The sequence below is a fragment of the Roseburia sp. 1XD42-69 genome (genome assembly GCF_003612565.1).
Lineage (GTDB): Bacteria > Bacillota > Clostridia > Lachnospirales > Lachnospiraceae > Roseburia_B.
Genome location: NZ_RAZG01000016.1, coordinates 1 through 85,475 on the forward strand (window position 1 = coordinate 1; position 85,475 = coordinate 85,475).

84 protein-coding genes, 4 pseudogenes and 1 riboswitch are annotated in these 85,475 nt (G+C 44.2%); of the genes and pseudogenes, 29 read left to right on the plus strand and 59 right to left on the minus strand.

The window, feature by feature from the left end; translation table 11 throughout:
- Positions 1–126: 126 nt before the first annotated feature.
- The gene (locus tag D7Y06_RS09885; protein WP_147415623.1) at positions 127–462 is read left to right on the plus strand and encodes a hypothetical protein; all 336 of its coding nucleotides are present in this window, start codon (positions 127–129) and stop codon (positions 460–462) included.
- Between the two features lie 370 nt (positions 463–832).
- Here the strand turns inward: D7Y06_RS09885 and D7Y06_RS09890 are convergent, their stop codons facing one another.
- Positions 833–2,128 carry a tyrosine-type recombinase/integrase gene (locus D7Y06_RS09890; RefSeq protein ID WP_008400148.1) on the minus strand — a complete coding sequence of 432 codons (1,296 nt, stop codon included), beginning with the start codon at positions 2,126–2,128 and terminating at the stop codon, positions 833–835.
- An 86-nt stretch (positions 2,129–2,214) separates the two neighbouring features.
- Complete coding sequence (locus D7Y06_RS09895) at positions 2,215–2,844, minus strand: helix-turn-helix domain-containing protein (RefSeq protein WP_120407647.1); 630 nt, start codon at positions 2,842–2,844, stop codon at positions 2,215–2,217.
- A gap of 171 nt (positions 2,845–3,015) precedes the next feature.
- On the opposite strand from D7Y06_RS09895, the gene D7Y06_RS09900 reads away from it, so the two are divergent.
- The 8 genes from D7Y06_RS09900 (at position 3,016) to D7Y06_RS09940 (ending at position 11,588) form a co-directional block, all read left to right on the plus strand.
- The gene (locus tag D7Y06_RS09900) at positions 3,016–3,246 is read left to right on the plus strand and encodes a helix-turn-helix domain-containing protein (protein WP_004843519.1); all 231 of its coding nucleotides are present in this window, start codon (positions 3,016–3,018) and stop codon (positions 3,244–3,246) included.
- A gap of 140 nt (positions 3,247–3,386) precedes the next feature.
- Positions 3,387–3,701: a hypothetical protein gene (locus tag D7Y06_RS09905; protein WP_006859028.1), complete on the plus strand. Its 315-nt coding sequence runs from the start codon at positions 3,387–3,389 to the stop codon at positions 3,699–3,701.
- 327 nt (positions 3,702–4,028) lie between these two features.
- Positions 4,029–5,750: a MobA/MobL family protein gene (locus tag D7Y06_RS09915; protein WP_120407649.1), complete on the plus strand. Its 1,722-nt coding sequence runs from the start codon at positions 4,029–4,031 to the stop codon at positions 5,748–5,750.
- A complete protein-coding gene (locus D7Y06_RS09920; RefSeq protein WP_120407650.1) occupies positions 5,728–6,432 on the plus strand; it encodes a DUF6040 family protein in 705 nt (234 codons plus the stop codon). The genes D7Y06_RS09915 and D7Y06_RS09920 overlap by 23 nt, the downstream gene beginning before the upstream one ends.
- Positions 6,433–6,606: 174 nt before the next feature.
- On the plus strand, positions 6,607–7,278 hold the full coding sequence (locus D7Y06_RS09925) for a response regulator transcription factor (protein ID WP_120407651.1): 672 nt from the start codon (positions 6,607–6,609) through the stop codon (positions 7,276–7,278).
- 5 nt (positions 7,279–7,283) lie between these two features.
- Positions 7,284–8,375 carry a HAMP domain-containing sensor histidine kinase gene (locus tag D7Y06_RS09930; RefSeq protein ID WP_120407709.1) on the plus strand — a complete coding sequence of 364 codons (1,092 nt, stop codon included), beginning with the start codon at positions 7,284–7,286 and terminating at the stop codon, positions 8,373–8,375.
- A gap of 61 nt (positions 8,376–8,436) precedes the next feature.
- Entirely contained in the window at positions 8,437–9,111 is a 675-nt protein-coding gene (locus tag D7Y06_RS09935; RefSeq protein WP_120407652.1) for an ABC transporter ATP-binding protein, read from the plus strand.
- Entirely contained in the window at positions 9,108–11,588 is a 2,481-nt protein-coding gene (locus D7Y06_RS09940; protein WP_120407653.1) for an ABC transporter permease, read from the plus strand. Before D7Y06_RS09935 ends, D7Y06_RS09940 begins: the two co-directional genes overlap by 4 nt.
- Before the next feature lie 175 nt (positions 11,589–11,763).
- On the opposite strand, the gene D7Y06_RS09945 is transcribed toward D7Y06_RS09940, so the two are convergent.
- The 17 genes and pseudogenes from D7Y06_RS09945 to rho form a co-directional block, all read right to left on the minus strand.
- Entirely contained in the window at positions 11,764–12,003 is a 240-nt protein-coding gene (locus D7Y06_RS09945; protein ID WP_006858432.1) for a DUF6061 family protein, read from the minus strand.
- 301 nt (positions 12,004–12,304) lie between these two features.
- The gene (locus D7Y06_RS09950) at positions 12,305–12,583 is read right to left on the minus strand and encodes a hypothetical protein (RefSeq protein WP_120407654.1); all 279 of its coding nucleotides are present in this window, start codon (positions 12,581–12,583) and stop codon (positions 12,305–12,307) included.
- A gap of 73 nt (positions 12,584–12,656) precedes the next feature.
- The gene (locus D7Y06_RS09955) at positions 12,657–12,869 is read right to left on the minus strand and encodes a helix-turn-helix domain-containing protein (RefSeq protein ID WP_120407655.1); all 213 of its coding nucleotides are present in this window, start codon (positions 12,867–12,869) and stop codon (positions 12,657–12,659) included.
- A complete protein-coding gene (locus tag D7Y06_RS09960) occupies positions 12,841–13,299 on the minus strand; it encodes an RNA polymerase sigma factor (RefSeq protein ID WP_120407656.1) in 459 nt (152 codons plus the stop codon). Before D7Y06_RS09960 ends, D7Y06_RS09955 begins: the two co-directional genes overlap by 29 nt.
- 104 nt (positions 13,300–13,403) lie before the next feature.
- Positions 13,404–13,859, minus strand: a complete 456-nt coding sequence (locus tag D7Y06_RS09965; RefSeq protein WP_016300354.1) for a MarR family winged helix-turn-helix transcriptional regulator — start codon at positions 13,857–13,859, stop codon at positions 13,404–13,406.
- Positions 13,856–14,254: a hypothetical protein gene (locus tag D7Y06_RS09970; protein WP_120407657.1), complete on the minus strand. Its 399-nt coding sequence runs from the start codon at positions 14,252–14,254 to the stop codon at positions 13,856–13,858. Before D7Y06_RS09970 ends, D7Y06_RS09965 begins: the two co-directional genes overlap by 4 nt.
- Before the next feature lie 301 nt (positions 14,255–14,555).
- The gene (locus tag D7Y06_RS26980; protein ID WP_243119215.1) at positions 14,556–14,807 is read right to left on the minus strand and encodes a helix-turn-helix domain-containing protein; all 252 of its coding nucleotides are present in this window, start codon (positions 14,805–14,807) and stop codon (positions 14,556–14,558) included.
- Positions 14,794–15,235: pseudogene (locus D7Y06_RS09980) on the minus strand (RNA polymerase sigma factor). The gene D7Y06_RS26980 and the pseudogene D7Y06_RS09980 overlap by 14 nt, the downstream one beginning before the upstream one ends.
- Before the next feature lie 145 nt (positions 15,236–15,380).
- Positions 15,381–15,573, minus strand: a pseudogene (locus D7Y06_RS09985) (cysteine-rich KTR domain-containing protein).
- Positions 15,563–16,339, minus strand: a complete 777-nt coding sequence (locus tag D7Y06_RS09990; protein WP_120407658.1) for an EFR1 family ferrodoxin — start codon at positions 16,337–16,339, stop codon at positions 15,563–15,565. Before D7Y06_RS09990 ends, D7Y06_RS09985 begins: the two are co-directional and overlap by 11 nt.
- A gap of 349 nt (positions 16,340–16,688) precedes the next feature.
- Complete coding sequence (locus D7Y06_RS10000) at positions 16,689–16,979, minus strand: hypothetical protein (RefSeq protein ID WP_147415625.1); 291 nt, start codon at positions 16,977–16,979, stop codon at positions 16,689–16,691.
- The gene (locus D7Y06_RS10005) at positions 16,943–17,341 is read right to left on the minus strand and encodes a hypothetical protein (protein WP_120407660.1); all 399 of its coding nucleotides are present in this window, start codon (positions 17,339–17,341) and stop codon (positions 16,943–16,945) included. The genes D7Y06_RS10000 and D7Y06_RS10005 overlap by 37 nt, the downstream gene beginning before the upstream one ends.
- Positions 17,342–17,403: 62 nt before the next feature.
- Positions 17,404–18,477, minus strand: coding sequence for a peptide chain release factor 1 (gene prfA / locus D7Y06_RS10010; RefSeq protein ID WP_120407661.1), 1,074 nt, complete (start codon positions 18,475–18,477; stop codon positions 17,404–17,406).
- Positions 18,470–19,309, minus strand: coding sequence for a peptide chain release factor N(5)-glutamine methyltransferase (gene prmC, locus D7Y06_RS10015; RefSeq protein WP_120407662.1), 840 nt, complete (start codon positions 19,307–19,309; stop codon positions 18,470–18,472). The genes prfA and prmC overlap by 8 nt, the downstream gene beginning before the upstream one ends.
- A gap of 41 nt (positions 19,310–19,350) precedes the next feature.
- Complete coding sequence (locus D7Y06_RS10020) at positions 19,351–20,265, minus strand: DUF1385 domain-containing protein (protein WP_120407663.1); 915 nt, start codon at positions 20,263–20,265, stop codon at positions 19,351–19,353.
- A gap of 84 nt (positions 20,266–20,349) precedes the next feature.
- A complete protein-coding gene (gene rpmE / locus D7Y06_RS10025) occupies positions 20,350–20,553 on the minus strand; it encodes a 50S ribosomal protein L31 (RefSeq protein WP_120407664.1) in 204 nt (67 codons plus the stop codon).
- Between the two features lie 152 nt (positions 20,554–20,705).
- The gene (rho, locus tag D7Y06_RS10030; RefSeq protein ID WP_120407665.1) at positions 20,706–22,121 is read right to left on the minus strand and encodes a transcription termination factor Rho; all 1,416 of its coding nucleotides are present in this window, start codon (positions 22,119–22,121) and stop codon (positions 20,706–20,708) included.
- 213 nt (positions 22,122–22,334) lie between these two features.
- Between rho and D7Y06_RS10035 the strand changes: the two genes are divergently transcribed.
- Genes D7Y06_RS10035 through D7Y06_RS10045 form a run of 3 tightly spaced genes read left to right on the plus strand, consistent with a single transcriptional unit; the run spans position 22,335 to position 24,932 of the window.
- Positions 22,335–23,489, plus strand: a complete 1,155-nt coding sequence (locus tag D7Y06_RS10035; RefSeq protein WP_120407666.1) for an NAD(P)-dependent malic enzyme — start codon at positions 22,335–22,337, stop codon at positions 23,487–23,489.
- Positions 23,482–24,456, plus strand: coding sequence for a TIGR01212 family radical SAM protein (locus D7Y06_RS10040; RefSeq protein WP_120407667.1), 975 nt, complete (start codon positions 23,482–23,484; stop codon positions 24,454–24,456). The genes D7Y06_RS10035 and D7Y06_RS10040 overlap by 8 nt, the downstream gene beginning before the upstream one ends.
- Positions 24,417–24,932: a DUF4364 family protein gene (locus tag D7Y06_RS10045; RefSeq protein ID WP_120407668.1), complete on the plus strand. Its 516-nt coding sequence runs from the start codon at positions 24,417–24,419 to the stop codon at positions 24,930–24,932. The genes D7Y06_RS10040 and D7Y06_RS10045 overlap by 40 nt, the downstream gene beginning before the upstream one ends.
- A 284-nt stretch (positions 24,933–25,216) precedes the next feature.
- On the opposite strand, the gene D7Y06_RS10050 is transcribed toward D7Y06_RS10045, so the two are convergent.
- The 17 genes from D7Y06_RS10050 to D7Y06_RS26985 form a co-directional block, all read right to left on the minus strand.
- The gene (locus tag D7Y06_RS10050; protein WP_120407669.1) at positions 25,217–26,914 is read right to left on the minus strand and encodes an AAA family ATPase; all 1,698 of its coding nucleotides are present in this window, start codon (positions 26,912–26,914) and stop codon (positions 25,217–25,219) included.
- A 108-nt stretch (positions 26,915–27,022) separates the two neighbouring features.
- Positions 27,023–27,295: a PTS sugar transporter subunit IIA gene (locus D7Y06_RS25935; RefSeq protein WP_158591341.1), complete on the minus strand. Its 273-nt coding sequence runs from the start codon at positions 27,293–27,295 to the stop codon at positions 27,023–27,025.
- 18 nt (positions 27,296–27,313) lie between these two features.
- Positions 27,314–27,583 (minus strand): hypothetical protein, encoded by a 270-nt coding sequence (locus D7Y06_RS25940; RefSeq protein ID WP_199714688.1) that lies wholly within the window; start codon positions 27,581–27,583, stop codon positions 27,314–27,316.
- A gap of 191 nt (positions 27,584–27,774) precedes the next feature.
- On the minus strand, positions 27,775–29,403 hold the full coding sequence (gene ptsP / locus D7Y06_RS10060) for a phosphoenolpyruvate--protein phosphotransferase (RefSeq protein WP_120407670.1): 1,629 nt from the start codon (positions 29,401–29,403) through the stop codon (positions 27,775–27,777).
- 68 nt (positions 29,404–29,471) lie between these two features.
- A complete protein-coding gene (locus tag D7Y06_RS10065; RefSeq protein WP_120407671.1) occupies positions 29,472–29,729 on the minus strand; it encodes an HPr family phosphocarrier protein in 258 nt (85 codons plus the stop codon).
- 22 nt (positions 29,730–29,751) lie between these two features.
- Complete coding sequence (locus D7Y06_RS10070; RefSeq protein ID WP_120407672.1) at positions 29,752–31,734, minus strand: PTS fructose transporter subunit IIABC; 1,983 nt, start codon at positions 31,732–31,734, stop codon at positions 29,752–29,754.
- Between the two features lie 29 nt (positions 31,735–31,763).
- Positions 31,764–32,678 (minus strand): 1-phosphofructokinase, encoded by a 915-nt coding sequence (pfkB, locus tag D7Y06_RS10075; RefSeq protein WP_120407673.1) that lies wholly within the window; start codon positions 32,676–32,678, stop codon positions 31,764–31,766.
- A complete protein-coding gene (locus tag D7Y06_RS10080; protein WP_120407674.1) occupies positions 32,656–33,441 on the minus strand; it encodes a DeoR/GlpR family DNA-binding transcription regulator in 786 nt (261 codons plus the stop codon). Before D7Y06_RS10080 ends, pfkB begins: the two co-directional genes overlap by 23 nt.
- A 133-nt stretch (positions 33,442–33,574) precedes the next feature.
- Positions 33,575–34,174 (minus strand): flavin reductase family protein, encoded by a 600-nt coding sequence (locus tag D7Y06_RS10085; RefSeq protein ID WP_120407675.1) that lies wholly within the window; start codon positions 34,172–34,174, stop codon positions 33,575–33,577.
- Positions 34,175–34,186: 12 nt separating this feature from the next.
- The gene (locus D7Y06_RS10090) at positions 34,187–34,873 is read right to left on the minus strand and encodes an adaptor protein MecA (protein WP_120407676.1); all 687 of its coding nucleotides are present in this window, start codon (positions 34,871–34,873) and stop codon (positions 34,187–34,189) included.
- Between the two features lie 17 nt (positions 34,874–34,890).
- Complete coding sequence (locus tag D7Y06_RS10095; protein ID WP_120407677.1) at positions 34,891–36,540, minus strand: putative manganese-dependent inorganic diphosphatase; 1,650 nt, start codon at positions 36,538–36,540, stop codon at positions 34,891–34,893.
- 133 nt (positions 36,541–36,673) lie between these two features.
- Positions 36,674–37,354: a hypothetical protein gene (locus D7Y06_RS10100; protein WP_120407678.1), complete on the minus strand. Its 681-nt coding sequence runs from the start codon at positions 37,352–37,354 to the stop codon at positions 36,674–36,676.
- 287 nt (positions 37,355–37,641) lie between these two features.
- A complete protein-coding gene (gene nifJ, locus D7Y06_RS10105; RefSeq protein WP_120407679.1) occupies positions 37,642–41,181 on the minus strand; it encodes a pyruvate:ferredoxin (flavodoxin) oxidoreductase in 3,540 nt (1,179 codons plus the stop codon).
- Positions 41,182–41,274: 93 nt separating this feature from the next.
- A complete protein-coding gene (locus D7Y06_RS10110; RefSeq protein ID WP_158591343.1) occupies positions 41,275–42,513 on the minus strand; it encodes a DUF4179 domain-containing protein in 1,239 nt (412 codons plus the stop codon).
- A 49-nt stretch (positions 42,514–42,562) separates the two neighbouring features.
- A complete protein-coding gene (locus tag D7Y06_RS10115; protein WP_243119217.1) occupies positions 42,563–43,063 on the minus strand; it encodes an RNA polymerase sigma factor in 501 nt (166 codons plus the stop codon).
- A 374-nt stretch (positions 43,064–43,437) separates the two neighbouring features.
- Positions 43,438–46,983 (minus strand): pyruvate:ferredoxin (flavodoxin) oxidoreductase, encoded by a 3,546-nt coding sequence (nifJ, locus tag D7Y06_RS10120; protein WP_120407681.1) that lies wholly within the window; start codon positions 46,981–46,983, stop codon positions 43,438–43,440.
- 211 nt (positions 46,984–47,194) lie between these two features.
- Complete coding sequence (locus D7Y06_RS26985; protein ID WP_243119219.1) at positions 47,195–47,554, minus strand: hypothetical protein; 360 nt, start codon at positions 47,552–47,554, stop codon at positions 47,195–47,197.
- Positions 47,555–47,575: 21 nt separating this feature from the next.
- Between D7Y06_RS26985 and D7Y06_RS28550 the strand changes: the two genes are divergently transcribed.
- Entirely contained in the window at positions 47,576–47,767 is a 192-nt protein-coding gene (locus tag D7Y06_RS28550; RefSeq protein ID WP_442970411.1) for a GHKL domain-containing protein, read from the plus strand.
- Here the strand turns inward: D7Y06_RS28550 and D7Y06_RS10130 are convergent.
- Positions 47,696–48,922, minus strand: coding sequence for a [Fe-Fe] hydrogenase large subunit C-terminal domain-containing protein (locus D7Y06_RS10130; protein ID WP_120407683.1), 1,227 nt, complete (start codon positions 48,920–48,922; stop codon positions 47,696–47,698). The genes D7Y06_RS28550 and D7Y06_RS10130 overlap by 72 nt on opposite strands.
- 255 nt (positions 48,923–49,177) lie before the next feature.
- Here D7Y06_RS10130 and D7Y06_RS10135 point away from each other — a divergent pair, with 255 nt between their 5' ends.
- Complete coding sequence (locus tag D7Y06_RS10135) at positions 49,178–50,641, plus strand: methyl-accepting chemotaxis protein (protein WP_243119233.1); 1,464 nt, start codon at positions 49,178–49,180, stop codon at positions 50,639–50,641.
- Between the two features lie 161 nt (positions 50,642–50,802).
- A complete protein-coding gene (locus D7Y06_RS10140) occupies positions 50,803–52,443 on the plus strand; it encodes an ABC-F family ATP-binding cassette domain-containing protein (RefSeq protein WP_120407685.1) in 1,641 nt (546 codons plus the stop codon).
- A 305-nt stretch (positions 52,444–52,748) separates the two neighbouring features.
- On the opposite strand, the gene D7Y06_RS10145 is transcribed toward D7Y06_RS10140, so the two are convergent.
- The 3 genes from D7Y06_RS10145 to thiC all read right to left on the minus strand — a co-directional run bounded on the left by D7Y06_RS10145 (position 52,749) and on the right by thiC (position 56,406).
- Positions 52,749–53,678, minus strand: coding sequence for a calcium/sodium antiporter (locus D7Y06_RS10145; RefSeq protein WP_120407686.1), 930 nt, complete (start codon positions 53,676–53,678; stop codon positions 52,749–52,751).
- A gap of 248 nt (positions 53,679–53,926) precedes the next feature.
- Positions 53,927–55,102 carry a CgeB family protein gene (locus D7Y06_RS10150; protein WP_243119221.1) on the minus strand — a complete coding sequence of 392 codons (1,176 nt, stop codon included), beginning with the start codon at positions 55,100–55,102 and terminating at the stop codon, positions 53,927–53,929.
- A complete protein-coding gene (gene thiC, locus D7Y06_RS10155; RefSeq protein WP_120407688.1) occupies positions 55,099–56,406 on the minus strand; it encodes a phosphomethylpyrimidine synthase ThiC in 1,308 nt (435 codons plus the stop codon). Before thiC ends, D7Y06_RS10150 begins: the two co-directional genes overlap by 4 nt.
- Before the next feature lie 120 nt (positions 56,407–56,526).
- Positions 56,527–56,635, minus strand: a riboswitch (TPP riboswitch).
- A gap of 168 nt (positions 56,636–56,803) precedes the next feature.
- On the opposite strand from thiC, the gene D7Y06_RS25945 reads away from it, so the two are divergent.
- The 4 genes and pseudogenes from D7Y06_RS25945 to D7Y06_RS26515 all read left to right on the plus strand — a co-directional run bounded on the left by D7Y06_RS25945 (position 56,804) and on the right by D7Y06_RS26515 (position 58,150).
- Positions 56,804–56,971 (plus strand): hypothetical protein, encoded by a 168-nt coding sequence (locus D7Y06_RS25945; RefSeq protein WP_158591344.1) that lies wholly within the window; start codon positions 56,804–56,806, stop codon positions 56,969–56,971.
- 230 nt (positions 56,972–57,201) lie between these two features.
- Positions 57,202–57,312: pseudogene (locus D7Y06_RS28555) on the plus strand (ATP-binding cassette domain-containing protein); the annotation flags it as partial.
- 237 nt (positions 57,313–57,549) lie between these two features.
- Positions 57,550–57,738: an ATP-binding protein gene (locus D7Y06_RS28560; protein ID WP_120407689.1), complete on the plus strand. Its 189-nt coding sequence runs from the start codon at positions 57,550–57,552 to the stop codon at positions 57,736–57,738.
- Between the two features lie 73 nt (positions 57,739–57,811).
- Entirely contained in the window at positions 57,812–58,150 is a 339-nt protein-coding gene (locus tag D7Y06_RS26515; RefSeq protein WP_199714686.1) for a hypothetical protein, read from the plus strand.
- Positions 58,151–58,190: 40 nt separating this feature from the next.
- On the opposite strand, the gene D7Y06_RS10175 is transcribed toward D7Y06_RS26515, so the two are convergent.
- The 8 genes from D7Y06_RS10175 to D7Y06_RS10205 form a co-directional block, all read right to left on the minus strand.
- A complete protein-coding gene (locus tag D7Y06_RS10175) occupies positions 58,191–59,609 on the minus strand; it encodes a glutamate synthase-related protein (RefSeq protein WP_120407690.1) in 1,419 nt (472 codons plus the stop codon).
- A 52-nt stretch (positions 59,610–59,661) separates the two neighbouring features.
- Complete coding sequence (locus D7Y06_RS10180) at positions 59,662–60,864, minus strand: hypothetical protein (RefSeq protein ID WP_120407691.1); 1,203 nt, start codon at positions 60,862–60,864, stop codon at positions 59,662–59,664.
- Positions 60,848–61,555 carry an ATP-binding cassette domain-containing protein gene (locus D7Y06_RS10185; protein WP_120407692.1) on the minus strand — a complete coding sequence of 236 codons (708 nt, stop codon included), beginning with the start codon at positions 61,553–61,555 and terminating at the stop codon, positions 60,848–60,850. The genes D7Y06_RS10180 and D7Y06_RS10185 overlap by 17 nt, the downstream gene beginning before the upstream one ends.
- 1 nt (position 61,556) lies before the next feature.
- Entirely contained in the window at positions 61,557–61,730 is a 174-nt protein-coding gene (locus D7Y06_RS26520) for a hypothetical protein (protein ID WP_199714687.1), read from the minus strand.
- Positions 61,731–61,875: 145 nt separating this feature from the next.
- Entirely contained in the window at positions 61,876–63,174 is a 1,299-nt protein-coding gene (locus tag D7Y06_RS10190) for a sensor histidine kinase (protein ID WP_120407693.1), read from the minus strand.
- Positions 63,171–63,890 (minus strand): LytR/AlgR family response regulator transcription factor, encoded by a 720-nt coding sequence (locus D7Y06_RS10195; RefSeq protein ID WP_120407694.1) that lies wholly within the window; start codon positions 63,888–63,890, stop codon positions 63,171–63,173. The genes D7Y06_RS10190 and D7Y06_RS10195 overlap by 4 nt, the downstream gene beginning before the upstream one ends.
- An 18-nt stretch (positions 63,891–63,908) precedes the next feature.
- A complete protein-coding gene (locus D7Y06_RS10200) occupies positions 63,909–65,882 on the minus strand; it encodes a methyl-accepting chemotaxis protein (protein WP_120407695.1) in 1,974 nt (657 codons plus the stop codon).
- A 647-nt stretch (positions 65,883–66,529) separates the two neighbouring features.
- Positions 66,530–66,874 carry a helix-turn-helix domain-containing protein gene (locus D7Y06_RS10205; protein ID WP_120407696.1) on the minus strand — a complete coding sequence of 115 codons (345 nt, stop codon included), beginning with the start codon at positions 66,872–66,874 and terminating at the stop codon, positions 66,530–66,532.
- Between the two features lie 156 nt (positions 66,875–67,030).
- Here D7Y06_RS10205 and D7Y06_RS27010 point away from each other — a divergent pair, with 156 nt between their 5' ends.
- Genes D7Y06_RS27010 through D7Y06_RS10225 form a run of 5 tightly spaced genes read left to right on the plus strand, consistent with a single transcriptional unit; the run spans position 67,031 to position 70,398 of the window.
- Positions 67,031–68,221, plus strand: coding sequence for a recombinase family protein (locus D7Y06_RS27010; protein WP_243119224.1), 1,191 nt, complete (start codon positions 67,031–67,033; stop codon positions 68,219–68,221).
- Positions 68,222–68,249: 28 nt separating this feature from the next.
- On the plus strand, positions 68,250–68,879 hold the full coding sequence (locus D7Y06_RS27015) for a hypothetical protein (protein WP_243119226.1): 630 nt from the start codon (positions 68,250–68,252) through the stop codon (positions 68,877–68,879).
- Positions 68,872–69,348: a hypothetical protein gene (locus D7Y06_RS10215; RefSeq protein ID WP_120407697.1), complete on the plus strand. Its 477-nt coding sequence runs from the start codon at positions 68,872–68,874 to the stop codon at positions 69,346–69,348. The genes D7Y06_RS27015 and D7Y06_RS10215 overlap by 8 nt, the downstream gene beginning before the upstream one ends.
- Positions 69,345–69,608, plus strand: coding sequence for a hypothetical protein (locus D7Y06_RS10220; protein ID WP_120407698.1), 264 nt, complete (start codon positions 69,345–69,347; stop codon positions 69,606–69,608). Before D7Y06_RS10215 ends, D7Y06_RS10220 begins: the two co-directional genes overlap by 4 nt.
- The gene (locus D7Y06_RS10225; RefSeq protein ID WP_120407699.1) at positions 69,598–70,398 is read left to right on the plus strand and encodes a DUF6551 family protein; all 801 of its coding nucleotides are present in this window, start codon (positions 69,598–69,600) and stop codon (positions 70,396–70,398) included. The genes D7Y06_RS10220 and D7Y06_RS10225 overlap by 11 nt, the downstream gene beginning before the upstream one ends.
- Positions 70,399–70,427: 29 nt before the next feature.
- Here D7Y06_RS10225 and gatB read toward each other — a convergent pair whose 3' ends face one another.
- From gatB to D7Y06_RS10280, 11 genes are all read right to left on the minus strand, one after another.
- Positions 70,428–71,867 carry an Asp-tRNA(Asn)/Glu-tRNA(Gln) amidotransferase subunit GatB gene (gatB, locus tag D7Y06_RS10230; RefSeq protein WP_120407700.1) on the minus strand — a complete coding sequence of 480 codons (1,440 nt, stop codon included), beginning with the start codon at positions 71,865–71,867 and terminating at the stop codon, positions 70,428–70,430.
- Positions 71,864–73,351, minus strand: a complete 1,488-nt coding sequence (gene gatA, locus D7Y06_RS10235; protein WP_120407701.1) for an Asp-tRNA(Asn)/Glu-tRNA(Gln) amidotransferase subunit GatA — start codon at positions 73,349–73,351, stop codon at positions 71,864–71,866. Before gatA ends, gatB begins: the two co-directional genes overlap by 4 nt.
- Before the next feature lie 42 nt (positions 73,352–73,393).
- Positions 73,394–73,687 (minus strand): Asp-tRNA(Asn)/Glu-tRNA(Gln) amidotransferase subunit GatC, encoded by a 294-nt coding sequence (gatC, locus tag D7Y06_RS10240; protein WP_120407702.1) that lies wholly within the window; start codon positions 73,685–73,687, stop codon positions 73,394–73,396.
- A gap of 25 nt (positions 73,688–73,712) precedes the next feature.
- Positions 73,713–75,458 (minus strand): aspartate--tRNA ligase, encoded by a 1,746-nt coding sequence (gene aspS, locus D7Y06_RS10245; protein ID WP_120407712.1) that lies wholly within the window; start codon positions 75,456–75,458, stop codon positions 73,713–73,715.
- A 474-nt stretch (positions 75,459–75,932) separates the two neighbouring features.
- The gene (locus tag D7Y06_RS10250; protein ID WP_120407703.1) at positions 75,933–76,913 is read right to left on the minus strand and encodes a carbohydrate kinase family protein; all 981 of its coding nucleotides are present in this window, start codon (positions 76,911–76,913) and stop codon (positions 75,933–75,935) included.
- Positions 76,897–78,261, minus strand: a complete 1,365-nt coding sequence (locus D7Y06_RS10255) for an MFS transporter (protein ID WP_120407713.1) — start codon at positions 78,259–78,261, stop codon at positions 76,897–76,899. The genes D7Y06_RS10250 and D7Y06_RS10255 overlap by 17 nt, the downstream gene beginning before the upstream one ends.
- A gap of 19 nt (positions 78,262–78,280) precedes the next feature.
- Entirely contained in the window at positions 78,281–79,306 is a 1,026-nt protein-coding gene (locus D7Y06_RS10260) for a zinc-dependent alcohol dehydrogenase (RefSeq protein WP_120407704.1), read from the minus strand.
- Between the two features lie 229 nt (positions 79,307–79,535).
- The gene (locus tag D7Y06_RS10265) at positions 79,536–80,624 is read right to left on the minus strand and encodes an ROK family transcriptional regulator (protein ID WP_243119228.1); all 1,089 of its coding nucleotides are present in this window, start codon (positions 80,622–80,624) and stop codon (positions 79,536–79,538) included.
- 78 nt (positions 80,625–80,702) lie between these two features.
- Positions 80,703–81,056, minus strand: a complete 354-nt coding sequence (locus D7Y06_RS10270) for an ArsR/SmtB family transcription factor (protein WP_120407715.1) — start codon at positions 81,054–81,056, stop codon at positions 80,703–80,705.
- A 38-nt stretch (positions 81,057–81,094) separates the two neighbouring features.
- Complete coding sequence (locus D7Y06_RS10275) at positions 81,095–82,972, minus strand: heavy metal translocating P-type ATPase (protein ID WP_120407705.1); 1,878 nt, start codon at positions 82,970–82,972, stop codon at positions 81,095–81,097.
- Positions 82,973–83,059: 87 nt separating this feature from the next.
- Positions 83,060–83,278, minus strand: a complete 219-nt coding sequence (locus D7Y06_RS10280; RefSeq protein ID WP_120407706.1) for a cation transporter — start codon at positions 83,276–83,278, stop codon at positions 83,060–83,062.
- Positions 83,279–83,455: 177 nt separating this feature from the next.
- Between D7Y06_RS10280 and D7Y06_RS27020 the strand changes: the two are divergent.
- The 5 genes and pseudogenes from D7Y06_RS27020 to D7Y06_RS10305 form a co-directional block, all read left to right on the plus strand.
- Positions 83,456–83,548, plus strand: a pseudogene (locus D7Y06_RS27020) (helix-turn-helix transcriptional regulator); the annotation flags it as partial.
- Positions 83,545–83,748 carry a hypothetical protein gene (locus D7Y06_RS10290; protein ID WP_243119229.1) on the plus strand — a complete coding sequence of 68 codons (204 nt, stop codon included), beginning with the start codon at positions 83,545–83,547 and terminating at the stop codon, positions 83,746–83,748. The pseudogene D7Y06_RS27020 and the gene D7Y06_RS10290, both read left to right, overlap by 4 nt.
- A gap of 470 nt (positions 83,749–84,218) precedes the next feature.
- Entirely contained in the window at positions 84,219–84,392 is a 174-nt protein-coding gene (locus D7Y06_RS27025; RefSeq protein ID WP_243119231.1) for a hypothetical protein, read from the plus strand.
- On the plus strand, positions 84,389–84,958 hold the full coding sequence (locus tag D7Y06_RS10300) for a flavodoxin family protein (RefSeq protein WP_120407707.1): 570 nt from the start codon (positions 84,389–84,391) through the stop codon (positions 84,956–84,958). The genes D7Y06_RS27025 and D7Y06_RS10300 overlap by 4 nt, the downstream gene beginning before the upstream one ends.
- Positions 84,955–85,359, plus strand: coding sequence for an FMN-binding protein (locus tag D7Y06_RS10305; protein ID WP_120407708.1), 405 nt, complete (start codon positions 84,955–84,957; stop codon positions 85,357–85,359). Before D7Y06_RS10300 ends, D7Y06_RS10305 begins: the two co-directional genes overlap by 4 nt.
- Positions 85,360–85,475: the final 116 nt, after the last annotated feature.

Sequence of the window (85,475 nt, forward strand, 5' to 3'; positions counted from 1 at the left end):
AGGTCTATTAAGGTTACCCTTTTCCATGAAAATCTTTTTCATTTTCCTCTTGACATATTACCAAATTGCTTTCTTTTTATGGTTTGCCCTCTCACCAATAGGAGAAAAACAGGGGGCAAAGCGGAAGTGTTTTTTGAAAAATCCGAAAATATTTTTTCGGGGATTTTTCAAGCGGCGCAAGCCGCAAAAAGGCGGGCTTGGGGTGGCAACCCCAACAAGATTCCCATAGGACAAAATGAGCGATTAGCGAAATTTGGTACTGTGGTAGAATCTTGCTCTAAGAAAGTGGCGGCTTTCCCTGTGTGGGCTTCCCTCAATACCTTTAGTGCCGCAAGCGGGGATTTTGCCAAAGTAGCGGCGATATTTCTCTCGCTAATACCTACAAACCAGCAAAAAGGAAAATGGACATTGATTTACAGAAATTCCCCCTCATTCCTTACAACACCACGCAAGCTCGAATAGGCGGGGATTTGTGAAAATTTCTTCTTGCCCGCCCTCCACGGACAGCCTGCGGATTTGCCAAACGGGAGAGGAAATTTCTTTCAATTTCCCCTTTGCACGGCATAATACTGGCGATTTTTGAAAATGCCAAAAATAGGCGCAAAAAAACAGGAAACCTTTTTTTGATTTCCTGTCTTGGTGTGCCGTTTCTATGTAGCGGCGGTTATTCAGTTTTTAACTGGCTGCAATTCTACAAACTGGAATTTATATAATTATCTCTCTAACTTTCCCCATTTTACAGGCTTTCCCGCCCATCTATTAGTGAAATGATATGTAGTTTCCCTTATTTTTGCCCTTATGAGATAATCACAAGGGAAATAAGGGAAATTTTTTAGTCATTGCCCACCACTTTATCAAGAAGCCGAACCGATTTTCGTTTCGCATCTCTTGTGGAGTGAGCATAGACGTTCATTGTGGTACTGACATCTGAGTGTCCCAACAATTCCTGCACATCTTTTGGGGCAGCTCCATTTGCTAAAAGGTTGCTTGTATAGGTGTGACGTAACTGGTGGAAATGAAAGCCTTCAAATCCCTCTAATGTTTTTGCTACCTTTCTGCATACCGTTCCCAAAGTAGTCGGAAGTTCCAGACAGCCATCAGGTCTTAAGCAGACGAAAGAAATTTCTTTATAATCTGCCGGGACTTCCTCTGTTCTGTCTAAGCAATAATACTCGTAGTACACTCTGTTTTTCTCTTTGACCTCTTTGTAGTAGTTCGTGTGATAAAGTTCTCCATACTGCATTCGATTTTTTAACTGCTCTTTCCGGGCATTACGGAAAATCTCTACCAGCGTATCTCCAAAATCAACAATCCTCACTTTTTTCCGCTTGGTTGGTCCGATGATATATTTGCGCTTTGAGCCATCATATCGGATGCTACGTCTTATGGTAAGGCATTGTTCTTCCAGATTTACGTCCTGCCATGCCAAACCACAGGCTTCTCCAATACGAAGCCCGGCATAATAGGCTATCTGGATTGGAAGTATTGCGGCTGGGTTCTTTTTTTGAAGATACGCAAGCAGTCTTTCATAATCTTCTCGTGAAATTGGTTGGATATTTCCGTCCATGTCCTCATCCGAAAACAAATCAACTTCGTCCGTCTGATACCGCAGTTTAATATACTGCATGGGATTGAACGTAATATACTGTTTTGGAAATACTGCAAAGCGGAAGGACTGCTGCATGACTGCGGAAAAAGAATGGATGTAATCTTTGCTGTAACCCTTTCTCTCTTTTCCATCGGGATGAACTCCCCCAAAGGAAAGCAAATCAAAGAAGGATTGCAAATGCTCAGAGGTTACATTTTTTAATTTCCGTTCTGCCAATGGGTGTTTCTTAATATTTCGGATTGTTCCGAGGTAATTCTCCACAGTACCATTGCTGAGCGTACCTGTTTTTAATTCCTCCTCTGCCCACACATCCAGAAGTTGTCCGACTGTGAGATTTTCCGCTTTGGCAACAAATTTCTTTTTCTCATAATCATCCATTGCCTGACGGAGCAGTTTTTCAGTTTCACTTTTGCTTTCTGTTCCAACGCATTCTTTCTGAACAAGATTGCCGCTTGCGTCCTCTACATAGAAGCGGTAGTACCATTTCTTTCCTTTTTTTCTTACAGATCCTTTTGCCATAATCGTATATCTCCTTTCGATATTAGACAATCGGAACTGATGAAATGCTTCGTGCGTGTAAGTATATCATAACTCCGGTTGTCTTACTATACCGATTCGGAATCTTCGTATAAGACTTCTGATAAAAGATTTGCAAGCCTTTGTTCTGCTGTTTTTGGTTTCTTGGAATAGAGCCTTACAACGTCTGCCATCTCATTAAGAGCATTGATGGTAGGAGTGATTTCCCTTAAGAACATAATCTCATTATATTCCTCATTCGATTCAAACCCTATTGTTTTGGCAATATCCGTCTGACCAGCATTTCCCTTGAAGTTTTTGCAGGCGAACTGGAAGGAATCCAAAAACAGACCATATTGTTTTAACATCAGCAGTAATAAATCTTTTGAAAAAGCATCTTCTTCTTTGGTAAGGGCAAGCGGTAACTGTTCCAGAATATCTCCCATCGCATCACGAATCTGTAACTCTCTCTTATCCGTAATGTCGGTTTCATATTCATCTGTTTCCCCTTTGAGCCATTCCACAGATACATGGAGTGCTTCCGAAAGACCTTCCAGCACCATTTTTTTCGTATTGTCAATCGAACCATTCTCATAACGCAGGACTGTAGAAGCGGTAACACCCATCTTTTCTGCGACATAAGGCTGTGTCAGATTCAATTCCAGACGGCGCTGTTTTATTCTGCTGCCTATCAGCTTACGTAATTCTTTATCTTTCATGCTGACTGCCTCCTTTTTCGGTATGTATGAATTATAGCATTGTTTTTCTGAAATTGCAATATGCAATATAAAGTTTGTTTTTAATATTTCGTAACGCTTGACAAAAAGATATGAAAAGGATATACTTACATCACAAGAATTGCATAATGCAATTTATAAGGAGGTGATTATATGACGCAAAGAAAAATTGCATTATCCATCGAAGAAGCTGCTGACTATACGGGAATCGGCAGAAATACCTTAAGACAGCTTGTAGAATGGAAGAAACTTCCAGTATTAAAGGTTGGTCGCAAAGTCCTGATTAAAACCGATATTCTGGAAATGTTTATGGAAGCGAATGAAGGTCGTGATTTGAGGGATAGAGGAAATGTAAAAGCCGTAACAAGAACTGCGGCAAATTAAAAAGGCGGCTTCCGAAGAAACCGCCAAAGGTTCTATCAGACCGAAGCCATGATATACCTACACGCAAGAAGATTATACCATGTGCTTCTTCTGATACGCAACCGAGAACTTATGTTTGCAAAAGAAAGGGGAATGTAATAATGGCAAAATCAACAAAAAGTTATGAAGAACGAATGCTTGAAATGGAAAAGAAGGAACAGGAAAGCCTTGAAAAAGCAAAACGATATGCAGCACAGAAGAAAGAACTTCTAAAACGAAAGAAAGCCGAAGAAAGTAAAAAACGAACCCATAGGCTCTGTCAGGTTGGCGGTGCGGTGGAATCCGTTCTTGGTGCGCCTATTGAGGAGGAAGATATCCCAAAGCTGATTGGTTTTCTGAAAAAGCAGGAAGCCAATGGGAAATTTTTCTCAAAGGCAATGCAGAAAGAAACAAATACCGATATGGAGGAAGTGTAATGGCGGAGGGGATGAGTTTTTCATTCCCTTCATTGTTTTTTCATGAAGGGCGCACTTATGGACAACCAGAGGTCGTCCCAATAAGTTTGCCACAAGTGGCAACCGGTCTGCGCTCACGCTTGCCGGGCTCGTTCCGTCGGCGGGGCTTTCAGCCAGACCTGCTCATGCCGCAGGAGGCACTCTTCGCCAGAGGGGCGCATTCCATGCAGGCTGCTATGCGCAGGGCACCCTTACGCAGAGGGCGTTCCGGTAATACTGCTTTTTCTAAAACTGAAAGCAATGTTGCCGGAAATCTATGCCGGATGTGCAGAAAGGAGGAATCCAGACATGGCGATTTTTCATTACACAGTCAAAATAGTCGGACGAAGTAAAGGGAAATCTGTTATCTCCGCTTCCGCATATCTCAATGGGGATGTGATGAAAAACGAGGAAACCGGGAGAATCAGTTATTACACTTCTAAAAAAGAAGTGGTCTACACTCGGCTGATGATGTGTGAAAACGCACCTCCTGAATGGCAGATAGTACCAGAAGAAAATATAAAGCGCTTTCAAAAATCTGTCCGATACAAAAGATCAGAAGATAAAGAAGCTGCTTTAGAAAAATTTAAAATCACATTTCAGAAACAAAGGTTATGGAATGAGGTATTGAAGATTGAAAAAAATGCAGATGCCCAACTTGGCAGGTCATTTGAATTTGCCCTTCCCAAAGAATGGAACAGACAGGAACAAATTCAATATACAACTGACTATATTCAAAAAACTTTTGTAGATAGAGGAATGTGTGCTGATTGGAGTATCCACGATAAAGGGGATGGCAACCCCCATGTCCATCTGCTTCTGACTATGCGTCCTTTTAACCCGGATCATTCTTGGGGAAAGAAAGAAGTCAAGGATTGGGATTTTGTCAAAGATAAAAACGGAAATATCGTGATTGATGAATCCCATCCGAACTGGTGGCAGGATAAGAAAAACCCTGACCGTCATGGAATCCGTATCCCTGTATTAGACGAAAACGGAATTCAGAAGATTGGTGCAAGAAACCGCCTGCAATGGAAACGGGTGCTGACCGATGCTACCGGATGGAACAATCCAAAAAATTGTGAACTGTGGCGGAGTGAGTGGGCAAAGGTGTGTAATGAACATCTTCCTTTGCATAATCAGGTCGATCACCGTTCTTATGAAAAACAGGGAAAACTCCAGATTCCTACCATCCATGAAGGCGCTGACGCAAGAAAGATTGAACAAAAGTTTCTTGCCGGGCAGGAAATAAAAGGTTCGTGGAAAGTAGCGGAAAATCAAATCATAAAACAACAAAACACGTTATTGCAAAAGATACTGGACACCTTTGGAAAAGTATCGAGTGCATTATCATTATGGAAGGAGCGATTAAATGACATTAGAAGAAAGCCGGGAAATTATACCCTTAATGGAATCCATGATTGGTCAAATCGAAGAACAGCAGACCTTAATAGCAGAAATGATTCTGGAAATGCAGAACCGGGACACCCAACTCTCTCTTATGCAGGAACAGAATCAGAAATTGCAAAAATTAAACAGCGAGTTATCCGAGCTGCTCAACATTTTGCCAAATACCGAAGAACTGCTTTCCAAGATGGAAGAACAGAAAACGAAAATAGAACTTTTGGAAAACGAAAATCAGCAATGGCAGAAATTGGCACAGAAGCTGAACAGCGAAAACAGTTTATTGCTGAAACAGAACACCGAATTGCTGAACTGGAACAGCAAATAAGGAAAGGACGTGATATAGATGAACGAATCCAGAGAATCAAAGAACGCAGAACAGTTGGAAGAACTTCTGCTCTTGACCGAGGAGATACAAGAAGAACTGGAACAGAAAGACCAGCTTATCGTGGAACTGAAGACGCAGCTCAGCGAATCTCTGACCTTGAACGAGAAATTAAACAAAGAGAACAGAGCCGGGAATATTCAAGCATTAAAGAACGACTTGAAGCTGGCAGACAGAGCATTGCGGATCGAGAAAGAGAAGCTGCGAAGCGCAAACGTCATGATAGAGGAATGTCAAGATAAAATATGCTATTTAACACAGGAACGGGATTATGCCCGGACACATCAGAAAATCGTAGAAATACCGGTAGAAAAGCAGGTACTCTATGAAAAATGTGAAGCCTGTGACCGGACAGCCTATCAGAATGCAAAAGCAAAATACGAAACACAAAAAGAGCGACTTGCAGGACAATATAAAGCAAAAACGGTAATGTTCCAAACAACCTTGTTCCTTCTTGCATGGTATTCGTTGACAACCACTCTTTTTCAGGCAGTACAGTCAGATGTGTTCCTTTCCGATTGTAAATCATTCTTCCATGATGCAACGTCATTCATACAAACTTTTATCGGATGGACGATTGCTGCCGGGCAATCTGTGGCACAGATCAGCACAAAAATTCCAAATGAGATTATAGCCGGAATGGTATATTGGATATTGCTAATATTAATTGTAGGAATATGTGTAGCAGGAACAGGGATACTGGCGATACTGATAGAAATAAAGGTTATAGCATTATATAGGGAAAAGTGTTGGGATGTCATTACTCTACTGATGATACTGACAAGTACTGCTGTCATCATTTATTTTGGAGAATCCATCAAAAAAATAATGTCAATAAATCTTCTATTGCTTTTTGTACTTTTGCAGGGAGTATATGTTGGACTTAGGTGTTATCTTAAAGTCTGGTTGAAAAAAAGACTGTAACAATAGGAACAGCCAGCCCGGAAAGAATTTACGGACTGGCTGTATCAGCAGAGTGATGTTATAATAAATTTATCAGTCTATTGATTTTATACTTTCCTGACGGCAAAAGTTTGAGTGTTTTTTGAGATTTGGCTGTTACGATAAATATTATGAATTGCAAATGGAGATGGTAGCATGAAACAAAGGCTTCTTATTGTTGATGATGAACCGGGAATTGTAGATATGATGACGAGTTATTTTTCTTCTCAATATGAGGTGTTGACCGCTTATTGCGGAAATGAAGCACTTCAAAAATTAGCAAGACAGCCCGATTTAATCCTGCTCGACATCAATATGCCGGACATAGACGGATTGACCCTTTGTCAGAAAATTCGGGAGCTTATTACTTGCCCCATTCTTTTTTTGACGGCAAGGGTCGAATCTGCCGATAAAATCATCGGCTTTCAGGCAGGTGCCGACGATTATATCATTAAGCCTTTTGATTTGGACGAATTAGGGGCGAGAGTTGCCGCACATCTGAGGAGGGAGCAGCGACACAGGAATAAAGCGACAATTCGCTTCTTTGGTGAACTGACGATTGATTATTCAGCCCGAACCGTCACAGTGGCGGGTGAACCTGTTGCTTTATCAAAAAGGGAATTTGATATTGTGGAGCTGCTTTCGCTGAATGCCGGACAGGTATTTGACCGGGAGCGTATTTATGAAACAGTGTGGGGACTTGACGGCGAGGGTAACAGTGATACTGTCATGGAACATATCAGGAAAATCCGGGCGAAGCTGGCTGCTTGTACGCTTCACAGTTATATTGATACAGTTTGGGGGTGTGGTTATCGGTGGAACGTCTGAAAAATATGGAATTAAAGAAAACTTTTCTCGTCCTATCTGCTTCCTGTGTTTTGGTGGCTCTCCTGATGTTAGGCTTAGTCTTTATGATATGCAATTCAATCAGCAGCACCTTTCCCTCCGGTGGAATAGAAATTTTAGCAGACGGTTCAATCGTTAAAATGGAAACCCCCACAGAGACCCAGCAAAATATATTGTCCATGCTTGGTATCATTCAAATTGTGTCCTGCATTGTTCTCCCTATGGGCGGGCTGGCTCTATCCGGCATATTATATTATCATATCAAATTGAAACAGCCAATCTCCACGCTACGGAATGGGATTTCACGGATTCGGAACCATGACCTTGACTTTTCTATGCCTGTCCATTCTGATGATGAATTGGGGCAGCTCTGCACCGCCTTTGATACTATGCGTGAAGAACTTCTGAAATCAAATCAGGAACTGTGGCGGCAGGCAGAAGAACGGAAAAGGCTAAATGCCGCCTTTTCCCATGACTTGCGCAATCCGATCACGGTCTTAAAGGGAACTATAAAATTACTGCGGCAGGGAACAGCAGATGAACAAGCCATTGACAGATTGGAAAGCTATACATTACGGATTGAACGGTATGTAGAAGCTATGAGTAGCATCCAACGATTAGAACAAATGCCGGTGCGGATAAACGAGTATTCCTATTCACTGCTACATTCTGAATTAGAGGAAACAGCAAAAATTCTTGCAGGAGCATTAGAACCGTCTGTTTCCGCACCTGATAAGGGGACAATACAATTAGATCATGGATTGGTTTTAACCGTTGCTGAAAATCTAATTGGAAATGCAGCTCGGTTTGCAAAGAGTAAAATTGAAATTCATTTGGAACGGAAAGGAAACTTCTTGCATCTATCAGTTACAGACGATGGGCCAGGCTATCCTGTGGAGTTAATACAAAGCGGCCCGAAACCGTTTGGAAAAATGAAAGAAGACTCCGCACACTTTGGTATGGGGCTATACAGCAGCCAGATACTATGTCTGAAGCATGGAGGAACACTTACACTGGAAAACAGAAAAAGTTATGGTGCAACGGCTACTGCTTCTTTCCAAATAAATCAGAAACCTTGAGCGTTTTTTGAGATTTCTGTTTTACACTCTCCTTATATTATAAACAAGGAGAGTGTTTTTTATGAACATTGAAGCAAAGGAACTATCGAAAATCTACGGCAGCGGCGAGAGCCGTGTCGTTGCGTTGGATAAAGTCAACCTTGAAATTGCATCCAGCGATTTTATTTCTATTATGGGGCCATCTGGCAGCGGCAAAAGTACCTTGCTCCACCTGCTGTCTGGACTGGACAAGCCGACTTCCGGCAGTCTGACATACGATGGAAAAGACATTTATCGTTTTAATGACAAAGAACTGTCCTCATTTCGCCGTCGGCGCATCGGATTTATCTTTCAGCAATTCAATCTTCTCCCTGTGCTGACCGCAAAAGAAAACATCATCATGCCCCTGCTTCTGGACAAAAAGCAGCCGGACGAAGTATATCTAAATCAGCTTACGGAGTTGTTAGGTATTCGTGAACGGCTGACCCATTTGCCCCATGAACTTTCCGGCGGTCAGCAACAGCGTGTAGCGATTGCCCGTGCTCTTATTGCAAAGCCGGATATTATTTTTGCTGACGAACCGACTGGAAATCTGGACAGCAAGAGCGGCGGTGAGGTTATGGAAATGCTGCAAAGCATATGGAAAAAGATGGGAAAAACGCTTGTTATCATCACTCACGACAGCCGCATTGCAAGAATGGCAGACCGGCAATTTGTAATTGTGGACGGTGTTCTTTCGGAGGTGACAGAAAGATGAAATCTTATTTAGCTCTTGCATGGAAAGAACTGAAAGCACAGAAAATCACGGCAATCCTGATCTTGGTTGCCGTTATCATGTCCACGATTATGACGACAGTGATCGGTCAGTCTATTGGTATATTGCAATCCATGCGTATTCAGCAGGCGGCGGGTCTGAACGGAAACCGTTATGCAACCTTTCATCAGCTTGGCAAGGAACAGGCGCAAAAGCTGCATGAAGATGATCGCATATATGATGTAGGCGATACGATCTTTATCGGCAGCACACCATTAGGCAACAGTAGTTTATCTTTATATCTTCGGGAATATCACGATAACGCATTATCTATGTACCCGGCAATCGGAAACGTAAAAGAGGGACGATTACCAGAGGAAGCGATTGAGATTGCCCTGTCGGAGGATGCGCTTCAATATCTTGGATTGGACGCTGTAATTGGCGATACCGTTTCTCTGGATTTGAGTGTTTCCGTTATGGATGGATCGCTGTCAGAGTTAGAATATTCTGCTGATTTTGTATTGACGGGCATTCTGGAAAGCAGCTATATCGGCTACGCATCTGGTACGGTTGAGGGGATTGTCGGTGAGGGAACCGCAGAAGAACTGTTGCCAGAAGAGTATCTGCTTTATTCCACAGATTTTAAGACTTATGACAAGCAGAATTTTCAAAGCATCATTTATGCTCTCGCAGAAGATTTGAACGTGGATGAACGGTATATCCAATATAACTGGGTTTTGCTTGACGCTATTGGTATTTCCTATGATGAAGCGGCAGACAGCGATACCGGTACGGGATTTTCATTTATGACTGCGGCGTGTATTTTGGTGGGTGTGCTGGTCTTGCTGGCGGCTGGGCTGGTAATCTACAACATTCTGAAAATCTCTATCACAAAACGCATCAAAGAATACGGAACACTTCGTGCGATTGGTGGAGAACGAGGGCAAATTTATCGTTTGGTTTCTTTGCAGCTTTTGATTCTCTGTGGAGCCGGTATTCCTATCGGATTGCTGCTCGGTATATTGTCGGCAAAAGGTGTATTGATTGCGGCTACGGGACTTCTCAATCCCGATCTGTTCATGGCAAACAGCACTTCCGAATTGAACTCTGCAATCAACACCGCCAGTACGGTAAAACTACCAATGCTCTTTGCCAGTATCGCAGTCATACTTCTGTTTGCTCTGCTGGCTGCCTTTCCTGCTGCCCGGTACGCATCCCATGTATCTCCTACTGTTGCTATGTCTGGGCAGACTGTGAAAATCAAACGCAGGATAAAAAGGAACCGCAACATCCGTAATTTCGAAGCTTATTATGCAAGGCTCAACCTAAAACGAGGGCGTGGAAGAACAGCAGTTACCATTCTGTCTTTGGTTATGAGTATTACCGTATTTGTTGCCTTGCAGAGCTTTACAGGGCTGCTTGATGCCAGCAGTTCCGTTCAGGACATGTATTTCAGCGACTATGCAGTTACAAATGAAACCGTTGGCATCCCATCAGAAGCCGTAAATACATTAGCGGAAAATGACGCAGTAGAAAGTATTTCCACTACACGGCTTTCTGTATTTATGCCAGGTGCCGGTGATATACTGCCCTTTGAAACTGATCTTTCCGTACAAAGCCATGAAACCTTGCAGCTTGTAAATGTGGATGAAGCACAATTACAAATCTATGCTCCTAACTTGTCTGCTCAGGATAAACAGGCTTTGAAAGATGGAACAGGCTGCCTTGTAAAAAATCCCATTGCCTTTTCTTATGGAGATACAACTGTTCAGCAGACTGATCTTACCGTAGGTGATACCATTCAACTGGGAGACAGAACACTTCCTGTATTAAGATTGATCGATACAGCAATCACAATCAATAATGATGGCTTTACGAATGGTGTTCAACTCATCGTGAATGACGAAATATACTGTTCACTGCTCGGAAACGACAGTTATTCAGAAGTCTATCCTACATTACAGGATAACGCCGATACAGATACCTTTGAAAGCTGGTTGGATAGCTGGTGCAGCAATTATCCAGGAACACATTGGCTTTCCTATCTCCAAAGCAGCAATGAGATGATAGAAAGCTTTGAACAGATCAAAATGCTGTGCTGGGTGCTTATCATCTTTATCGGTATCATTGGCATCCTGAACATCATCAATACCGTTTACAGCAATATTCATACTCGTGTCGGTGAAATCGGGATGCAGCGGGCTATTGGAATGAGTGCCGCAAGCCTTTATAAAACATTTCTGTGGGAGGGCGCTTATTACGGTATCATTGCGTCAGTGATTGGAGCAGTGCTTGGCTATGTCTGCTGTATCTTTGTCGGAGCAGCACAGACCGTTGCTTTACAGCTTGTCGCTGTTCCGGTTATGGCGATTGTGGAAGCTGCGATTATTTCTATTGTGGCCTGCCTGCTTGCAACGGCAATTCCTCTGCGTTCTATTGCAAGAATGAGCATTGTGGATTCTATTGAGACTGTTGAATAATATCAAAAACGACAATTAAAACAAGAAATCCCCCATAAGCAAACCTTGTTGCTTATGGGGGATTTCTGTATGTTCTTTTGGGGTGTGCTAAGTCCCGTATAAGCGTGGTGTTATTATGTTTGGTGTGGTATCTTTAACTACAGGAAACTTCCTACAATACTATCTCACTTCTTTCCTAATAAAGTTCTAATGAATCTTCTGCATCCACCCACATCTGTAAATTGCCCTCAAGATATAATCTTGCATATTCCAAAGGTTCATCCACAGCCAATGAAGTAAGTGCACATTCTGATCCATATGTGGTTTTTAAATCTTTTTCAGCTTCCCAGCAATCAATGCGAAGCATATATCCGGCACTTGTATAAACATCAATACTATCGTGGTTTATGTTGTATTCTGCATAAATTGTTCTCATCGTATCTTATCTCCATTTTCTTTTGATAATCAGTTATAGAGTTAAATATCGAAAACATTTCAATCAGTTCACCATGTCGTCATTGTTATATGTTATGATGCGTTAAAAATATTCTTTCCCTTAAATTTTCCCATATTAAGGTTCATGAAAACCAATGGGAGAATGTAACACAAGGGAAAGAGTAAGGGAAAGCTCACTTGCTACAAACTTAGTATTTTCAAGGGTTTGCGAAGAATTTGATAATCAAATATAACAGTTATTAAATTTCCTAAAATAAGTGCAATATCAACTGGAATTGCTTTTATTGTAAATCATCTTTAGAAATTGCTATTGAAGGATAATGAGAAAGTTCCGTCAAATCAACATTTAGAGGCACACTATAAACCATGTAATAATTATTAGGTTTGACGGCAATCAATTCATTCATTTTTTGTTCTGCTAAGTCTTTATCATTTGTAGCATACACAACTGATACAACACCTACTTTATCATTTTCCGTCTCCTGTATATTTCCGCATAATATTAATTTTAATGGGGCGTTCCCATTCAAGCCTTGCTTAATATAGTCCTTATATTCCATAGTTGCCCTCCATCAATCCCGATTTGTCGTTGCTTTATTATATACCCGTTTTCCCAAAAATGAAAGCGATTTTTTATGCTTCATGTTCATCAAAACGGAACTTGAACAGGGCAGCGACAAGCCGGGATTTTATGCTGTCCTCGGTATCCCTGTCGATATGCCCGTTTTCAATGGCGGCGATTCGGATTCGCTTGCTGTAATGCCGTAAAACCTCGTCTACGGCTTCCGGCTCGCCGCTGGTCGCCCGGACAATCGTTTCATAGGGCAAAAGATTCGGATTCCCCATGCGAAAGCACCTCCATTTTCTTTTGCAGGAGCCGTAAAGTCCTGCGGATTTGATACCCGGTCGTACTCCGGCAACGTCCGTACATTTCCCCGATTTCCTGCTGTGTATAATCCCCAAAAAAGTAAAGGAATATGATTTCCCGGTTTCTCTCCGGCAGGGATAACAGGGCAGCGGCAAGCTCCCCATTGGTAAGGATAACTGTCTGACCGCATATCGTTATAGGGTGTTCTTCATAGGGTGCTTCAAAATATTCGTCTGTTGTGCCTAAAGGGTAAAACTTTTCTTCTGTGAGGTATTCAAGGGATATTTCTTTTTGCCGCCGTCTGCTCCTGTCACGCCATGCGTTGATAGCCGCAAAGCGTATGACGGTCTTGCAATAGCCGTTGAACGTATACATGATGTGTTCTCTGTATGCTTCTATGCAAGGCATAAATGATTCCCCCTTTCCCCCACATGGGGTGGTGCATGATTGACAGTTAAATTACTATAATTCAGATGAGAGACAGATAACGACAGGGCAGAGGAACGTCCGTTTTACAAATTTTTATTGTTTTTATTTTTCAGTTGGAACAATAATTTTTGAAATACTTCTGTATCATTTTCTGTCTCAAAGAAAAAACTAATGTCAACACTTTCTACTGCTTTAATCGCTTCTTTTAATACAGATAATCCATTATCTGTATTACAGATTGTATTCGCACGACTGTCAACTTTACTTTGGATTCTTTGCGTTAATCCTTTCTTTTCCAGCAAACGTAATGTTGACGATACTGTCATAGGGTCAATCATCGAGAAATCGGATATTTTCTTTTGCGTAATTTCAATATCACTTTCACTTAATTCAACAATAACAGCAAGTATGACATATTGAGTATGTGTCAAATCAAACTGACGTAAAACTGATTTAACCGCCCTTTGCCAAAGAGTAGATACTTGCCAAAATAACAAACCAATGCTTTCATCGCGCGAATTATATCGTGACTCCTTCATTGTGATACCATAGACAACAATTTATCCATTGCGTTAGGCAAGTTGGCTGTTATTCCTCTGCCCATACCTTCCATTTGCTCGTCTGCCCCTCCACTAATGATAACCGTATGTGTTATAGTGCTTTCTGTTATAACATGACCAAACGATATGGTAATCTTGCCTAAATGAGAACTTGTAGTAAATTCCCTTTCAGTATCAATGCTGTCAATCACAAACGGGAGTGATTGCCCATTTTTCATTGACATAATTCCATTACTACCAGTCGCAAAGTTACCATGCAACACTACATTTTCCACATCATTATCCCACTCTTTCCAACGGGAAACATTACTATAAAGTTCCCATAATTTTTTGATGTCAATATTTCCAGACACCATGTTTTCGTACTTGAACATTCTTGATACCTCCAATAATAAGTTTGCTTATTATAAGCACACTTATTATAATGGACATGATTAAAAAAGTCAAGATAAAGCAAGATAATATTTCTTGACTTTTATGATAGTGTTCAAATTTTTATTTGTTTGTCTGTCATATATGGAAATGTCCCAAAAGATGTATGAATGAGAGGGATTCCGTAGTAGTCGGCATTGTGCTGTAATGTGTATAACTGGCTGTCTTATGGAATTGTGGGTAACTCTGTTTGCAGGACGTGGGAAAGCTGCTCTTCAGCTTTTCCATGTGCTGTGAATAGAGTTATCCATGATTCCATAGCCTGTTATGCACATTTCCACAATGCTTGTCTTTTGCTCTTTGGTTTCTTTGGTTCGGAATAGTGCGGTGCTGGCGGTCTATCTCTTGTTTTCGGTTGCTTGCTTCTTTACCGTACATGAGCATTCGCACCCGGATTCTCTTGCTGTAATGCCGCAAAACTTCCTCCACGGCTTCCGGCTCTCCGCTGGTCGCCCGGACAATGGTTTCATACGGTATGAGTTTAGGATTCCCCACGCAAAAGCACCTCCATTTCCTCCTGCAACATCTGCAAGGCACTGTGTATGTAATGCCATGCCGTACTTTTACAATGCCCGTATAAATCCCCGATTTCCTGCTGTGTGTAATTCCCGAAAAAGTAAAGGTAAATGATTTCCCTCTTTTTCTCCGGCAAAGATAACAGGGCTGCAGCAAGCTCGCCATTGGTGAGTATGATTGTCTGACCGCAAATTGTAACGGGGTATTGTTCGTAAGGTGATGTGAAGTATTCATCTGATGTGCTTAGGATAGAACTTTTCTTCTGTGAGGTATTCAAAGGATATTTCTCTTTGCCGCCGCCTGTTCCTATTGCGCCATGCGTTGACAGCGGCATAGCGTATAACGACTTTGCAAAAGCCATTGAAAGAATACATGATGTGTTCCCTGTATGCTTCTGTGCAATCCATAGAAATTTCCCCCTTTCTCCCCACATGGGGCGGTGTTTGGTTAACAGTTGCTTTTATATCAGAGGGGCAACAACATTGAGGCTGTCGCCCCTTTGATTATTGATTACAAAAAAGAACCGATAACCGCATTTTTTACTCTTGCGTGTTATCGGCTCTGTGTCTGTGCGTCCGGCTCTTTGATAACCGAAATATTAAATTGTGTTACATCAATTAGAGTTTCTTGTTTACATTTAGGACAGACAGTACAAGGGAAATCTTTTTAATTCGGTATCTTCTCGAAGTTTTAATCTTGTCTTTCCTCCACATATAGGACATAAAATCCAATGTTCATTTTGCATTAAAATCCTCCCAATTACTAATTGACCATTGGGAAATTACGTGCTTTCCTAAAATAGTAATAGCCTTTCTTTTACATTGATTAGCGCAGCGATAGCATAGAGTACATTTTTTTCCTGCAACCGCTTTTTCTTGTATTAAAGAAAGATTTTGCATAGGACAAGTGGAAACACAAGTACCACAACCAATGCAAGCAGTTTTATCTATATGTACGTTTTCATAATAATGAAGTGTTTTGCTAATAAACCAAAAACGCTGCCCTAAGAATCCGGCTATATGATAAAAGAACCCTAAACCGTCTTTTATCGGAACACCTTGTTTCAGCTTGTTTACAGCTAATTGAATATCTTTGCCTGCATTAAAAACGATTTGTTGGTTTTGAGATGGTGAGTGTTTAAGAGCCTTAACATCGCATATACAGTCCGGCATTTTCAAATGAAGCCCTCCCCAAATATGCGCTTTATATTTTTTGAATAGTCGTGCCGATAGTCCAGCACCGTCCCCACTAAAAAGCCCCATAGTAGAAATTATAAAGATATTTTTCTTTTCCCAAATAGTTTGATTATCATTTATAAAATCTCGTACTATCTTAGGAAGGTTGCTGTAATATATCGGATAGGCAAAAATAATGTCCTTATGCAGCATGATTTTCCCTATTACAGCACTTTCTTCCAAAGAAACCGTTTCAGCCGTAGCATCGTATAAGGCTACAAATTTTTCTAAACAGTATTTTGTGTTACCTGTTCCACTAAAATAAATCCCAATCATACTTTTTCTCCTGAGTTATCCAAAAAGGAAAGTTCAAAAATTTTCATAAAATCAATCACTTTTAGTTTCCAGTTGTTATTGTAATAAACATTATTCATAGTTGCTAATGAAGTAATCCCATGTATAAATGTCCATATTGTTATGATAATATCATTCCGCTGTTCTAATGGATAATGTACTTGTTCCAATAATTTATTTACTACATCTTTGCAAATGATATAGGGCTTATAATTTTCTTTGTCTGATATTGATAAGGATAAATCAATTTAAATATTGGATTGAGAATACAAAAACTGAAAATAGGCTGGATTTTCTACAAAAAAAGATACATAAGTTATCCCCATAACTTTCAATAAGTCTTTAACTCCTCCAGGGCACGGCTCGCATCTTCCACGGAAATCTTTTCACTGTCCCTGCGCTCCGCTCTCTTTGCCGATGCATTGATTACATGAAACAAATCCCTGAGAGAGCCTCCCGTGTACTGAATCAGTGTCTTCAAAACATCTTCGTCAAATAAAGCTAAATCTGCACGTTTGCTAACAATTTTCCCTATAATATCAATCCCTTCCTGGAAAGGCTTATTTTCTATCGTTGCAATTTTAATCATGGGAAGTGTTTTTGTGATAAAATAACTTTCCATGCATCCTCGGGATTTAATTTATCCAAATCTTCAAAAATAATAATGAGGCGTTTTCCCTCTTTTTTCTTTGAGATTTCTTCCGCCACACATCCCAATATACCGATCCATTCACTAGAACGTACACTGATTCTTTTCCTATATTCTTTTCTTGTTTCTTCATTGTATTTCAAATCTGTTTTTATTTTTGCAAATATATTTAGAATACCTGCAAAAATATCTTTTATCGGGGAGTCATACTTATCACTTGTGCGGTATTCCATGGTATCTTCACAATAAAATTCCTTCATCTGCTCTCTTTGTAACGGTGCCGGTGAAAAAGCATTTATCATTTCAGAAATATGATTTGCATATTTCATTTCCATTGATTCCACTTAAAATCCCACAAGCCGTATCCCATCTGTGCAGCAAGCAGCCGCTTTCACGCTTACCCTTCATTCATATTCGCCAGCTTTGCTGCCTGATCCGCCGCAATGCAGGCGTCAATAATCTCCTGGATATCCCCGTTCATTATTTTGTCCAGTTTGTAAAGGGTAAGGTTAATTCTGTGGTCTGTCACCCGCCCCTGGGGGAAATTGTAGGTGCGGATTTTCTCGGAGCGGTCTCCTGTCCCAATCTGGCTTCTCCTCTCTGCGGATTCCGCATCCTGGCGCTTCTGCAGCTCCATGTCGTAGAGCTTTGCCCGAAGCAGGGCAAATGCCTTCTCTTTATTTTGAAGCTGGGACTTTTCTGTCTGGCTGTAAATCACTATTCCTGTGGGATAATGGGTTAAGCGCACAGCGGAGTCCGTGGTATTGACACACTGCCCGCCGTTTCCGGAAGCCCGCATCACATCGATGCGGATATCTTTTTCATCGATTTCCACATCCACATCCTCCGCTTCCGGCATTACTGCCACGGTGATGGTGGAGGTGTGGATACGTCCCCCGGACTCAGTTTCCGGCACTCTCTGTACCCGGTGTACCCCGGATTCATACTTTAACACGGAGTACGCCCCCTGGCCCGTCACCATAAAAGTCACGTTTTTCATGCCGCCGATGCCGATTTCCTCACATTCCGCCATCTCCACTTTCCAGCGCTGGCTCTCCGCATAGTGCACATACATGCGGTAGATTTCCGCAGCAAACAATGCCGCCTCATCCCCCCCGGCCCCTGCACGGATTTCCACAATCACGTTTTTATCATCATTGGGGTCTTTGGGAAGGAGTAAAATCTTTAATTTATTTTCCAGCTCTTCCACTTTCTGTTTTGACTCGTTTAACTCCTCTTTTGCCAGGGCCTTAAGTTCCTCGTCACTCTCCTCCTCTAACATGGCAAGGGAGTCTTCGATATTCTGCTTATTCTGCTTATACTCCTTGTAAGCCTCCACAATGGGGGTAAGTTCGCTCTGCTCTTTCATAAGCTTCCGAAAACGGGCGGTATCCCCTGCCACATCCGGCTCGCTTAACTGATTTAACACTTCCTCCAAGCGGATAACTAAATCTTCTAATTTATCAAACATGTCTCTCGTCCTTTCCTGTTACCACCCGGTCTAAACCTGCCAGGTCTTTTATCACTTTTATATCACAATAGCCATTATTTTTAAAAATCCTGCTTACGTCTTTTCCCTGGTCACATCCAATCTCAACCATAAGCGTTCCCTTGGGCTTTAAATACTTTTTTCCCTCACCTGCCAGTATCCAGTAAAACCAAAGGCCGTCCTCTTTTCCGTCCAATGCCAGATGAGGTTCAAAGTCCTTAACCTCCGGCATAAGCCCCTGGATTTCCCCTGTGGGAATGTAGGGGGGATTGGACACAATCACATCAAATTTCCCTTCCACCTGCCCAAACATATCACTGAGGAAAAAATGGACGTTCACTCCGTTTCTCCTGGCATTTTCCTCTGAAACCTTTAAAGCTTCTGGTGAGATATCAACTCCCTGTACTTTTGCTCCAGGAACAAATTTTGCAAGGCTTACGGCAATACACCCGGAGCCTGTGCAAAGGTCCAAAACCTCCATGCCGGGAGTGACTGCTTTTAAGACTTCCTCCACCAGAGTTTCCGTATCCTGCCTGGGAATCAGCACGCCGGGATTTACCTTAAAGTTAAGCCCCATAAAATCCTGCTCCCCGGTAATGTATTGCAGGGGGATGCGCTCTGCCCGCTTTTCAAGGAGAGCCATATATTCCTTTTCCTGCTCTTTAATCATTTCCTCATTTCCGTAAACATAATAAAAATTCCTGTCAATGCGACAGACAGCGGACATAAGCAGCCACGCATCACTTTCCACTTCCAAAACTCCCGCCGCTATCAGGCGTATCTGCCCATACCGCAGCGCTTCCTGGTATGTCATACCTTATCCCCCATAAAAAACCTGTAAAAACGATACTTTTATCAAAAATTTTCTTTTAAAAAGTTTCTCCAGTCAAAAACCGCCTCTACAGAGGCAATCCCCACCTCAATCATGGAATCCTCCGGCTCCCTGGTAGTAATCTTCTGAAGCATAAGCCCCGGTTTGCTCAACAGATTCACAAACCCGTTATCCTTTCTTCCCGCCAGACGGATAAATTCATAGGAGATTCCCGCAATCACAGGGATTAACGCCAGGCGCAAAAAAAGCCTCAGCCACCTGGATTTTACATAGATAAACATAAACAGCAAAATGCTGATAAGCATTACCAGCAAGAGAAAACTGGTGCCGCAGCGCTTGTGCTGTTTGGAACTTTTCCTCACATTTTCCAGGGTAAGCTCCATGCCATGTTCCACACAGTTGATGCACTTGTGTTCTGCGCCATGGTACATATAGACCCTTTTAATATCCGGCATCAGGGAGATTCCCGCCACATAGCCCACAAAAATCAAAAGCCGCAGAATTCCTTCCAAAAGGGAAATTATCATATGGGAAGAAATATATTTTTGGAAAACCAGGGAAATGCCGTAGGGAAGGAGAATAAAAATCCCCACCGCCAGAAGAACGGAAAAGGCTACGGTAAGGGTCATGGCAAAATCTTCCTTCTTTTTTTCCTTCTCCCCATCTTTTTCTTTTCCCTTATCCTGCTCTTCCTCCTCAAAAAAGGAGGCGGAAAATGTAAGGGCTCCCATACCAATCACCAGTGATTCAATAAAGCTGAACACTCCCCGCAAAAGAGGAAGGTTCCTGATTTTTTCATTTTTCACAATACCTTCATACTGAAAAATTTCCACCTCAATGTCGCTGTCCGGCTTCCGCACCGCCACGGCATACTGATTCCCGTTTTTCATCATAATGCCTTCCATCACCGCCTGGCCGCCGATTTTTGAATATTTCATTCCACGCCTCACTTTTCCAATATCTGTATGGCAAAAAAGGTTGAGATTACATTAACCTCAACCTTGTCATGCACTGTTGTATATTTACTTATTCATGCCATATTTCCTGTTGAACTTATCAATACGTCCCCGGGCCTGAGCAGCTTTCTGCTGTCCTGTATAGAACGGATGGCATTTGGAACAGATTTCAACGTGGATATCCTTTTTTGTTGAACCTGTAACAAAAGTATTGCCGCAGTTACATGTAACAGTTGCCTGATGGTAATCTGGATGGATTCCTTCTCTCATATGTTTTTCACCTCACATATTTATAATCTTTCTGCTTTCCGCCTGCAAAGCAGACAGACACGATTTCATTACTTGCCTATTTACATCCCGATAAACAGCTTTTTTAGTATAGCACAGCCAATGAAAGAATGCAAGTTTTTTCTAAAATTTGCCTACAGCCTGGTTTTTTTCACCATTTGGATATACTCACGGTTGCTCTTTGTCCTTGCAAACATATTTAAAACCGTCTCCACCGCATCATCGGATTTGGAACCGTTAAAGGCTTTGCGCATAATATCCACAGCCTCCTGCTCCTCCCGCTCCAACAGCAGATCTTCCCGCCTTGTGCCGGATTTTACAATGTCAATGGCAGGGAACACACGCTTTTCCGACAGTTTTCTGTCTAAGACAAGCTCCATATTACCGGTTCCCTTAAATTCCTCGTATACCACATCATCCATCTTACTTCCCGTGTCCACCAGCGCCGATGCCAATATGGTAAGGCTGCCCCCCTCCCGCATATTCCGGGCCGCCCCGAAGAAACGCTTTGGCATATGAAGGGCTGCAGGGTCAAGTCCCCCGGACAAAGTTCTTCCGCTGGGGGGAACGGTTAGGTTGTACGCCCGTGCCAGCCTGGTAATGCTGTCCAAAAGTATCATAACCTCCTTGTGATGTTCCACCAGGCGCTTTGCCCGCTCAATCACCATCTCCGACACACGTTTGTGGTGTTCCGGAAGCTCGTCAAAGGTAGAATAGATAACCTCCACATTTTTTCCTTCAATAGCCTCCTTAATGTCCGTAACCTCCTCCGGGCGCTCGTCAATGAGAAGGATAATCAGGTGCATATTGGGATTCTGGGTGGAGACAGATTTTGCAATCTGCTTTAACAGGGTTGTCTTTCCCGCTTTGGGCTGGGAGACAATCATGCCCCTCTGCCCCTTTCCAATGGGGGATACCAAATCCACAATGCGCATAGCCACAGAAGATTTCCCCGGCTGCTCTAAGCGGATTCTCTCATTTGGGAAAATCGGGGTCATGTCCTCAAAATTCTGTCTCTGCTGTGCCACGATTGGGGGAAAACCGTTTATGGTGGACACATACAAAAGTGCGCTGAACTTTTCCTGCTGGGTTTTGATTCTGGTATTGCCGCAGACGATATCCCCGGTTTTTAAATTAAACCTGCGGATCTGGGAGGGGGACACATACACATCCTTATCCCCCGGCAGGTAATTTTCGCTTCGGATAAACCCGTACCCGTCCGGCATCACTTCCAAAATTCCGTTTGCTGTAATCCCGCTGTCCAATTCTTCCTTATCCTGCTGGGAACCTCTGTCCTCCCTGCCCTTATCAGGCTCTCTCTCCGGCCTTTCTTCCCCTCTTTGCTCCGGCTTTTCCTGGGACTTTTCCGGCTTCTCCTGGGCATCTTCCCCTCCTTTGGCCTCCGGGTTTTCTTTTGCCTCTCTCTCGTCTTCTTTCACCATCCGCTCCACCAGCTCGCTTTTTTTCAGGCCGGATAAATTCTTAAGGCCCCTGGCCTTGGCCAGCTCACGCAGAACCGTTACGGATAAACTTTCATACTTTTCTCTCATACTTACTCTCCTACTAAGGAACTGTCCCTATTATTTTGAAGTTCAGGTTCCTGAATGCTACCATGGGATATCTGTCTGAAATGACAACGACCACTACTTCCAATGATTTTTCCATTATACAATATCTTTCCCAAAATTGAAAGTCCTTTTTCTTGAATTATGTTTTTCATAATGCTATGATGGTAACAGTATGATGAAAAGGAGCTTTTTACTATGGATTACGGAGAAAGAGCGTTAATCGCCCATAAAGAATGGAATGGAAAATTAGAGACAGTTTCAAAATCACCGGTGAAGGACAGGGATGCCCTCTCCATCGCCTACACCCCAGGAGTGGCGGAGCCCTGCAAAGTCATTGCAATAGACAAGGAGCAGGCATACGCCTACACCATGAAAGCCAACACGGTTGCTGTAGTATCCGACGGAAGCGCAGTACTTGGCCTTGGAAATATCGGCCCCTATGCCGCTATGCCGGTTATGGAGGGAAAGTGTGTGCTGTTTAAGGAATTCGGCAATGTAAACGCTGTCCCCATCTGCCTTGACACCCAGGATACGGAAGAGATTATAAAATCCGTGAAAAATATTGCCCCGGCCTTTGGAGGCATCAACTTAGAAGATATCTCCGCCCCCAGGTGTTTTGAAATTGAGGAGCGTTTAAAAGAGATGCTTAACATCCCTGTATTCCACGACGACCAGCACGGCACCGCCATTGTGGTGCTTGCGGGAATCATCAACGCCTTAAAAGTCACAGGAAAGAAAAAAGAGGACTGCAGGGTGGTTGTAAACGGGGCCGGCTCTGCGGGGGTGGCCATAACAAAACTGCTTTTATCCTACGGTTTTCCTAACGTGACCATGTGCGACAAGGAGGGCATTATCGGCAAAGATTACCCCAACTTAAACTGGATGCAGCAGAAAATGACAGAAGTGACCAACCTTTCCGGGGCAAAAGGCACACTAGGAGATGCATTAAAAGGCGCAGACATTTTTGTGGGCGTCTCCGCTCCCGGCATCGTCACCCCGGAAATGGTATCTTCCATGAATAAAGATGCTATCCTCTTTGCCATGGCAAACCCTGTGCCGGAAATCATGCCGGATATGGCAAAAGCTGCCGGGGCAAAAGTTGTGGGAACGGGGCGCAGCGATTTTCCAAACCAGGTAAATAATGTGGTGGCTTTCCCGGGCATCTTTAAAGGGGCTTTGGAGGGCCGGGCCGGACAAATTACAGAGGCCATGAAATTGGCTGCCGCAAAAGCCATTGCGGGACTGGTAAGGGATGAAGAATTAAATGAAGATTTTATTATGCCTGAGGCCTTTGACCCAAGAGTTGCCCAGGTGGTAAGCGAAGCTGTGAAAGCCCACATCCATGACTGACACAAGGAAACTCTGGGGAGATAAACCTTACTATTCCCTGGACTATTACTTAAAACAGACCTATGGGGAAAAAGTCTACCGCCTGTCCTTAAACGGCGGCATGACCTGCCCCAACCGGGACGGCACCCTGGGAAACAGGGGGTGTATTTTCTGCAGCCAGGGGGGCTCCGGGGATTTTGCCCCCTCCCCCGCCAAATCCATTACGGAACAGATTGAAGATGCAAAAGAAAGAATTGCCAATAAGACTTCCGCAAGGAAGTTTATCGCATATTTTCAGGCATACACCAACACTTACGCCCCGGTTCCCTATCTGGAAAAAATTTTTATGGAAGCCGCCGCTCACCCGGATATCCTGATTCTATCCATTGCCACCAGGCCGGACTGCCTGGGTGAGGAGGTTTTGGAACTTTTATCCAGGATAAGCCGCATAAAACCCGTATGGATTGAGCTTGGCTTACAGACCATCCACCCTTCCACCGCAAGCTGGATTCGCAGGGGATTTTCCCTGAAAGATTTCCACCCCTCGGTGATAAATCTAAAAAAGCGGAAAATTCCGGTGGTTGCCCATGTTATCTTGGGTTTTCCCGGTGAAACCAGAGACATGATGCTTGACACTGTGGACTACGTGGGACACCTGCCCGTATTTGGGATAAAACTCCATCTCCTCCACATTTTAAAGCATACGGATTTGGCAGCACAATACAAAGCCCGCCCTTTCGCCCTCCCCGGGCTTTCGGAGTATGCCGGGCTTTTAACAGAGTGCATCCGGATTCTCCCGGAAAACATCACCATCCACAGGCTTACCGGGGACGGGCCGAAAAATCTTTTACTTGCACCTCTTTGGAGTGCTGATAAAAAACGTGTCTTAAACACCATTCACAAGACGCTTAAGGAAACAGACAGTTATCAGGGAAAAGGAGGAATCATATGGCAGAGCCAAATACAATCTACAGAATTACCATATTAGCCATGCTGGATAAAGTGGATTTTCCCCTTTCCAGCACACAAATCTCCAATTTTTTTCTGGAGAAAGACTACACGGACTATTTTACCGTACAGCAGATTTTAAGCGGGCTTTTGGAATCTGAGCTGATTCGGAAAGAAAACACCCACAACAGCACCCGCTACTCCATCACCGGAGCTGGGAGAGAGACTTTAAAAATCCTCTCCGACAAGTTAAACAAAGATATTTTAGAAGACCTTAAAAACTTCTTTCAGGAAAATAAAATAAAGTATAAAAATGAAAATTCCGTTTTTTCCAATTACTATAAAGCTACACCCAACGGTTTTGGTGTGCGCTGCCAGCTAAAGGAAAATGACATCTCCGTCCTGGATATCACTATCCACGTAACCGATGTGACCCAGGCACAAGCCATCTGCAGAAACTGGCAGAAAAACTATATGGATGTGTACGCTTACCTGGCGGACACTTTAATCTGTTAAAATGCAGCTGATTGACTTCAGTACATGGCATAAGTATAATATAAATAAAATATTGCTCCCGGGAATAAAGACGAATTGTTCTCCCCCATTTCAATTACGTCATAGGGGTTTCATACCATAGGGTGTAGACTGCCGTATCGTATAAGTACACAATACCGTTGCTATCCCCCGGGAGTCTGTACACTTTCACGTCATTTATTTTATGCTGATGCACTTAGTACAGAATACATTCCAAAAAAAATAACCGCTTACAACATTTTTTATATGTTATAAGCGGCTGCATCCTAACCAATCAACACTTTTTTGCCCTCAAAGGCAAATCCGTATTTTCTTATCCTATCCGGCTCTATTCCCTCTGCTATAAGGGAGGCTGCATAGCATTTCTCTTCTATCTGCAGAAGCGCTGCCTGAACCGTCTCCCCCAGGGTTTTCTCCTCTTCTGCATCATGGACTTTAAATTCTATGATGATAGCATCATCCATATCCTTTTTCGGTTTCAGCATCACATCATACCGACCGAACCCGCTTTCCCTGTTTGATGTAATTGCATATCTATTTGTCAGATCCACCATAAGCCCAAGGACAAACCCATGATAAAAACGCTCCGGCTCTGTTGTCTCCGACGGCTTGTTCCCGGCATCAAAACTGCTGAAGGTGGCAAGGGTAACTTTATTCATGTAATGGTTCATGGCCTTAATATCATCTACTAAAAGCGCTTTGATAAAATCATTATAAGAGGGGGTATAATTTCTAAACCAGCCTGCTATCATCCCCCGGAACATACGCAACGTCTCATAATTTGTTATGGCAAGCTCATAGGTTTCCTCCCATTCCCCATATGCATCTTCCCCTGTTTTTAAGCTCTGTACTTTTAAGTATCCGCTGGCAAGGAGCAGACTAAAGATGGCAGACTCATCCATATCCAGCTGATTATATACAATCTGCTCATCTATCTGGGTTTTAAAGGTCCCCCCGGCCATAATGTTTTCAAAAACCCTCTTTACCTCCGGGCTCCCCTCACGGATTAATTTCCCCGCAAGGCTGTTAGAGCTGGTGTTGGCCCAGTAGGTATCAAACTCCCCTGTATCCAATAAATTTATAATCGACCAGGGATTATAGATGTCTCTCCGTTTCCCAAATGTAAAACCATCATACCAAAACTTTACTCTTTCCTTTTCCTCTGACATGCCGTATTCATCCAGTCTTTCAAAAACTTCCTCCTCCGTAAAGCCAAAGGCATCGGTATATTTATTTGTAGTTGTAGTAACGACTTTCAGGTTATTTAAGTCAGAAAACATGGATTCCCGGCTCACCCTGGTGATCCCCGTCATAAGCCCCCTTTCCATGTAAGGGTTTGTTTTAAATGTGGAATTAAACAGGCTTCTGGTGAAAGAGACCAGTTCCTCCCAGTAACCATACACATAGGCTTCCTGCATTGGGGTATCGTATTCGTCTAATAGGATAATCACTTTTTTCCCGTAATAGCGGGATAGATAATCTGACAGATTGTGCAGTGCCACAGCCGCCTCTGTTTCCCGGATACTTCCCGATTCTATCTGTTCAAAAAATCCCCGCTCTCCCTCTGTCAGCTTTTTACTTATCTTTATATAATCAAATCGATTAAAAAGTTTAGATAATACCTGGCAGATATGTTCATAGGTTTTGGAGTACATATTCTCTTTTATCCCGGCAAAAGAGAGGCTGATAACCGGGTACGTCCCCTGAAGTTTCCGGTATTCCTCCTTTTCCCAAATGGAAAGCCCCTCAAACAAATCCGAACGCCCTTTATACTCCAATGAAAAAAACTGTTCCGTCATACTCATATTTAAAGTTTTTCCAAAGCGTCTGGGACGGGTGATCAACGTCACATCATCATTGCTCTCCCACCATTCCCGGATAAAATCTGTTTTATCCACATAAAAAATATTTCTCATCCTTATTTTTTCAAAATCCTGGATTCCGATTCCGATTGTCTGTCTCATCCCGTTCCTCCTGTTTTATTCTCATAAATTAACTGCCAATATATGCAAAACCTGTCTTTTATTACATGAGCGGTAAACATAGAAATAATGCAGACAGCCGTCTCATAATCAACTATCTGCATTATAGCATTTCTTTACATATATGTAAACCAGGTGTTCATCTCCGATTCCTGCAATTCCGAAAATCAACTGGGCCATCTCCCCTCCGAAATCAATTCCCTGGGGATACTGTACCAGAACAATTCCTGTCTTTTTCACGCAGCCCTTAGCCTCTGAAGTTCCGTGGGGGATTGCAATCCCCATGCTCATATAAGTGGTCACCAGCTTCTCCCGCTCCACCATGGCATCCGCATAGGCATCTTTTACACATCCCTGTTTCACCAGCAAAGCCCCTGCTGCCTATATTGCGTCTTCTTTGGAAACAGATGTCTGGTTTAACCCAACTCCCTTTTCATCTATCACCCTGTTTTCCAAAGTTTCTTCCGTTTCTTTTATTTCTTCTTTTGCCTCCTGTTTCTCTGCCTCCGCATTTTCCGGCTCTGAGGTTTTGCACAATTCCTCATACAGTGCATCTAGGGAAGGGTCAGCCAGAAAATTTCTTTTACTTCGCCTTTTGACTCCGCTTTCATCCTCCTTGATTTCCGGCAATTCATACTCATCCACCCTCAAATCATTTGCTCCGTGAAGTCTCACTGCTTTTGTTTTGTTTAGTTGTTGTTTCAACAATTTTATCGAGTAGGGAAGATTTATCTTTCCCTACCCGCCGTGCGGGGCGCACGCTCCGTAAGCAGCAAATTCATCTATGCGCCCCTGCACATAAAAAAGACTGCAGCTCTTCGCCGCAGCCTTTTCATAAAAATCTATTTACTTAAATCCAGACTTCTGATTTTATTCCGCAAAGGAAGCACATAGGAGGGAGAGACAGAGAGCTCATCCACCCCCATCTTAAGAAAACGCTCTGTAAGTTTAAGATCCGCCCCCAGTTCCCCGCAGATGCCCACCCAGATATTTTCCTTATGGGCATTTTGGCACACCAGGTCAATCATCCGCAGCACCGCCTCGTGGTGGGGGTTAAAAAAGGAATCAAGTTTGGGATTCTGCCGGTCTATGGCCATGGTATACTGGGAGAGGTCATTTGTCCCGATGCTGAAAAAGTCAACTTCTTTTGCCAGCAAATCGCTTATCATCACAGCGGCAGGGGTTTCTATCATAATCCCCTCTTCTATGTCATTATAGTTTATATTTTCTTTTTTCAGCTCCGCCCTCACTTCCGCTGATATTTCTTTTATCCTTTTTACCTCCTCAAGAGAAGTTATCATGGGGTACATAATGGCAAGCTTTCCAAACTCCGAGGCCCGGTATATGGCCCTTAGCTGGGTCTTAAAGATATCCGGCCTTTGCAGGCAGATTCTGATTGCCCGAAGCCCCATAGCGGGATTTTCCTCTTTGTCCAGGTCAAAATAATCCGCCTGCTTATCCGCTCCGATATCTAAAGTCCTTATAATCACACGTTTTCCCGCCATGGTTTCCGCAGCTTTTTTATAAATCATAAACTGCTCTTCCTCTGTGGGATATGTACTGCTCTCCAAGTAAACAAACTCACTTCGGAAAAGCCCGATGCCCCCGGCATCATTGGCAAGGACATAGGCCAAATCCTTTACGTTGCCGATATTTGCATACACAAGAACGGTTTTCCCGTCTTTTGTAATATTTTCCTGTCCCTTAAGTTCCAAGAGAAGTCTCTGTTTTTCCAGTTCCTCATCCTTGGCTTTCTTTAAATCCGCCAGGGTCTTTTCATCCGGCTCCACATAGATAACCCCGGCAAAGCCGTCCACAACAGCCATTTTCCCCTCCAATTCCGGAGAAAGTTCAATATTTACCCCAATAAGGGCCGGGATGTTCATGGTGCGGGCAAGGATTGCCGTGTGGGAATTGGTGGAACCGTGGACTGTGACAAAGGAAAGCACCATGTTTTTGTCAAGCTGTACCGTTTCGCTGGGGGCCAAGTCATCTGCAAGGATAATGGAAGGCTCCTGGGAAACATCTTTTGTCCCTTCCGCATCGGAAAGGATTCTTACCACCCGCTCGGAAATATCCTTAACGTCAGCCGCCCGCTCTTTCATATAGGCGTCATCCATAGAGGAAAACATTTCCGCAAAATTGTCTGCGGTGATGCCTACGGCGTATTCCGCATTGACGCTTTGTTTTGTGATAATATTTTCAATGGAATCCACATAATCCCCGTCATCAAGCATCATCTGATGGATTTCAAATATGGCGGCGTTTGCCTCCCCCACTTCCACTTTTGCTTTCTCATATAACTGGGCAAGCTGGTTTTTAGCCGTCTCTTTGGCCTCCTCAAAACGCTTGATTTCCTTATCCGTATCTTCAATTTTTCGTCTGACAATGCTCTGTTCCCTTTTTGTCATAAGGTGTATTTTCCCAATTGCAATTCCGCCATAGACACTTTTGCCGCTATACTTCTCCATTCTAAACCCTCCTTATTTTTGCCCGCCCGGTTCTTACCAGGCGGGCCTACAAACGGACTTTTGCAGTTTTACAGATTTGCCTTTAAAAATTCCTCCAGTTTTGCTGCAGCAGCCTCCTCATCTTCCCCTTCCACCGTAACGGTGATTTCCTGTCCTTTTTTTACCGCAAGGCCCATGACACCAAAAATTTTCTTTGCGCTTACCGTTTTTCCGTCTTTCGTAATTTTCACATCAGATGCAAAAGACGCTGCCGCCTTTACAAACTCTCCTGCCGGTCTTGCATGGATTCCTTCTGGGTCTGTGATGACATACTTGAATTCTTTCATTTTCATATCCTCCTAAGATTTTTTATTTTGTAATTGGTTTCTTTAATACTGCCAGTAAAAACATGGTGACAACAGAGCCTGCTGCCAGAGCTAAAAGGTACATGGGCCAGTTCCCCACCACCGCAAATACGAAGATTCCGCCATGGGGCGCCATAAGGGTACATCCAAATAACATGGACAGTGCGCCGGATATGGCTGCCCCCGCTGCCGTCGCCGGAATTACATGAGCCGGGTCTGCCGCCGCAAAGGGGATTGCCCCTTCCGTGATAAAGCATAAGCCCATCACGTAGTTGGTAAGTCCTGAATTTTTCTCCGCCTCGTTAAAGCGATTTTTAAAAAATGTAGTGGCAAGGGCGATTCCGATAGGGGGAACCATTCCTCCAATCATAACTGCCGCCATAATATCGTAATTGCCGTTTGCAATCGCCATGGTTCCGAAAACATAAGCAGCTTTATTGATAGGGCCTCCCATATCGATAGCCATCATTGCCCCAAGGACAATGCCAAGCACCACTTTGGAACTGCTGCCCATGGCATTTAACAAATCCGCCAGGGAAGAATTTACAATCCCGATTAAGGGGTTAAATACCAGAAGCATCAATGTCCCCATTAGAAACACCCCAAGTACCGGGTACAAAAGCGTAGGTTTGATTCCGTCTAAACTCTGGGGAAGCTTATCAAAGGCTTTTCTTAAAAATACCATGATGTATCCCGCTGCAAAGCCTGCCACCAAAGCCCCTAAAAATCCGGAAACCGTATTTCCCTGGGAACCGAACACCGTATTTTGAATAAATCCGTTCAGCCCAGTGTAGGTTAAAGACTGGCCGCCTTCATCCACCCAGCTTAAAAGGGCATTTCCGTTTGCCGCTAAAATTCCTCCCACAAAACCAGCCGCAAGTCCCGGACGGTCTGCAATGCTGTAGGCGATATATCCTGCCAGCACCGGAAGCATCAAGCCAAATGCCGCCTCACCGATGGTTTTAAAAAATGCGGCAATGGGAAGATTTTTTCCAAAATTCCCGGGGTTAATGCTGAAATCATCCAGCAAAAATGCAAGAGCGATAAGGATTCCTCCTCCGATGACAAAGGGCAGCATGTGGGAGACACCGTTCATCAAATGCTTGTAGAGGGAATGGCCCAGCCCTTCGCTTCCTGCCGGCGCATCCTCTTCACTTCCTGCCCCGTCAGCAGAGAAAATGGGGGCATCTCCCGCCATGGCCCGCTTCACCAGGGCATCCGCCTTGCTAATTCCGTCTGACACCTGGACTTTTATCAGTTTTTTCCCCGCAAAGCGCTCCAGGGGAACATTCACATCACAGGCGATAATCACACAGTCCGCTTCTTTGATTTCCTCCGGGGTAATCACGTTTTTTGCCCCGCCGGAGCCCCTTGTCTCCACCTTTATGGAGCAGTTATTGGCAACTGCCGCCTTCTCCAATGCCTCCGCAGCCATATAGGTGTGGGCGATTCCCGTGGGACATGCAGTGACCGCAAGAATACTGCACTTAGCGTCTGACACCACTGCGCCGTAGGAATCGATTCCTTTACTCTCCTCGTCGGCGTCGTCGATAATTTTCAGAAACTCGTCCACGGAGCCTGCATTTTTCAGGCTGTCAGAAAACTCCTCATCCATCATCATTACGGAAAGCTTTCCCAAAACATCCAGATGTACGTTATCCTCTGTATTTGGGGCTGCGATAAGGAAAATCAGATGGGCGGGCTCCCCGTCCATGGAGTCAAAATCCACGCCGTCCTTTAAAACCATAGCCGCCAGCCCCGGCGCTGTCACCGCATCGCATTTTCCGTGGGGAATGGCAATCCCCTCCCCCATGCCTGTGGAGCCTTCCTCCTCTCTGGCAAGCACCTTGTTTTTGTATGATTCCCTGTCTTTTATCTTGCCGCTTTTACACATAAGTTCCACCATTTTGTCAATGGCTTCTTCTTTGGATGATGCTTTGCCGTTAATATCAATGGCCCGGCGGTCAAGTAAGTCTGTAATCTTCATAAATTTCTCTCCTCCTATATGCAGTCTAACTATTTTAACAACTCAAATGATTGATATACCTGCTCTATCTCTTCCTTGGTTGCAAGAAGTTCTGAAAATGCACTGGCGCTTCCAGCCGAAAGCCCCATTTTAAATGCATGGGCGTAATCTGTTTTTTCACACCATCCGGCAATAAACCCTGCCACCATGGAATCCCCCGCACCCACGGAATTTTTCACTTTCCCTTTAGGGGCTTCGCTCATAAAAACTTCTCCGTTTTCTGCAATTAGAACCGCCCCTTCCCCCGCCATGGAAACCAGCACATTTCTGGCCCCCATTTCCTGGAGTTTCTTTCCGTAGGGGACAACTTCTCCCCGTTTCGTTAAAGTCACACCGAAAATTTCTCCCAGTTCATGGTTATTGGGCTTTACTAAAAAGGGCTTGTAGGGCAATACATTTAAGAGAAGCTCCTTTGTGGCGTCCACAGCAATCATTATGTCCCTGTCTGCAAGCATTTTCATAATGTCGCTGTAGAGGGAATCTGACATGGAGCTTGGTATACTCCCCGCTAATATCAGGATATCCCCGTCTTTTAGACCGTTCAGCTTATCCATAAGCTGCTCCACCGCCTCCTGGCCAATCACCGGCCCCGCAGCGTTTATCTCCGTCTCCTCCCTGGACTTTATTTTTACATTAATCCGGGAAATCCCCTCTTTTAGTTCAATAAAATCGCTTTTTCCCCCCAGGGCTTCAAAGCTCCTTTTAATTTCCGCCCCTGTAAACCCTGCTATAAATCCAAGGGCAGTGTTTTCCATGCCCAGATGATTTAAAATCGTGGAAACATTTAAGCCTTTTCCCCCGGGCAGAAGCTGTTCAAATGTGGAACGGTTTGTCATTCCGGGCTCTAAGTTTTCCACGCCTATGGCATAATCAATGGCAGGGTTAAACGTAACTGTGTAAATCATGGCACATCTCCTTTCCGTCACCTTCCGTCAAAATAATATTTGGACACTCCTCGTATCCTCTTACTTTTTTCTCTGTTATAATCAGGGCATCCTCAAACTCTGCAAATTTTACCGGGCTGATGGAATCAAATTTGGAGGAATCTGCCAGAACATAGGGCTTTTTGCAATGCCACAATGCCGTGTGCTTAACCCCGGCTTCCTCTCTGTCCGGCGTGGTAAATCCCGCCTTTTTATGAATTCCGTTTGTTCCCCAAAAACCAAGGGTAAAATTGTAAAGGGACAATGATTCTATAGCCCCTGCCCCCACCACAGCTTCCGTAGTGCCTTTCAGCTTTCCTCCCACAAGATAAACCTCAAAGCCTTTATGGGAAAGCTCACGGCCATGGTTCACTGCGTTCGTCACATAAATCGCGTTTTTTTCCACAATGTAATCAAGAATTAGTTCCGTTGTAGTCCCGGCATCTATGTATACAAAATCATCTCTTTTAATCAGTGAAGCCGCATATTTTGCAATCTTCCTTTTCTCTTCCAGATGCACCACGCGCCTGTCTTTTACCTCGTCGTCCCTCATCTGAAAGGAAGTATTCACAGATACGGCTCCGCCGTGGACTTTCATCACTTCCCCCATGGAATCCAGTGTGACAATATCTCTCCGAATCGTTGACTCAGAAGTTTCCAGATATTCCATAAGTTCCTGAAGTGTTGCACTTCCCTGCTCATTGACCCTTTCTTTAATCCGGGCCATTCTTTCCTCTGCCAGCATTTTTTGTCCCCTCCTTTCCTGTTTTCCTTTGATGAACTAATTATAGCATCAAAAACATTCATAATCAATCATGTTCATTCACAAAACTTCAAAATCATTTTTGTGCAAAACAAACAAAAACGGTCAAAATCAATCACGATTTTGACCGTTTTCTTTTTCCCGGTTTCCCAGGTCTCTTCTTTTTTACTGAAAATCCAAAGCTCCCCAGCTTTTTTCCCAAATCAAAATATTCTCCATGGGAGTAGGCCGCAAGGCCAGCGCTGTTTAAATGAAATTTCCCTGAGGCATCCATATATTTATCATCTACCTGGACAGACACAACCTCCGCCAAAAACATATCATGGCTTCCCAGGGGAAGAATGTCTTTCACTTTACACTCTATATTTACCGGACTCTCGGCAATAGAGGGGGCTTTCACTTTTAGAGAAGGTTCCGGCGTAAGATGCATCGCCTGAAATTTATCCGTATCCCTCCCGGAGCGCACCCCGCAGAAATCTGTGGCAAAAACCAGCTCCTTTGTCACTAGATTTATCACAAACTCACCGGTTTCCTTTAGTATGGAATAGGAATACCTCTCCTTTCTTACGGATATGGACACCATAGCCGGGGAGGAACACACGGTTCCCGCCCAGGCCACGGTAATAATATTAGGCTTTTCCCCCGGTCTTTGGCAGCTTACCATAACCGCCGGAAGGGGATAAAGCATATTTCCCGGTTTAAATACCTGTTTCATATTATTTTTCCTTTATAACTGGGCTAAAGTCTCCAGGGCATGGTTTCTTAAGATTATCTTTCCATGCTCCTCTAAATAATTGCTTCTGCTGCTGTCTTTTTCAATAGAATCGGCATACTCCATGGAAGATGCCACAAATTCATAAATATACTGTCTGCTGCTCTGGTTTAAATCCGCCCAGAGAAAATACTGCTTTTTCTTATCCAGATAATAAAGACGGCTTTTGGCTTTCTCCGTGCCGGGCAGAACTCTGCAGAAATCCCTTACCCGGGCAAAGGACACAAAATTCACCAAATACACGTATCCTTCTGCGTCCCTGCTGCTCTCTTTCTGTTTTGTCTCCCCCTGGCTCAGTTCTTTTAACACGTCCAGTTCATCTTCTTTTTCCTGCTGGATGCCTGCCTGCCTGTTTGACAGCATGTTCCGAAGATGTTCAATTATTTCTGAGCCGTTTACCTGGCTCTCCGTAAAAGTGAGGACTATCTCATCCTCCGACATAATCGCCGCCTGAATCGACATCATATTGCCGGAGGTACGGAATCCCACTTCCTCCTCTGCTATGTGAATCAATTTTTCCAGAAAATTTCTGGCATTCGGGGTATTGGTAAAAAAATCGTCAAGCCCCACTCCGTTTCTGGCCAAATCCTCTTGTGTGAGGGTACACCGAAGCGCCCCTTCTCCTATTTTTTCAAATTTCATTTCATCACATCCTTTACCTACTCCTGCATGACTGCCATGAGGGATGGTATTAACTGCTTTTTCCTGGATACCACACCTTTCAGCAAATACCCCTCCGCCTCTTTGCTGGCGGAAAAAGCTTTCCCGATAATCGCCTCCGCCTGATCTCCGGCAAAAAGCAATATAGTGGATTCCTCTATAATATCTGTGAGCATCAAGAATATCATATCCAGTCCGTTTTTGTCCAGGGCAACAGCAATATAATTATTTAATCTCTCCCGGACAGATTCCAATTCTTCCCTGCTCATAGCGCTAAGCTGCGCCACTCCAAAATTATATTCTCCTGCTGTAAATTTCTTAAAATCCTGATAAAAAATTTCTTCCGGCGTTTTCCTGCAAAAATCACTGCCCGCCTGAAACATATTCTTTGCAAGCTGTTCAATATCAATTCCGGCAATATTCCCCAGTTCTTCCGCTGCCGCCCTGTCTGCCGAGGTACATGTGGGAGAACGGAACATCAAGGTATCTGATATTATAGCAGCCAAAAGCAGCCCTGCGATTTTTTCTGGAATTTCCACATCTTTTTCCTGGTACATCTGGAAAATAATGGTAGAAGTACATCCCAAGGGCTGGTTTCTGAAAAGCACCGGAGAGATAGTCTCTAAGCTTCCCAGCCTGTGATGGTCAATAATTTCCAAAATCTCCGCACCGTCAATTCCGTCCACCGCCTGGCTTTTTTCATTGTGGTCTACCAGTATTACCTTTTTTTTCTGCATATTTAAAAGATTTCTCCGGGAGATCATTCCTGCATAATCCCCCTCCTCGTCAAGAACCGGGAAATCCCTGTGCCTGACCTTGGACATAATCTCTTTTACATCATCCACATAGTCTTCCAGATCAAAGGAAATGATGCCGTCTTTTGTCATAAAATATTTAATGGGCATACTCTGGTTGATTAACCGGGCCACCGTAAAGGTTTCATAGGGCGTCCCTATCACAACGCAGTCCCTTTTTTCTGCCGCTTCCAACACTTCTTTGCTCACGGCAAATCCGCAGCAAACCACGATACAGCTTGCGTTCAATTCGATGGCCTTCATCTGGGATTCCAGCGTGTCTCCCAAAATCACCAGATCATCCTTCTCCACATGCATCTCCATCCAGTCAGGGCCTGTGGACACAACCACTTTCCCTTTCACAAAATAAGCATGCTCATTTCCCGATAAAATATTTCCCTCAATGGTCTCCAAAATATTCTTATACTGGGTTTTTGCAGTAGCAAGAACATGATTGTCATAGACATCCATGTAGGATGTGGCAATATCGCTTGTAACGATAAGACCTTTTATTTTGTGATTTTGCCCTGTCACCGGAAGGGTAACCACATTTTCCGTCTTCATCAGCTCCCATGCCCGTTTCAGGGAAATGTGGTCGTCTACCCCTGCAGTCTGCCGGAAAGAGATATCCTTAATCTGGGCACCCACATCTGTCACAAGCTCCGGCTCCTCCACCTGAAACTTTTCCAGAACATATCTGGTTTCCTCATTCACATTCCCTGCCCGCTTCGCTACAAAACGGACATTTTCTGTCTTGTTTTTTAAATCCGCATATGCAATCGCTGCACAGATGGAATCCGTGTCAGGATTCTTATGCCCAATCACCCACACCTGTTTTTCCTGTTTCAACTCCACCCCGTTCCTCTCCGGCACTTTTCACCCACGCTATGACTAATAGGGCTGCCCCACAGAGCCTTGTCTGCTGCTCTTGTGACACCCCTATTTTAAGTTCTGCTATCTATCCTATTCCATTATCCAAAAAAAGTTCCTAAAATAATCCGAAAGTGCGCAAAATCAATACAATGACTCCCACCAGGTTTACAATGGCAACTGCGGAAACCACTTTCAGATACCCTTTTACAGCCATCAGATCAGATACTTCAGACTTCACCAAATCCAGCTTCTTATCGGATTCCTCAAATAATGTCTGGATATTACGGTAACATTTCACATTCTCCGTATGTATCTTGTCGTTTAAGTCCCCTTTTAACTTGTCAAAAGGCTCCTGAATCCCGGATACACTTCCTGAAATCTTCTCATTCTGCTCATCGATAATCTTTCTGATTTCCTCATTTTGGCTGTCAATGAGTTTTTTCACTTCCTCATGCTGTTCCGTGCTGTTTAAGGCATTCTCTGCAAGGCGCTCGGCAAAAGTCTCATTCAGTTCTTTCATCTTGGCGTCTACCTGGCCGATTAAATCCCTCATCTTGGAATCCACCTGGCCTACCATGCCGTCAATCTGGCCTCTTACCCCTTCTACAACTTTATCCGCCGCATCTTTTTTCTCGTCCAGCATATCGGAGAGTTCCTTTGCTTTCCCCTCTCTCTCCTCCACAATCTCCTGAAGTTCCTGTACTTTTGTCTCCTTTGTCGCCAGAAGGCTCTGAAGCTGCTTTGCCTTTTCCCTGAACTCATCTATCTGGCTCAATAAAAAATCTTCTTTTTCCACGTTCTCTCTAATCCTTTCCCTTTTTATCCCGCGGCAGATATTCTGTTTTTCTGCCGAAATTTGTCAAAATATTACCTTCTGTGCAATTATTGTAGCATTATCACCAAATCTTGTAAAGAGCGGATTTCCATTTTACAATCAAGTAGGGGAAAATTTCCCCTGCTCGCCGCGCAGCTCATGGGCCGCATCAGCGGCACACTTCCTCTGCATGAGCATGCGCATAAAACACCAAATCCCCCGGAAAGCGGAGGATTTGTGCTAATCAATGCTATAACATATATTTTACATTACTTTGGCATGGGGTATTTTTCCTTTAATTCCGAAAGTTTCTCATACCTCGTCTGTACTTCTTTTTCTGATTTTTCAAACAATTCCCTGGCCCTGTCAGGATTTGACCGCATAAGGGCGTTAAACCGCACTTCTCCCTTTAAAAACTCCATATAATCCCCGGAAGGCTTTTTGCTGTCTAAATGGAATACCGGATTCTCTATGGCTCCCACAGGGGGCTGATACCGGAAAAGGTGCCAATGCCCTGTCTCCACGGCTTTTTTCTCCTCCTGCACCGCTAACATCATTCCCGCTTTGATACCCTGGTTGATACAGGGGGCATAGGCTAAAATCAGGGAGGGCCCGTTATAATTTTCCGCCTCGGTAAAGGCCCGGACGCACTGGTTATAGTCCGCCCCCATGGCAACCTGGGCCACAAACACATCCCCGTAGCTCATAGCCATTAAGGCTAAGTCTTTTTTCTTCCCCTCTTTTCCCCCTGCGGCAAACTGGGCAATGGCGCCTCTTGGGGTGGATTTGGATGCCTGTCCTCCGGTGTTGGAATAAACCTCCGTGTCAAATATTAATATATTTATATTTCTTCCGCTGGCCAGTACATGGTCTAATCCCCCAAAGCCGATATCGTAGGCAAAACCGTCCCCGCCGAATATCCACTGGGATTTTTTCACCAGGAAATCTTTTTTCTTTAAAATTGCCTCCCCCTGCTCACACTGGCACATAAGAAGCTCTCCGATTAATTTTTCCGCCGCCTCTTTATTTTCCATGCTGTTGTCATAGGTGCTAATCCACTCCCCTGCAGCCTGGCGCAAAGACTCTATCTTTGTCTCCCTGGCAAGTTTCCGCACCTCTTCTTTTAAATTGCCCCGAATGGTATCGGTGGCAAGGAGCATACCCATTCCAAATTCCGCAGCATCCTCAAACAAAGAGTTTGACCACACAGGCCCCTGGCCTTTTTCATTTATGGTATAGGAGGTTGCCGGGGAGGAGTTGCCCCAGATGGAGCTGCACCCTGTGGCGTTGGCAATATACATCCTGTCCCCAAAAAGCTGAGTGGCCAGTTTTGCATAGGCAGATTCTCCGCATCCCGGGCAGGCCCCGTGGAATTCCAACAGGGGCTGTCTGAACTGGCTTCCCTTCACAGTGGCAGGATTGGTCTTTTTCAGCAAATCTTCCTTTTTTCTTAAAGTCCTTCCGTAGTTAAAATATTCCTGTTTCCCATACTGCCCTTCCACAGGCTCCATCACCAGGGCCTTTTCCCTTGCAGGGCAGCATGCTGCACAGTTCCCGCAGCCGGTACAGTCTAAGACAGATACGGTTATGGCAAACTGATATTCCTTTTCCCCGGTCATATCTAAAGTGCGCATACCGGAAGGTGCCTTTTCCCGCTCCTTTTTGTCAAGGACTGCCGGGCGGATAACCGAATGGGGGCACACGTAAGAACAGATATTGCACTGAATGCAGTTTTCGGGAATCCAGTTTGGCACAGTCACCGCCACATTCCGCTTCTCAAAGGCCGTGGTACCGGAGGGGGCATGTCCGTCGGCGTAAGGCACAAATACAGAGACGGGAAGCTTATTTCCCTCAAAAGCATTGACTGCCCTCTGGATGTTGTTTACATAGTCCTCCTGCTCTTCGTTTTCCCCTTTCACTTTTTCCCCAAACAAATTGTCGCTCTCTTCGCTGACCCAGCCCTCATTGGGTTCCACTTTCTGTACGCCTTCCATACCTGCGTCTATGGCGGCATAATTCTTTTGCACTACCTCGTCTCCCTTTTTCCCGTAGGTGGCTTTTACTGCCTCTTTTAAAAGTTTCGTCACTTCATCCTGGGGCAGAATATTTGTAAGTTTAAAAAATGCCGCCTGAAGAATCGTGTTTATCCTTGTGGTTCCCATTCCTGTTTCCTGTCCGATTTTCACCCCGTCAATGACATACAACTGGATATGGTGCTCATAGATAAAACGCTTTACCTGTTTCGGGAGATGTTTCTCCACTTCCTCCGGTTTCCAAGGGCAGTTTAAGAGAAAGATTCCCCCGGAAACCACATCCTGAACCATATTGTAAGTCCAGAGATAAGAAGGCTTATGGCAGGCCACAAAATCCGCCTTTTCCACAAGATAAGGGGAACGGATTTTATGTTTCCCGAACCTTAAATGGGAAACGGTAAGGCCGCCGGATTTTTTGGAATCATAGTCAAAATACGCCTGGGCGTAAAGATCCGTATGATTTCCGATAATTTTTACGGAGTTTTTATTGGCGCCCACGGTACCGTCTGCCCCCAATCCCCAGAATTTGCAGCTGTAAACTTTTTCATTTAAATTATCGGGGGTCTCTTTTTCCTCCAAGGAAAGATTTGTCACATCATCCCGGATACCAATGGTAAACTCTTTTTTGTCTTTATTTTCAAATACCGCCAGAATCTGACCTGGGGTGGTATTTTTGGAGCTTAATCCGTAACGCCCCCGAAAGACTTTTATCCCCTCCACATTATGCTGTTTTAATGCGGCAAGGACATCCAGATACAAAGGCTCCCCTGCTCCCCCCGGCTCTTTCGTCCTGTCTAAGACAGAGATTGTCTCCGTGGCTTTGGGAAGAACTCTCACCAGGGCCTCACTGCAAAACGGGCGGTACAGGTGAACTTTTACCATTCCCACCTTCTCGTTTTTCGTAATGAGATAGTCCACTGCCTCCTCTATGGTTTCGCACACGGAGCCCATGGCGATAATCACATGTTTTGCATCACTTGCTCCATAGTAATTAAACAGATGATAATTGGTGCCAATTTTATCGTTCACTTTTTTCATATAGGATTCCACCAGGGCGGGAATTTTATTGTAGTGCTCATTGGACGCCTCCCGCACCTGGAAATAGGTGTCAGGGTTTTGGGCCTGGCCCATCAGGCAGGGATGCTCCGGGTTAGGGCTTGCTTTTCTGAATTCCTCCGCTGCCTCCCTGGGAAACAAGTCCCTTAAATCCGCCTCGTCCCACACAGAAATTTTCTGGATTTCGTGGGAGGTGCGGAATCCGTCAAAGAAGTTGATAAAGGGCATTCTTCCCTCTATGGCCGCACAGTGGGCCACCGGGGATAAATCCATCACCTCCTGGACAGAACTTTCACAGAGCATTGCCGCCCCTGTCTGCCTGCAGGCATAGATATCCGAATGGTCCCCAAAAATGCTGAGGGCGTGGGCCGCCACAGTCCTTGCCGCCACATGGAAAACTCCCGGCAGCCCCTCCCCTGCAATTTTATATAGGTTTGGAATCATTAAAAGAAGCCCCTGGGAGGCTGTAAAGGTGGAGGAAAGGGCCCCGGCGGTTAAGGCGCCGTGAACTGCCCCGGCGGCCCCGGCCTCCGACTGCATTTCGGAAATCTCCACCTTATTTCCAAATATATTTTTCCTTCCCTCCACAGCCCAGGCTTCCGCCACCTCCGCCATAACAGAGGATGGGGTGATGGGGTAAATTGCCGCCACATCTGTGTAAAAATATGCCACATGGGCGGCAGCATGGTTGCCGTCCATGGTTGCTCGTTTTCTTTCCATAGCAAATTCCTCTTTTCATTTTTTTATAGGATTTCCCGTTTTTATGGAAAGAATACATATTGTTTCTATTGTATCGTAATGATTTTTCTGTAATTACTCCTCAAAAGTGATTTCTTTTGCATAGACTGCTTTCTCTGGAAGATTTTCCCAGTTTTCTGCTTGGCACTCATCCATATAAGTTACGTAATCACAGATATATACGGTAACTTTTGACACGTCCCTCTGATAGATATTGTATATCTCTGCATAGCCGCCCTGGGATTCTAAAGGCTTGCCCTGGGCATCACGGATTGCAACAAAGTAATCCGCCATGCTCTCTCCCTCCGGCAAAATAGCCTCCGCCTGGATTTCATAGGGGGTTTTTGTGATTTTTGCAATGCCAAATCCATTTTCATCTCTTTCATTGATTTCTTTTACAATGCAATCAGAATTATCTTTTTTGATATCCAGGGTAAAGTTCCAGTTTCCCTCAATGCATTCCGGGATTTGTATATGTTCTCCTGGATGGTCATAGTCCCCTGTCCAGGTATAACTGTCAAAAATTTTATCAATACTTAGCTGATACTGGAATTTATCCGGCATTCCGATTCTCCTGAAATGCTCATCCCAGTTTTCTACTGTTATCTCCCCATCATAGTCTGGCGTTAAATCCTCTACAAATTCAGATGCATCTATGCGAATAATCCCTGTAAATGTACAGTCATCTTCAAAGGCGCCCTCTATAAAATAAGGTGACGGCATTCCTAAGCCATCTGAAAAAGCCAGCCCAACGCTTTCTGCCACGTCTGCTGTGGCTGTAGAATGAATCCCTATAGTGCTATAATCCCACTGACCCATGGATTCCTCTATAAACTCTTTTGATAAGGGTTCTTCTGTCTTTATCTGAATTCCGATATAAAGCGCCATATCATTGCAGTATATTTCTCCCAGCGAAATTGTCGCTCCATTGTCCGTCTGAACATAGGGACTCTCCGCCTCTGCAGATTCCTCCGTCCCCTCTTCCGTTCCGCTTTCCGGAATCAGTTTTTCCGAACGACTGCTGTAGTCCCCTTTGTAAGATACCTTCTCCTCCACCTCTTTAAAAAACGATCCCATAATAGGAAGTTTTGCCGCCAAAGCCGGATTTGCCGCACAGAAAACTATCATTAATGCAAAGGACGCCGCCATAAGGGAAACTCCGGCAAAAACTTTTTTCATTCTCCTGCCTTTTTTCTTTTTCTCCTCCCTTCGGATTTTCCCATAAACCTGCGCCAGCTTCTCATCTACCAACGGACTGTTCAAACTGGTATTCCTAAGTACATCCCTGTATTCCTGATTTGTATATTCTCTCATATAAGCCTCCTGCATCTAAATTGTTTGTTGTCTCTTTTTTGATTGAGTGTCAGCATATCAGCTTCATCTTTTCCCGGAGTTTTTCTTTCCCCCGGTGCAGCCTGCTTTTCATCGTACTCTCCTTTTTGCCAAGCAGTTCGCCGATTTCCTTTGCGGTAAAATTTTCCCCGTAATAGAGCTGAAAAATCACCCGGTCCTCCTCCGGAAGGGAGGAAATCATATCCGCAAACTCCACCCCTGCCATCTCATAACTCTCCTGGGCAATCTCCGGGAAATTTTCTAACCCTGTCGTTTTCCTGTTCTCATTGTACATGCGGTTACAGTTGTTAATGAGAATCCGAACAAGCCATGTCTTAAAATATTCCGGCTTTTTTAATTCCCGGATGTGCTCATAGGCATCCGCCACTGTCTGTGCAACGGCGTCCGCCACATCTTCCTCATTCTGGAAAAAGCCATAGGCAACACGCATTAATGTCTGTTTGTTTTCTTCCATCAGGCGTATAAAACAGTCGGCACTGCCCTTCTGCGCCCGCCGTACCAATACTTTCAATCTTTTATCCTCCGTTTCTTTTTAATAACAGTTTCTGACGTCAGCTTTTTTGTTTTACAACTATTAGATTGGAAAAAGTGGAAAATAGATGCATAGAATTTTTACTTTTTTCAATAGTATGGCAAAAAATATGGATACTGTAAAGAAGCATGAAAAAAAGATGTTTCAGGAATTATCGCTCCTGCACTCAAACGAAATAAAATCCAAAGATGCCTAGACGGGTGTGTAAGCCTATACCAGTGTGCGAATCTTTTAAGCATAAGTTGCCTGTATGGTAATCGCTGATATAGCGGCACCCATTTTTTAATCCCAGAACGAATCATTTCGTTTAAAAAAGGCATGGCCCAATCAGCCATGCCTTTTCTCTTTACAAATTATTTGTATAACTCAACCAATCTTAACAGATGCTCATAGCGGTCTTTCGCTGCCTGCTCAGACTCTTTGAACAGTTTTTCTGCTCTGTCCGGGAAGGAACGAGCCAGTCTGCTGTAACGTGTCTCGTTATTTAAGAACTCCTGGTATGTTCCGTCACCAGGTTTGGATGTCAGGGTAAATGGATTCTTTCCTTCTGCCTTTAATGCGGGGTTGAAGGAGAAGAGGTTCCAGTAACCTGCTCCAACTGCTTTCTTCATCTCATCCTGGCAGTGGTTCATTCCACCCTTCACACCGTGGAGCTCACAGGGAGCGTAACCGATGATTAAGGAAGGTCCGTTGTAAGCCTCAGCTTCTGCCAAAACTTTAACTGCCTGTGCCATGTTAGCGCCAAGGGCGATCTGTGCTACATATACATAGCCATAGCTCATAGCGATTTCTGCAAGGCTCTTCTTGCCGATATCTTTACCTGCTGCAGCAAACTGGCAAACCTCACCGATATTGGAAGCTTTGGAAGCCTGGCCGCCGGTGTTGGAGTACATCTCGGTATCGAATACCATAACGTTTACGTTCTCGCCGGAAGCAAGTACATGGTCTAATCCGCCGAATCCGATATCATAAGCCCATCCGTCACCGCCGAAGATCCAAATAGATTTCTTAGCAAGGTAATCTTTCTTCTCAAGGGCTGCCTTAGCGTCCGGGCATCCTGCGGATGCAGCTTTCTCAAGCTCTGCTACAAGCGCTTCCGTTGCAGGGGTATTGGCCTTGGTATCATTCTTTGTCTCCATAAATTTGTCAAATGCAGCTTTTAACTCTGCGCTTGCCTTATCGCTTCCTGCACATTTCTCTGCGCTTGCGATTGCCTGGTCACGGAGAACTCTCTGACCGATTTCCATACCTAAACCATGCTCTGCGTTGTCCTCGAATAAGGAGTTTGCCCAAGCCGGTCCCTTTTGGGAATCTTTATTTACGGTATATGGTGATGTAGCTGCAGGTCCGCCCCAGATGGAAGAACATCCGGTAGCATTGCTGATGTACATATGCTCACCAAATAACTGTGTGATAAGTCTTGCATAAGATGTCTCTGCACATCCTGCACAGGAGCCTGAGAACTCAAGCAGCGGCTGGTTGAACTGAGAACCTTTTACAGTATTGTCTGCAGGCATTCCAGGTTTCTTGCCTACGTTTGCTACCAAGTAATCGAATACCGGCTGCTCTTCTGCCTGGGATTCCTGGGGAACCATAGCGATAGCGCCCACCGGACATACGGTAATACACTCGCCGCATCCCATACAGTCTAAAGGAGATACGCTCATCGTATATTTGTACTCGCTTGCCTTTGGCTTTGTATCTGCAAGTTTGATGTTGCCCGGAGCTGCTTTTACCTCGTCCTCGCTTAACATAAACGGACGGATGGTTGCATGGGAACATACAAATGCACACTGGTTACACTGGATACATTTCTCAGCATCCCAGGTAGGAACCGTTACGGCTGTACCGCGCTTCTCGTATGCTGCTGCACCGTGCTCGAACTGGCCGTCCGGGTTACCCATAAATGCGGAAACCGGAAGGGAATCGCCGTCCATAAGGGAAATGGGATTCATCAGCTCTTTTACCATCTTTACAGTTTCCGGACGTCCCTTTAACTCTGCAGGAGCAGGATCTGCTGCCGGGTTAGACCAGGAAGCGGGAATCTCTACTTTATGTACTGCGTCCACACCTGCATCAATAGCTTTGTAGTTCATGTTGACAACATCGTCACCCTTCTTGCCGTAGGATTTCTTTGCTGCCTGTTTCATAAAGTCAACTGCATCATCGATAGGCATTACATTTGCCAGTTTGAAGAATGCGGACTGTAAAATCGTGTTGGTACGTTTGCCCATACCGATTTCGATTGCCTTGTCGATAGCGTTAATGGTGTATAACTGGATATTGTTGTCGGCAATGTATTTCTTTGCCTCTGCGTTTAAGTGGTGCTCTAACTCTTCGTCTGACCACTGGCAGTTAATCATAAATACTCCGCCTGGTTTTACATCCTGTACCATCTTGAATCCCTTGTTTACATATGCAGGATTGTGACATGCAACAAAGTCAGCCTGGTTAATGTAGTACGGGCTTCTGATTGGCTTGTCGCCGAATCTCAAATGGGAAACGGTAACACCGCCTGTTTTCTTGGAGTCATACTGGAAGTATGCCTGGATAAATTTATCTGTGTGGTCACCGATAATCTTTGTGGAGTTCTTGTTGGCGCCAACGGTACCGTCTCCGCCAAGACCCCAGAACTTACACTCAACCGTACCCTCTGCCGCTGTGATAGGAGCAGGTTTTACTTCCGGTAAGCTAAGGTTTGTCACGTCATCCACGATACCCATGGTAAAGCGTGGTTTCGGAGCGTCTTTCTCCAGCTCTTTAAATACTGCAAATACGGAAGAAGGAGGTGTGTCTTTGGAGCCTAATCCGTAACGTCCGCCTACCAGCACGATATCATTTAATCCTGCCTCACGAAGGGTAGCTGCAACGTCTAAGTACAGAGGATCTCCAAGAGAGCCGGGCTCTTTTGTCCTGTCTAATACGGCAACTTTCTTTGCTGTCTTTGGAAGAGCTTTTACGAAAGCATCGGAAACCCATGGACGGTACAGACGTACCTTAACCAGTCCGACTTTCTCTCCCTTTGCGGTGAGGTAATCGATAACTTCCTCTGCCACATCATTTAAGGAACCCATAGCTACGATTACACGGTCAGCATCCTCTGCGCCGTAGTAATTGAACAGGCCATAGTTTGTCCCAAGTTTTTCATTAATTTTAGCCATATACTTCTCAACAATTGCAGGAAGTTCATTGTAAGCTGTGTTACAAGCCTCTCTGTGCTGGAAGAATACGTCTCCGTTCTCGTGGGAACCACGCATAGCCGGATGCTCCGGATTTAATGCATGTGCACGGAAGGCTGCTACGGAATCCATGTTGCACATTTCTTTCAAATCTGCATAATCCCACTTTTCAATTTTCTGAATCTCATGGGATGTACGGAATCCGTCAAAGAAGTTGATAAAGGGAACTTTACCCTCGATAGTTGCAAGGTGTGCAACAGGGCTTAAGTCCATAACTTCCTGAGGGTTAGTCTCGCAAAGCATAGCGAAACCGGTCTGGCGGCAAGCGTATACGTCGCTGTGGTCACCGAAAATGTTAAGAGACTGGGTAGCTACGGTACGTGCGGACACATCAAATACACAGGGAAGCATCTCGCCTGCAATTTTGTACATATTGGGGATCATAAGTAAAAGTCCCTGGGAAGCAGTAAAGGTTGTGGTTAAGGCACCTGCTGCCAAAGAACCGTGAACAGCGCCTGCTGCTCCTGCTTCGGACTCCATCTCAACCACTTTCACCTGGTTTCCAAAAATGTTCTCCTGTCCTGCTGCGGACCACTGGTCAACCGTGTCAGCCATTGGGCTTGACGGGGTAATTGGGTAAATGGCGGCAACATCTGTAAAGGCATACGCTACATGAGCAGCGGCCGTATTACCGTCCATTGACTGTTTTGCTCTAGACATTTGATTTCCTCCTTAAAAGATTAATGTTGCTAGACTTCATGGCAGTTTCTGTTGGAACTGCCTCTAATATATAAATATATAGAAATTGTGCCAAAAAATCAATAGTTTCGACTACTTTTTTTGGTATAAAATTTAGAACATTAGAACAAGTGTATCTCCATATATGATAGCTTTAAATTTCTTTACTGCATGCAGGGAAATAGGACAACTCCTAAAAAATAGTATGAAATTTACCCCTTTCATATTCCGGTAATTTTTCTAATTTGGCATCCCAATCCCAAATCATATATAATCCACCCATAGAAATTCTATGAAATACGCCAAAAAATGAGGAACCTGAATGAACCAAGCCATACTCCAAACCACCCCCGAACTTAAATTCGCAATCTGTGAAGACAGCCCGGCCCACCTTTCCCATAACCACCAAATCCTCCGGCGAAACTTGGGAGATGCCCAGCCTGTCTTTTCCCTCTACATTTCGGGAAAGGAACTGCTGGATATCCTGATAAAAATGAAATATCCGAAAATAATTTCCCGTAATATCAGCATAACTGTTTCGGGAAACTTCCATGGAATTTCCTATATGGAGCCTATGGACATCTGCATCATATTTTCCAACGCCCTGGACAATGCCATAGAAGCCTGTGAAAAAATTTCGGACAATCCTTATATTTTTCTGGGAATAAAAAAATTTTCCTTATATGCCCGGGCATCAAAACTGCCGAATCAGCAAATCACTGTTCTCCACAAAATCCATAATATTTTGAAATCCCAGACGCTCTAACAATTCCCTGACAAAGGGATTTTCCAAAGGCGTCTTAAATTCTGCCTTCTCCCCGTAAGAATCCACATATCCTCTGCCTTCCTCTGAGGGAATCATAGCTTTTGGGCCGCCCACACAGCCCCCTTTGCACCCCATCCCCTCGAAAAAGTTTGCATTTATTTCACCGTTTTTTACGGCTTCAATCATCTTCTTGCAGTCCGGCACCCCGTCCGCCTGCATAGCATTTACTTTAATCGCCTTATCCGGGTCTAACTGGTTTACCGTCTCTTTCACCGCCTGGCTTACCCCTCCTGTCCTGGCGTAAATCCGCCCGGCTTTTGAGGAATGTTCTTTCTTTTCCTCCTCCAAATCCTCAATTTTCAAATCCGCCGTCTCAAAAATCTCCGCCGTCTCCTGAAACGTCAGCACATAATCCACCGCATCTTTGATATCCTCCTCCTTCGCTTCCCTCTTTTTTGCCATACATGGGCCGATAAATACCGTCACAGCGTCAGGATGGAGTTTCTTTACCACCCTCCCGGCGGCAATCATGGGAGATACTGCACCAGGCACATGGGGAGCCAGCTCCTTGTAAATTCCCCGTATCATGGAAATCCAGATGGGACAGCAGCAGCTTGTAAGCTGGAAATCCCCCTCTTTTTTCACATGACGGTCAAATTCCAGGGCTTCTTTTAATGTGAGGATATCCGCAAAAACCGCCACCTCCACCATACCCTGAAATCCCAGCGCCTTAAAAGCGCTCCGCAGACGTCCCGGAGTTGCTTTTTCCCCAAACTGCCCGGTAAAGGCTGGGGCAATCAAGGCGTACACCGGCCTTTTCCCCTCATCCAACGCCTGTAAAACCGGATAAATTTCCCGGTTCTCCTTGATGTGCCCCAGCTTGCACACATTGACGCAGACGCCGCAGCCCACGCACTTTTTCGGATGAATCATCACTTTCCCCTCTCCGGTCTTTTCTATGGCCCCAAAGTCACAGCTTTTGATGCAGGCAGCCTCCGGCCCGCAGTCTCTACATTCCCCGGAATGAATCACCGGCGCATATTTTTCTGGGTGAAGAAGGCAATCCAAAGACTCATCTTCCTTTTTTCCAACGTCTCTGCCCCTCTCCATTTCCTGCTCTGCAATTTTGTGATATAACTCTTTTAATGTCTTCATGCTCCGCTCCTTTTTTACACGTATTACTCATAACTATCCCCCTTTTTTTAAGCATTATTCCATCCAAGACAATCCTGTGAAATTTTGTCCTGTTTTTTCCTGCAAAATTGACAATTCCATACAAATGTACTATAATGTTTCTGTAGAAAATTAGGTAGTTTTTTAATTATTATTTAAGTTAGAACCATTAACTTTCCTTGTTTTTCTACAAAATTTTACTATTTTTATTATAAGGAGAGAGCTAAAGTGCAGACAATGAAAAATGAAGAAAAACTAGTAAATAATATTATGTTTCTTTATATCCTTGGCGTGGCAGTTTCCGGTTGGGGATTTGTTATGATTATGTTAAACGGCGGAGTCCGGGAATGTATTTTTCTCTTATCTGGCGTATGTGCAGTAATCACCAAACTTCTGGAAAACCAACTGGGCAGCAGGACAAAATATGTATATGCCTGCATTCCCCCCATCATCGGCTCCATTACAATCGCAGTCTGCGCCCCAAGCCCTTCTCCCGGCTATATATGCCTGACTCATTACTATTTTGTGGCTACGCTGCTCCTTGTTCCATATTACAACCAGAAACTGCTGAAAGTGAGCACAATTGTAACCATTGTAGTGAATGCGGCAATGATGTTTGTATGTCCGGAAGGCTATTGGAAACTCCACCTTCCCATCGGATGGCTTTTCACAGGAATTGTATACCTGGTGTTATTTGCTGCATGCTGCTTCATTGTATACCGGGTAACCACTTTGTTCCTGGTAGTGGAAGAAAAGGGAAGCGAAGTGGAAGATGTTTTGGATTCCGTACAGAACCTTTCCCAAAAACTCTCCAGCGCAGGAACTGCACTCTCCCAGGTTTCAGAAAGTGAAAGCGCTTCTGCCGAAGAACTGGCTACAACCAGTGAACAGTTGGTGTTAAACAGCAATATCCTAAGTTCCAAAACAGACGAGAGCATGAACAACCTCAGCGAATTGAAAGAATGGGAAAGCGTTGTGGCTGACAATGTGGAGAAAGTAGAAAATACCTCCAAGGATCTGCTGAATAAATCTATGGAAAATGAAAAGCTTTTAAATGATTTACATAAAATTAACGGCGAAGTTTCGGAATCCATGAAACTCACAACAGACGTGGCACAAAAACTTTCAGATACCGTACAGGAAATCGGTGTTACCTTAAAACTTATCAGCGATATCTCCTCTTCCACTAACCTTTTGGCATTAAACGCCTCCATTGAGGCGGCAAGGGCCGGGGAAGCGGGAAAAGGATTTGCAGTGGTGGCAACGGAAGTGGGCAACCTGGCCAACAGCACCCAGGAATCTTTAAGGGTCGTTGAGTCAGTTATCGAACGGGTACAGCAAAATGTAAGAGAAATTACCATGCAGGTAGAAGAAAACTCCTCCAAACTTGGAACCCAGAATGAGTATTTTGCAAATGTATTCCAGAGTATGCAGGATATGACGGCACTTCTCAACGTCTCCTTAACCGCCATTGGAACCATGGGGGATACGTATAATAAGCAGGCCGAGGTAATTGAACGGACCGTGTCTATTAACCAGGATATCGCAGAGAGCATCCGAAGTGAAAATGAGCAGTTTAATTCTATTAACGCCATGGCTGAGAACAATGCAAGTGATACGGCTGAAGTGGCAAAACAGGCCGGAGCCATCAATGAAATGGTGGACGAAATGAACAGAATATTAAAGCAGGATCCATCTTAAAAACAGTTACGCCATAAATCGCCGCCCAATCTGGGCGGCGGTATTTATTTTACTCCCATCTTCTCACAAAACAGCAGAAAAAGGCTTGCAAAATGGGCAAGTTTATGTAAAATAGAAATGATTGCATATTAACAGGAATTTAAGAAAGAAAGGTAATAGTTATGATACAGGCAAGTAATATCACATTGCGGCTGGGAAAAAAGGCATTATTTGAAGAAGTCAATATTAAATTTACAGAGGGAAACTGCTACGGCTTAATCGGAGCCAACGGTGCAGGAAAATCCACATTTTTAAAAATTTTATCCGGGCAGCTTGAGCCAACCAACGGGGAAGTTATTGTCTCCCCTGGACAACGTCTCTCCTTCTTACAGCAGGACCATTTTAAATATGATGAATTTCAGGTGTTAGACACCGTAATCATGGGCAACCGCCGGCTCTATGACATTATGAAAGAAAAAGATGCTATCTACATGAAAGAAGATTTTTCCGATGAGGACGGCATCCGTGCCAGTGAACTGGAAGCAGAATTTGCTGACATGGACGGCTGGAATGCGGAAAGTGATGCCGCTACCCTTTTAAACGGCCTCGGCATTCCCACAGAGGAGCACTATCTTCTCATGAAAGAGCTCCCCGGCGCCGCCAAAGTAAAAGTTCTTTTAGCCCAGGCCCTCTTTGGAAATCCTGATATCCTCCTTTTGGATGAGCCTACCAACCACCTGGATTTAGATGCCATTGCATGGCTGGAAGAATTTCTAATCAACTTTGACAACACGGTGATTGTGGTATCCCATGACAGGTATTTCTTAAACAAAGTCTGCACCAACATCGCAGATATTGATTACGGAAAAATACAGCTCTACGCCGGAAACTATGATTTCTGGTACGAGTCCAGCCAGCTTCTTGTAAAACAAATGAAAGAGGCAAACAAGAAAAAGGAAGAAAAAATCAAAGAGCTCCAGGAATTTATCTCCCGCTTCTCTGCCAACGCCTCAAAGTCAAAACAGGCGACTTCCAGAAAACGGGCCTTGGAAAAAATCCAGTTGGATGAAATCCGCCCTTCCAGCCGGAAATATCCCTATATTGATTTCCGCCCCTCCAGGGATATCGGAAATGAAGTCCTTATGGTGGAAAATTTAAGCAAAACCATTGACGGGGTAAAGGTTTTGGACAATATCTCCTTTATCCTGGGACATGACGATAAAGTGGCCTTTGTAGGAGGCAATGAATTTGCGAAAACCATTTTATTTAAAATTATTACAGGGGAAATGGAGCCGGATGAGGGATCCTACAAATGGGGAATCACCACCTCCCAGTCCTACTTTCCAAAAGACAACACTGCAATCTTCGACACAGATTTAATTATTGTAGACTGGCTTACCCAGTTCTCCGAAATCAAAGACGCCACCTATGTCCGGGGATTTTTGGGAAGAATGCTATTTGCCGGGGAGGACGGTGTAAAGAAAATGCGGGTCTTATCCGGAGGAGAAAAAGTCCGGGTGCTATTATCCCGAATGATGATTGAGGCATCCAACGTGCTGATTTTAGATGAGCCCACAGACCATTTGGATATGGAAAGCATCACCGCCTTAAACAACGGACTGATAAAATTCCCGGGAGTCATACTCTTCTCTTCCAGGGATCACCAGGTAGTGGAGACGACGGCAAACCGCATTATTGAAATTTTGCCCGATGGAACTATTGTTGATAAGATTACTACCTACGACGAATATCTGGAAAGTGACGAGATGGCGAGAAAACGTTCTGTTTACTCCATGTCCGCTTCCGACGAGGAAGACAATTAAATAAAAAAAGAAGGCAGGACACATAAATCCGCCTTCTTTTTTTATTCAGTTTTACCAAACACTCCCATGTTTTTTTCTTCTTTTTCGTCAGAATTTACAATCCATTCTTTGTTTGTTCATAGTTTATTCATAAATAATTGCTATACTATAATTGTTCAAAGGAACAGTGCTTTTGATAAACAGTGATAAATTTTTTCATAATAGCCTCGGCATCTACGGATGCCGGGGCACTCCTCATTTTATGGCATATTTTCTCCGCCTTGACCTGGAGGGCTGCCACAGCCTCCTTCTTTTTCCAGACACTGCTACACGCAGATAAACACAAAATACCCAAGATAAAAAAGAAGCATTAAAATACCGCTTCCACGGCCTAGCTTTTGCCCCCCGGCACTGCAGATAAGCAGCAAAATCCCCGCTGCTGCTGCCGTCAGCGTATCTGCAAGAAATCCAGAAGAAAACGGAACAGGGATAATCCATGCGGAAAGTCCCACCACAAAGAGGATGTTAAAAATATTGCTGCCCACAATATTCCCTATTGCAATGTCCGCATTCCCTTTTCTGGCAGCGGATACAGAGGTAAACAATTCCGGCAGGGATGTTCCCAAGGCCACGATGGTCAGCCCGATAAAACGTTCACTCATTCCAAGCATTCTTGCAATGGCACTGGCTGCATCAACGGACAGGTTACTCCCTAATAAAATCAAAACTAGTCCCGCAGTTACAGCAAAAATCGAACTTTTCATCCCCTGTGATTTTACCGGAACCTCACCAGGTTCACTCCCTTTTTTTGCAATACAATAAAGATAAAAGAGATAGAGCAGGAAAAACACCAAAAGGACAAACCCGTCCATAAACTGGATTTCCCCGTCTCCTCCCTGTACAAGCAAAAGAAGGGTAACCATTATCATAAAAGGAACCTCATAACGCAAAGTGGATTTTGAAACCGCAAGGGGTGTAATTACCGCCGAAATCCCCAGGATGATGAGCACATTGAGGATGTTGCTCCCTACAATGTTTCCAATGGTAATGTCCGCACTTCCTTTTAGGGCAGCTGCAATGCTCACCGCCGCCTCCGGCGCACTCGTTCCTATTGCCACAATGGTCATTCCTATGACAAGCTGGGAAATCCCGAAACGCTGTGCCAGAGAAGATGCCCCCGACACAAACCAGTCTGCACCTTTCACCAGCATCACAAAACCAACAGATAACAAGAACAGTAACAGAAAAATTTTCATTGTACCATTTCCTCCTAATTTTGTTTTCAGCATTTGTCCCGTTTATAGAAAAAACAACAAAAAAGGCGAGAACAATGCTGTATCACATACAACAAAGTCTCGCCCCTTACTTACAAAACCGGATTTCCAAAGGAAATCGTACTGACGGCAAAGTAAACATGAATATTCATGCGGGCTACTCCCTTTATTTTCCTTACTATAGCACAAGATTTTCCCCCGGTCAACAGTTAATTTATTATCCCGTGATTTTAATGAGAGGATTCCATTCCCACAATTTCAAACATTTCCATCACCCTGCTCTCCCAGGTATGGTGCTGTTTTACTTTTTCATATCCCTTTTTTGCAATCTCTACCCGCTCCTCCTCGTGGGAAAGGTAATATCCTGCCAGCTCCACCAATTCCTCTGTGCTCTCAAAACATACCAAATCTTCCTTATTTTTAAAATAATAAGGAATCTCCGCCTGAAAATTCGTCATTAAAAATCCCCCGCATCCCAACACGTCCCAAATCCGAAGAGGCAGGCCGCTTTTAATATTGGGAATGGTAAAATTCAGGTTAATTTTTGTCTCCCGGAAGACTTTGGGCATCTCGCTCCAGTAATCCAGGGAGCCGCCGTAACGCACCCTGGTAAGTTTTTCCGTATTGCTGTTGCTGTAAATGGTGACAGGGTACTTTTTGGAAAGCTCAATCAGTGCCCTCTGCCGCTGCTCTGCCGCCGTCTTAAACCCTAACACCGTGGTGGAAAAAATCAGCCCCAAATCCGAAAAAGAATCCTGGGATTTTTCCAGTTTAAAATACTGCTGCAATTCTTCTAACACTTCAACGGTAAGCATCTCTTCCAGAATATTGCCGCCGCTTATACACTGCTGTGCCCAGATTGCCGCATCAAAATATCCCTGAAGATATTCCGGAAGGGAAGATTTTAGTCTGTCATAGGAATTGCGCTCGTACAAACTTCCCACAAAAGCAATGTCATTGGCATATAAATAATTGTCACTGCTGTTCTCAAATAGATAGTTAAGCCGTCTGGTATTGGCAGCCAGGGGCAGATAAAAAATATGCTCAAGCCCCATACCTTTAAATTCCAGAAAGTTTGTCTTATCAAAGGTAAAAAAGTAATTACAGGGCTCAAATACAGCTTTGTGGTACATGCTGATTAGGGGACTGTCGCAGGTCCACACCACATAGGGCAGGTTTATATTTGCACAGACCTTTGATATCACTGCAAAATAGTTAATGGAAAACACACAGTCATATCTTTCCAGCTTAACTGCCTGTGACAAAATCTCCTCAAATTGGGGGTCATCGTCATAGGAATCCATGTCATATTCCAAAAATGCCTGATGGTACCCCAGATTTTCAAACGCCTCACACACGTCCGCATAATTGTATGCTTTCCACTTATAAACTAATATCTTCATCATTCATCATAAATGTTTACGATCTCGCCCTCTAAAATCCGGTTCATATTTTTCACAGCACAGAAATTGCCGCACATAGAACAGGTGTCCTCCTTTTCCGGCGCCGCCTCTGCCCGGTACTTTCTGGCCTTTTCCGGGTCTATGGCAAGACGAAACATTTCCTCCCAGTCTAATTTCTTTCTGGCATAACTCATTTGGTCATCCCAGTCTCTTGCCCCTTTCACTCCTTTTGCAATGTCCGCCGCATGGGCTGCAATGCGGGAAGCGATAATGCCCTCTTTTACATCCTCCACATTTGGAAGCCTTAAATGCTCCGCCGGAGTCACATAGCAGAGGAAAGACGCACCGCACATAGCAGCGATGGCACCCCCTATTGCAGCGGTAATATGGTCATATCCAGGAGCCACGTCTGTCACCAAAGGCCCTAACACATAAAAAGGCGCGCCGTGGCAGAGAGGTTTTTGTATCTCGATATTTGGGGCAATCTGGTCCATGGGCATATGTCCCGGCCCTTCAATCATTACCTGGACATTTTTCTCCCATGCCCGTGTTGTAAGCTCCCCCAATGTAACCAATTCCCCAATCTGGGCGGCGTCCGAAGCGTCTGCCAGGCTTCCCGGACGGCAGGCATCCCCAAGGCTTAAGGTCACGTCATACTCTTTACAGATATCCAAAATCTCGTCAAAATACTCATAGAAAGGATTCTCCTGCCCTGTCATCTCCATCCATGCAAATATAATGGAGCCTCCTCTGGATACAATATTGGTGAGACGCTTATTCCTCTTAAATTTTTCCGCCATTTCCCGGTTAATGCCGCAGTGAATGGTCATAAAATCCACCCCGTCCTTGGCATGCATTCTTACAACATCCAGCCACTCTTTGGCGGTAATATCTTTTAAGGCTTTGTGATAGTAGACTACTGCATCGTAAATAGGAACTGTGCCTATCATAGCCGGACATTCGCTGCAAAGCTTTCTGCGGAATTTCTGGGTATCCCCAAAGGAGCTTAAATCCATAATCGCCTCCGCCCCCATATCCACTGCGGACTGCACTTTTGCCATTTCCACGTCCAAGTCCTTACAGTCCCGGGAAACTCCCAGGTTCACATTAATCTTCGTCCGAAGCATAGAGCCGATTCCATTTGCTTTTATCCCCTTATGGTTCTTATTCCTGGGTATAATCACCTGGCCCTTTGCCATAAGGGAACACAATTCATCCAGATCCATCTGCTCATTTTCCGCAACTTCCTTCATCTCCGGGGTATGTATTCCTTTCCTCGCCGCATCCATCTGTGTGGTATAATCCATAGCTTCCTCCTTTTGGTGAACACTGGCTTAGGAAATGCGCCTTTAACAAAAAAAGCAATCCATTCATTCACGGACTGCCCCTATGCATAAATTTCCAGGCTGAAAATGCCCTAAAACATATACAATCATTGTCTATCTTCCTACGCCGGCATTATCCGTCAGGTTCATGGTTCGAAATGTAACCGCATTTCCTCTCAGCCTATCAATATAAGCTCACCAGATACTTATTATAATTGTCTTAATCCATTATAGAGAAAAGAGACTGACATGTCAATGAAAACGCTTGCGCTTTTACTAAAAATTTCATATAATTCCTACAAGTTAAATCTTCTTTCATTTAAAGATTCTTTAATAAATTCCATGGTATCCTCACATTGCAACAGCAAGGAGAGATAACATGTATCTCATTATGCTGATTTTTATTATTTTAGCCGCCATGTTTATTGCCAGCGGCGCAAATAATATGATTACGGTTGCAACGGCCCTGGAGGATTATTTTGATCTGGCGGAGGTGCCGGACTACTGGTTTGCCACCACTTATGAGGAGGAGGCCAAGCGTTTCTAAGACTTTTCAGGGGATGAGGGATATGCCTTAAAAACCACTCTCAGCGTGAACCGCTCGGGAATCAAGCTTATATATTTTATGGACGCCATAATCCCAGGCCTGATCCTTGTAATAAGCATCTGCCTGATTTTAATTTCCATGGTAATCCTCCGCTTTACCATGAGCGAAGAGTTCCGGGAAATCGGGGCAGATGTGGGAGATACGATCCACATAACCATGGGGGAGGAAAACAGATGGCAGCGGTTATGGGCCCCTCCGGCTCAGGAAAATCCACCCTCCTCTATGCGGTTTCCGGCATGGACAGCATTACCGCAGGGACTGTGGATTTCTGCGGAAAACATTGCAGAATTAAAGGAAAAAGCTTTATTTTTATATGAGACATACGGCGCAAGACTTGTGGTTCTTGACATTATGCTGCCGGAACCGGACGGTTTTAGGGGCGGACGACTATATAGAAAAACCTTATGACATCGATACCTGTTGGCAAAAATCAAAGGGATTTTCAAGCGCCGCTACTCCCTTGACACCATAATAGACGGCTGGTTTCCGTAAAAAACAGCGGCCGCACCCTTTCGGATATGGAACTGCCCCATATCTTCGACTCTTTCTGGAGAGGCTCAAACTCCCAAAATGTCCCCGGAAGCGGCCTTGGGCTTTCTATCTGCAGGCGGCTGGCAAATAAAATAGGGGGAGAGATATTTGCGGAGACGGATGAGGAGTGGTTTCAGGTTAGGGTTTTGTTTTGCATGGCAGGTATTTCGATCTAGTTTTAGAAATTCTTAAAAACATATTTTTGGATAAAATATAAATGTATATCCATTTGGAAAGGAGCGGGCTTTCATGTCTGATAAAATACTGCTTGTTGACGATAAAACAGAAATTGCGGATTTAGCAGAAGTGTATTTAAGAAATGAAAACTACGAAGTGCTAAAGTATTATTCTCCAAAGGATGTTCTTGCACATATAGGTGAAATACAGCCAGAACCAGTAGAGCAGGGAAATTTTGAACAACATGTTCCTTTTCAGCCGGAAGATACCCTGTATGTCAACCGGTGTGAACTTATCTATCTCTACGATACCAAAGGATTTTATCAGCCGGCATATCAATTTGGTGGCCCTATTAACAATAACGAAAATCCATGGACTTGTCGGATCCTGCTATGGCAAAATAAAAGATAGATTCGCTAACTCTATTCCCTGCTCATTATTTTGTCAGAATTTATGCATGTGCAATATTTGTATATTCTGAAATCTCCCTGTTTATGGTGCAAAGGTCATCCACGGATAAATCATGGATATCCCTGTTTCCGGTTATTCTTGCAAATGTCCTTAACTCCTCTGCAGAACATTTCAGGTAATTTTCCACCCGTTTTGCGGCGGCATCCATATGTAACCTTTCCCGGAGTTTCTCATCCTGGGTAGCTGCTCCCACGGGACACATGCCTGTGCCGCAGATACGGTACTGCTGGCAGGCGGCGGCAACCATGGCTGCTGAGGCGATGGCAACGGCGTCCGCCCCCATAGCAATGGCTTTTGCAAAATCAGAAGATACCCGAAGCCCTCCGGTGATGACCAAATCAATTTCTGAACCGATGGAATCCAGATATTTTCTGGCCCGGTAAAGGGCATAGATGGTGGGAACGCTGGTGGAATCCCGGATAATGGCAGGTGACGCTCCCGTTGCGCCGCCCCGTCCGTCTATGGTAATAAAATCCGGGTTGGCATACACGCAAAATTCCATATCCCTCTCAATGCGCCCGGCAGCAATTTTAATGCCAATGGGCCTTCCTCCGCTTCTCCCCCGAAGCTCATCCACCAGATTTTTTAAATCCTCCCTGGTGTTTATTCCCGGGAATTTGGAAGGGCTGATAACATCCTCCCCCAAAGGCTTGCTGCGGATTTTTGCAATTTCAGGGGTGACTTTGCTTCCCGGCAAATGGCCTCCCATGCCAGGTTTTGTCCCCTGTCCGATTTTTATCTCAATGGCGTCGGAAGTTTTTAAATTCTCATCTGTAACGCTGTAAAGATTGGGCACATATTCAAAAATATATTTATACGCCGCCTCTTTTTCCTCCGGAAGAATCCCTCCCTCACCGCTGCACATAGCCGTAGATGCCCCTGCGCTTCCCTTTGCCAGTGCAATTTTCATCTCCCTGGAAAGAGCGCCAAAGGACATATGGGAAATGTAAATCGGCATATCAAGCACCATAGGCTTTTGGGCCTTTTTTCCGATTATGGTTTTTAAAGACACCTCCTCATGCTCATCCAAAGGCATGGGGTTCAACTGGGCCCCAAGCAAGAGTACGTCGTCCCAGCCCGGCATTTTCATCAAGGTTCCCATTGCTTCAATGGCAGATTTCCCGGTAACAGCCATTTCATGGATTTCCTTCATGTAACGGTAATTGCTGTCGGTTTTCCTGGTTTCTTTTGGATAGTTTAAATCCAACTCCCCGGCGTTTCCCCCCTCCCTCTCTTTTGGGGTTTCACCGGAAATATCCCTGTGCACCTCCCCCTGTGCCGCCTCAAATTTTTCCGGCGGCTGTTTGCACACAGGACATTCCCTCAATTCAGAAAAAGGCTTCCCCTCTTTTTCCTCATCATACACGTATCCGCATACACTGCATTTGTACACCATAATAAATACCTCCTTCTTTCGTGTTAATCTAATTATAATTTCTTTTCCACACCTGTCAAGTACGGTGCACCAAAATTACAATTTCAACCGCCATAAAACCTGCCAGTACCGGCAAAACTGCCGGCTTCGCCCCAAGGATTCCCCCCAATAGAAGCATAACTGCCGGGACAAGGTATTTTCTTGGATGGTGCCACAAATCACTTTCAATTTTATAACCCCGTATGGGATAAAACCATTCCAGCAGGACAGAGAAAATTCCGCTTTGGAGGGCAAAGAAAAGGGCGGCGGGAAACATCCAAAAACGGATGCCTCCCTTTAATATTTCAAGGCTCATGAGGAAAATCACATTTCCCGCCATATTGCATAAAAAGAGAAACAGGCAGTATGGCATGCAGAATGTCTTCTTCTGCCCGGGCAAAAACCGAAGGGCCTGCCCTAAGTCCGGGTCACAGGAAATCAAAATGCAAATAGGGGTATTTAATGACAAAAGGGCAAAACCAATGGGGACAGCAAATGCAATCTCAAACTCTCCCCAAAAAAGCGGCAGCACAATAGCCAGGCACCACAGGATGAGGGTATTAATCCAATAATTTCTGTGGCATTTCAGATACCGGAAAAAATATCTCCCCATGGAATACCCTGTATGTTTTTTTACAGCGGCTCTGTTTTCTTCCTCCCACAGATAAAAAGAATATGCCTGTGCCCTTTCCAAAAGAAATACCGCAAAAATACCGCTGATAAGAAATATCAGGATAAACCAGGGACTGCTCCAAAAAAGTATACTGAAAGCAATCAGGCAAAAAAACCAAAGGGCAAAACCATACCAATACTTTTTATAAACGTAAAAAGCAGCGGCAATGAAAACGCCGTGGACAGCACAAACAATGCTCAGTGAAATTTCACAAAGACTCCAGTCCCATACTGCAAACAATACAGCCAAAAGCCCCGCCGTCTTTGTAAAAAGCGTATAAATTCCCAAGGCAGCCACATAGGAAAAAACAAATTTCCCATCATCCAGAGGAAGCATAACCATATGCATCATATAGGGGGCATTGTCCTTAGAAGAAAGGGCCTGCCACATCACGCCAATGGTAAATGTACTTGCCATGAGATACAAAATAAAAGGGGCAATCCTTATCCTGAAACCAGCTAGAGACAATCCCCAAAAAACAATAACGTAGATAAAAAAAGTCCGTGCCAGCCTCTCGTATTTTGCTCCAAAAAGTTTTTTTGCAAAAGCCTTAAATTCCATGTTCATACCGCAGCGCCTCCCGAATCTCCGGGGCATCTATCTCCCCGGCTTTTAATGTCTTTAAGATTCTTCCCTCTTCCAAAACAAGAACCCGGTCAGAAGTAAGGGTGATGCTTTCCAAAATATGGGAGGAAAAAAGCACCGTCCCATATTTTTTGAAAGCTAAAATCTGCTGATATAAATATTCCGTACTCCCAAAATCCAGGCCGTTCACCGGCTCATCCAAAAAAAGCAGCCTGGGTTTTAAGGCAAAAGCGGTAATCAAAAACACCTTTTTACGGTTTCCCGTTGACAGGTCTTTTAAAAGGACATTTTCGTACTCCCTAAAATGAAATCCCTCCACAAGCTCCGATACATCGGGCAGCTTTTTGCCATAAGCGGAAAAAACATAGGACAAATATTCCTGGAATGTGAAATAGGAAAAAGAATTATCCTCGGCAAATACCGTATAACGGCAGGCTTTAAATTCTTCTCCCCGGAAATTTAAAGGCTCTCCAAAAAAGCTGGCACCCTCCTGGGAAAACTCCTGGTGCAGTCCCGATAAGACTTTTATAAACGTTGTTTTCCCGGCGCCGTTTAACCCAATCAGCCCCACTGCCTCATGGTCATAAAGCTGGAAAGAAAAATCACACAGCACTGTTTTTTCCCTGCCGTACCATGCACTTAGATTCTGAATTGAAAGAACAGGCTCCCCCATTTTATTTTCCTCCTTTGTCCTTTTCTTTTTTCCATAAAGCATAGGCATTATAAAAAAATACCCCGGCTAAAACCACATAGAATACAGCCATTTCAAAACTTCCGAAAATACCGGTTGTAACAGCCGCTGCCATCCAAATCAATCCCATCATCCCTCGAATATATACATGACGCATAACATTTACCTCCCAAAAGTTTTTTGTTTTGTTGTATGTATCATAACCCAAAACTTGAACCTATACGAAACTGTCCCCAATCGGTTGGTTTTTGACCACGAAAAAACTGCAAAGCGTTTTATGCCCTGCAGCCTGAAATATATTTCTACTCTGTTTTTACCCCCTGGAAACATAAAGTGGCAACTGCCGAAAATGTACCGCCGCTATAGGAAGTCTGCACCGTACCCTCATATTTTTCTGCGGCAGTCCGGGCGCTTTTTATTCCCCATCCATGCAGCCCGTTATCTTCTTTTGAAGTTACAAGGGCACCGTCTTTTTTCACAGGCAGGGCGTTATAACTGTTCTCCACCTTTATTACCAGCATCTGGTGGATACGTCGGATATTTAGCCGGATAAACCGTTCCCCTCCCTTTGGCACCTTATCTGCCGCCTCTATGGCATTATCCAAAAGATTCCCCAGAATTGCACACAAATCAGCGCTTTTTAGGTTGGTGTGCCGGGGAAATTCCACCATAACCTGTAGAGAGATATCCCTGTCTTCTGCCGCCTTTGATTTGCTGTTTATGAGATAATCCAGGGTTTCATCCCCTGTCCATAGATTTTCAGCAATTCCCTGTACCGGGGCCTTAAGCTCCTCTAAGTACCAAAGAGCTTCCTGTTGTTTTCCGGCGGAAAGGAGGTGATAAAGCGCCCCTATATGGTTGTGAAAATCATGGAACAGCTTTGCATTCACCTCATAGGCCTTATTTAAAGCGGTATAATCCCGCTCTAAAAGCATTGCCTGCTGGGATTTTAACTCTGCAAGTTCCTTTTCCATCTCATAATTTTTGCCGATATGAAAAACAAGAATTGACATGAGAAATATTACGGCCAAAATCGTCCACATGTAAAGGGTATCCTCCCCAATGGGAAGCCTTGTCTGCTGGGATAAAGTGACCACAGCAATCAGCCCCGCCACTGCAAAGGAGGAGGCAAAACGAAAAGCGTCCCTCCCCTCTATATCGGAATGCTTCCAAAGAAAAAAGCCAATAAACACCAAAAGCCCGTGAACCATCCACAATACCATCTGTCCCCCGGCTGTGCCGGAGTCCAGTAAAGCCGGGGAACGAAAGAACACCCCCGTCCACGCCCCAATGAGAAATTTCAGAAGAGAAACTGCAATCTCAAAAAAAATCCCCACAAACAGGCTCATCCTTTTATCCCCGCCCGAAAAATAACTGGCACAAACCACAATCCACAATGTTTCCAATGCCACGGAAGAAAAATCCGTTAGTCCCGCCCCATACACAAGCACAGAAATAACGGCAGCCCCAAAAAAACAAGGGAGCAGACAATTTCTCCCCGGTTTTTTGGCAGAAAGCATACGGGCAATCAGAAACAGGCATAAAAAGAACCTCACACACACTGCGCCCATATTTGAAAATAATACAAATATTTCCCTCATATATGCGCCCCCCAATATGCGTTCATCTGCTCTTTTACCCCCTGAAGATGGGAACGGCTGATGGGTAACGCCTTTTCATTTTTCAATACCGCCACACCGTCTCTAATCTGCATAATATGGATAAGATTTACAATACAGCCCCGGTCGATAAAGATAAATTCCTCCGCCATAAGCTCCTCATGCACCTGCTGTAAACTTTTGCGCACTTTGGATACTCCCCTTGCCGTTATAATACTGGCATTTTTCCCATCCCGCTCTATATAATAAATATCCCGGTAAGGAATTTTTTCAAACCGGCTGTTGGTCTTTATGGTATAAACCCTTCCATCTTCCAGTTCAATCAATTTCACCGCATCCCTTATGGCAGAGGGAAGGCGCTTTTCCATATCATTTTTTGGCACATACCGAAAAACCGACAATTCAAATGCATCTATGGCATATTCCACATGGGAGGTAATAAAAATAATTTTCACATTGGGAAGGAAGGGCTTTATTTTTTCCGCAATTTCCATTCCCGTAACTCCCGGCATTTCTATGTCCAAAAGAATTAAATCAAAGAAAAAATTATCTTCTGTGATATCGTAAAGAAGATTATCGCTGGCGGTATAAACCTGTATTTCCCCCGCAATTCCACATTCCCCTAAACAAATTTCCGTCATTTCCTTATGGGCCAAAACGGAATTTTTATCATCATCGCAAACTGCTATCCGAAGCATATTTTTACCCCACTCCCCTTATTCCTTCGCAAGGGTAAACTGGTCCACCAATTCCTTCAGACAGGAAGCCTCGGCGGAAAGCTGTTCACTGGCTGCTGCACCTTCCTCCGCAGTAGCGCTGTTGCTCTGTACAACCTGTGAAATCTGATTAATCCCCTCCGAAACCTGCTCAACTGACTCTGACTGCTCATTGGATACAACTGCAATATGATCAATGGCATCCACCACAGACTGAATGCTGTTTACTACGCCTAAAAGAACGTCTGCCGTATTTTGGGCAATCTCCGTACCCATATGTACCGCTTCTGCGGAATTTGCAATAAGTTCCGATGTATTTTGGGCTGCCTCCGCAGATTTTCCGGCCAAATCCCGAACCTCCTCCGCAACAACAGCAAACCCCTTCCCCGCAGTGCCGGCCCTGGCTGCCTCCACTGCCGCATTTAAGGCGAGAACATTTGTCTGGAATGCAATGTCATCAATTGTCTTTAGAATCTTTTCAATCTCCTCGGAGCTGGCCTGAATCCTTTCCATAGCCTCCACCAAATTCTGCATTTTCTGGTTGCACAGTAAAACTTCTTCACCTGTCTGATGTGTCTGGCTCCTCACATCCAGCGCCCCGCTGGCCGTATTTTTCACTTCCTCGGAAATCACGCTTATCCGCGCTGCCAGTTCCTGTACCGAACTTGCCTGTTCTGTAGTGCCCTGGCTAAGTGTCTGTGCACTTGAGGATAATTGGTTGCTGGCATTTGCCACGCCCTCCGCAGAACTATTAACCTGATGCATAGCATTGCTCAGTTCAACCCTCATATTGCGCATGGATTGCAAAATATCCTGAAAACTGCCCACATATACATCTTCATGTTCCGTATGGACATCCAGGTTCTGATTTGCCATCTCATTGAGCAGATAACTGATATCGTTGATAACAGTGCGAAGCCCCTCCACAAGCGCTTCCGTGGACCTGACGAGCACACCAGTTTCATCCCTGTTTTTAACCTTAGGCATGGGCGTATCCAAATCCCCCTCCACCAAAAGTTTCATACGGTTTACACAAGCCTTCATAGGTTTTCCAATATTGACAGCCAGAGTCAGGGCAATCACAACGGAAATCAGAATGGAAACCACTATAACGGCGATATTGATAACCATTGCATCACGGGTGGACGCCAAATAATTAATCTGGGGTGCGGTCACTGCAATGCTCCAGCCGTCTGTATCTAACACAGGGGCATAGGCTGCGAACATTTTATCTTCTCCGTTTATGTAGCTTCCAAATCCGTTTTCCCCCTGACGCATCTTTCCGTGAATCGCCGCCAGGTCCTGCAAAGAAGGGTCACTTTCAGCCTCCTTTTCTATATTCTGAACTGTAATTGTTTCAAGCGTAATGTCGGCAATCGTGTCCCCTGTCTTATTAATCATATAAGCCCTGCTGTTTTCGCCAAGCTGAATAGCGGATACAATATCATTTAAAAAGGTTTCATACGGAACAAAATACACAACGCCCACAATGGATTTCCCATGGTCTCCCTCCGAGTACAGAGGCGCCGCCACCATAATGGACAATTCTCCTGTAATCTTGCTGATTAACGGCTCCGAAACAAAAACATTTCCCTGCATTGCCTGACGGACATATTCACGGTCTGAATAATCATTTCCGTCAAAAATACTGATGCCGTCTGCGCCGACAATATTTCCCCTGCGAAAGCCATGCATGGAAACACGCTCGTCGATAATAGCCTGTTTTTCTTCCACCGGTACTTCCGGGTCTGACAGCTGAGGAATGCACCCCACCTCCATGACAACATTCTTATATACCTCCAGTTCCTTCTGCGCCCGTCCTGCCGCCAGAACTGCCGTCTGGCTCATCATCTGCTCCACCGTGGACATGGTACTGTTGTAGTTTAGTGAAATACTTGAAGATCCGGATGCAACCAGTCCCATCAGAACTGTCAGAATCAGACATAAGGTGATTTTGGTTCGAATGCTTCTCATTTGAATATTACCTCCTGCTCACATAGCTGAAAATAAGATATTCTAATTGACATTTTCAACCATTTTACTAATTTATTTATATTATAAAATCTACTATTCCTGCTTGTCAACCACTATATTTTTTGAGCTTTCCCAAACCGGACCTCACAGTCTTTCCTGTAAAACGCAATCCCGTAACAGTCAATCTTCTTGTATCCCTCTGCCTTAAGCTCCTCCATATATTTTTCATATAAAATGGTTGATTATCTCAAAAAAACCTTGATTTAAGGGCATACAAGCAGGATTTCAAGCTGAATTTACTACCAATTTACTACTTTTGAGGGAAAGAGCCTTCTTGCTATATGCGGCTTTGCGGGCGCGGTGGCTGTCTGATAGCTGCCGCGTCTCCGTTTTTTTTGCTTTAATCGTAAAATGGGGTGGAATCAATTCTGGCTTAATTCTTATCCTTGCAATAGACAAGAAAATATTATATTGTGAGAAGAAAAAATGTAGATGTTTCAAAATTGCCCTAGCATTGCTATCGCTAGTTGCACATTTCTAAGAAAGCGCTGATTAAATCATCGTTTCCCTAAAATTCGACCAGGGCAAATATCCCCCGCTGTTTTCATTATACATCGGGCAATGCTATTTGAAAATAGATTTTTCCGTCACGCTCTCAGATTATCCCGCACAATCTTTTTCACCGCCCCCATCACCTCAAATAATACCCTCCGCTCAAAATCCGTACAGTCCTCAAGCAGCTCAGAAACATCTCTCTGATACTCCAGGGCATTTTTCCCCAGATTTCCGTACAAAAGAGTGTCAGCTGACACTTCCAACGCCCTGGCCAAATGGATAAGCGCCTGCAAACTTGCCTTTTTTCTTCCTGTTTCAACCTGGCTTACATACTGGGGGGACAAACCGGCTTTCTCCCCAAGGAGTGCCTGGGAAATGTTTCTTTGTTTTCTTACTTCTCTCACCCTTTTCCCAATCAAAATGTAATTTACGGACATAAAAACCTCCTGAAAAAAATTTTATTAATATTCTATCTGTAGGTTAAGTTCTAAACCTGCAGTCCATTTTCAAAAAAATAACTATGAAATATACTATCTAAATAAACACCATTACTTTTCACTTTTGGAATCTGGCTGACAGAGAAAAGAGGACATATGAAATCACTGAAAAAGCAGGACTATCCCCCTGTCCAAAAAGAAAAAATCAGAAGCCGATACCAGGGAGTGGATTTGGACACCCTGGATATTATTCCAGCCATCCCTGCGGAAAACTTTTATGAAGATAAGTCGGAAAAAAGAGTTGCCGTGTATGTGAGGGTCTCTACAGACGACCCAAGGCAGACTTCCTCCTATGAACTTCAGAAAAATCATTATCAGGATGTAATTTACAGACACCCCGGATGGAATCTGGCAGGAATCTATGCAGATGAAGGCATATCCGGCACTTCTCTTTTACACCGGGATGCCTTTGTACAAATGATTGAAGACTGCCATCACGGAAAAATTGATTTAATTATCACAAAAAGCGTATCCAGATTTGCAAGAAACATTTTAGACTGTATCGGTTACGTGCGGAAACTTGCCTCCCTTTCCCCTCCTATCGGCATTTTCTTTGAAACGGAAAATTTCTGCACTTTAGACAGTAAAAGTGAAATGAACCTGGCTTTTATCTCCACCCTCGCCCAGGAAGAAAGCCATAACAAAAGTGAAATTATGAACGCCTCCATTGAGATGCGTTTTCGGCGGGGAATTTTTTTAACTCCCCCATTGCTGGGTTACGATCAGAACGAAGAGGGTAACCTTGTGGTAAACCAGGAGGAAGCCATAACCGTCCGGCTGATTTTTTTCATGTATCTTTATGGATATACCTGCAGGGAAATTGCGGATAAGCTTACCGAATTAGGCAGAAAAACCAAACAGGACCGCTGTGTCTGGTCTTCTTCCACAGTTCTCTCCCAATTGCAGAATGAGCGCCACTGCGGAGATATACTGGCAAGAAAAACCTGGACGCCCAATTATCTGGACCACAAATCAAAGAAAAATAAAAAAGACAGAAACCAATATTTACAAAAAAACCATCATCCGGCAATTATCTCCCGGGATGACTTTATCGCTGTACAGCACCTAATACAAAACGCCAAATATGGAAATAAAGACATCCTCCCCCGCCTGCAGGTTATAACTTCAGGTATTCTAAAAGGATTTGTCATCATCCATCCCAGCTGGAGCGGATTTTTGGCCAAAGACTATTTAAGTGCTGGGGAAAATATCTGTGAAAAATCTATACCCCCGCCTGAAAAAACATATGAAACAGAGCCAGAGGGACTTTTTTTTCAAAAATTTTGAAATTGTCCGGGGAGAATTCATTCAGAGCATGAACCGAATTTCGGTGACTTTTTCCCCGGGGTTCCTGCGCTTTAGCGCCGCATCAGTTCGAAACGTTCCCACTGATTTTGTAGAACTTCTGATTCACCCGGAAAAAAAGCTCTTGGCGGTACGTCCCTCAGATAAAAACAAGCGCACTGCCCTTCGCTGGTCTTTGCCAAAAAGAGAAAAATATTATCCAAGAATAATTCGGGGCGCTGCTTTTCTGCCCACCCTGTATAATCTCCTTGACTGGAACCCACTGTACAGCCACCGTATTCTTGGATCCTTAAAACAAAAAGATAAAGACGTCTTTCTTCTTTTTGAACTCTCCCATACGGAAATACGAATTCCCGCTGCCTCATTAAAAGAAAAGACTGACAGTCCATTTGGAAAAGGCGAAGGGACTGTGGACAGCAAATATCATATCCTTTATCCTGAAAACTGGTCAGATAACTTTGGAGAAAAATATTTTGCAAATCAGCCACTGGAAACATCCCAGGTTACAGAATGGAAAAGTAACTTAACAGGGATTCCCTTTGAGAAAGAGCCTTTTTTGCACACAACCCCACTGGAAAAATTGAACCAAAACATAAAAAAACTGATAGATAAAATTCAACAGGAGCAAAATAATGAATGATCCGACTTTTACGTTTTATAAATACAAAGCATATGTTAATACACTGTGCTTAAAGGAACTTTCGGAATCTGATTTCATTGAAATTCTTATAAATCCCAGGGATAAACTCCTGGCTGTCCTTCCCTCCGCCATCTATGAAAAAGATTCTATTCGCTGGTGCAGGAATACTGAAAAGAAAATTCCCAGGCACATAAGCTGTAAAATCTTTTCCGCAAAAGTGTTTTCCATGATGGACTGGAATGTAAATTACCGCTACAGGCTCCACGGACAAATAACCATTGTTGAAAATACAAAAATATGTCTATTTGACCTAGATTCCCCGGAAATTGAAATTCCTGTTTCGGAAAAAGAGCCAGCCTATGCCCCCTGTTCCACATCATACCATCTGTGCACAAATAATTTCATGGGATACGCAGTTTTAGATGAAAAGAAAAGATATAAAAATACGAAAAGAGAGGAAATTAAATGAATCACTCTAATTACAAATATCATTTTAACACAGAACCAGAAATAAAGCAAATGCCAGAATATGATCCGGACGCAGAACTGTCAAGTTTAAATCTTACTATCCCTATGTGGATTCGTTCTATGAAACGTTCCGTCTCCATAATTAATTTTAAGGAAGCCTCAACAAATGCCCGGAAAAAACTGTCAGATACATTAACCGACCTGAAAGACGCCGCAGATGAACTGGAAGAAAAGCTCAAGGAGAATACCTATGAACAGTGAAATTGATTTTACTCCCTATGTACCTCAGGTTCACTATGAACTGATTCCCATTAAAAACCTGGTTTCAAACCAGGATTACCAGCGAAACCTATCCCTAAAACATGTACAGAATGCTGCGGCAAACTTTGATTTATGCCAAATCAATCCGGTAAAAGTCAGCCGCAGGGACGGTATAAACTATGTCTTTAACGGCCAGCACACCATTGAGATTATCGCCCTTGTCTCCGGCTCCAGGGAAACTCCTGTGTGGTGTATGATATATGACGACCTTAAATACTCAAGGGAAGCAGATATTTTTGCCAACCAGATGAAATATGCAAAAGCGCTCTCCCCCTACGAAATTTTTATGGCAAATATAGAAGCCGGAAACGACAAGCAACTCCTCATTCAATCCCTGGTGGAATCCTACGGCCTTATGATTTCCAGCAGAACGACTCCGGGAGGAATCTGTGCTATTGCTACTATGGAAAGCATTCACGACAAATATGGCTTTCATATTCTTGACCGCACCCTAAGGCTCCTTATCGGAGCCTGGGAAGGGTCGCCAAAATCTTTTAGCGCAAACATGTTAAACGGAACCGCCCGCCTTGTATTCTGTTATGAAGAAGCGCTAAAAGACGACGTTTTTAAAGAAAAACTGGGCACAATTTCCCTAAAAGAATTAAGCCGCACCGCCAGGGAGAGAAGCGCCGGTTCCCGGGGATATGCCGAGGCTATGCTGCAAATCTATAACAAAAAGATTCAGCATCCCCTGCCCATATCCAAACTGTATTCCGCAAAAAAACACTAAAAATCTCATAGGGACAACCGTGGCTTACACTATTTTGACAACAATTCCTTTAAAATTTCATTTACCATTCCCGGGTTTGCTTTCCCCTTCATGGCTTTCATGGCCTGGCCCACCAAAAAGCCAATAGCTTTTTCTTTCCCGTTTTTATAGTCCTCCACGGATTTGGGGTTATTTTTCATCACCGTTTCCACTGTTTCCCGCAGGGCCCCCGCATCGTTTACGGTTTTTAACCCTTTTTCTTCCACATATTTTTCCGGGTCAATGTCTTCTTTAAACACGGCCTCAAAAACTTCCTTTGCCACAGTGCTGTTCACTGTGCCATTGTCCGTCAAATCAATGAGCTTTGCCAGATTTACCGGAGAAAAACGGATATCCTCCGCATCCATGGCATTTTCCTTTAACAGGCGTATCGTCTCCACCATAAGCCAGTTGGAAACTTTTTTGGGCTTCTTACAAATCTCTGTCGCCGCCTCAAATATGTCCGCAAACTTCTTTGTCCCGGTAAGTATCTGGGCGTCGTATTCCGGCAGGCCGTACTCACTCTGGTAACGGGCCAGTTTTTCCGTGGGAAGTTCCGGCTGTTTTGCCCGGACACTTTCAATCCACTCATCGCTTATGGATACCGGAACTAAATCCGGGTCAGGGAAATAGCGGTAATCCTGGGCGTCCTCCTTGGAGCGCATGGCGTAGGAATAGGCTTTGCCGTCATCCCAGCGCCTTGTCTCCTGGACAACTTTTTCCCCGGACTCAATTAAATCAATCTGGCGGTTTGTCTCATTTTCAATAGCTCTTGCAATAGCCCGAAAAGAGTTCAGGTTTTTCATCTCCGTCCTGGTGCCAAACTCTTTCGCCCCTGCTTCCCGCACAGACAAATTCACATCCGCCCGCATGGAGCCTTCCTGGAGTTTGCAGTCCGAAGCCCCAAGATACTGGATCATAAGCCTTAATTTATCCAGATATGCAATGACTTCCTCTGCGCTTCGCATATCCGGCTCTGACACAATTTCAATTAAAGGCACCCCGGAGCGGTTAAAATCCACCACAGACACATCCCCGTCCTCATCATGGACTAATTTTCCCGCATCCTCCTCCATATGGATTTCATGGATGCCCACCGTCTTTTTTCCTCCCTGCTCCGTCTCTATCTCAATGCCCCCGTTTCGGCATATAGGAAGATACAACTGGGAAATCTGATAGTTTTGGGGATTATCCGGATAAAAATAATTTTTCCGGTCAAATTTGCAATACCGGGTGATTTCACACTTTGTGGCAAGGCCCACTGCCATGGCATATTCTACCACCTGTTTATTTAAAACGGGAAGGGAACCCGGCATACCGGTACAAACCGGGCATGTGTGAGCATTTATAGCTCCCCCGAAAGCAGTGGAACAAGAACAGAAAATTTTTGTCTTTGTGGCAAGTTCCACATGGACTTCTAAACCTATCACCGTTTCATATTCTTTACTCATCTTCTCCCTCCTACCTGATACACATCCGATAAGGGACTGTGTCTGTATTCTCTGGTACACTCGTAAGCGTAAGCCGCCTGGATTATATTTTTTTCCTGAAAGCAGTCCCCGATAAGCTGCAGCCCTATGGGAAGACCTTTTTTATCCATGCCGCAGGGCAGGCTGATCCCCGGCAGGCCGGCAAGATTTACGGATACGGTGTAAATATCCCCCAGATACATTTTCATAGGGTCGTCTAAGCTGCTTCCAAGCTTCGGGGCCGTGGAAGGGGCGGCAGGGCCAAGGATCATATCATATTTTGAAAAAGCTTTGTCAAACTCTTTTTTGATCAATGCCTTTGTGCGGAGGGCCTTTAAATAATAGGCATCGTAGTAACCGGAACTTAGGACAAAGGATCCTAACATAATCCGGCGTTTTACCTCTGTGCCAAAACCTTCGGATCGGCTTTTTTTATACATATTGTGAAGCCCTTCATATTCCTTTGCCCGGTAGCCGTATTTCACCCCGTCAAAACGGGCCAGGTTAGAACTTGCCTCGGCACAGGCAATCACATAGTACGCGGGGATGGCATACTCCACCAGCCCTAAGTCAAATTCCTCCAGCACAGCACCTTTTTCTTCCAAAACTTTCGCTGCCCCTTTTACCGCCTGGCTTACCTCTCCATCCAATCCTTCCCCGAAATAATCCCTGGGAATCCCGATTTTCATTCCTTTTACATCATCTTTTAAGGCGGAGGTAAAATCCAAACCCTCCCGCTTCATGGAAGTGGAATCCTTCCTGTCATAGGAAGAAATGGTTTCCAGAATAAGGGCGCAGTCTGTCACATCCTTTGCCACAGGGCCTATCTGGTCCAAAGAAGAGCCATAGGCGATAAGCCCGTAACGGGATACGGTTCCGTAAGTGGGTTTTATGCCTGTGACGCCGCAAAAAGCGCTGGGCTGGCGGATGGAACCCCCGGTGTCAGAGCCTAAGGCGCAAACACACTCTTCCGCCGCCACCCCGCTGCAGGAGCCCCCGGAGGAGCCCCCGGGAACATGGTCTAAATTCCAAGGATTTTTCGTGGCGCCGTAAGCGGAAGTCTCTGTGGTGCTTCCCATGGCAAATTCATCCATATTTGTTTTTCCTATCACAATGGCTCCTGCATCTTCCAGATTTTTTACCGCCTCCGCCGTATAGGAAGGAACAAATCCTTCTAAAATTTTAGAACTGCAGGTGGTTAAAAGTCCTTTTATGCACATATTGTCTTTTACGGCAATGGGCACTCCCGCCAGAGGGCCGCCTAAAGTTCCCTCCCCTATTTTTTTCTGCACTTCCTCCGCTTTTTTTAACAGGGCATCCTTGTCCGCCACAGTGACAAAACTGTTTACTTTATCCTCTTTTTTTTCTATGGCGTCCAAAGTATCATTTACCGCTTCCTTTACCGAAATTTCTTTTTCTTTTATTTTTTTTCCCAGCTCTTTTGCTGTCAAACTTGTCAAACTCATGGTAATCCTCCTGTGAAGGTTTCAAATATCCCAAGCCTATTGTCACCCGATGGTTTTTGGCACTTCAAACCCACCGTTTTTTACAGACGGGGCATTAAAAAGGGCATCTTTGCTTCCGTCAATATCCGTGGGAATATCCTCACGAAACACATTGTTTACAGGGAACACATGGGACATGGGTTCCACGCCGGAGACGTCAAGCTCATTTAATTTGTCAATATAGTCAAGCATTTCCTCCATATCTTTTTTTGCCCGCTCTTTTTCCTGGGGGGATAATTCCAGCTTTGCCAGAATCCCCACGTATTCAATGGTATCGTCACTGATTTGATTTGCCATAGCTTCCTCCAATCTCAAATAAATATCAATCCCGCACTTTGATATGCACTTCCCGAAGCTGCTGCTCCGTCACATGGTTTGGCGCACCGCACATTAAATCCTCCGCATTTCCGTTCATGGGGTATGGGATTACCTCACGGATATTTTCCTCGCCCAAAAGCAGCATAATCATGCGGTCGATGCCGGGGGCCATCCCTGCGTGTGGGGGAGCCCCAAACTGGAACGCATTGTAAAGGGCCCCGAATTTATTTTTCAAAACTTCCTCATCATACCCTGCAATCTCAAATGCTTTTACCATAATCTCCATGTCATGGTTTCTCACCGCCCCGGAGCTTAGTTCCACGCCGTTGCACACAATATCATACTGGTAAGCCAAAATATCCAGAGGGTCTTTTGTGTTCAGGGCTTCAAGTCCCCCCTGAGGCATGGAGAAGGGATTGTGGGTAAAACCAATTTGTTTTGTCACCGCATCTTTTTCAAACATGGGGAAATCGTTGATATAGCAGAACCGGAATGCATTTTTTTCCAGCAAATCCAGTTTTTCCCCAAGCTCCTTACGAATCATCCCCGCATAGTATGCGGCTTTCTCCTCTTTGTCCGCCATAAAGAAAATGGTGTCTCCGACTTCAAGTCCCGCCAACATTTTAAACTCCTCTTTTAATTCCTCCGGGATAAATTTGTCAATGGGCCCTTTGTAGCTTTTATCCTCCAAAACCTCCAGATAGCCAAGACCGCCCATGCCAAGGCCTGTGGCAAATTTCAGCAGCTTATCGTGAAAGCTTTTGGACATGTCACCATGAACTTTTATGGCCCGGACTGTTTTTCCAATAAAAGGTTTAAAGGTGCATTTCTGAAAAAACTCTGTCAAATCCAAAATCCGAAGAGGATTCCTTAAATCCGGTTTGTCTGTTCCAAACAAAAGCATGGCCTCTTTGTAGCTGTAAACCGGGAAGGGCGCCTGGGTGACTTTTGCTCCCTCCGGGGCAAATTTGTTGAAAGTTTCCGTGAGCACTTCCTCCCCCACTGCAAACACATCCTCCTGGTCTGCAAAACTCATCTCAAAATCAAGCTGGTAAAACTCTCCCGGAGAGCGGTCTGCCCGGGCATCCTCGTCCCTGAAACAGGGAGCAATCTGAAAATATTTGTCAAAACCGGATACCATTAGAAGCTGCTTGTACTGCTGGGGTGCCTGGGGCAGGGCATAAAATTTGCCCTTGAATTTTCTGGATGGCACAATATAATCCCTGGCCCCCTCCGGGGATGAAGCGCAGAGAATGGGGGTCTGGATCTCCAAAAATCCCATCTCCGTCATTTTTTCCCGGAGATAAGAAATCACTTTTGATCGGAAAATCATATTTTCTTTTACTTTCTGATTTCTTAAATCCAGATAACGGTATTTTAAACGCACATCCTCCCTAACCTCTCTGCTTGCAGCAATCTCAAAGGGAAGGGTGGTGTATACTTCTCCTAAAATGTCAATTTCCCTGGCCTCTAACTCAATAGTTCCCGTGGGAATTTTGGGGTTATATGTGTCCTCGTCCCTTTTTTCCACCAGTCCTTTGATGGAGAGGGCCTGCTCTTTGCGGATTCCTTTTAACAACTCCCCGTCCCTGATAACCACCTGGAGGACTGCATACATATCCCTTAAGTCAATAAAGGATACCCCGCCGTGGTCGCGGATATTTTCCACCCATCCCGCCACCCGGATTTCTCTGTCAATGTCACTTTCTGTCACTTTGTTTAATGTTACGTCTCTGTACTTACTGCTCATTTTCTTTGCTCCCTTCTTTTTAAAAAAATTCCGGGACGGACTATTTTTCTTAATCGGACAGAGGAAAATACATTTTCCTCTGTCCGCCGTGCAGGGCGCATGCCGTGTAACGGCTGATTTCCATGTGCGCCCCTGCACATAAAAAGAAAAAACCCCGGGACAGTTTCCTGTCCCGGGGCGAATCATCATAATCCGCGGTACCACCCGCATTGAAAAATGTAAAAAATTTTACACTTTCCCTCTCTTCTATGCTTAACGCGCATGACGTACTGGCCTACTCTGCACGAAATCTGTGTCTGTTCAGCCAGTCAGCTCCGGAGTGTTCCCGCTGCATCCTCTTCCAAACAACGCTCTCAGTCGGTGACGTTGTATTCCTGTCGGCCTCTGAATCCAGGAGTCTCCTTCTCAGCTTTTGCTTATCGTAACCGTTCTGCTTAAGCGAACCCTTACGTTTGTGTTACAATATAGCACACCTTATTTTGAATTGCAAGAAATTTTTTCAAGGGTACTTAAAATTTCTTCTCTCTTTGGCATCACCCGCAATGCGCCTTTCCTTGTGGTCACGATAGAAGCCGCCGCATTTGCAAAAGCCAGCATCTCCCTAAGTTCTGTCTCTGTGTACGCTCTGAAACCATGCTCCAAAACATAGTGCAGCACGCATCCGCAGAAGGTGTCCCCCGCCCCTGTGGTCTCTATGGTATCCGGCTGCAAGATTCCGGAAACCGAAACCATTTTGTCTCCCTGAAAGGCCATGCTCCCCTCTTTTCCCATAGACAACAGGAGGAGTTTTATGTCGTACTTTTCCAGAAGGATTTCCGCAGCTTTTTTTAAATCTTCCTCCCCTGTAAACCACTGAATTTCATTGTCCGATATTTTTAAAATGTCACACTGGCGGATTCCAAAATCAATCTGTTCCTTCGCATCGTTTAGCGTTTTCCAGAGGGGAGGCCTTAAATTTGGGTCAAAGGAAATCACCGCCCCGGATTTTTTTGCCAGTTCCACCCCATATTTTGTGGCTTCCCGGGAAATTTTATCCGTCATGGAGAGGGAGCCGAAATGAAAAATCCTGCAAAATTCCACCATAGATACATTTACTTCTTCTTTCCCAAGCATCATGTCTGCCCCGGGATTCCGGTAAAACGAAAAATCTCTGTCACCTCCGGGCAGGGTATGGACAAATGCCAGGGTTGTGGGAACTTCCCTGTCCTTCACCAATCCCTCTGTGGCTATATGCACTTCCTCCAGCGCTCTTGTGAGCTGCTCCCCGAATATATCATCTCCCACTTTTCCGATAAACCCTGTGGTATGCCCCAGCTGATTTAGCATCGAAAGCACATTGCACACGGCTCCCCCGGGGTTGGCCTCCAAAATCGGATTTCCCTGGGGGCTTACGCCGTTTTCCGTAAAATCAATTAAAAGTTCTCCAAGGGCCGTCACGTCAAACTTTTTTTCCATTCTTTAATTCCTCCACAATCGCATTGTAATGTGTCTTGTTTAAGCGGTAAAAAAACAGAACTGCCGCCGTTACAATCCAAAGTATTCCCGGAACTGTGGTAAAGGCATGTTTCATAATGAGAAGCACAGACCGGTTCTGCTGCTGATTTGCCACATATCCAAATTTTCCAAGAAGCCCTGCAAGAAGCGCCGTCCCAAGTGCCATCCCGACTTTGTTTCCAAGGGAGATAAAAGCATACTGGAAACCGTCGTTGCGAAGCCCTGTCTTCCACTGGCCATACTCGGCGCAGTCCGGGATAATGGCATAGATTGCCGTGTTAAACCCTGAGAAGAAAAACTGGGTCAATGCTGAAAAACCGTAAAAACATACAGGATTTTTATCTGCCCGAAACAGATACAAAATTAACATGCTGATTCCTGTTAAAAGTGCAAATATAGATGCAGCCCTGCCCTTGTTGTTTGTCTTTTTAAATACCGGTTGAAAACAGGCCGCTCCAATGATAGAAGGAATGATAATAAACATGGAATATACCGTGTAATAGGATGCATCTCCCTCCACATATGTAAAATAGTACAAAATATCCGCATTTCTGCCATACAGGGTAAAACCGAACAATACCTGCCCTGCCAGGGCTAAAAGGTAAGGCTTATTCTGTGCTACCGCTCTCAGCTGCACTTTCAGGGGCGTTTTTTCTTTTTCCGGAATCTCCACCACTTCCTTTGTCTTGGCAAAACAGAATAAATGGCAGGCCGCAAAAATACATCCGTATAAAACCGCTACGGTGAGATACCCCCGCCCCATGTCCGAACTTCCAAATTTTGACACAAGGGGAACCGTAATAATATTAATAATGCCAATGGCAATCATGGCAGCCACTGAACGGGAGGTGTTAATTTTAGCCCGCTCGTCAATACTCTGGGTCATTGCCCCGCAAAGGGTTCCATAAGGAATATTAACACAAGTATACCCCAATACCAAGAGGCAATATGTAATTACCATATATACAATTTTAGATGTGTCAGACCAGCCCGGGTGCGCCCAGAAAGTAAGGGCCAGAATCACTGCCGTAACAGGGGCCGCAATCAAAAGCCACGGACGGTAACGTCCCCATCTTGTCTTTGTCTTGTCCGTAAGGCTTCCGATAATCGGATCGTTAATGGCATCCCAGAATCTTGAAAAAAGCATGAGTGCGGATACTGCTGCCATACTGATTCCAAAGACATCCGTATAAAAAATCATTAAAAAATTGCTCACAAACATCCAACTGAAATTGCATCCCACATCCCCAAATCCATATGCAATTTTGCTGATGAAAGGTACACTTCCTTTTTCGTTTCTGCCTCCCATAGTATTTTCCTCCCGTCCCTTATTCCTGTACATTTATAATGACTTTCATGGTAGTCTCCCTGTTATCGTCTATGTACTGATAAGCTTTTAGATAATCTTTGAATGCAAATGTTTTGGAAATTAATGGTTTTAAATATACCTTATTTTCTTTCACCAGGGAGATTCCATCCAGATAATCCTCATGGCGGTACATCATAGTGCTCTTTATATCCAGTTCATGGTCGTTTGCAACTGCCAAATCTACTGTAGCCATCCCTGCAAAAACAGCCACAAGAACAATGATGCTCCCCTTTCTGGCATGTTTAATTGCCTGGCCCATGGTAATATTATTTCCGGCGCAGTCATAAATCACATCTGCCTTATCCGGACCGAAAGCCTCTGTCATTGCCTCCCCGAAATCTTTTTCTCTTGTGTTCACGCAGACATCGATTCCGCACTCCCGGGCTTTTTTCAGCCTTAAATCACTTACGTCCGTCACCATAACCTTCGCTGCCCCCATTCCCTTTGCCGCCTGAGCAACAAGATTTCCAATGGGCCCTGCGCCGATAACCACAATATTTAATCCCTTTACATTTCCCACCTGTTTTACCCCATGGACTGCCACTGCCAAAGGTTCAATCATGGCTCCTTCCTCAAAGGACATATCCTCCGGGATAGGGGTAACTTTGGAGGCATCCACGGCAAAGAAATGGGATGCGGTTCCTGTGGTCTGGAACCCCATAACTTTTAACTCCTCGCAGAGATTGTATTTCCCATGTCGGCAGGGATAACAGTTAGAACAGTAAACCTGGGGCTCTATGGTGACTTTCTGTCCCAGATGAAAATCCGTAATATTACTTCCGATTTCCACTACCTCCCCTGAAACCTCATGGCCCTGGGTTACCGGGTAAGAAGTAAAGGGATGCTCCCCGTGATACACATGGATATCGGAACCGCAGATTCCGATATTCATAATCTTAATCAATACCTGCCCTTCTCCTGGTTTTGGTACAGGTACCTCCCTGAATTCAATTTTCCCCGGCGCTGTCATAATTTGCTGTAACATCATATGTTTCCTCCTTTATGTTTTGTTTTATTAAATGTTTTATTAAAGTAATTACATTATGGCCCAGGAGTTCTTTTTTGTCAATAGATTTTGAATTTTTCGTCACAATCAACTTATTTTCCAAAGGTTTATTGTGCAATACTTACAATTAAATATCTGTGAACATAAAAAAAGAATTGTAAGGATTTTCGTCACTTACAATTCTCTCTCTCAACATTTTGCCTTCCTGTTACATCCGGCTTATCCATTTTTCAAAAAAATATTTTGCCACCCCTACAGCCGAAGCCTCTCTTTGGTAACGGCAGTTTTTTAAATAGCTCACATCCATATCAAAAAGGTTATAGCGAAATACTTTTTCCCCTAATTCCACCATATAATCCTTCAAATATCCTCCCACGTCTCCCCCTAAAATAATATCCGTGTCAAAAACCATACGGATGTTGGAGATTAGGATGGCTAGATTTTCCAGATACTCCTCCCAGAGCTGCTGGTTATCCTTATCACTGCATAAAGAATTCATAAAAGCATCCAAAGAATACTCCCCGCCTTTTGTCAAAACGCTTGCCGCACAATAGGCGTCCGCACAACCGGACTTACCGCAGTAACATTTTTTCCCCCCCGGGTGCAAAAGCATATGTCCAAACTCCCCTGCCCGCTTTTGGATACCCGTAAATAACTTTCCGTCAATACAGACTGCTCCCCCAAGCGTATTGTTTAAGGATAGATAAACCGCATCCCCCCTCTGTCCCGGATTTTCCGCCAGCATTGCCCCATTTGCATCATTTTCAAAGTATACAGGGAAGGGCAGAAACTGCTCCATCAGTTTCAGGCTGTAGTTTTCCAGATTTAGGGCATGGGATTTTGACAAAACAGAATCCTCCTGAATAATCCCGGGAAGGGAAACTCCAATCCCAAGAATTTTATCTTCCGTAACTTTATCTCTGTAAAATTCCTGTATTTTCATGGACAGCTCCCTGCAATATGCCATATCCGGCTGAAAGTCAAACCTTAGCCTCTGCCAGTCCGCAACATTGCCCCCAAGATCCACCAGCACCATTCCCACATGATGGGCCGTAATATCCACGCCAAGGCCATAGCAGTATGTGGGGTTCAGTGCTATCCTCCTTGCCTTTCTTCCCCCGGTAGAGGCCGTCTCCCCCACTTCCGAAACCAACCCCAGCTCCGTTAGTTCACTGATATTTGAAAGGACAGTGGGCATACTCAAATTAAGGCGGCTGGCCAGCTCCGTCTTTGTGGTACTCTCCCGCTCCAGCATATAACGTAAAATTTTTTTTCTGGCAACATTCTTTTTCTCCAATGCTTTTCCCCGCTTCTTTTCTCATTCCTTTTATAAAAGCATTATAAATTTGCAGCCTGTTTTTGTAAAGATAAAATTTTACTCCTCTGTTAAATGTTCCCTTCCCTGGGCGATAATCGTCCGCACATGGTCATCCGCCAGGGAATAAAAAATGGATTTCCCCTCCCTCCTGTTTTTCACCAGCTTATTCTGCTTTAAAATCCGAAGCTGGTGGGAAATGGCGGACTGGGTCATATTTAAAGCCTGGGCCAGGTCACAGACGCACACTTCCGTCTCAAAGAGCACAAATAAAATCCGAATCCTGGTAGAGTCCCCAAAAACCTTAAACAGTTCCGCCAGGTCATACAGCTCATTTTCCTCCGGCATGGTATCATTTACAATTTTCAGCAAATCCTCATGAACCTCCAGGGATTCACAACATTCAATTTCCATATCCTGCAAAATATCACCTCATTTTTCCTGCATAAACTCTAAAGATTTTTTACAAACAATGCCCGAATGGCATTTATCACGGCAATCACCATAACTCCCACATCAGCGAATATTGCCACCCACATATTGGCAATTCCCACTGCCCCAAGAATCAGGCAGATTACTTTGACACCAATGGCAAAATATATATTTTCATATACAATTCTAAGACATTTTTTTGAAATTTTTATGGCCTTGGCAATTTTTATTGGGTCGTCATCCATCAGCACCACATCCGCCGCCTCAATGGCTGCGTCAGAGCCTAATGCCCCCATGGCTATACCAATATCCGCCCGGGACAGTACCGGGGCATCATTAATTCCGTCCCCCACAAATGCCAGCTTTTCTTTTTCTGATTTTTTACTTAAAAGCTCTTCCACTTTCCTCACTTTATCTGCCGGGAGAAGTTCGCTGTAAACTTCTGTAATTCCCAAATCAGCCGCCACGTTTTCCGCCACGTTTTTCATATCCCCGGTAAGCATTACAGTCTTTTTTATTCCCGCCTTTTTTAATGCCAAAACCGCTTCTTTTGCATGGGGCTTTAGCTGGTCGGAAATTAAAATATGTCCGGCATATTTCCCATCCACCGCCATGTGGACTACCGTTCCCACCTGATGGCACTCTTTATAGGATATCCCCAGATGTCTCATAAGTTTTTCATTTCCCGCCGCAACCCTTATGCCGTCCACCAATGCCGTCACGCCGTTTCCGCTGATTTCCTCAACCTCTTTTACCCTGTCTTTCTCAACTTCCCTGCCATAAGCATTCTGAAGGCTTTTGCTGATGGGATGGGAGGAATAACTCTCCGCCAAAGCCGCATATTCCAAAAGTTTTTCATCTGAAATTTCACTGTGGTGAATTCCGCTTACCACAAATATTCCCTGGGTCATGGTTCCTGTTTTGTCAAAAACCACATATTTTATCTGGGACAAAGTTTCCAAATAATTAGAGCCCTTTACCAATACTCCCTGGTTGCCTGCCCCTCCAATCCCTGCAAAAAAGCTTAAGGGTATACTGATAACAAGGGCACAGGGACAACTGATAACAAGAAAGGTCAATGCCCGGTAAATCCACTGGGAAAACATTGCCTGGTTTCCCGTAACCAGATGAAAAAGCGGCGGCAGTACAGCCAACGCCAAGGCGCTGTAACAGACGATGGGGGTATAATATCTGGCAAATTTGCTGATAAAATTTTCAGAACGTGACTTTTTGGAACTGGAATTTTCCACTAAATCCAATATCTTTGACACTGTGGACTCACCAAATTCTTTTTGGGTCCTTATCCTTATCACGCCTGTCATATTGATGCATCCGCTGATGACTTCGTCGTTCACTTTTGCATCCCTGGGCAGGCTCTCTCCTGTTAAAGCGCTGGTGTTTAAAGTGGTCTCCCCTTCAATAATCACGCCGTCAATAGGAATTTTCTCCCCTGGCCCAACCAGAATAACAGAGCCGATATCCACCTCATCCGGGTTCACTTTTTCCAGTTTTCCCTCCCGTTCTACATTGGCATAATCCGGGCGGATATCCATAAGCTCACTGATATTTTTTCTGCTTCTCCCCACGGCATAGCTCTGAAACAGCTCTCCGATTTGGTAAAACAGCATAACCGCCACGCCCTCTTTGTAATCCCCAAGGGCAATGGCTCCCAAAGTGGCCACCGCCATAAGAAAATTTTCGTCAAACACCTGCTTGTTTTTTATGCCCTTTAAGGCTTTCTTTAAAATGTCATACCCCACAAGAAGATAGGGAACCATGTAGAGTACAAATTCCACATAGGGGCTGACAGAAACCTTCCCCGTCACAAGGGATATGACAGCCAGTAAAACAACAGCGCTGATAATCTGTGCCAATGCCTTTTTCTGCTTTTTATTCATAATGCTCCTCTCTCTCCTGCCTCTTTTTTCCAGGCAAAAAAACTGATACGAAAATTTTATCTTTGATGCCGGATTACTTCACAGTTCCTAAATAAAAATTTCACAGTCATCTTCCACTTTCTTGCAGTTTTTCAAAACCTCCTGCATCACCTGCTTTGGCTCACTACCCTCCTCAAACTCCACAATCATCTTTAAGGTCATAAAATTGACGGTAGCCTCTTTCACTCCGGCTGTCTCCTTTGCGGCCTGCTCCATCTTGTTTGCACAGTTTGCACAGTCTACCTCGATTTTGTAAGTTTTTTTCATGTCTGTTCTCCTTTTCTTTTCACATTTTTAATTGTTTGTCATTTGGTTCATATGAACAATTATTCATATATTTGATATTAGTATAACAGGTATTAAGAATTTGTCAAGAAGAATTTGAGATATAAACATATATTTTTCAACAACAGAAAGTATACTTGACATTTTTATCTTCTATGCTATAATCCATCTATTCAGCTTGCCTTTAAAATTGCCCGCTATTTTAATCTGAGCATTGAAGAAATTTTTATTTATGAGGAGGATTCGTTATGAAAAAAGGATTACTGATTTTTATGACCATTGCAGGGATGGTTATTCTACTGGGAGGACTGCTGACCTACGGTTTGGGGATACATAAAATTATACCTGTGCCCCGCCCGGATTTAATTGTAGTTGGAACCTCACTGATTGGTATTTTACTTATGATATCCGGAGGCTGTGATTTACTGATAAAAAAATCATGTAGCTATTAGATTTCATACGGATTATTGTAAAGTCTGAACATTAAAATTATTTGTGTGAGGGTTCAAAATGTCACATAGTAAACTTACAAAACGTGGTTATTCACTCTATATTGAAAAATGGAACTGCCCTGCAAAAAAATATATAAATACTTGTATCCTGTGCGGCCGTCAAGGATATAGTCCGGTAATAGAAGATAAGGATTTTTGCAGCACTTTAGAAAATAAAGTGATTTACACGGAATTAACAAGGATATTACGTGAAATGCCATTAGATGAATTAGGACGGTGTAAAGTTTGTGGGAAGGTACAAGACAGGAAATGAATAATGAATAAACAATTTCTATCCTATCAAAAGACAGCGGGCGTTTGCCTGTTGTCTTTTTTAGTACTCCTATTCTTTATCTGCCATGAAAACCTTGACAATGTCCCTTACATCCCCTATAATTAAACTCTAAGTTTAATTAATAAGGAGGCCGGAAATGGGACGGAGAAAAAAAGAACCCAAAAGCGCACACCGGGAAAAAATTGCTTCTGCTGCATCGGTATTTTTCATGGGAAAAAATAAAACAATGGGATTGTCAAAGCTGCAGTTTTTAGAGTATGGTTTTCATATGCTGTATGGTTCTATTGCAGCCGCGGAGGAAAGATTATGAGTGAAAAAGTTTTGCTTGCCATTTTGGGAAGTCCCCATGGAAATGGGATGTGTGCAGCTATGCTGAATTGTGCCATTGGGAAAGCCGAAAAAAACGGCTATCATGTAACAAAAATCAACCTGTACGAAAAAAATCTTTCATACTGTAAAGGATGCAGGGCCTGTATGAATACACAAACCTGTATTCAAAAAGATGACCTGCAGGAAATTGCAGCCTGCTTACAGAAATGCCAAACCGTTTTGCTGGCAGCTCCCGTCTATTGGGCAAATGTGCCTGCCGCTGTTAAAAATCTGTTTGACCGATTACTGGGAACAGCCATGGAGGAAACAAACACTTTTCCCAGGCCCCGCTTAAAAGGAAAGGAATATCTGCTTTTAACTTCCTGTAATACGCCTTTTCCTTTTTCATGGATATTCAGACAAAGCAGAGGGGCAATCCGCAGTATGGACGAATTCTTTAAAACAGCGGGAATGAAACCCATAGGTAAAATTGTATGTGCAGGTACGGTAAATAAAAAAGACTTGCCAAAACAGACAATCAAAAAAATTGAGAGGTGTATGTCATGAAAATATTCAAAAAGAAAATCCTTTTATCTCTTATCCTCCTCCTTTTTCTCGGCGGTTTGGTTTTGGGAATACTTTATCTTAAAGATGTTGCAGATTATAAACAGGCAGTAGAAGAAATCACTTTTGAAGAAATAAATATATCGGATGTTTCTGACGGAGTTTATATTGGAGAATATGATGTGAATTTTATATATGCTAAAGTGGAAGTTACCGTGGAAAATGGAGAAATCAAAAGCGTTAACATTTTGGAACACAGGCAGGAACGGGGAAAGGCCGCAGAATCCGTAACTGACAAGATTGTTGACGAACAGAAAATTGACGTAGACGCAATAGCAGGCGCAACAAATTCAAGCACCGTCATAAAAAAAGCTGTTGAAAATGCTTTGAAACTTGGACAATAGCAATCTCTGCACCCATGAAAAAACCGGGGTGCGGTGGCTATCTGAGAGGCTGTAAAAAATCTTGTGTCTATGAACTTTAGACTTTCCTGATAAGAATTAGATATGTAAGAGTATTT

Excerpts from the sequence above, each read along its gene's own strand:
- D7Y06_RS09890 (WP_008400148.1), bottom strand. The coding sequence starts at position 2,128 with ATGGCAAAAGGATCTGTAAGAAAAAAAGGAAAGAAATGGTACTACCGC.
- D7Y06_RS09895 (WP_120407647.1), bottom strand. The coding sequence starts at position 2,844 with ATGAAAGATAAAGAATTACGTAAGCTGATAGGCAGCAGAATAAAACAG.
- D7Y06_RS09900 (WP_004843519.1), top strand. The coding sequence starts at position 3,016 with ATGACGCAAAGAAAAATTGCATTATCCATCGAAGAAGCTGCTGACTAT.
- D7Y06_RS09905 (WP_006859028.1), top strand. The coding sequence starts at position 3,387 with ATGGCAAAATCAACAAAAAGTTATGAAGAACGAATGCTTGAAATGGAA.
- D7Y06_RS09915 (WP_120407649.1), top strand. The coding sequence starts at position 4,029 with ATGGCGATTTTTCATTACACAGTCAAAATAGTCGGACGAAGTAAAGGG.
- D7Y06_RS09920 (WP_120407650.1), top strand. The coding sequence starts at position 5,728 with ATGATAGAGGAATGTCAAGATAAAATATGCTATTTAACACAGGAACGG.
- D7Y06_RS09925 (WP_120407651.1), top strand. The coding sequence starts at position 6,607 with ATGAAACAAAGGCTTCTTATTGTTGATGATGAACCGGGAATTGTAGAT.
- D7Y06_RS09930 (WP_120407709.1), top strand. The coding sequence starts at position 7,284 with ATGGAATTAAAGAAAACTTTTCTCGTCCTATCTGCTTCCTGTGTTTTG.
- D7Y06_RS09935 (WP_120407652.1), top strand. The coding sequence starts at position 8,437 with ATGAACATTGAAGCAAAGGAACTATCGAAAATCTACGGCAGCGGCGAG.
- D7Y06_RS09940 (WP_120407653.1), top strand. The coding sequence starts at position 9,108 with ATGAAATCTTATTTAGCTCTTGCATGGAAAGAACTGAAAGCACAGAAA.
- D7Y06_RS09945 (WP_006858432.1), bottom strand. The coding sequence starts at position 12,003 with ATGAGAACAATTTATGCAGAATACAACATAAACCACGATAGTATTGAT.
- D7Y06_RS09950 (WP_120407654.1), bottom strand. The coding sequence starts at position 12,583 with ATGGAATATAAGGACTATATTAAGCAAGGCTTGAATGGGAACGCCCCA.
- D7Y06_RS09955 (WP_120407655.1), bottom strand. The coding sequence starts at position 12,869 with ATGGGGAATCCGAATCTTTTGCCCTATGAAACGATTGTCCGGGCGACC.
- D7Y06_RS09960 (WP_120407656.1), bottom strand. The coding sequence starts at position 13,299 with ATGCCTTGCATAGAAGCATACAGAGAACACATCATGTATACGTTCAAC.
- D7Y06_RS09965 (WP_016300354.1), bottom strand. The coding sequence starts at position 13,859 with ATGAAGGAGTCACGATATAATTCGCGCGATGAAAGCATTGGTTTGTTA.
- D7Y06_RS09970 (WP_120407657.1), bottom strand. The coding sequence starts at position 14,254 with ATGTTCAAGTACGAAAACATGGTGTCTGGAAATATTGACATCAAAAAA.
- D7Y06_RS09990 (WP_120407658.1), bottom strand. The coding sequence starts at position 16,339 with ATGATTGGGATTTATTTTAGTGGAACAGGTAACACAAAATACTGTTTA.
- D7Y06_RS10000 (WP_147415625.1), bottom strand. The coding sequence starts at position 16,979 with ATGGAAAGTTATTTTATCACAAAAACACTTCCCATGATTAAAATTGCA.
- D7Y06_RS10005 (WP_120407660.1), bottom strand. The coding sequence starts at position 17,341 with ATGGAAATGAAATATGCAAATCATATTTCTGAAATGATAAATGCTTTT.
- prfA (WP_120407661.1), bottom strand. The coding sequence starts at position 18,477 with ATGTTTGATAAATTAGAAGATTTAGTTATCCGCTTGGAGGAAGTGTTA.
- prmC (WP_120407662.1), bottom strand. The coding sequence starts at position 19,309 with ATGACATACCAGGAAGCGCTGCGGTATGGGCAGATACGCCTGATAGCG.
- D7Y06_RS10020 (WP_120407663.1), bottom strand. The coding sequence starts at position 20,265 with ATGAAATATTCAAAAATCGGCGGCCAGGCGGTGATGGAAGGCATTATG.
- rpmE (WP_120407664.1), bottom strand. The coding sequence starts at position 20,553 with ATGAGAGAAGGAATCCATCCAGATTACCATCAGGCAACTGTTACATGT.
- rho (WP_120407665.1), bottom strand. The coding sequence starts at position 22,121 with ATGAGAGAAAAGTATGAAAGTTTATCCGTAACGGTTCTGCGTGAGCTG.
- D7Y06_RS10035 (WP_120407666.1), top strand. The coding sequence starts at position 22,335 with ATGGATTACGGAGAAAGAGCGTTAATCGCCCATAAAGAATGGAATGGA.
- D7Y06_RS10040 (WP_120407667.1), top strand. The coding sequence starts at position 23,482 with ATGACTGACACAAGGAAACTCTGGGGAGATAAACCTTACTATTCCCTG.
- D7Y06_RS10045 (WP_120407668.1), top strand. The coding sequence starts at position 24,417 with ATGGCAGAGCCAAATACAATCTACAGAATTACCATATTAGCCATGCTG.
- D7Y06_RS10050 (WP_120407669.1), bottom strand. The coding sequence starts at position 26,914 with ATGAGACAGACAATCGGAATCGGAATCCAGGATTTTGAAAAAATAAGG.
- ptsP (WP_120407670.1), bottom strand. The coding sequence starts at position 29,403 with ATGGAGAAGTATAGCGGCAAAAGTGTCTATGGCGGAATTGCAATTGGG.
- D7Y06_RS10065 (WP_120407671.1), bottom strand. The coding sequence starts at position 29,729 with ATGAAAGAATTCAAGTATGTCATCACAGACCCAGAAGGAATCCATGCA.
- D7Y06_RS10070 (WP_120407672.1), bottom strand. The coding sequence starts at position 31,734 with ATGAAGATTACAGACTTACTTGACCGCCGGGCCATTGATATTAACGGC.
- pfkB (WP_120407673.1), bottom strand. The coding sequence starts at position 32,678 with ATGATTTACACAGTTACGTTTAACCCTGCCATTGATTATGCCATAGGC.
- D7Y06_RS10080 (WP_120407674.1), bottom strand. The coding sequence starts at position 33,441 with ATGCTGGCAGAGGAAAGAATGGCCCGGATTAAAGAAAGGGTCAATGAG.
- D7Y06_RS10085 (WP_120407675.1), bottom strand. The coding sequence starts at position 34,174 with ATGAAACAGGTATTTAAACCGGGAAATATGCTTTATCCCCTTCCGGCG.
- D7Y06_RS10090 (WP_120407676.1), bottom strand. The coding sequence starts at position 34,873 with ATGAAATTTGAAAAAATAGGAGAAGGGGCGCTTCGGTGTACCCTCACA.
- nifJ (WP_120407679.1), bottom strand. The coding sequence starts at position 41,181 with ATGGAAAGAAAACGAGCAACCATGGACGGCAACCATGCTGCCGCCCAT.
- D7Y06_RS10110 (WP_158591343.1), bottom strand. The coding sequence starts at position 42,513 with ATGAGAGAATATACAAATCAGGAATACAGGGATGTACTTAGGAATACC.
- nifJ (WP_120407681.1), bottom strand. The coding sequence starts at position 46,983 with ATGTCTAGAGCAAAACAGTCAATGGACGGTAATACGGCCGCTGCTCAT.
- D7Y06_RS26985 (WP_243119219.1), bottom strand. The coding sequence starts at position 47,554 with ATGGAAGTTTCCCGAAACAGTTATGCTGATATTACGGGAAATTATTTT.
- D7Y06_RS28550 (WP_442970411.1), top strand. The coding sequence starts at position 47,576 with ATGGACATCTGCATCATATTTTCCAACGCCCTGGACAATGCCATAGAA.
- D7Y06_RS10130 (WP_120407683.1), bottom strand. The coding sequence starts at position 48,922 with ATGAAGACATTAAAAGAGTTATATCACAAAATTGCAGAGCAGGAAATG.
- D7Y06_RS10135 (WP_243119233.1), top strand. The coding sequence starts at position 49,178 with ATGAAAAATGAAGAAAAACTAGTAAATAATATTATGTTTCTTTATATC.
- D7Y06_RS10140 (WP_120407685.1), top strand. The coding sequence starts at position 50,803 with ATGATACAGGCAAGTAATATCACATTGCGGCTGGGAAAAAAGGCATTA.
- D7Y06_RS10145 (WP_120407686.1), bottom strand. The coding sequence starts at position 53,678 with ATGAAAATTTTTCTGTTACTGTTCTTGTTATCTGTTGGTTTTGTGATG.
- D7Y06_RS10150 (WP_243119221.1), bottom strand. The coding sequence starts at position 55,102 with ATGATGAAGATATTAGTTTATAAGTGGAAAGCATACAATTATGCGGAC.
- thiC (WP_120407688.1), bottom strand. The coding sequence starts at position 56,406 with ATGGATTATACCACACAGATGGATGCGGCGAGGAAAGGAATACATACC.
- D7Y06_RS25945 (WP_158591344.1), top strand. The coding sequence starts at position 56,804 with ATGTATCTCATTATGCTGATTTTTATTATTTTAGCCGCCATGTTTATT.
- D7Y06_RS28560 (WP_120407689.1), top strand. The coding sequence starts at position 57,550 with ATGGAACTGCCCCATATCTTCGACTCTTTCTGGAGAGGCTCAAACTCC.
- D7Y06_RS26515 (WP_199714686.1), top strand. The coding sequence starts at position 57,812 with ATGTCTGATAAAATACTGCTTGTTGACGATAAAACAGAAATTGCGGAT.
- D7Y06_RS10180 (WP_120407691.1), bottom strand. The coding sequence starts at position 60,864 with ATGAACATGGAATTTAAGGCTTTTGCAAAAAAACTTTTTGGAGCAAAA.
- D7Y06_RS10185 (WP_120407692.1), bottom strand. The coding sequence starts at position 61,555 with ATGGGGGAGCCTGTTCTTTCAATTCAGAATCTAAGTGCATGGTACGGC.
- D7Y06_RS26520 (WP_199714687.1), bottom strand. The coding sequence starts at position 61,730 with ATGCGTCATGTATATATTCGAGGGATGATGGGATTGATTTGGATGGCA.
- D7Y06_RS10190 (WP_120407693.1), bottom strand. The coding sequence starts at position 63,174 with ATGAGGGAAATATTTGTATTATTTTCAAATATGGGCGCAGTGTGTGTG.
- D7Y06_RS10195 (WP_120407694.1), bottom strand. The coding sequence starts at position 63,890 with ATGCTTCGGATAGCAGTTTGCGATGATGATAAAAATTCCGTTTTGGCC.
- D7Y06_RS10200 (WP_120407695.1), bottom strand. The coding sequence starts at position 65,882 with ATGAGAAGCATTCGAACCAAAATCACCTTATGTCTGATTCTGACAGTT.
- D7Y06_RS10205 (WP_120407696.1), bottom strand. The coding sequence starts at position 66,874 with ATGTCCGTAAATTACATTTTGATTGGGAAAAGGGTGAGAGAAGTAAGA.
- D7Y06_RS27010 (WP_243119224.1), top strand. The coding sequence starts at position 67,031 with ATGAAATCACTGAAAAAGCAGGACTATCCCCCTGTCCAAAAAGAAAAA.
- D7Y06_RS27015 (WP_243119226.1), top strand. The coding sequence starts at position 68,250 with ATGAACCGAATTTCGGTGACTTTTTCCCCGGGGTTCCTGCGCTTTAGC.
- D7Y06_RS10215 (WP_120407697.1), top strand. The coding sequence starts at position 68,872 with ATGAATGATCCGACTTTTACGTTTTATAAATACAAAGCATATGTTAAT.
- D7Y06_RS10220 (WP_120407698.1), top strand. The coding sequence starts at position 69,345 with ATGAATCACTCTAATTACAAATATCATTTTAACACAGAACCAGAAATA.
- D7Y06_RS10225 (WP_120407699.1), top strand. The coding sequence starts at position 69,598 with ATGAACAGTGAAATTGATTTTACTCCCTATGTACCTCAGGTTCACTAT.
- gatB (WP_120407700.1), bottom strand. The coding sequence starts at position 71,867 with ATGAGTAAAGAATATGAAACGGTGATAGGTTTAGAAGTCCATGTGGAA.
- gatA (WP_120407701.1), bottom strand. The coding sequence starts at position 73,351 with ATGAGTTTGACAAGTTTGACAGCAAAAGAGCTGGGAAAAAAAATAAAA.
- gatC (WP_120407702.1), bottom strand. The coding sequence starts at position 73,687 with ATGGCAAATCAAATCAGTGACGATACCATTGAATACGTGGGGATTCTG.
- aspS (WP_120407712.1), bottom strand. The coding sequence starts at position 75,458 with ATGAGCAGTAAGTACAGAGACGTAACATTAAACAAAGTGACAGAAAGT.
- D7Y06_RS10250 (WP_120407703.1), bottom strand. The coding sequence starts at position 76,913 with ATGGAAAAAAAGTTTGACGTGACGGCCCTTGGAGAACTTTTAATTGAT.
- D7Y06_RS10255 (WP_120407713.1), bottom strand. The coding sequence starts at position 78,261 with ATGGGAGGCAGAAACGAAAAAGGAAGTGTACCTTTCATCAGCAAAATT.
- D7Y06_RS10260 (WP_120407704.1), bottom strand. The coding sequence starts at position 79,306 with ATGTTACAGCAAATTATGACAGCGCCGGGGAAAATTGAATTCAGGGAG.
- D7Y06_RS10270 (WP_120407715.1), bottom strand. The coding sequence starts at position 81,056 with ATGGAAATTGAATGTTGTGAATCCCTGGAGGTTCATGAGGATTTGCTG.
- D7Y06_RS10275 (WP_120407705.1), bottom strand. The coding sequence starts at position 82,972 with ATGAATAAAAAGCAGAAAAAGGCATTGGCACAGATTATCAGCGCTGTT.
- D7Y06_RS10280 (WP_120407706.1), bottom strand. The coding sequence starts at position 83,278 with ATGAAAAAAACTTACAAAATCGAGGTAGACTGTGCAAACTGTGCAAAC.
- D7Y06_RS10290 (WP_243119229.1), top strand. The coding sequence starts at position 83,545 with ATGAAAAAAGGATTACTGATTTTTATGACCATTGCAGGGATGGTTATT.
- D7Y06_RS27025 (WP_243119231.1), top strand. The coding sequence starts at position 84,219 with ATGGGACGGAGAAAAAAAGAACCCAAAAGCGCACACCGGGAAAAAATT.
- D7Y06_RS10300 (WP_120407707.1), top strand. The coding sequence starts at position 84,389 with ATGAGTGAAAAAGTTTTGCTTGCCATTTTGGGAAGTCCCCATGGAAAT.
- D7Y06_RS10305 (WP_120407708.1), top strand. The coding sequence starts at position 84,955 with ATGAAAATATTCAAAAAGAAAATCCTTTTATCTCTTATCCTCCTCCTT.